The sequence below is a fragment of the Erwinia sp. MYb375 genome, from assembly GCF_037479175.1.
Lineage (GTDB): Bacteria > Pseudomonadota > Gammaproteobacteria > Enterobacterales > Enterobacteriaceae > Erwinia > Erwinia rhapontici.
This window is the reverse complement of sequence record NZ_JBBGZS010000023.1, coordinates 1,799,504-1,914,846: the sequence shown is the minus strand read 5'-3', so window position 1 is coordinate 1,914,846 and position 115,343 is coordinate 1,799,504. Positions and strand designations below refer to the sequence as shown.

At 54.5% G+C, this 115,343-nt stretch carries 96 protein-coding genes and 1 pseudogene (1 of these 97 cut by a window edge); 70 read left to right on the top strand and 27 right to left on the bottom strand.

Translation table 11 applies throughout. The annotated features are described in order from the left end of the window. Positions 1-128, bottom strand: the start of a protein-coding gene (locus WH279_RS21575) for a methyl-accepting chemotaxis protein (RefSeq protein ID WP_339458595.1). Its footprint begins 1,432 nt before the window's first position; only the first 128 of its 1,560 coding nucleotides appear in the window; the start codon lies at positions 126-128; the stop codon falls past the left edge of the window. 189 nt (positions 129-317) lie between these two features. Then, complete coding sequence (gene ung, locus WH279_RS21570; protein ID WP_339458592.1) at positions 318-1,001, bottom strand: uracil-DNA glycosylase; 684 nt, start codon at positions 999-1,001, stop codon at positions 318-320. A gap of 290 nt (positions 1,002-1,291) precedes the next feature. Between ung and grcA the strand changes: the two genes are divergently transcribed. Further along, entirely contained in the window at positions 1,292-1,675 is a 384-nt protein-coding gene (gene grcA / locus WH279_RS21565; RefSeq protein ID WP_200643657.1) for an autonomous glycyl radical cofactor GrcA, read from the top strand. Between the two features lie 229 nt (positions 1,676-1,904). Here grcA and srmB read toward each other — a convergent pair whose 3' ends face one another. Further along, entirely contained in the window at positions 1,905-3,233 is a 1,329-nt protein-coding gene (gene srmB / locus WH279_RS21560) for an ATP-dependent RNA helicase SrmB (protein ID WP_133845826.1), read from the bottom strand. Positions 3,234-3,365: 132 nt separating this feature from the next. Here srmB and trmN point away from each other — a divergent pair, with 132 nt between their 5' ends. After that, positions 3,366-4,103 (top strand): tRNA(1)(Val) (adenine(37)-N(6))-methyltransferase TrmN, encoded by a 738-nt coding sequence (gene trmN / locus WH279_RS21555; protein ID WP_200643656.1) that lies wholly within the window; start codon positions 3,366-3,368, stop codon positions 4,101-4,103. Here trmN and nadB read toward each other — a convergent pair whose 3' ends face one another. Next, positions 4,104-5,705: an L-aspartate oxidase gene (gene nadB, locus WH279_RS21550; RefSeq protein WP_339458587.1), complete on the bottom strand. Its 1,602-nt coding sequence runs from the start codon at positions 5,703-5,705 to the stop codon at positions 4,104-4,106. Between the two features lie 474 nt (positions 5,706-6,179). Here nadB and rpoE point away from each other — a divergent pair, with 474 nt between their 5' ends. The 11 genes and pseudogenes from rpoE (at position 6,180) to acpS (ending at position 15,509) form a co-directional block, all read left to right on the top strand. Beyond that, positions 6,180-6,755, top strand: a complete 576-nt coding sequence (gene rpoE / locus WH279_RS21545; protein ID WP_339458585.1) for an RNA polymerase sigma factor RpoE — start codon at positions 6,180-6,182, stop codon at positions 6,753-6,755. 29 nt (positions 6,756-6,784) lie between these two features. Further along, positions 6,785-7,438: an anti-sigma-E factor RseA gene (gene rseA, locus WH279_RS21540; protein ID WP_339458583.1), complete on the top strand. Its 654-nt coding sequence runs from the start codon at positions 6,785-6,787 to the stop codon at positions 7,436-7,438. Then, positions 7,435-8,392 (top strand): annotated as a pseudogene (gene rseB, locus WH279_RS21535) (sigma-E factor regulatory protein RseB). The gene rseA and the pseudogene rseB overlap by 4 nt, the downstream one beginning before the upstream one ends. Beyond that, positions 8,389-8,853 (top strand): SoxR-reducing system protein RseC, encoded by a 465-nt coding sequence (gene rseC / locus WH279_RS21530; RefSeq protein ID WP_200643652.1) that lies wholly within the window; start codon positions 8,389-8,391, stop codon positions 8,851-8,853. Before rseB ends, rseC begins: the two are co-directional and overlap by 4 nt. Positions 8,854-9,091: 238 nt before the next feature. After that, entirely contained in the window at positions 9,092-10,891 is a 1,800-nt protein-coding gene (gene lepA / locus WH279_RS21525; RefSeq protein ID WP_133845832.1) for a translation elongation factor 4, read from the top strand. A 29-nt stretch (positions 10,892-10,920) separates the two neighbouring features. Continuing rightward, complete coding sequence (lepB, locus tag WH279_RS21520; RefSeq protein WP_200643650.1) at positions 10,921-11,856, top strand: signal peptidase I; 936 nt, start codon at positions 10,921-10,923, stop codon at positions 11,854-11,856. Positions 11,857-11,996: 140 nt separating this feature from the next. Then, on the top strand, positions 11,997-12,677 hold the full coding sequence (rnc, locus tag WH279_RS21515) for a ribonuclease III (RefSeq protein WP_200643649.1): 681 nt from the start codon (positions 11,997-11,999) through the stop codon (positions 12,675-12,677). Continuing rightward, positions 12,674-13,579, top strand: coding sequence for a GTPase Era (gene era, locus WH279_RS21510; RefSeq protein ID WP_133845835.1), 906 nt, complete (start codon positions 12,674-12,676; stop codon positions 13,577-13,579). The genes rnc and era overlap by 4 nt, the downstream gene beginning before the upstream one ends. Positions 13,580-13,584: 5 nt before the next feature. Further along, positions 13,585-14,322: a DNA repair protein RecO gene (gene recO, locus WH279_RS21505; protein ID WP_339458578.1), complete on the top strand. Its 738-nt coding sequence runs from the start codon at positions 13,585-13,587 to the stop codon at positions 14,320-14,322. A 75-nt stretch (positions 14,323-14,397) separates the two neighbouring features. Beyond that, positions 14,398-15,129, top strand: coding sequence for a pyridoxine 5'-phosphate synthase (gene pdxJ, locus WH279_RS21500; protein WP_339458576.1), 732 nt, complete (start codon positions 14,398-14,400; stop codon positions 15,127-15,129). Further along, positions 15,129-15,509, top strand: coding sequence for a holo-ACP synthase (gene acpS, locus WH279_RS21495; protein ID WP_339458573.1), 381 nt, complete (start codon positions 15,129-15,131; stop codon positions 15,507-15,509). Before pdxJ ends, acpS begins: the two co-directional genes overlap by 1 nt. Here the strand turns inward: acpS and WH279_RS21490 are convergent. From WH279_RS21490 to WH279_RS21470, 5 genes are all read right to left on the bottom strand, one after another. Further along, positions 15,506-15,760, bottom strand: a complete 255-nt coding sequence (locus WH279_RS21490; protein WP_133845839.1) for a YfhL family 4Fe-4S dicluster ferredoxin — start codon at positions 15,758-15,760, stop codon at positions 15,506-15,508. The genes acpS and WH279_RS21490 overlap by 4 nt on opposite strands. Before the next feature lie 114 nt (positions 15,761-15,874). After that, complete coding sequence (locus WH279_RS21485) at positions 15,875-17,335, bottom strand: glucosyltransferase domain-containing protein (protein WP_339458570.1); 1,461 nt, start codon at positions 17,333-17,335, stop codon at positions 15,875-15,877. Between the two features lie 5 nt (positions 17,336-17,340). Then, the gene (locus WH279_RS21480; protein ID WP_339458568.1) at positions 17,341-18,258 is read right to left on the bottom strand and encodes a glycosyltransferase family 2 protein; all 918 of its coding nucleotides are present in this window, start codon (positions 18,256-18,258) and stop codon (positions 17,341-17,343) included. 5 nt (positions 18,259-18,263) lie between these two features. Beyond that, positions 18,264-18,614 carry a GtrA family protein gene (locus tag WH279_RS21475; RefSeq protein ID WP_339458566.1) on the bottom strand — a complete coding sequence of 117 codons (351 nt, stop codon included), beginning with the start codon at positions 18,612-18,614 and terminating at the stop codon, positions 18,264-18,266. Positions 18,615-18,706: 92 nt separating this feature from the next. Further along, entirely contained in the window at positions 18,707-19,546 is an 840-nt protein-coding gene (locus WH279_RS21470; protein ID WP_133845964.1) for a MurR/RpiR family transcriptional regulator, read from the bottom strand. Positions 19,547-19,733: 187 nt separating this feature from the next. On the opposite strand from WH279_RS21470, the gene murQ reads away from it, so the two are divergent. Genes murQ through tadA form a run of 4 tightly spaced genes read left to right on the top strand, consistent with a single transcriptional unit; the run spans position 19,734 to position 23,205 of the window. Further along, positions 19,734-20,630, top strand: coding sequence for an N-acetylmuramic acid 6-phosphate etherase (murQ, locus tag WH279_RS21465; protein ID WP_339458563.1), 897 nt, complete (start codon positions 19,734-19,736; stop codon positions 20,628-20,630). Positions 20,631-20,647: 17 nt separating this feature from the next. Further along, complete coding sequence (locus WH279_RS21460) at positions 20,648-22,012, top strand: PTS transporter subunit EIIC (RefSeq protein ID WP_339458561.1); 1,365 nt, start codon at positions 20,648-20,650, stop codon at positions 22,010-22,012. A 3-nt stretch (positions 22,013-22,015) separates the two neighbouring features. Continuing rightward, the gene (gene yfhb, locus WH279_RS21455; protein ID WP_133845842.1) at positions 22,016-22,654 is read left to right on the top strand and encodes a phosphatidylglycerophosphatase C; all 639 of its coding nucleotides are present in this window, start codon (positions 22,016-22,018) and stop codon (positions 22,652-22,654) included. A gap of 41 nt (positions 22,655-22,695) precedes the next feature. Then, entirely contained in the window at positions 22,696-23,205 is a 510-nt protein-coding gene (gene tadA, locus WH279_RS21450; protein ID WP_339458559.1) for a tRNA adenosine(34) deaminase TadA, read from the top strand. Positions 23,206-23,248: 43 nt separating this feature from the next. On the opposite strand, the gene mltF is transcribed toward tadA, so the two are convergent. Continuing rightward, complete coding sequence (mltF, locus tag WH279_RS21445; protein WP_200643643.1) at positions 23,249-24,706, bottom strand: membrane-bound lytic murein transglycosylase MltF; 1,458 nt, start codon at positions 24,704-24,706, stop codon at positions 23,249-23,251. Between the two features lie 270 nt (positions 24,707-24,976). On the opposite strand from mltF, the gene purL reads away from it, so the two are divergent. The 5 genes from purL to glnB all read left to right on the top strand — a co-directional run bounded on the left by purL (position 24,977) and on the right by glnB (position 33,489). Then, entirely contained in the window at positions 24,977-28,861 is a 3,885-nt protein-coding gene (gene purL / locus WH279_RS21440; protein ID WP_339458555.1) for a phosphoribosylformylglycinamidine synthase, read from the top strand. 620 nt (positions 28,862-29,481) lie between these two features. After that, positions 29,482-30,912 (top strand): sensor histidine kinase, encoded by a 1,431-nt coding sequence (locus WH279_RS21435; protein ID WP_339458552.1) that lies wholly within the window; start codon positions 29,482-29,484, stop codon positions 30,910-30,912. Continuing rightward, positions 30,912-31,643 (top strand): two-component system QseEF-associated lipoprotein QseG, encoded by a 732-nt coding sequence (gene qseG / locus WH279_RS21430; RefSeq protein WP_339458550.1) that lies wholly within the window; start codon positions 30,912-30,914, stop codon positions 31,641-31,643. Before WH279_RS21435 ends, qseG begins: the two co-directional genes overlap by 1 nt. Then, positions 31,640-32,974, top strand: a complete 1,335-nt coding sequence (gene glrR / locus WH279_RS21425; RefSeq protein ID WP_200643639.1) for a two-component system response regulator GlrR — start codon at positions 31,640-31,642, stop codon at positions 32,972-32,974. Before qseG ends, glrR begins: the two co-directional genes overlap by 4 nt. 176 nt (positions 32,975-33,150) lie before the next feature. Continuing rightward, on the top strand, positions 33,151-33,489 hold the full coding sequence (glnB, locus tag WH279_RS21420) for a nitrogen regulatory protein P-II (RefSeq protein WP_062744629.1): 339 nt from the start codon (positions 33,151-33,153) through the stop codon (positions 33,487-33,489). 57 nt (positions 33,490-33,546) lie between these two features. On the opposite strand, the gene hmpA is transcribed toward glnB, so the two are convergent. Then, positions 33,547-34,731: an NO-inducible flavohemoprotein gene (gene hmpA, locus WH279_RS21415; protein ID WP_200643638.1), complete on the bottom strand. Its 1,185-nt coding sequence runs from the start codon at positions 34,729-34,731 to the stop codon at positions 33,547-33,549. A 332-nt stretch (positions 34,732-35,063) separates the two neighbouring features. Between hmpA and glyA the strand changes: the two genes are divergently transcribed. Then, positions 35,064-36,317, top strand: coding sequence for a serine hydroxymethyltransferase (gene glyA, locus WH279_RS21410; RefSeq protein ID WP_133845850.1), 1,254 nt, complete (start codon positions 35,064-35,066; stop codon positions 36,315-36,317). Between the two features lie 121 nt (positions 36,318-36,438). Next, positions 36,439-37,575, top strand: coding sequence for a 3-phenylpropionate MFS transporter (locus WH279_RS21405; RefSeq protein WP_339458543.1), 1,137 nt, complete (start codon positions 36,439-36,441; stop codon positions 37,573-37,575). Here WH279_RS21405 and csiE read toward each other — a convergent pair whose 3' ends face one another. Beyond that, on the bottom strand, positions 37,576-38,844 hold the full coding sequence (gene csiE / locus WH279_RS21400) for a stationary phase inducible protein CsiE (protein WP_200643636.1): 1,269 nt from the start codon (positions 38,842-38,844) through the stop codon (positions 37,576-37,578). A gap of 201 nt (positions 38,845-39,045) precedes the next feature. Between csiE and WH279_RS21395 the strand changes: the two genes are divergently transcribed. Continuing rightward, positions 39,046-39,624 carry a DUF1007 family protein gene (locus WH279_RS21395; protein ID WP_234472456.1) on the top strand — a complete coding sequence of 193 codons (579 nt, stop codon included), beginning with the start codon at positions 39,046-39,048 and terminating at the stop codon, positions 39,622-39,624. Next, positions 39,615-40,616 (top strand): nickel/cobalt transporter, encoded by a 1,002-nt coding sequence (locus tag WH279_RS21390; RefSeq protein ID WP_339458540.1) that lies wholly within the window; start codon positions 39,615-39,617, stop codon positions 40,614-40,616. The genes WH279_RS21395 and WH279_RS21390 overlap by 10 nt, the downstream gene beginning before the upstream one ends. 62 nt (positions 40,617-40,678) lie before the next feature. Here the strand turns inward: WH279_RS21390 and suhB are convergent, their stop codons facing one another. Then, positions 40,679-41,482 (bottom strand): inositol-1-monophosphatase, encoded by an 804-nt coding sequence (gene suhB, locus WH279_RS21385; protein WP_133845855.1) that lies wholly within the window; start codon positions 41,480-41,482, stop codon positions 40,679-40,681. 267 nt (positions 41,483-41,749) lie between these two features. On the opposite strand from suhB, the gene trmJ reads away from it, so the two are divergent. From trmJ to sseB, 5 genes are all read left to right on the top strand, one after another. Next, entirely contained in the window at positions 41,750-42,475 is a 726-nt protein-coding gene (gene trmJ / locus WH279_RS21380; protein ID WP_200643633.1) for a tRNA (cytosine(32)/uridine(32)-2'-O)-methyltransferase TrmJ, read from the top strand. A 168-nt stretch (positions 42,476-42,643) separates the two neighbouring features. Then, entirely contained in the window at positions 42,644-43,141 is a 498-nt protein-coding gene (iscR, locus tag WH279_RS21375) for a Fe-S cluster assembly transcriptional regulator IscR (protein WP_133845857.1), read from the top strand. A gap of 141 nt (positions 43,142-43,282) precedes the next feature. Further along, entirely contained in the window at positions 43,283-44,482 is a 1,200-nt protein-coding gene (locus tag WH279_RS21370; RefSeq protein ID WP_339458535.1) for an IscS subfamily cysteine desulfurase, read from the top strand. 181 nt (positions 44,483-44,663) lie between these two features. Continuing rightward, on the top strand, positions 44,664-45,953 hold the full coding sequence (gene pepB / locus WH279_RS21365) for an aminopeptidase PepB (protein ID WP_339458531.1): 1,290 nt from the start codon (positions 44,664-44,666) through the stop codon (positions 45,951-45,953). Between the two features lie 88 nt (positions 45,954-46,041). Further along, positions 46,042-46,821, top strand: a complete 780-nt coding sequence (sseB, locus tag WH279_RS21360; protein ID WP_339458529.1) for an enhanced serine sensitivity protein SseB — start codon at positions 46,042-46,044, stop codon at positions 46,819-46,821. Positions 46,822-46,907: 86 nt separating this feature from the next. Here sseB and sseA read toward each other — a convergent pair whose 3' ends face one another. Beyond that, positions 46,908-47,762, bottom strand: coding sequence for a 3-mercaptopyruvate sulfurtransferase (gene sseA, locus WH279_RS21355; protein ID WP_339458527.1), 855 nt, complete (start codon positions 47,760-47,762; stop codon positions 46,908-46,910). Positions 47,763-47,944: 182 nt separating this feature from the next. On the opposite strand from sseA, the gene WH279_RS21350 reads away from it, so the two are divergent. The 14 genes from WH279_RS21350 (at position 47,945) to WH279_RS21285 (ending at position 69,852) form a co-directional block, all read left to right on the top strand. Beyond that, positions 47,945-53,899, top strand: coding sequence for an alpha-2-macroglobulin family protein (locus WH279_RS21350; RefSeq protein ID WP_339458524.1), 5,955 nt, complete (start codon positions 47,945-47,947; stop codon positions 53,897-53,899). A gap of 24 nt (positions 53,900-53,923) precedes the next feature. Continuing rightward, positions 53,924-56,239: a penicillin-binding protein 1C gene (pbpC, locus tag WH279_RS21345; RefSeq protein ID WP_339458521.1), complete on the top strand. Its 2,316-nt coding sequence runs from the start codon at positions 53,924-53,926 to the stop codon at positions 56,237-56,239. 218 nt (positions 56,240-56,457) lie between these two features. After that, positions 56,458-56,889, top strand: coding sequence for a nucleoside-diphosphate kinase (gene ndk / locus WH279_RS21340; RefSeq protein WP_062744669.1), 432 nt, complete (start codon positions 56,458-56,460; stop codon positions 56,887-56,889). 169 nt (positions 56,890-57,058) lie between these two features. Beyond that, on the top strand, positions 57,059-58,228 hold the full coding sequence (locus WH279_RS21335) for a bifunctional tRNA (adenosine(37)-C2)-methyltransferase TrmG/ribosomal RNA large subunit methyltransferase RlmN (protein WP_133845864.1): 1,170 nt from the start codon (positions 57,059-57,061) through the stop codon (positions 58,226-58,228). An 87-nt stretch (positions 58,229-58,315) separates the two neighbouring features. Beyond that, a complete protein-coding gene (pilW, locus tag WH279_RS21330) occupies positions 58,316-59,047 on the top strand; it encodes a type IV pilus biogenesis/stability protein PilW (RefSeq protein ID WP_339458517.1) in 732 nt (243 codons plus the stop codon). Then, positions 59,037-60,020 carry a cytoskeleton protein RodZ gene (rodZ, locus tag WH279_RS21325; protein ID WP_339458515.1) on the top strand — a complete coding sequence of 328 codons (984 nt, stop codon included), beginning with the start codon at positions 59,037-59,039 and terminating at the stop codon, positions 60,018-60,020. The genes pilW and rodZ overlap by 11 nt, the downstream gene beginning before the upstream one ends. Before the next feature lie 40 nt (positions 60,021-60,060). Then, a complete protein-coding gene (gene ispG / locus WH279_RS21320) occupies positions 60,061-61,182 on the top strand; it encodes a flavodoxin-dependent (E)-4-hydroxy-3-methylbut-2-enyl-diphosphate synthase (protein WP_133845867.1) in 1,122 nt (373 codons plus the stop codon). 64 nt (positions 61,183-61,246) lie between these two features. Further along, a complete protein-coding gene (gene hisS, locus WH279_RS21315; RefSeq protein ID WP_133845868.1) occupies positions 61,247-62,524 on the top strand; it encodes a histidine--tRNA ligase in 1,278 nt (425 codons plus the stop codon). A 37-nt stretch (positions 62,525-62,561) separates the two neighbouring features. Further along, on the top strand, positions 62,562-63,182 hold the full coding sequence (locus WH279_RS21310; RefSeq protein ID WP_200643623.1) for a YfgM family protein: 621 nt from the start codon (positions 62,562-62,564) through the stop codon (positions 63,180-63,182). A gap of 44 nt (positions 63,183-63,226) precedes the next feature. Continuing rightward, positions 63,227-64,408, top strand: a complete 1,182-nt coding sequence (gene bamB, locus WH279_RS21305; RefSeq protein WP_200643622.1) for an outer membrane protein assembly factor BamB — start codon at positions 63,227-63,229, stop codon at positions 64,406-64,408. A gap of 219 nt (positions 64,409-64,627) precedes the next feature. Further along, the gene (gene der, locus WH279_RS21300) at positions 64,628-66,127 is read left to right on the top strand and encodes a ribosome biogenesis GTPase Der (protein ID WP_339458511.1); all 1,500 of its coding nucleotides are present in this window, start codon (positions 64,628-64,630) and stop codon (positions 66,125-66,127) included. A 65-nt stretch (positions 66,128-66,192) separates the two neighbouring features. Next, on the top strand, positions 66,193-66,411 hold the full coding sequence (locus tag WH279_RS21295; protein ID WP_227534937.1) for a zinc ribbon domain-containing protein: 219 nt from the start codon (positions 66,193-66,195) through the stop codon (positions 66,409-66,411). A gap of 261 nt (positions 66,412-66,672) precedes the next feature. Further along, positions 66,673-69,099, top strand: coding sequence for a glucose/quinate/shikimate family membrane-bound PQQ-dependent dehydrogenase (locus tag WH279_RS21290; RefSeq protein WP_200643620.1), 2,427 nt, complete (start codon positions 66,673-66,675; stop codon positions 69,097-69,099). Positions 69,100-69,318: 219 nt separating this feature from the next. Then, positions 69,319-69,852: a hypothetical protein gene (locus tag WH279_RS21285; RefSeq protein ID WP_339458508.1), complete on the top strand. Its 534-nt coding sequence runs from the start codon at positions 69,319-69,321 to the stop codon at positions 69,850-69,852. A 59-nt stretch (positions 69,853-69,911) separates the two neighbouring features. Here the strand turns inward: WH279_RS21285 and xseA are convergent, their stop codons facing one another. Continuing rightward, positions 69,912-71,297, bottom strand: coding sequence for an exodeoxyribonuclease VII large subunit (xseA, locus tag WH279_RS21280; RefSeq protein WP_339458505.1), 1,386 nt, complete (start codon positions 71,295-71,297; stop codon positions 69,912-69,914). A gap of 170 nt (positions 71,298-71,467) precedes the next feature. Here xseA and guaB point away from each other — a divergent pair, with 170 nt between their 5' ends. The 18 genes from guaB to WH279_RS21190 all read left to right on the top strand — a co-directional run bounded on the left by guaB (position 71,468) and on the right by WH279_RS21190 (position 92,513). After that, entirely contained in the window at positions 71,468-72,934 is a 1,467-nt protein-coding gene (guaB, locus tag WH279_RS21275; RefSeq protein ID WP_200643617.1) for an IMP dehydrogenase, read from the top strand. Between the two features lie 84 nt (positions 72,935-73,018). Further along, positions 73,019-74,599 carry a glutamine-hydrolyzing GMP synthase gene (gene guaA / locus WH279_RS21270; RefSeq protein ID WP_133845877.1) on the top strand — a complete coding sequence of 527 codons (1,581 nt, stop codon included), beginning with the start codon at positions 73,019-73,021 and terminating at the stop codon, positions 74,597-74,599. Between the two features lie 349 nt (positions 74,600-74,948). After that, complete coding sequence (locus WH279_RS21265; RefSeq protein WP_339458502.1) at positions 74,949-75,191, top strand: hypothetical protein; 243 nt, start codon at positions 74,949-74,951, stop codon at positions 75,189-75,191. A 73-nt stretch (positions 75,192-75,264) separates the two neighbouring features. Beyond that, complete coding sequence (locus WH279_RS21260; protein WP_339458500.1) at positions 75,265-76,275, top strand: ABC transporter ATP-binding protein; 1,011 nt, start codon at positions 75,265-75,267, stop codon at positions 76,273-76,275. A 2-nt stretch (positions 76,276-76,277) separates the two neighbouring features. Further along, positions 76,278-77,333, top strand: coding sequence for an ABC transporter permease (locus WH279_RS21255; RefSeq protein ID WP_339458498.1), 1,056 nt, complete (start codon positions 76,278-76,280; stop codon positions 77,331-77,333). 17 nt (positions 77,334-77,350) lie between these two features. Then, positions 77,351-78,256, top strand: a complete 906-nt coding sequence (locus tag WH279_RS21250) for a thiopeptide-type bacteriocin biosynthesis protein (protein WP_339458496.1) — start codon at positions 77,351-77,353, stop codon at positions 78,254-78,256. Further along, a complete protein-coding gene (locus tag WH279_RS21245) occupies positions 78,243-79,589 on the top strand; it encodes a YcaO-like family protein (protein ID WP_339458493.1) in 1,347 nt (448 codons plus the stop codon). Before WH279_RS21250 ends, WH279_RS21245 begins: the two co-directional genes overlap by 14 nt. Positions 79,590-79,601: 12 nt before the next feature. Then, complete coding sequence (locus WH279_RS21240; protein ID WP_339458490.1) at positions 79,602-80,219, top strand: hypothetical protein; 618 nt, start codon at positions 79,602-79,604, stop codon at positions 80,217-80,219. After that, positions 80,220-82,610 (top strand): nitroreductase family protein, encoded by a 2,391-nt coding sequence (locus tag WH279_RS21235; protein ID WP_339458487.1) that lies wholly within the window; start codon positions 80,220-80,222, stop codon positions 82,608-82,610. Between the two features lies 1 nt (position 82,611). Further along, positions 82,612-83,640 (top strand): PqqD family peptide modification chaperone, encoded by a 1,029-nt coding sequence (locus WH279_RS21230; RefSeq protein WP_339458485.1) that lies wholly within the window; start codon positions 82,612-82,614, stop codon positions 83,638-83,640. After that, complete coding sequence (locus WH279_RS21225; protein WP_339458483.1) at positions 83,637-86,174, top strand: lantibiotic dehydratase; 2,538 nt, start codon at positions 83,637-83,639, stop codon at positions 86,172-86,174. Before WH279_RS21230 ends, WH279_RS21225 begins: the two co-directional genes overlap by 4 nt. Next, a complete protein-coding gene (locus WH279_RS21220) occupies positions 86,167-86,382 on the top strand; it encodes a hypothetical protein (protein ID WP_339458480.1) in 216 nt (71 codons plus the stop codon). The genes WH279_RS21225 and WH279_RS21220 overlap by 8 nt, the downstream gene beginning before the upstream one ends. A gap of 6 nt (positions 86,383-86,388) precedes the next feature. After that, complete coding sequence (locus WH279_RS21215) at positions 86,389-87,402, top strand: efflux RND transporter periplasmic adaptor subunit (RefSeq protein ID WP_339458478.1); 1,014 nt, start codon at positions 86,389-86,391, stop codon at positions 87,400-87,402. Next, entirely contained in the window at positions 87,395-88,093 is a 699-nt protein-coding gene (locus WH279_RS21210) for an ABC transporter ATP-binding protein (protein ID WP_339458476.1), read from the top strand. Before WH279_RS21215 ends, WH279_RS21210 begins: the two co-directional genes overlap by 8 nt. Next, the gene (locus WH279_RS21205) at positions 88,090-89,247 is read left to right on the top strand and encodes an ABC transporter permease (protein ID WP_339458473.1); all 1,158 of its coding nucleotides are present in this window, start codon (positions 88,090-88,092) and stop codon (positions 89,245-89,247) included. Before WH279_RS21210 ends, WH279_RS21205 begins: the two co-directional genes overlap by 4 nt. Then, complete coding sequence (locus WH279_RS21200; protein WP_339458471.1) at positions 89,244-90,413, top strand: ABC transporter permease; 1,170 nt, start codon at positions 89,244-89,246, stop codon at positions 90,411-90,413. The genes WH279_RS21205 and WH279_RS21200 overlap by 4 nt, the downstream gene beginning before the upstream one ends. Further along, positions 90,413-90,826, top strand: coding sequence for a hypothetical protein (locus WH279_RS21195; RefSeq protein ID WP_339458468.1), 414 nt, complete (start codon positions 90,413-90,415; stop codon positions 90,824-90,826). The genes WH279_RS21200 and WH279_RS21195 overlap by 1 nt, the downstream gene beginning before the upstream one ends. Beyond that, entirely contained in the window at positions 90,819-92,513 is a 1,695-nt protein-coding gene (locus WH279_RS21190; protein ID WP_339458466.1) for a hypothetical protein, read from the top strand. The genes WH279_RS21195 and WH279_RS21190 overlap by 8 nt, the downstream gene beginning before the upstream one ends. A 31-nt stretch (positions 92,514-92,544) precedes the next feature. Here WH279_RS21190 and WH279_RS21185 read toward each other — a convergent pair whose 3' ends face one another. Genes WH279_RS21185 through WH279_RS21175 form a run of 3 tightly spaced genes read right to left on the bottom strand, consistent with a single transcriptional unit; the run spans position 92,545 to position 94,696 of the window. Next, positions 92,545-93,171, bottom strand: coding sequence for an SMI1/KNR4 family protein (locus tag WH279_RS21185; protein WP_339458464.1), 627 nt, complete (start codon positions 93,169-93,171; stop codon positions 92,545-92,547). A 22-nt stretch (positions 93,172-93,193) separates the two neighbouring features. Next, complete coding sequence (locus WH279_RS21180; RefSeq protein WP_339458461.1) at positions 93,194-93,763, bottom strand: hypothetical protein; 570 nt, start codon at positions 93,761-93,763, stop codon at positions 93,194-93,196. Between the two features lie 30 nt (positions 93,764-93,793). Continuing rightward, positions 93,794-94,696 (bottom strand): hypothetical protein, encoded by a 903-nt coding sequence (locus WH279_RS21175; RefSeq protein WP_339458459.1) that lies wholly within the window; start codon positions 94,694-94,696, stop codon positions 93,794-93,796. Positions 94,697-94,835: 139 nt separating this feature from the next. Here WH279_RS21175 and WH279_RS21170 point away from each other — a divergent pair, with 139 nt between their 5' ends. Next, positions 94,836-95,612, top strand: a complete 777-nt coding sequence (locus WH279_RS21170) for a DUF3750 domain-containing protein (RefSeq protein ID WP_339458457.1) — start codon at positions 94,836-94,838, stop codon at positions 95,610-95,612. A gap of 485 nt (positions 95,613-96,097) precedes the next feature. Then, positions 96,098-96,607 carry a helix-turn-helix transcriptional regulator gene (locus tag WH279_RS21160; RefSeq protein ID WP_339458452.1) on the top strand — a complete coding sequence of 170 codons (510 nt, stop codon included), beginning with the start codon at positions 96,098-96,100 and terminating at the stop codon, positions 96,605-96,607. Here WH279_RS21160 and denD read toward each other — a convergent pair. The 4 genes from denD to WH279_RS21140 all read right to left on the bottom strand — a co-directional run bounded on the left by denD (position 96,561) and on the right by WH279_RS21140 (position 100,852). Beyond that, positions 96,561-97,547 (bottom strand): D-erythronate dehydrogenase, encoded by a 987-nt coding sequence (gene denD / locus WH279_RS21155; RefSeq protein WP_339458449.1) that lies wholly within the window; start codon positions 97,545-97,547, stop codon positions 96,561-96,563. The genes WH279_RS21160 and denD overlap by 47 nt on opposite strands. A gap of 17 nt (positions 97,548-97,564) precedes the next feature. After that, complete coding sequence (locus WH279_RS21150; protein ID WP_339458447.1) at positions 97,565-98,884, bottom strand: MFS transporter; 1,320 nt, start codon at positions 98,882-98,884, stop codon at positions 97,565-97,567. Positions 98,885-99,106: 222 nt separating this feature from the next. Beyond that, positions 99,107-100,543 carry a magnesium transporter gene (gene mgtE / locus WH279_RS21145; protein WP_200643605.1) on the bottom strand — a complete coding sequence of 479 codons (1,437 nt, stop codon included), beginning with the start codon at positions 100,541-100,543 and terminating at the stop codon, positions 99,107-99,109. 126 nt (positions 100,544-100,669) lie between these two features. Continuing rightward, positions 100,670-100,852: a YfgG family protein gene (locus WH279_RS21140; RefSeq protein ID WP_133845889.1), complete on the bottom strand. Its 183-nt coding sequence runs from the start codon at positions 100,850-100,852 to the stop codon at positions 100,670-100,672. Between the two features lie 314 nt (positions 100,853-101,166). Between WH279_RS21140 and WH279_RS21135 the strand changes: the two genes are divergently transcribed. Beyond that, complete coding sequence (locus tag WH279_RS21135; protein ID WP_339458444.1) at positions 101,167-103,413, top strand: EAL domain-containing protein; 2,247 nt, start codon at positions 101,167-101,169, stop codon at positions 103,411-103,413. On the opposite strand, the gene tehB is transcribed toward WH279_RS21135, so the two are convergent. Genes tehB through ppk1 form a run of 3 tightly spaced genes read right to left on the bottom strand, consistent with a single transcriptional unit; the run spans position 103,403 to position 107,705 of the window. Then, complete coding sequence (gene tehB / locus WH279_RS21130) at positions 103,403-104,089, bottom strand: tellurite resistance methyltransferase TehB (protein ID WP_339458440.1); 687 nt, start codon at positions 104,087-104,089, stop codon at positions 103,403-103,405. The genes WH279_RS21135 and tehB overlap by 11 nt on opposite strands. A 23-nt stretch (positions 104,090-104,112) precedes the next feature. After that, positions 104,113-105,639: an exopolyphosphatase gene (gene ppx, locus WH279_RS21125; RefSeq protein WP_200643603.1), complete on the bottom strand. Its 1,527-nt coding sequence runs from the start codon at positions 105,637-105,639 to the stop codon at positions 104,113-104,115. Between the two features lie 5 nt (positions 105,640-105,644). Beyond that, on the bottom strand, positions 105,645-107,705 hold the full coding sequence (gene ppk1 / locus WH279_RS21120) for a polyphosphate kinase 1 (protein WP_339458436.1): 2,061 nt from the start codon (positions 107,703-107,705) through the stop codon (positions 105,645-105,647). A 144-nt stretch (positions 107,706-107,849) separates the two neighbouring features. On the opposite strand from ppk1, the gene WH279_RS21115 reads away from it, so the two are divergent. From WH279_RS21115 to pstB, 3 genes are read left to right on the top strand one after another with little or no spacing between them, the layout of a single operon-like run. Beyond that, a complete protein-coding gene (locus WH279_RS21115; protein ID WP_339458434.1) occupies positions 107,850-110,006 on the top strand; it encodes an ABC transporter permease subunit in 2,157 nt (718 codons plus the stop codon). After that, positions 110,003-111,649 carry a phosphate ABC transporter permease PstA gene (gene pstA, locus WH279_RS21110; RefSeq protein ID WP_339458432.1) on the top strand — a complete coding sequence of 549 codons (1,647 nt, stop codon included), beginning with the start codon at positions 110,003-110,005 and terminating at the stop codon, positions 111,647-111,649. Before WH279_RS21115 ends, pstA begins: the two co-directional genes overlap by 4 nt. A 23-nt stretch (positions 111,650-111,672) precedes the next feature. Further along, entirely contained in the window at positions 111,673-112,440 is a 768-nt protein-coding gene (pstB, locus tag WH279_RS21105) for a phosphate ABC transporter ATP-binding protein PstB (protein WP_418903930.1), read from the top strand. An 87-nt stretch (positions 112,441-112,527) separates the two neighbouring features. Here the strand turns inward: pstB and purN are convergent, their stop codons facing one another. Further along, on the bottom strand, positions 112,528-113,166 hold the full coding sequence (purN, locus tag WH279_RS21100; protein ID WP_200643599.1) for a phosphoribosylglycinamide formyltransferase: 639 nt from the start codon (positions 113,164-113,166) through the stop codon (positions 112,528-112,530). Further along, positions 113,163-114,203 carry a phosphoribosylformylglycinamidine cyclo-ligase gene (gene purM / locus WH279_RS21095; protein WP_133845898.1) on the bottom strand — a complete coding sequence of 347 codons (1,041 nt, stop codon included), beginning with the start codon at positions 114,201-114,203 and terminating at the stop codon, positions 113,163-113,165. Before purM ends, purN begins: the two co-directional genes overlap by 4 nt. A 244-nt stretch (positions 114,204-114,447) precedes the next feature. Between purM and upp the strand changes: the two genes are divergently transcribed. Beyond that, a complete protein-coding gene (gene upp / locus WH279_RS21090) occupies positions 114,448-115,074 on the top strand; it encodes a uracil phosphoribosyltransferase (protein WP_133845899.1) in 627 nt (208 codons plus the stop codon). Positions 115,075-115,343 lie beyond the last annotated feature (269 nt).

The window sequence follows — 115,343 nt, the reverse complement described above, 5'->3', positions numbered from 1 at the left end:
TCTACCGCCTGATTAATGTTGCCTATTTTGAGCGTTGCTGTGGTACTAACGATAATCAATAACACGATCACCAGGCCGAAGGCGGCGCCCAGGCGAACACCTACTTTCATATTTTTCATGGATAACATCCGTTCTTTCCCCTGAATGGATCAGCCAATCTTGGGCGCATGAATATGCACCCTGAAGCCGATCAGATCGGCAGGGAGAGGGAAATCTTGATAAAAAATTGTGACGGAAATCGCATTATTACGTGTGGGAATGTAAATGAACGCAATGCAGGGATCTGACAGGGGGCAGATACCCCCTGATTATCGAGATTACTCAGTAGGTAAGTGCGGAACCCAGTCATTGGGGGTTTCGCCGTGCTCACTGAGCCACTGATTGGTTTTCGAAAAATGGGCAGAGCCGAAGAAACCACGATGCGCAGAGAGCGGGGAAGGGTGGGGGGCTTGGAGTACGAGATGGCGGTTACGGTCAATAATCGCGCCCTTTTTCTGCGCATTAGAGCCCCACAGCAGGAATATCACGCCCTCACGATGCTGATTAATGGCCGCAATCACGTTATCCGTAAAGGTTTCCCAGCCGAATTTAGCATGTGAATGTGCCTGGCCCGCTTCCACTGTTAGCACGGTGTTGAGCAGCATCACGCCCTGGCGAGCCCAGCTTTCGAGGAAGCCGTGTTTTGGTCGCTCAAAACCAGGAATATCGGTGACCAGTTCTTTATACATATTCACCAGTGAAGGAGGCACCGCAACACCGGGCAGTACGGAGAACGCCAGCCCATGGGCCTGATTCGGGCCGTGGTAGGGATCCTGACCTAAAATCACGACTTTTACTGCGCCCAGTTCCGTCAGACGAAATGCGTTAAAAACGTCTTTTTGCGGTGGATAGACGGTCTTACCGGCCGCACGTTCTGCCGCGACCTTTGCCAGTGTTTCCCTGAAATACGGCTTTTCTTTTTCCTCGGCCAGCACATCGTGCCAGGTCATGGTATTGACCATTACCGTCTCCTTTTCATCATCAAAGTGCGTAGCTTATCGCGCTTTGCTACCGGGTAACACTTAAAATAAAGTTGAAAATTTGCAAATAAAGCAGAATTCTTTGTTTTGATAAAATTGATATAAAACAGAAAGTTGCTGTTTTCAGCCTTTAAATTCCTCCTCGCAGGTTGATTTGTATCAAGGAGACACCATTCTGGTGCTGGTATACAGATCCCAGAAGATCACGGTTTTTTACATCAACCTGGCGCTGGAAATGAGATCAGCGCCCTATTGCCTGGGAGGCGACGCACATGATTACCGGAATTCAAATTACTCAAGCAACCAATAGTGCATTACTGAACTCTTTCTGGCTGCTGGACAGCGATAAAGCGGAAGCGCGTTGCGTTTGTGCGAAAGCAGGTTATAGCGAAGATCAGATCGTGCCAGTCAGCGATCTCGGCCAGATCGAATATCGTGAAATTCCACTGGAAATGAAACCACAGGTGCGCGTGGAAGGCGGCCAGCATTTGAACGTGAACGTCCTGAGCCGTGAAACGCTGGAAGAAGCCGTAAAAAACCCGGAAAAATACCCACAGCTGACTATCCGTGTTTCGGGCTATGCCGTGCGTTTTAACTCATTGACGCCAGAACAGCAGCGAGATGTGATTACCCGTACCTTTACTGAAAGCCTGTAAGCCTGAACGGGGTACGATAAAAGGGCCGGGGGTGAAATATGCACCTTCGGTCCTTTTTTATTAACAGTATGATTACAATGTGCAGAATCTATTTTTAGCAGGCAGGTGTTTTTACGAAAATTATCCATTTGTGTTAGAACATGCATTTTTTTGTTCTGACCCCTGTTTCTGTCAACTTCAGGCAATAAAAAACCGCCCAAATAAGGCGGTTTTTTGTCATGCAGTGCGATTATTCAGCACTATCGGTTTTTGCGGCTGTCGGCTTACGGCGTTTACCCACATTTTTGGCATCGCGATGACGCTCTTTAACGCGCGGTTTCTCTTCCTGCTTCTCTTTATCTTTCAACTGCTTGCGCTTAGCCAGCACTTTCTTCGATGGCTTGCCTTGCAGCTTTTCACTGGGCGCACGCGTGACCGGGCGCAGTTCATCAACGGTGCGCGCTTTCAGCGGCTCCTTGATGTAACGAATGATTCTGCCCAGCAGCATGTTGTCGTGCGCTTCAACCAGTGAAATAGCGATACCTTTTTTGCCTGCACGGCCGGTACGGCCAATGCGGTGCAGGTAGGTGTCGGCGGTCACTGGCATATCGAAGTTAAACACGTGGCTGACATCGTCGATGTCGATGCCGCGTGCAGCAATATCGGTTGCGACCAGGACGTTTACACGACCTTCAGCCACACGTTTAATCGCTTCGTTGCGCTTCGCCTGAACCAGTTCCCCTTCCAAATAGCTGGTGTTAATGCCAGCTTCACGCAGCCAGCCACACAGCTCGTGCACACGCTCACGTTTACGCACGAAGACCACGGAACGGGTCACTTCCGGCTGTTTCATCAGGTGGATCAGCAGCGCAGTTTTATGTTTGATATCATCCGCGCGGTAGTACCACTGCTGGATTTTCTTACGCTCACGGCGCGCCGGGTCGGCTTCAATTTCAATCGGCTCGTTCAGAATACGCTCGGCGAAATCTTTGATCGCTTCGCCTTCCAGCGTGGCGGAGAACAGCAGAGTCTGCTTGCGCCAGCGGGTTTCAGCCGCGATGGTTTCGATATCCTGAGCAAAGCCCATATCCAGCATGCGGTCGGCTTCATCGAGAACCAGTGTTTCAACTGCACGGCAGTCAAAATTCTCTTCTTTAATGTATTGCAGCAGACGTCCGGTAGTGGCAACCACGATGTCCTGGTTTTCACTGAACACTTCTGCATGGTTCATAAACGCAACGCCACCCGTGATAGTGGCAATATCCAGGTGCGTATGTTTGGCCATTTCACGCGCCTGGTCTGCAACCTGCATCGCCAGTTCGCGCGTTGGGGTCAGGATTAAAATACGTGGCGGGCCGGACTTCTTACGCGGGAAGTCGAGCAGATGCTGTAATGCGGGCAGCAGGTAGGCCGCAGTCTTGCCTGTACCGGTTGGTGCCGAACCCAGAACGTCGCGACCCTCCAGTGCTGCCGGAATAGCTTCTGCCTGTATGGCAGTAGGGCGCGTGTAGCCTTTCTCCTGCAGGGCTTGCAGTAGGCTCTCGTCTAGTTCGAGTTCGGAAAAAGTGGTTACAGTCATGGTCTACCTCAGTTTGGGGCGCTGATTATAGACAGATTGAACACGATCTTCATCTGTTTGTGTGGAGTTAATGACTTTTCCTTCGTCACAGTTTGTCCTATGCTAGCGCCGTTTCCCTTTCAGGTCAGTCAAATGTCACAACAGAAAGCCATTCTCCGCGCCAACGGATTTACCTTCAAACAGTTTTTTGTCGCCCACGATCGCTGTGCCATGAAAGTCGGCACCGATGGTGTGTTGCTCGGTGCATGGGCGCCTGTCGCCAATGTACAGCGAGTGCTGGATATCGGCACGGGCAGCGGCTTGATCGCGTTGATGATGGCGCAGAGAACGGCAGAGTCCGTCAACATTGATGCCGTTGAACTGGATGAAATGGCGGCGGCGCAGGCGCAGGAAAATGTGGCAGCCTCGCCCTGGTCGGGAAGAGTACATGTGCACCAGGCCGATATTGTCGAATGGTCGCAGCGCTGCGATCAGCGTTATTCGCTCATCGTCAGTAATCCCCCTTATTTTTCACCGGGGTCGGAATGTGCATCGCCTGAGCGGGCTTCGGCGCGCTATACCACCGATCTGACGCACGACGTGTTGTTGGTTTGTGCGGAAAACCTGATCGCGGAAGAGGGCTTCTTCTGTGTGATCCTGCCGGAGTCAGCGGGAACTAAGTTGGTTGAGTTGGCCTTACAGCGCGGCTGGCATCTGCGTTTTCGCACCGACGTTGCCGATAATGATACCCGGCCGCCCAATCGGGTGCTGCTGGCGTTGTCACCGAAGCCGGGCGAGCAATTACTGGATCGCATGACGATACGCGGGCCGGACCATCAGTATTCCGATGCTCACTGCAGCCTGACCCGCGATTTCTATCTGTTCCGCTAATCAGGGCGCCAGAATCGTTGGCAGCGCTTCGCCCAGCGCTTCCGGATAGTCGAGTGTGTAATGCAGCCCCCGGCTCTCTTTACGTGCCATCGCACAGCGAACCATCAGCTCCGCGACCTGCACGAGGTTGCGCAGCTCCAGCAGATTGTTGGAAATGCGAAAATGGGCATAATACTCGTCAATTTCCTGTTGCAGCGTCGTGATGCGGCGCAGCGCGCGCTCCAGCCGTTTCGTGGTGCGAACAATCCCCATGTAGTCCCACATAAATAACCGCAGTTCATGCCAGTTGTGCTGGATGACCACGCGTTCATCGGAATCATCCACGCGGCTTTCATCCCAGACGGGCAGGCCCTCGACCCTCTCAACGGCAGGCAGGCGCTGATTGATGTCTTCTGCCGCAGACCAACCGTACACCAGGCACTCCAGCAGCGAGTTCGATGCCAGGCGGTTGGCGCCATGCAGCCCGGTATAACTGACCTCTCCAATAGCATAAAGTCCGTTAAGGTCGGTACGCCCTTGCTGGTCGACCATGACACCGCCGCAGGTGTAGTGCGCTGCCGGAACAATCGGGATCGGCTGTTTGGTGAGGTCGATGCCCAGTGTCAGCAGTTTCTCGTAGATCATCGGGAAGTGCGCACGCACGAACTCCGGCGGCTGATGACTGATATCCAGGTACATGCAGTCAGCGCCAAGGCGTTTCATTTCGTGGTCAATGGCGCGTGCCACAATATCGCGTGGGGCCAGTTCGCCTCGTTCATCGAAGTCGGGCATAAATCGGCTGCCATCCGGGCGTTTTAACACCGCGCCTTCTCCACGCAGTGCCTCGGTCAGCAAGAAGTTACGTGCATCCGGGTGGAACAGGCAGGTCGGATGGAACTGGTTGAATTCGAGATTAGCGACCCGGCATCCCGCACGCCACGCCATCGCAATACCGTCCCCGGAGGCCACATCCGGGTTGGTGGTGTACTGATACACTTTTGCAGCCCCCCCGGTGGCCAGTACCACGGCGCGTGCACGGCAGGTCTCGACGGCTTCTCGTTTGCGGTTCCAGATATAAGCACCCACCACGCGACGCTCACCCGGCAGGCCGATTTTATCGGAGACGATCAGGTCAACGGCATTACCGCGCTCAATCAGGGTAATGTTTGGGTGACTTAACGCCTGGCTGACCAGCGTGGTTTCCACGGCTTTGCCGGTGGCATCCGCGCTGTGCAGAATGCGACGGTGGCTGTGACCGCCTTCACGCGTCAGGTGATAGCGTTCTTCGCTGTCCACCGGGGTTTCTTTGTCGAACAGCATGCCGTTATCAATCAACCACTGCACACAATGGCGTGCATTACTGGCGATAAACGAGACGGCCTCGCGCTCACACAGACCGCCCCCTGCAATCAGCGTATCTTCAACGTGCGACTCAATACTGTCAGTTTCATCAAACACGGCGGCAATCCCGCCCTGGGCATAAAACGTTGAGCCTTCACTGACCGGGCCTTTACTCAGTACGGTGACCTGATGTTTCTCAGCCAGGCGTAATGCCAGTGATAAGCCCGCCGCGCCACTACCAATAATCAACACATCACAGCTGTAATCGGAAGAAAGAGTCATGTTGTTTAATTTACTAAACAGGTTGTTTGTTGAGCATAGCACTCACTTATCCCGGCAAAAAGGCTTTTTATCGCCCCCTCTCCGCAGTGGGAGCGAAATCAAAAATTGAACAAGCCTCACGGCGTTGGTGACATCACGTAAATGCACCAGGCAGGGTTTACTCTGGCGAACTGTCACGTGTTGACGTGATTATAAGGTGAAAAAACTGGCTTCTTGCGTTACTCTGCGGGCGTCATCAGGCTCCTGAGCGATGATGTTCCGGGAGTGAGAGAGAGGCAGTGGCCCACAGGTCAGCGAGAATGCATAAAAACGCGTGCTGGTTTGTCGATGTCCCCTGATGGCACAACAAATATAATGGCGTAATGGAACTTTTCCGATGAATGCGACTCAGACTGGATGCTTGTTCATAATGATTGAGTTATTGCTGGAAGTGCGATTACGCGTGGAGACAAGTTTGGGGAGATCTTACCTCGGATGAGCGAGCAGCTAACGGATCAGGTCCTCGTTGAACGAGTGCAGAAGGGCGATCAGAAGTCATTTAACTTACTGGTAGTTCGCTATCAGCATAAAGTGGCCAGCCTGGTTTCCCGCTATGTGCCGTCAGGGGATGTGCCTGATGTAGTGCAAGAGTCGTGTATTAAAGCCTATCGTGCGCTGGAATCTTTTCGGGGCGACAGTGCTTTTTATACCTGGCTCTACCGGATTGCCGTCAATACGGCCAAAAATTACCTGGTTGCTCAGGGGCGTCGTCCGCCATCAAGCGATGTAGACGCTATCGACGCCGAGAATTTTGAAAGTGCGGGAGCGCTGAAAGAAATTTCGAACCCTGAGAACTTAATGTTGTCGGAAGAATTGAGACAAATAGTTTTTCGTACCATCGAGATGTTACCCGAAGACTTGCGTATGGCAATCACCTTACGTGAACTCGATGGCCTGAGCTACGAAGAGATAGCTGTGATCATGGATTGCCCGGTCGGTACGGTTCGTTCACGTATCTTCCGCGCCCGTGAAGCTATTGATAATAAAATTCAACCGCTTATCCAACGCTAGCGATAGCGACACAGGAAGGGTATTGAGGCATGCAGAAAGAACAACTTTCCGCTCTTATGGACGGTGAAACGCTGGACAATGAACTGATGTCTGCGTTGTCTAAAGACGTTGTGCTGCAAAAAGACTGGGAAAGCTATCATCTGATTCGCGACACACTGCGCGGCGATGTCCCACAACTGCTTGATTTTGATATTTCTGCCCGTGTGATGGCAGCGATTGAGAATGAGCCAGCAAAAAATATTACGCATCTGATTCCGGAAGAACAGCCTGTGCCGGCACAGGTCGCAGCCATGCCATTTTGGGCGAAACTGCGTCCATGGGCGGCTCAGATTACTCAGGTGGGCCTGGCTGCCTGCGTTTCACTGGCGGTGATCGTCGGTGTGCAGCAGTACAACAAACCGGCTGATGTCCAGTCCACGGATTCTCCGGTATTCAACACATTGCCGATGATGGGGCAAGCCTCTCCGGTCAGCCTCGGTGTGCCAGCGGACAACGCCAGTACGCAGCTTAATGCGAATCAGCAGGTGCAGGATCAACGTCGCCGCGTTAACGCGCTCTTGCAGGATTACGAACTGCAACGTCGTCTCCATGCTGAGCAGTTACAGTTTGAGCAAAGCCCTGATCAACAGGCTGCTGCTCAGGTTCCAGGTAATCAGTCGTTAGGAATGCAACCGCAGCAATGAAGCCGTTTTGGTGCGCCGCCAGCTTTATCGCTGGCTGCCTGATTTACTCCTCTGTCGCCCCGGCCGCGTCAAACCCCCCCCGGGGCGTTGTTACATCAGATGGAACAGGCCAGTCAGTCTCTCAGCTATGAACTCGCCTATATCAACGTATCGCGACTGGGCATCGAGTCATTACGCTACCGTCATGCCATCATCAACAACAAAAGCTATGCACAGTTGCTTCAGATGGATGGCCCGCGCCGCGAGATTATCCAGCGTGGCAATGAGGTCAGCTATTTTGAATCGGGCCTGGAGCCGTTCACCATGACGGGGGATCATATTGTCGATTCGCTGCCTGCGCTGGTGTATGCCGATTTCGATCGTCTGGCTGAAACCTACGATTTTGTTTCCGTTGGACGCACGCGTATTGCCGATCAGCTGTGTGAAGTGATTCGCATCGTCCCTCGTGATGGCACTCGTTACGGTTATATCGTCTGGTTGGACAGCGAAACGAAACTGCCTTTGCGGGTTGATCTGCTTGATCGTGATGGCGAAACACTCGAACAGTATCGGGTGGTCAGTTTCGCGGTGGATGACGGCGTTCGCAATATCATGCAGGGGCTGGAAAGCGCCAAGCTTCCTCCGGTGTTATCTGTCCCTACGTCAAATGCCGTGACATTTAACTGGAAAGCAGGCTGGTTGCCAGCAGGGATGAAGGAGGTGGCGAAAAGCCGCCGTCAGCTTCCCTCTCTTGACCGTCCGGTTGAAACCAGCCTCTTTACCGATGGCCTGTTTAGCTTCTCCATTAACGTGACGCTTGCCGATAAAACCAGTTCGCCACAGCAATTGCGCACTGGCCGTCGTACGGTCCAAACTGAAGTGCGTAATAATGCGGAGATCACGGTAGTGGGTGAACTGCCACCGGCTACCGCTAAACGTATTGCTGATAGTGTCACTTTAGGGGCCGCGCCATGATGAGAGAATGGGCAACGGTAGTGTCGTGGCAGAATGGTATTGCCACGCTGCACTCCGAAATTAAAACATCCTGTAGCAGCTGCTCGGCCCGCAAAGGCTGCGGCAGTCACATGCTGGATAAGCTCGGGCCGAAGAACGCACACGTGATGAAAATCGCCAGTGCGCAGCCGCTTACGCCCGGCCAGCGTATCGAACTGGGTATTGCTGAAACCAGCCTGCTCAGCTCGGCGTTTCTGGTTTACATGACCCCGCTGATCGGGCTTTTTGTCCTGGCCGGTGTGTTTCAGATGTTGTTTCACAGCGATCTGGCGGCTGCCTGCGGTGCGCTGCTGGGCGGCGTGGGCGGGTTTATTATTGCAAAAGGTATCTCCGCAATACTGGGCCGTTCTGCCTCTTTCCAGCCGGTGATCCTCAGTGTGGCGTTGCCACCTGACGCCATCCACGTCAGCACTGATGCCTGACCCGCGAAAAGGCGGTTGGCTGTATTCCCTTGCCAACCGCCTTATTTCACCCCGTCATCTTCCCTGTTTCCCGTTCGATATGGCCATGCATGCGTTATTGCCTGACCGTGAAGATTCCACCCCTTTGATATGTAGTGTAGAATGCTGCCTTTCGGGCCAGTGTTCGCCTGTGATATCACGCTCTCCTGACTTTGCATCGCGAGAGTTCCAGAATTTGTAAGGCAGAAAAATCTCAATAATGAAGCACATAAGAAACTTTTCTATCATCGCCCACATCGACCATGGCAAATCAACGCTTTCTGACCGTCTGATCCAGATTTGTGGTGGATTGTCTGAACGTGAAATGGCTGCGCAGGTTCTGGATTCTATGGATTTGGAACGCGAGCGCGGTATTACCATTAAAGCGCAGAGCGTTACCCTCGATTATCATTCGCCAGATGGTAAAACTTACCAGCTCAATTTTATCGACACCCCAGGTCACGTAGACTTCTCGTATGAAGTTTCACGCTCTCTGGCCGCCTGCGAAGGTGCATTGCTGGTGGTAGATGCCGGGCAAGGCGTAGAAGCCCAGACCCTGGCAAACTGCTACACCGCAATGGAAATGGAACTGGAAGTCGTACCTGTATTGAATAAGATCGATTTACCTGCTGCCGATCCCGATCGTGTTGCCCAGGAAATTGAAGACATCGTCGGCATTGATGCTACCGATGCCGTGCGATGCTCGGCAAAAACGGGTATTGGCGTGCCTGACGTGCTGGAACGTCTGGTCCGTGATATCCCGCCACCGCAGGGCGACCCGGATGGCCCGCTGCAGGCGTTGATTATCGACTCCTGGTTCGACAACTACCTTGGCGTCGTCTCACTGGTGCGTATTAAAAACGGCACCATGCGCAAAGGCGAAAAAATTAAGGTGATGAGCACCGGTCAGACTTACAACGCTGACCGTCTGGGCATCTTCACCCCAAAACGCGTTGATACCGATGTTCTGAACTGCGGCGAAGTAGGCTGGTTGGTCTGTGCGATCAAAGACATCCTCGGCGCGCCAGTAGGGGATACCCTGACGCTGGCTCGTCACCCGGCAGACAAAGCACTGCCTGGTTTCAAAAAGGTTAAACCTCAGGTTTATGCCGGTCTGTTCCCGATAAGCTCTGACGATTATGAAGCCTTCCGCGATGCGCTCGGTAAACTGAGCCTGAACGATGCGTCTCTGTTCTACGAACCAGAAAGCTCTACCGCGCTGGGCTTTGGTTTCCGCTGTGGCTTCCTTGGTTTGCTGCACATGGAGATCATCCAGGAGCGTCTGGAACGTGAATACGACCTTGAGCTGATCACTACCGCGCCGACGGTGGTTTATGAAGTCGTCACAACGGACAATCAGACCATTTACGTTGATAGTCCGGGCAAGCTGCCACCGCTGAACAACATTGAAGAATTGCGTGAGCCGATTGCAGAGTGTCATATGCTGTTGCCGCAGGAGTTCCTCGGTAACGTGATCACGCTGTGTATTGAGAAGCGTGGCGTGCAGACCAACATGGTTTACCACGGTAATCAGGTTGCGCTGACGTATGAAATTCCGATGGCGGAAGTGGTGCTCGATTTCTTCGACCGTCTGAAATCCACCTCTCGCGGTTATGCGTCACTGGATTACAACTTCAAACGTTTCCAGGCATCGAACATGGTGCGCGTAGATGTGTTGATCAACTCCGAGCGCGTGGATGCGCTGGCGCTGATTACGCACAATGATAACGCGCCGTACCGTGGCCGTGATCTGGTTGAAAAGATGAAAGAATTAATCCCGCGTCAGCAGTTTGATATTGCGATTCAGGCGGCGATTGGTAACCATATTATCGCCCGTTCTACGGTTAAACAGTTGCGCAAAAACGTCCTTGCCAAATGTTATGGCGGTGACGTCAGCCGTAAGAAAAAGCTGCTGCAGAAACAGAAAGACGGTAAGAAACGCATGAAGCAGGTCGGTAACGTTGAGTTACCGCAGGAAGCGTTCCTTGCCATTCTCCACGTGGGTAAAGACAGTAAATAAGCCCGACTTCGGGCTTCGAGGGAACTGGAATGGCTAATATGTTCGCCCTGATTTTGGCGATAGCAACGCTGATTACCGGCATTGTCTGGTGTATCGACAAATATAAATGGGCACCGGCCCGGCGCGCGAAACGTGCGGCGGCGCAGGCACAAGGTATCGAAGCCACCAAGGCAGACAAACAGCCAGGTTGGGTAGAAACAACCGCATCGGTTTTCCCGGTGCTGTTCGTGGTGTTTGTGGTGCGTTCGTTTATTTATGAGCCGTTCCAGATCCCGTCAGGTTCAATGATGCCGACGCTGTTAATCGGTGATTTTATCCTTGTGGAGAAATATGCCTACGGCATTAAAGATCCGATTACCCAGACGACGCTGATCGAAACCGGTCATCCGAAGCGGGGCGATATCGCGGTGTTCAAATACCCGAAAGATCCCAGCATGGATTACATCAAGCGTGTCATCGGGTTGCCGGGCGATCGGGTGACTTACGATCCGCTGAGCAAAACGGTGTCGATACAGCAGACGTCTACCGCGCTGCCCGTGACTTACTCGGATGTTGAAGAGAGTGACTTCATTCAGACCTTCAGCGGCTTCAGTGGTAATGAACTGGGCAACGGTTTCTTCCAGAAGCCGAAAGGCGAAACGATGCAGGGTGGCGTGCGTTTAGCTACCCGCAACGAGACGCTGGGCGATGTCACTCACCGTATTTTACTGATTGCGCAGGCACCGAGTCAGCCAGGCTCTTACTACCAGCAGCCAGGGCAGCCGCAGTCCACCTGGGTTGTGCCAGAAGGCATGTACTTTATGATGGGCGATAACCGTGATAACAGTGCTGACAGCCGTTACTGGGGCTTTGTTCCTGAGCGTAATCTGGTAGGTAAAGCGACCGCAATCTGGATGAGCTTTGATAAGCAGGAAGGCCAATGGCCAACCGGCGTTCGCCTGAGTCGTATCGGCGGCATTCATTAATGATCGCCTGCGGGCGACATTAGCAACGGGTGGTCTGTCAGGTTTGGCAGACCACTGCACACGAAACAGATCGTGTTGGTGTTCAGGCTCAGCCCTGTTCCGTGTGCAGGATAATTGACGCATTAAGAAATTGGTAACGCATGAACCCCATCGTAATTAACAAGCTTCAACGAAAGCTGGGCTACACTTTTACCCATCAGGAATTGTTACAGCAGGCACTGACTCACCGTAGTGCCAGCAGTAAACACAACGAAAGACTGGAATTCCTGGGCGACTCTATTCTGAGCTACGTGATTGCTAATGCCCTTTATCACCGCTTCCCGCGCGTGGATGAAGGTGACATGAGCCGTATGCGTGCCACGCTGGTTCGCGGCAACACGCTGGCAGAGATGGCACGGGAATTTGACCTTGGCGAGTGTCTGCGCCTTGGGCCGGGTGAACTGAAAAGCGGCGGCTACCGCCGTGAATCGATTCTGGCTGACACCGTAGAAGCGCTGATTGGCGGGGTATTCCTCGACAGCGACATTCAGTCGGTGGAACAACTCATCCTGAGCTGGTACGCCAGCCGTCTTGATGAGATCAGCCCGGGCGATAAACAAAAGGATCCAAAAACGCGTCTGCAGGAGTTCTTGCAGGGTCGTCATCTGCCGTTACCATCCTATCTGGTGGTACAGGTACGGGGCGAAGCGCACGATCAGGAATTTACTATTCACTGTCAGGTAAGCGGCATGGCAGAACCGGTTGTGGGAACCGGATCCAGCCGTCGCAAAGCTGAACAGGCAGCAGCCGAACAGGCGCTGATTAAGCTGGGAATTGAATGAGCGAACAAACTACCCATTGCGGCTTTATTGCTATTGTAGGCCGTCCGAACGTTGGTAAATCTACCTTACTGAACCAGTTACTGGGACAGAAGATTTCCATCACCTCGCGTAAGCCACAAACCACGCGTCACCGCATTATGGGCATCCATACCGAAGGGGATTATCAGGCGATCTATGTCGATACCCCGGGCCTGCATATGGAAGAAAAACGGGCGATCAACCGCCTGATGAACCGTGCTGCCAGCAGCTCGATCGGTGATGTTGAAATTGTGATCTTCGTTGTTGAAGGGACCAAGTGGACCGCCGACGATGAGATGGTACTGAATAAGCTGAAAGACGGCAAAGTACCGGTGCTGTTAGCGATCAACAAGGTCGACAACCTCACAGACAAAAGCATTCTACTGCCACACCTGCAATTCCTGGGTCAGCAGATGAACTTTATGGATGTGGTGCCGATCTCAGCCGAAAAAGGCACCAATGTTGATACTATCGCCAGCATCGTCCGTAAGCGCCTGCCGGAAGCGGAACACCACTTCCCGGAAGACTACATCACCGATCGTTCCCAGCGCTTTATGGCGTCTGAAATTATCCGTGAAAAACTGATGCGCTTCCTCGGTGCCGAACTGCCGTACTCCGTCACGGTTGAGATCGAACAGTTCCTGACGAACGAGCGTGGTGGTCTGACGATCAATGGTCTGATTCTGGTCGAACGTGAAGGCCAGAAGAAAATGGTGATCGGTAACAAAGGCGCCAAAATTAAAGTCATCGGTACGGAAGCTCGCCGTGATATGGAAGAGATGTTTGAGGCGAAAGTCCACCTTGAACTGTGGGTGAAAGTGAAGTCCGGCTGGGCGGATGATGAACGCGCCTTACGCAGCCTGGGCTATACCGACGACCTCTGATACTGATGGATGGCTGGCAACGCGCATTTGTCCTGCATGGACGTCCCTGGAGCGAAACCAGCCTGCTGCTTGACCTGTTCTCTGAACGGCATGGCAGGGTACGGGTGCTGGCCAAAGGCGCCCGTTCCAAACGCTCCAGCCTGAAAGGCGCGTTGCAACCCTTCACGCCGCTGCTGGTTCGCTGGGGCGGCCGTGGCGCGGTGAAAACCCTGCGCGGTGCTGAACCCGTTTCGCTGGCGCTTCCGCTCAGCGGCACAACGCTGTACTGCGGCCTTTACGTCAATGAACTTCTTTCACGCGTGCTGGAAGATGAAACCCCATTTAGCGAGCTTTTCTTCGACTACCTGCACTGTATTCAGGCGCTGGCGGCTGACGCCGGGTCACCGGAACCCGCTCTCAGGCGTTTTGAACTGGCTATGCTGAGTCATCTTGGTTATGGCGTCGATTTTCTTCACTGTGCAGGCAGCGGCGAAGAAGTCGCCGATGGCATGACCTACAGCTATCGTGAAGAGAAGGGATTTATTGCCAGCCTTGTCGTCGGACATCGTAGTTTTACCGGGCGCCACTTGCGCGCCCTGTATCTGCGCGAATTCCCGGATGCAGACACCCTGCGCGCCGCCAAACGCTTTACCCGCATTGCACTGAAACCTTATCTGGGTGGCAAACCGCTTAAGAGTACCGAACTGTTTCGCCAGTTTTTGCCGAGAAAACGACCAGATACAGCACTTCCTGGCGATGAATAGTCACGGGTAATATCCCTGCGTGCCGTGAACGTTGTACACTTCCTAAAAACCTTTCGCGATCTTCAGAGGACTATCATGGCAGAGCTGTTGTTGGGCGTTAATATCGATCATGTTGCTACTGTACGTAATGCACGTGGCACGCATTATCCGGATCCGGTACAGGCGGCATTTGTCTCTGAGCAGGCAGGAGCAGACGGTATTACCGTGCATCTGCGTGAAGACCGCCGTCATATCACCGATCGCGATGTGCGTATCCTGCGTCAGACCATCCAGACACGCATGAACCTGGAAATGGCCGTTACGGATGAAATGGTGGACATTGCCTGTGACATCCTGCCGCACTTCTGTTGTCTGGTCCCTGAGAAGCGTGAAGAAGTAACGACCGAAGGTGGGCTGGATGTGGCCGGACAGCAGGACAAAGTGACGGCTGCAGTAAAACGTCTAAATGATGCCGGCATCCTGGTGTCACTGTTTATCGATGCTGACCATCGCCAAATTGATGCTGCAGTTGCTGCCGGTGCACCTTATATCGAGATCCACACCGGTGCTTACGCAGAAGCCGAAGAAGGCCCGGTACGCGATGCTGAGCTGGCGCGCATTGCTGAAGCGGCCACCTATGCCGCCGGGAAAGGCCTGAAGGTCAATGCCGGACACGGCCTGACGTACCACAACGTGCAACCGATCGCCGTTCTGCCAGAAATGCACGAGCTGAATATCGGCCATGCCATTATTGGGCGTGCTGTATTTAGCGGCCTGGCTGAGGCGGTGAAAGAGATGAAACTGCTGATGCGTGAAGCACGTCGTTAATGGCGATCCTGGGTCTGGGTACAGATATTGTCGAGATCGCCCGCATTGAAGGGGTGATCTCCCGGTCCGGTGACCGCCTGGCAAAGCGAGTGCTGAGTCATAATGAGTGGGCACAGTACCAGGCACACCAGCAGCCGGTTCGTTTTCTCGCCAAGCGTTTCGCGGTAAAAGAAGCGGCAGCCAAAGCCTTTGGCACCGGGATCCGTGGTGGCCTGGCGTTTAATCAGTTTGAAGTCTATAACGACGAGCTGGGTAAACCCGGACTGCGTTTTTTCCAGCATGCTGAAGAAGTGGCGAAGAAGCTGGGGGTGGCGCACGTGCACGTTACGCTGGCTGATGAACGACACTATGCATGTGCGACGGTGATTATTGAGAGCTAGCCCGCAGGATGCAGCACCACGAACTTTTCCCACAGTCGGTCATGACTTTCGATGTGCAGTGGATCAACAATAATGGTGTGATCAATAGGGCACACCTGCTGGCAGGTGGGGGAGTCGTAGTGGCCGATGCACTCCGTGCAGCGATCGGTATCGATCTCATAGAACTCGTCCCCCATTGAGATCGCTTCGTTAGGGCACTCCGGTTCACACATATCGCAATTGATACATTTTTTGGTGATCAGCAGTGCCATAATTCTCTCAAGTCAGTAACAGGATAAAGTGCACGGGTATTATACTTCTGATGTGCATAAAAGAAAGCGGTAGCTGAAAATCAACGCCCGCTATACCTCATGGCAGAGCTACCTTCAGTCGCTTCTTTCGCTCCCCAAGGCCACAACCGCGTTATTGTCTGAAATATAAATGCTGTATTCCTGGTTGCTTATCTGCGGCTTTGTATTATGAGCTATAATGGTAGCCTCGATAATCCTTTCCTCTTGCGCTTTGTCATAGCCGTGCGTCGTTTGCATGAAACCTTTATTAATTAGCTGATAGGAAGCTAAAAATCCAGATGCAGGACTCAGAAAGTAATTCAATAGCGGTTTGTTTTTAACCAGTATTGCGGCACGCGGATTGATGTTCACCTGACCAATAAGTGTGATGGTTTTTAATTCTCCAGACTTTAACAAATCCTGAGTAATGATATTGAAAACCATATCTTCATGTTCGCGCTGTGCTTTAAGGGCACTGCTCAGTTGGGCGCTAAATGCAAATACTGTAATGACAGGGATGAGCACAAGATATCTTGCTTTGAGCGCGCAATGATCTAGAAGTAAGGCTACCACCACAAAAAAAACGGAAAAAGAAACCAGTATCCGTGGAAAAACAGGCGCTTCACGTAAAATAATATTAGGGCCTAAAAGTGATAAAGTTAACAATAAGAATGAAGATATCAGGCAAAAGAGCTTAAAGTAACGATGTTCTGTATCTTTTAAAATTTTATACAGCGCAACCAGAATGGCAATGAATAAAGGGATGGCAAAATAAACGATTACCGGGCCATAGAGGAATGATGAAACCATAGCAAAAAGTTTTTTGCACGTGTACGTTATGGTTTCAATTCCGCTGAGATCAAAGGATATCGTGCTTGCTCTGCTATTGTTATGCTTCCAGATTTTTGCCACTAACAGAACGTAGAGGCTGTAATATATTATAAAATCGATAATTTTTTTCGAAATATGGCGAGTCTTTTCGCGGGGGCTTTGCTCATTACGAGTGCTAAATATAGCCAAATCAACAGCTATAAGGCCGATAAAAATATTGGCGCAGGGTTGGTAAATTGATAGTGCAAGGATACCTGCGGCTATTTTTATAAGCCGCTCAGCGAGTGGATGAAGTTTTTTATTGTTCCAGGTATATGAAACAACAGCAAGCATCATCGCAAAAGCCATACCGACAGAATCAAAGCGATAGGCGATATTCTGAAGCATAAATGGATTGAAAATAAGCAGGCAGGCCGAAAATGTTGCATAACGGACCTGAGCTGCTTCCAGATGTTTTTTCAGAAATAATGCAGACGTAGCAATAAAAAAAGATGAGAAAAGCAGGGTATAGGGGAAAAGATCGAGGTTTTCCCTTCCACTGGAAGAAAAAATTCTCATCATCAGATCTGCAGCCGGTCTGCCTAAGGATTTCCAGCCATATTGTCCTGTGATCGCTCTGTCGAGATCATCACGATAGTACACACCTGCCTGAATTAACGGGTAGATAAATAAAAAAGAAAGGAAAGTATAGATGAGCAAGTGTTTCTTGTCATTTTGGTTAAACATTTAACTTACCTGTTTGTGTCTTTTTTTAAAATATAGCGGGGGCGCTGTTTGGCTTCGATGTAAATTCGGCCAATATATTCGCCCAGTACACCGATCCCTATAAGTTGAATGCCACCCAGGAAAAGGATAGAGACAATAATTGACGTGTAGCCATGTACAGGGTTACCAAAGGCAAGCGTGTTGATGATTAGCCAACCACCGTAGATAAAAGAAAATGCTGCTACCGTCAGGCCAATATAAGTCCATACACGTAACGGAAAAGTCGAAAAGCTTGTGATTCCTTCAATGGCCAGGTTCCATAATTTCCAGCCATTGAATTTACTTTTCCCTGCCACTCGCTCTGCTCGGGTATATTCAATGATTGCTATATTACCACCGACCCAACTCAGAATCCCTTTCATAAAAAGGTTTCGCTCGGGCAGTTTTTTTAAATTTTCGACCACAGTATTAGACATCAATCGAAAATCACCGACATTTTCCTCAATGCCTGGCGTACTGATTTTATTGTGAATACGGTAGAACCATTCGGCGGTTTTTCTTTTTAGATGGCCGTCGACCTGGCGGTCGGTTCGTTTAGCAAGCACGATGTCGGCACCCTGCTGCCATTCCTTAATCAAAAGAGGAATAACAGATATTGGGTCCTGAAGATCAACATCAATCGGGATTACTGCATCCCCGGTTGCATGTTCAAGTCCCGCAAAAAGTGCCGGTTCTTTGCCAAAATTACGGGTAAAACTCAGAGGCAAAACCAGCGGATCGGCGACGGCTAGTGCATTGATAATCGATTCCGTTCCATCCTGACTACCATCATTGATAAAGACGATCTCAACTTCATACCCGGCTAACTCTTTTCTCACCGACTGGTAGAAAATAGGTATGGTTTCTTCTTCATTAAATACAGGGACGACGAGAGAAATTTTCATCTTTTTTACCTAAATACGATGTATTTTGACCAGAAAAAACCCATTACGAGGCTAATTGCAGAGAAGGCGACTAACGTAATGACAGGAGGAAGTTGCAAGAAATCACCTGTTTTTCCAACGGCTGCCGCCATCACGCCCATAAATGAGGTGTAAATTAAAAACCGACCGGAAGTCGTCTGGCCTTTAAAAGTAAAACGTGCGTTGGCAAAGAAAGAGAAAGTGACTGCCGTGATGAATGCCACAATGTTTGAGAGAGCCTGGCTTAAGCCTGCGGAGTTAATGATCAGAAATACTGTCCAGTGCAGAGCTGTATTGATAACGCCAACAGAAACATATCTCGCAAATAATTTAACCATGAAATCGTCTTAAATAATGTCACAATAGATCAAGGATACGCCCCGGCCCGGCAGTTGGCTCAGGGCGCAGTCATTATACTCGCGCCCGTGGCTCAAACCAGCTTTTTCACCAGTGCTTCACTGTGGCGAATATGACTGGAGGCACGTTCTGGATCGCGCTGAATCAGTGCCATAAACAGCAGGTCTGTCAGCGCCAGTTGTGCAGTGGTTGAGGAGATAGCGGCGCTGCGCGTTGTCTGCTCTTCTGCAACGGTATACAGGCAGTGGCTGGCCGACTGTTGCAGTGTATTCGGGGTAAAGCCCGTGAAGGCCAGCACGGTTGCGCCAATGCGCTGTGCTTCCTGCGCTGCAAGATTAATCTCGCGGCGTTCACCGGTATAGGAGATGGCCAGCAACACATCACCCACATCTAATGCCTGCACGCTGGACAGCAGCGCATGCATATCCTGCTCGGCCACGGCACTGATGCCAATTTTCATCAGCTTCCAGGAAAAATCTTTCGCCACCAGACCTGAAGCACCAATCCCGACCAGCACAATACGCCTTGCCTGCTTCAGCAGACGCAATGTCTCCAGCAGCATCTCTTCACTGTTAATATCCAGCGTAGCGCGAATGGCAGAGCTTTTCTCGGTGAACAGTTTTTCGCCAACCACTTTCAGCGCATCATCGCTGAGAATATGGTTATGCACGGTAATCGCATCCTTCTCGGCCAGCGATTCACTGAGCGCCAGCTTCAGTGCCGGGAAGCCCTTATAGCCGAGTTTTTGCGCAAATTTCACCACGCTCGACTGACTGACGCCTGATTCATCTGCCAGCTTTTGTGAACTCAGGTGGCGTGCCCGGTCCGGCTGCGACAGCAGGTAGTCAGCCAACCGACGTTCGTTCAGCGCCAGGCTAGGATAAAGCTGACGGATACGCAGCAATGAACTCATCATTTTTCCTCTTGCGAATTCAGGCCCATCATATTGAATTATCTGTAATGATAACATTCAGCAGGCTAAGTCTAACGCGACATTTAATGGTTTCCATGATTAAGAATGGGAAAATGTCTCGTCGCATAGAATAAAATATTCATATATCATAACTTAATTGTGAATTAAAAATTCAAAAGGAGAAATAATGAATCTCGGTTCACTGGTATCAGAAACGCGTAACCCGGACACATTCGACCTCGATAATCTGTCAACACTTGAGATGGTGTCTAAATTTAATCAGCAGGATGCGACCGTGGCTGCGGCCGTTGCCCTGACATTACCGCAGGTTGCAATGGCGGTGGATGCGGCCGCTGCTGCGCTCACCGCGGGCGGACGCCTGATTTATATGGGGGCGGGCACCAGCGGTCGTCTCGGCGTGCTGGACGCATCCGAATGTCCTCCTACCTTTGGGGTGGCGCATGGCGTTATTGTGGGGCTGATTGCCGGTGGCCCTGGTGCGTTACTAAAGGCAGTGGAAGGGGCGGAAGATAACGAGCAGTTGGGCATCAGCGATTTACAGGCGCTGGACCTGACGGTGAACGACATGGTGGTGGGCATTGCCGCATCTGGCAGAACGCCTTACGTCATTGGCGCGTTGCGGTATGCCCGGCAGTTTGGCTGCCGCACTGCGGCGATCTCCTGTAACCCGGACTCACCGATCGCACACGAAGCAGAGATTGCTATTTCACCGGTTGTCGGGCCGGAGGCGCTGACCGGGTCGACCCGTCTCAAGTCCGGTACCGCACAGAAGCTGGTATTGAATATGCTCTCTACTGGCGCCATGGTGAAAATCGGTAAGGTGTACCAGAACCTGATGGTGGACATGCAGGCGACCAATATCAAACTGGTCGACCGTGCGCGGCGTATGGTATCGGAGGCAACGGGTTGTGATGCTCAGCAGGCCGAGACTGCCTTGCAGCAGGTGCAGTACGAAGTAAAGACAGCCATTTTAATGATCCTGGCGGATCTTCCGGCAGAGCAGGCAAAGCAGCGGCTGACACAGCACAAGGGATTTTTACGCGCGGCACTTTCTAACGAATAACGGAAAAAGGATCCTTTATGGACAAATCCACCCGGCTGGCTCAGGCGCTGTTACAGGGCATTGGCGGAGCCGCCAATATTGCCCGACTGGAAAACTGTATGACGCGGGTGCGCGTTGAAGTCATTGATGAGAGCCAACTGGCGCCGGACAAACTGCGTCAGCTGGAGGGGATAAAAGGGTATGTGAAGCAGGGAAGTCAGCATCAGTTTATCGCAGGTCCCGGAGCGGCGGCAAAAGTGACGGACGCGATGCGCGACCTCATCTCATCCGCAGGCGTTATTGCGGCGGGCGACACTGTGCAGCAGAACAAGGCGCAGGCTAAAGCGAAATATCGCGCGCCGCTGAGTGATGCATTGCGTCAGCTGGCGAACGTCTTTATCCCGCTGATCCCGGCATTTATTGCTTCCGGTTTGATCACCGGGCTGATCAATATCATCAAACGCCCTGATATCGTCGGGGATATTGCTACGCAATACCCTAATCTGATCGGTCTGGCAGCGATCTTCGGCAGTGCTGTTTTCACGATAATGAATATTCTGGTTGGGGTGAATACCGCCAGAGTATTTGGCGGTTCCACCGCGCTGGGTGGCGTGATGGCGGGCATTCTCTCCAGCCCCGCACTGGCGCAGATCACGTTGTTTGGTGAGCCGCTACAACCGGGTCGCGGTGGGGTAATAGCGGTTCTGCTGGTGGTGGTACTGATGTGTTGGATTGAAAAACGTCTGCGCCAGCGTCTGCCCGAATCGCTGGAGCTGATCCTCAACCCACTTCTGACTACACTTATTACTGCGTCGCTGGCTATCGTACTGTTACAGCCTGTCGGCGGGATGATCTCTGATACGATTGCCCATGGGGCGACACTGGCGATCGATCGCGGTGGTGTGCTGGTAGGTGCCTTGTTGGCCGGCACCTTCCTGCCACTGGTGCTGACCGGTTTGCATCAGGGGCTGGTGCCGATCCACGTTGAACTGGTACAGGCGCACGGTGCGAATGCGCTGCTGCCGATCCTGGCCATGGCGGGGGTAGGGCAGATTGGCGCATCGCTGGCGGTGCTACTCAAAACACGTAACGCAAGGCTGAAAAAACTGGTCAAAGGTGCACTGCCAGTGGGGATTCTTGGGATTGGCGAACCGTTGATCTTTGGTGTCACCCTGCCGTTGGGGCGCCCGTTTGTTGCCGCCTGCCTCGGCGGTGCCGTTGGCGGAGCGGTAATTAGCTATGCTAAGGTCGCCACGTTGATTACGTTTGGCCTTTCCGGGCTGCCACTGGCACTGACGATTGTGGCCGGTAAAGTCATGATGTATCTGGCAGGCTGGTTGACCGCAGTCATCTGTGGTTTTCTGTTTGCCTGGTTTATGGGCTTCAATGACCCTGAGGAGTAAGGTTTGACAACCAGTCGGGAACGACGCGTGGTATTTTTTGACCTTGATGGCACCCTGCACCAGCAGGATATGTTTGGCACTTTTATGCGCTGGCTATTGTGGCGTCAGCCGCTCAATTTATTGCTGGTGGTGCCACTGTTGCCGGTGACGGGGCTTGGTCTGCTGATTAAAGGTCGTGCGGCGCGCTGGCCGATGAGCCTGCTGTTGTGGTCGATTACGTTTGGCCGCAGTGAAGCACGTCTTGCAGAACGAGAACAGCAGTTTGCCCACTGGTTCCGCCAGCGAGTGACCGCATTTCCCGTGGTGCAGCAGCGGCTGACAGATTATCTCAGCAGTGAAGATGCCGATGTCTGGCTGATCACGGGTTCACCGCAGCCGCTGGTGGAACAGGTCTATTTTGACTCCGCATTTTTGCCGCGCGTTAAATTGATCGCCAGCCAGATGTCACGCGCTTATGGTGGCCGGGTACTCTCGATGCGTTGCCTCGGTCATGAAAAGGTCGCGCAGTTGGAAGAGCAAATTGGCACGCCGTTACAACTTTACAGCGGCTACAGCGACAGTAAGCAGGATAATCCACTGCTGTTTTTCTGCCAGCATCGTTTCCGTGTGACACCTGTAGGTGAGTTGCAACAGTTGGAATAAGCGTCTGGCAGGATAGTCTCTCCGCGACATTTAACGCTATAATGCCGCGCTTTTTTTTGCTGGAGACTCAGGTGACCGACAACAACGATGAATTCTGGATGCGTCACGCGCTTCAACTGGCTCAGCGCGCCTGGGACGAGGGCGAAGTGCCGGTGGGTGCCGTTCTGGTGCATGAAGGAAGGGTGATTGGCGAAGGCTGGAACCGCCCGATTGGTCACCATGACCCAACGGCGCATGCCGAAATGATGGCAATCCGTCAGGGCGGCAAAGTCATTGAAAATTACCGCCTGCTGGATACCACGCTGTATGTCACGCTGGAACCTTGCGTGATGTGCGCGGGGGCGATGGTACACGGTCGTATTGGACGTCTGGTTTTTGGCGCGCGAGATGCAAAAACCGGGGCAGCCGGTTCGTTGCTTGATGTGCTGCGGCACCCGGGGATGAATCATCAGGTGCAGATTGAACAGGGGATCCTGGCTGAAGACTGTGCTGCACTGCTGAGTGACTTCTTCCGCCAGCGGCGTGCCGAAAAGAAGGCGCAGCGCCCGTAGGGGCGGACCTTCTTTTTTCGGTCCGCCTGCCTGAGCTGAGTCATCAGTTCAACGCGATTTTCGCTTCAACCGTTGGATAGCCGTTACCCAGTTCAGCTTCCGTTGCCGCCTGTTGTGCCAGCTTTCTTTCCTGATCTTGCAGATAGCCGACAAGGCTTATCTGGTATTTGCGGATATTTTCCACATAGGCATAGGCTTCATGGCCACGGGCATAGCCGTAACTGGTCTGGCTGTAATAACGTTTCTGGCTGAGCATCGGCAGGCGAATCTTCACGTCGGCCCAGCTATCCGGATTACCCTTCTGTTTATCCGTTAGTTTGCGCGCGTCCAGCATATGGGCGTAACCCATGTTATACGCCGCCAGAGCAAACCAGATACGTTCGTCTTCAGGGATCGTTGGCGGTACCTTTTCCATCATACGCACCAGATACTCACTGCCACCACGAATGCTCTGTTCCGGATCGGTCCTGTCACTGACATTCAGGCTATCCGCCGTATTGCGCGTCAGCATCATCAGGCCACGCACGCCAGTCGGGGAGGTGGCCTGTGGGTTCCAGTGGGACTCCTGGTAAGAGATGGCTGCCAGTAAACGCCAGTCAATAGCCTGCGCGTACTTCTCGAAAAGTGGCTGGAAGTCTGGCAGCGTTCCGTCAATGGCACGCAGGAAGGTGCGAGTATCGACATAATCGAACGTGCCGACGTGCCCCAGGTACTTCTCATCCAGACGGGCCATTGCGCCTTCTTCGCCCATCTGATTAAAGAAGTCGAGTAGCGCCGCATTCATGCTGTCATCCTGTTCACGCTGGACATACCAGGTGACCGGTTCTTCATCCGTGATATCAAAAGCCACTGCCAGCTGTGGATGGATGCGCTGCATCAGCGCGATAGTGACGGAATCTCCCACGGTATAGTCGAGTTTGCCATCGGCTACGGCTTCCAGCAGGCCCTGGGGCGTTTGATCGGTCGAGATCGCCCAGTCAAGATCGGGATATTGATACGCTTTCATTTCACGCAGGGTTGACAGATAAGCCGACCCTGACGCCGCCGTCAGGCGCCCCTTCAGATCGCCCAGGTTTTTCGGCCGTGGGGCACCGATACGGTACACCAGCTGTTGGGAAACAGAATAGTAAGAAGGACCCGCACGAAAACGCGCCAGTCGTTCATTGTTATAAATTAACCCTGCTGCCAGCATGTCGGCTTTATCATCTTCGAGGTCGTCAAACAGATCGCCTAAGTTCGGACGAACGGTGATTTCCAGCTTAACCCCTAAATAATCGGCGAAGCGCTTCGCCAGCTCGTAGTCCATACCCGCTGGGGATTGATTGACTGTGTAGTAAGTCAGCGGAGAATTTATGGTGCTGATACGCAGCACTCCCCGCGATTTTATCTGGGCGATACGATCGGTCGAGCCGCCGTACCACGGTATCGAGGGCCACAGTGCCAGCGCAAGAAGCACGGTGATCAGCCCGACCAGCAGATAATTAAATTTAAGGCGTTTCAAATAGTTATCTCTCGATGGTTCTCAGGTATCTGTCTTCTATGGCAGTATTTATTGTCTATAATTGGTCCTGAGCGTGGGGCATTCTGCTCAACTCCGCGCGGCTCCGCAACTGAAATCCATCTGTTTTGTGCGTTTTTCAGTCAATTCCTTATCGCGATTAATTCTGCGCAAACGGTTTCGTAACCGGTGGGGATTCTCTATAATACCGCCCGTTTTCCCCTGTTGCGCCCAATGAAGCGTCGCCCGGCGCTTCGAGACGAGAGATCTTTAATGATGGAAATTCTGCGTGGTTCGCCCGCTCTGTCGGCATTTCGTATTAACAAACTGCTGACCCGCTTTCAGGATGCTCACCTGCCGGTGAGTGACATTTACGCTGAGTACGTCCATTTTGCCGATGTCAGCGCGCCGCTGAGCGAGGATGAAAAATCCCGTTTGCAGCGCCTGCTGAAATACGGTCCCTCTCTCGCTGAACATACCCCGGAAGGCCGCCTGCTGCTGGTCACTCCGCGTCCTGGCACTATCTCGCCGTGGTCTTCGAAAGCGACAGACATCGCCCACAACTGCGATCTCCCTCAGGTACTGCGTCTTGAGCGCGGCTTAGCCTTCTATGTGCAGGCACCGCAGCTGAGCGAAGCGCAGTGGTCAGAGCTGGCTGGACTGCTGCATGACCGCATGATGGAAACCGTCTTTGCCGATCTGAGCCAGGCCGATGCGCTGTTTGCACATCATCAGCCTGCACCGCTGCAAAGCGTCGACCTGCTGGGTGAAGGCCGCAACGCGCTGGTTCAGGCCAATATTAAACTGGGTCTGGCACTGGCCGATGATGAAATCGACTACCTGCAGGCGGCGTTTGAAAAACTCGGGCGCAACCCGAACGATATCGAGCTGTATATGTTTGCTCAGGCTAACTCTGAGCACTGCCGTCATAAAATCTTCAACGCCGACTGGGTGATTGATGGCAAAACGCAGCCGAAATCGCTGTTCAAGATTATCAAAAACACCTTCGAGAAAACCCCGGACCATGTGCTGTCAGCGTATAAAGACAACGCGGCCGTCATGGAAGGTTCTCAGGTAGGGCGCTTCTACGCCGATCCACAGGGCCGCTATGACTTCCATCAGGAAGATGCGCATATCCTGATGAAGGTTGAAACCCATAACCACCCAACGGCGATTTCTCCGTGGCCGGGTGCCGCGACCGGTTCCGGTGGCGAAATTCGTGATGAAGGCGCAACCGGGCGTGGCGCTAAACCGAAAGCAGGTCTGGTCGGCTTCTCCGTTTCTAACCTGCGCATTCCGGGTTTTGAACAGCCGTGGGAAGAAGATTTCGGTAAGCCGGACCGTATTGTGACGGCACTGGACATCATGACCGAAGGCCCTCTGGGTGGCGCGGCATTTAACAACGAATTTGGTCGTCCGGCGCTGACGGGTTACTTCCGTACCTATGAAGAGCGCGTTAACAGTCATAACGGCGAAGAGCTGCGCGGTTACCACAAGCCGATCATGCTGGCAGGCGGTATCGGTAACATCCGTGCCGACCACGTGCAGAAAGGCGAAATCACCATTGGTGCCAAGCTGATCGTGCTGGGTGGCCCGGCAATGAACATCGGCCTGGGTGGCGGTGCGGCCTCTTCAATGGCCTCTGGCCAGTCTGATGCAGATCTGGATTTCGCCTCCGTACAGCGCGACAACCCGGAAATGGAACGTCGTTGCCAGGAAGTGATTGACCGCTGCTGGCAGCTGGGTGAAGAGAACCCGATTCTGTTTATCCATGACGTGGGCGCGGGCGGCCTGTCCAACGCCATGCCGGAGCTGGTAAGCGACGGCGAGCGCGGCGGGCGTTTCAACCTGCGTGACATCCTTAACGATGAGCCCGGCATGAGCCCGCTGGAAGTGTGGTGTAACGAATCTCAGGAGCGTTATGTTCTGGCAGTATCGCCGGACAGCCTGGCGCTGTTTGATGCGCTGTGTAAACGTGAGCGCGCACCTTACGCCGTGATCGGTGAAGCGACCGAAGAGATGCACCTGTCGCTTGCTGACAGCCATTTCGACAACACACCAATTGATATGCCGCTGGACGTGCTGCTGGGTAAAACCCCGAAAATGACTCGTGACGTGACCACACTGAAAGTGAAAGGTGACGCGCTGGTGCGTGAGGGAATAACTGTTGCAGATGCCGTGAATCGCGTGCTGCACTTGCCAACCGTGGCGGAAAAAACCTTCCTGATCACCATCGGTGACCGTTCGGTAACCGGTATGGTTGCCCGTGACCAGATGGTCGGGCCGTGGCAGATCCCGGTTGCGAACTGTGCGGTAACCACCGCCAGCCTCGACAGCTACTACGGTGAAGCGATGTCGCTGGGCGAACGTGCTCCTGTCGCGCTGCTGGATTTTGCGGCCTCCGGTCGTCTGGCCGTCGGCGAAGCACTCACCAACATTGCGGCAACCGACATTGGCCCACTGACGCGCATCAAGCTGTCAGCCAACTGGATGGCCGCTGCCGGTCACCCGGGTGAAGATGCTGGCCTGTATGAAGCGGTGAAAGCGGTGGGTGAAGAGTTGTGTCCGGCGCTGGGTATCACTATCCCGGTCGGCAAAGACTCTATGTCGATGAAAACCCGCTGGCAACAGGGGAATGAGCAGCGTGAGATGACTTCTCCGCTGTCCCTGGTGATCACCGCGTTTGCCCGTGTGGAAGACGTGCGTAAAACCGTCACCCCGCAGTTGCAGACCGTTGAGAACGCGCTACTGCTGATCGACCTGGGCAAAGGGGTCAACGCCCTCGGCGCAACGGCGCTGTCACAGGTTTACCGTCAGCTGGGTGATAAGCCTGCCGATGTGCGTGATGTGCAGCAACTGGCTGGTTTCTATAATGCCATCCAGGCGCTGGTGGCCGACTCCAAACTGCTTGCCTACCACGACCGTTCTGACGGCGGCCTGCTGGTCACGCTGGCTGAAATGGCCTTCACGGGTCACTGCGGTGTAGACGTCGACATCGCGGCACTGGGCAGCGATAGCCTGGCTGCCCTGTTTAACGAAGAGCTGGGTGCGGTGATTCAGGTCGCAGCGGCCGATCGTGCGGCCGTTGAGCAGGTCTTTGCCGCTCATGGATTAGCTGACTGTGTGCATGTGCTGGGCCAGGCCGTGGAAGGGGATCGTTTTGTGATCACTTCCGGCGGCTCTGCCGTGTACAGCGAAAGCCGTACCACGCTGCGTACCTGGTGGGCTGAAACCACCTGGCAGATGCAGCGTCTGCGCGATAACCCAGTCTGTGCCGATCAGGAGCATGACGCGAAGAAAAACAATCGCGATCCGGGCCTGAATGTGGCACTGACCTTTAAGCCGCAGGAAGATATTGCTGCGCCTTATATTGCGACCGGTGCGCGTCCTAAAGTGGCTGTACTGCGTGAGCAGGGCGTTAACTCCCATGTTGAAATGGCCGCGGCCTTCCATCGTGCCGGGTTTGATGCGGTAGACGTGCATATGAGCGACCTGCTGGCTGGCCGTCGTGGTTTGGATGACGTGCAGGCGCTGGTTGCCTGTGGCGGCTTCTCTTACGGTGACGTGCTGGGTGCGGGTGAAGGCTGGGCGAAGTCGATTCTGTTTAATGCCCGCGTACGTGACGAGTTCGAAACCTTCTTTCACCGTCCACAGACACTGGCACTGGGTGTCTGTAACGGCTGTCAGATGATGTCTAATCTGCGTGAACTGATTCCGGGCAGTGAAGAGTGGCCCCGCTTTGTGCGCAACCAGTCCGAGCGTTTTGAAGCCCGCTTCAGCCTGGTTGAAGTGGCTGCCAGCCCCTCTCTGCTGCTGCACGGCATGGTCGGTTCCCGTATGCCAATCGCCGTATCGCATGGTGAAGGCTTCGTGGAAGTGCGTAATGATGCTCATCTGGCCCAGCTGGAAAACAAAGGTCTGGTGGCGCTGCGCTTCGTGGATAACTTTGGCAAAGTGACCCAGCAGTACCCGGCGAACCCGAACGGTTCTCCGAACGGCATCACGGCGGTGACCAATGAAAGCGGTCGCGTGACCATCATGATGCCGCACCCGGAGCGTGTGTTCCGTACCGTCAGCAACTCATGGCACCCGGCAGAATGGGGCGAAGACAGCCCGTGGATGCGTATCTTCCGCAATGCGCGTAAACAACTGGGCTAACCCTCTGCGTTGGCGAGATGGTAAAAAACTGGCCTGAACGTGTGGCCGGTTTTTTTCGCCCGTCAGAAAGGGAATAGCAGGGGAGTGTTGTCATTTAACAACAAAATAGATTTGAGTTGTCTCTAAAAAGAGACATTTAGTCTATTGATTTTAATGATCAAAATACATTTCATCCGTAAGTGTTGTTATATGACGACACTTAACCGGACCTGATGGTCAAAATTACCTGCCCGATGAATACTTTCAATGTATAAGGTTTTATTTATTAATAGGTTATAAATTTATTTTTAATGTGGCATGTTAATTGCTATAATCATCTCAGTGGCTCATTCACCTGGTTATGACAGCCCTGCGCAAGCGGACAAGTGCTCATAACACCCAGAATGACGCACAATACGGTGCCTGTCGTCCACCCCACCGATAATCGTTCACTTTGTGACGTTATCAAACATCGGACGCAACGTTGAGTAAGGCACCACCTATTCAGTTACGCGGGCTCACCGGCGTAACGCCAGTGGCCGGTTCAGTGAACCGGCCATTTTCATTTTACGCTTTCACACTTTCTTCTCTGCTCACTCTCAGCTAGCATCGCCCTAACTCCTGGAAAGAGAAATTGTGTCGTGAAGAAATGGCGTCTGTTACCGCGATCGCTACGTCAGCTGGTGCTGATGGCGTTTTTGCTGGTGTTATTACCGCTGCTGGTGCTGGCCTGGCAGGCGTGGGAAAGCCTCTCGGCACTGAGCGACCGGGCGGCCGATACCAATCGCACCACGCTGACCGATGTACGTCGCAGCGAAGCCATGGCCCGTACCGCTCTGGAACTGGAGCGTAGCTACCGCCAGTATTGCGTGTTAGATGATCCGATGCTGGCACGCCTCTACCAGACGCAGCGCAGCCGCTATTCGCAAATGCTGGATGCCCACGCCCCGGTACTGCCGGATATTCGTACCTGGCAAAGCCTGCGTCAGAACCTCACTCAACTCAGCCAGATGAAATGTGAAAACAGCAGCCCGGTGTCGCAGGCCGCCGATCAGCTTGAGCTGTTCTCTGCCGCCAACAGTCAACTGGTTCAGGCTACACGTGAAGTGGTGTTCTCACGTGGATTACAACTGCAACGAGAGATTGCCGAACGCGGCCAGTATTTTGGCTGGCAGGCATTGATTCTTTTCCTGCTCAGTCTGGGGCTGGTGGTGCTCTTTACCCGTATGATTATCGGCCCGGTAAAAGCGGTAGAGCGCATGATTAATCGTCTGGGGGAAGGGCGGCCGCTGGGGCACAGTCTGGCGTTCAAAGGCCCGCGTGAGATCCGTTCACTCGGACAGCGTATTATCTGGCTCAGTGAGCGCCTGGCCTGGCTGGAGTCGCAGCGTCATGAGTTTCTCCGCCATATTTCCCATGAATTAAAAACACCGCTGGCCAGCATGCGTGAGGGCACTGAATTGCTGGCTGACGAGGTTGCCGGGCCGCTGACCGCTGACCAGAAAGAGGTGGTCAACATTCTTAATGACAGCAGTCGTCATCTGCAAACGCTAATTGAACAGCTGCTGGACTACAACCGAAAGCTGGCTGATGGCCCGGTAGCGCTGGAAGATGTTCAGCTACGGCCGTTGATCGACTCACTGGTTGCCGCTCACAGCCTCACGGCCCGCGCTAAACAGCTCCATATCAGCATCGATCTCAAGGCTGACAGCTGTCGGGCCGAACCGACGTTGTTGTTGAGGGCAATCGATAATCTTTACTCCAATGCGGTACACTACGGCGCTGAATCTGGACATATCTGGATCCGCAGTCTTCAGCAAGGAAACCGCGTGGTGATTGAGGTGGCAAATACCGGGCCGCCTATTACTGCGGCTGAGCGAGCAATGATCTTTGAACCGTTCTTCCAGGGACATCTGCAGCGCAAAGGCGCGGTAAAAGGCAGCGGACTGGGATTAAGCATTGCGAAAGACTGCCTGCGCCGGCTGCAGGGCGATCTGCAACTGATCGACAGCGTTGATGCTGATGTCTGCTTTCGCATCGAATTAAACACTACCGCCGGGACGTTATCATAATGCAATCATCACGTTTTTCTGCCTTACTGCAACACGGGCGTATGGGCAGACTGACCGGCGCCTTCATACTGGCGTTTGGCCTGCTGGGATGTAGCCAGCAGCCGTCGCAGAAGGTGGCCAGCCGCGCCGATATCACACTGAATGAGCCCGATGTTAAAATCGTCGACTATCAGCTGGTGTCCTGTGAGCATATCTGGGCATTTAACGATGAGGCCGCAACGGGTAATCCTCTTTACTGGCTGCGCACCATTGACTGCGGCATCCGGTTATCGCCAGCCGATGCACGTGCTGAAGCACGGCGCTGGCCAACAGATAACTGGCAGAGTGCCTTCAAACAGGCCGTATTGTTGAATAATGGCAATATTACCCCCGTTGAGCGGCGTCAGTATTTGAACCGCCTGGACAGTTACAGCTATGATTATCCGGCCTCTGTACGCCCGTTGATGATGTTGTGGCGTGAAGGGCAGGGATCGCTTTTACAGCTATCCGAAGAGCGGACGCGTTATGCCCACCTTCAGGAGAGCAGTGATGGCCAACTGGATGGGCTGCGTCAGCAGCAAATCGTCCTAAAGAACGATCTGGCTGTCACCCGCCGTAAACTCGATACGCTGACGGATATTGAACGCCGACTCTCGTCGCGCCGCTCCCCGGATGCCACTGATACCAACAGCCACGGTAATGACAAAAACAACCCGGCTGATAACGCGTCACAGGATGATGAAAATCCATGATCAAAAAGTCGGCACGGTTACTGCTGGTAGATGATGATCCCAGCCTGTTGAAACTGCTGGGGATGCGTCTCAGTAGCGAAGGATTTAGTGTGACTACCGCAGAAAGTGGCCCGGATGCGCTGCGCGTGCTTAACCGCGATACGCTTGATCTGGTGATCAGCGATCTGCGTATGGATGAAATGGACGGTATGGCGCTGTTCGCTGAAATCCAGAAGCTCCAGCCGGGCATGCCAGTGATTATTCTCACTGCCCACGGTTCTATTCCGGATGCAGTGGCGGCCACGCAGCAGGGCGTGTTCAGTTTCCTGACTAAACCGGTCGATCGTGACGCGCTGTACAAAGCGATTGATGATGCTCTGGAGCATCGGGCACCGACCAGCGATGAAGCCTGGCGCGAAAGCATTGTCACCCGCAGCCCGCTGATGCTGCGTCTGCTGGAGCAGGCGCGCATGGTGGCGCAGTCGGATGTCAGCGTACTGATTAACGGACAGAGCGGAACCGGCAAAGAAGTGCTGGCGCAGGCCATCCACGCGGCCAGCCCGCGTGCGGGTAAAGCCTTTATCGCTATTAACTGCGGCGCGTTACCGGAACAACTTCTGGAATCAGAACTTTTTGGCCATGCGAAAGGGGCCTTTACCGGCGCCGTCAGCAGTCGTGAAGGGCTGTTTCAGGCCGCTGAGGGCGGCACGCTGTTCCTCGATGAAATTGGTGATATGCCGCAGGCGTTACAGGTGAAACTGCTGCGTGTCTTGCAGGAGCGTAAAGTGCGCCCGCTTGGCAGTAACCGTGACCTCGACATTGATGTACGTATTATTTCTGCCACCCATCGCGATCTGCCGAAAGCGATGGAAAAGAAAGAGTTTCGCGAAGATCTGTTTTATCGTCTCAACGTGGTGAATCTGAAGATCCCGGCACTGCATGAGCGGGCAGAAGATATCCCCCTGCTGGCCAATCATTTGCTGAAGCAGTCGGCTGAACGGCACAAACCTTTTGTACGTAGCTTTTCCACCGACGCCATGCGACGTTTGATTGCCGCTGCCTGGCCGGGCAACGTCAGGCAGCTGGTGAATGTGATTGAACAGTGTGTCGCGCTGACCTCTGCACCGGTGATTGGCGAGGCGCTGGTGGAACAGGCGCTGGCGGGGGAAAATACTGCGCTACCGACCTTTGCCGAAGCCCGTAACCAGTTCGAACTGAATTATCTGCGTAAATTGTTGCAAATGACTAAAGGCAATGTGACGAACGCGGCAAGGCTGGCGGGGCGTAACCGTACTGAGTTCTATAAACTGTTATCGCGTCACGAGTTGGATGCTGCCGATTTTAAAGAATAATTTTCACTGCGGTAACGCTGCCTGATTATGGTAGTTTAACTGCCTGAAAAGAGACGGACGTCCGGTATACCTCAGACATGTTCGGTCTGCTGCCCGTGCGCAGGCAGACTGAGCGTAACGGGTATATAGTTAACTGATTACCCGTCCGGGCACGGAGGGAGAGAAAAGGGTCTGCCATGAAAAAGATTGATGCAATTATCAAACCGTTCAAACTGGATGACGTGCGCGAAGCGCTGGCGGAAGTCGGCATCACCGGGATGACCGTGACTGAAGTGAAAGGCTTTGGTCGTCAGAAGGGCCACACCGAGCTGTATCGTGGCGCAGAGTACATGGTCGATTTTCTGCCAAAAGTGAAAATCGAAATCGTGATTGCGGACGACATCGTGGATACCTGTGTTGATACCATCATGCGTACGGCGCAGACCGGTAAAATCGGCGACGGTAAAATCTTCGTGTTCGACGTTGCGCGCGTGGTGCGTATTCGTACTGGCGAGGAAGACGAAGAAGCGATCTGATTGTCGTTTCCGGGTCCCCAACGGGCTGACTGCATTGCGCGGTCAGCCCGTTTGCATTTACAGCGCTTTATGCGGGCCGAACACTTCGTAGTGGATGTGTTCTTTTTTAACGCCTAGCTCAAGCAGCCGTTTTTCTTCCGCGGCCATAAAGGCCAGCGGGCCGCAGAGATAATAGTGCATCGCCGGATCGCTGATGCGTGATTCCAGCGGCAGCAAGTTCATCAGCCCACGCTGGTGATATTTCCCTTCATCCTGCGCCTGGGGATGGTTGTACCAGATGTGTTGCCAGAACTGCGGCAACTGCGCGCCCAGCGCGGTCACTTCCTCAGCGAAAGCATGGGTTGCGCCATTCTCCGTGGCGTGCAGCCATTGTACTGTAGCGGGATGCTTGTCTTTCGCCAGTTGGTTCAGCATCGCCAGCATCGGCGTCAGGCCCACGCCACCCGACATCAGGGTCACCGGCGTCTCAGCCGTGATATCAAGGAAGAAATCCCCGGCAGGTGGCGCCAGATGGACGCGCTGGCCGGGCTGCTGCTGATGCAGCCAGCTGGACATGACACCGCCTTCTTCATGGCGCACGGCAATACGATAGTCACGGCCGTTGGGCGTGCGCGTCAGGGAATACTGGCGAATCTCCTGATTCTCAAAACCCGGGGCTTTCACCCATACCGCCAGATACTGCCCGGCTTTATAGTCTGCGACCGGTTGGCCATCGACGGGAGTCAGGATAAAACTTTTGATCACGGAACTCTGCGGGACGATCTCGCTGATAACAAATTCACGATGGCCACCGCGCCAGCCGCCGACTTTTTCTTCGGATTCTTCATAAATCTGCTCCTCACGCTGAACAAAAATTCCGGCCAGTACGCCGTAAGCTTTGCCCCAGGCTGCCAGCACCTCTTCACCCGGATTCAGAAGTTCATCAATACTTGCCAGCAGATGCTCACCCACGATCGGATAGTGATCGGGACGAATAGCAAAACTGGTGTGCTTTTGCGCGATTTTCTCTACGGCAGGACCCAGCGCGGCGAGGTTATCCAGATTGCTGGCGTAGGCGCAGATGGCATTAAACAGCGCTTCCGGCTGATTACCTGTGCTCTGGTTGCTCATATTAAAGATGTCTTTCAGTTCTGGATTATGGGTAAACATCCGCTGATAGAAATGCGAGGTCAGACGAGGGCCGAGTGCAGCAACGGCGGGGATAGTAGATTTAACGATGGCAATGGTTTGGCTGTCCAGCATGGTGTGCTCCTTAGCAAGAATTTAAACATGTATTTAAAATGCATGTTATTCGCAACATGCTGCGCTGTAAATACACCTTTAGAGTGAGAGGGTATTTTTCCGCACGCGATGTACGGTCTTATTGAAAAAACAGCATCTGGCAGATGAGGAGAATTCCTTATCCGGGACTTGCAAAGAACAGTAACTAACCCTTGCTACACCTGTAGCCAATCGTTTGCGTAAAAAGGCAGTGGTTAAGCTATTCAACAGGTGCATAAACAGTTTAAACTATTGCCCATCGCTCCCCAGAGGGGGCATTCATTATTGCAAGTCAGTTGAGTCAGGAGATGCAAATGTTAAAACGTGAAATGAACATTGCCGATTACGATGCGGATTTATGGCAGGCGATGGAGCAGGAGAAAGTGCGTCAGGAAGAGCACATCGAGCTGATTGCTTCAGAGAACTACACCAGCCCACGTGTTATGCAGGCTCAGGGATCTCAGCTGACCAACAAGTACGCTGAAGGTTATCCGGGCAAGCGCTACTACGGTGGTTGTGAGTACGTGGATATCGTTGAGCAGCTGGCTATCGACCGTGCTAAAGCCCTGTTTGGTGCAGACTACGCCAACGTGCAGCCGCACTCCGGTTCTCAGGCTAACTTCGCGGTGTACACTGCGCTGTTGCAGCCGGGCGATACCATTCTGGGTATGAACCTGGCACACGGCGGTCACCTGACTCACGGTTCCCCGGTTAACCTGTCTGGTAAACTGTATAACGTCATCCCTTACGGCATCGACGAGACCGGCCAGATTGATTACAACGAACTGGCTGAACTGGCGAAAAAACACCAGCCGAAAATGATCGTAGGCGGTTTCTCTGCTTACTCTGGCGTGTGCGACTGGGCAAAAATGCGCGAAATTGCAGATACCGTTGGCGCTTATCTGTTCGTTGATATGGCACACGTGGCGGGTCTGATTGCGGCTGATGTTTACCCTAACCCGGTTCCTCATGCGCACATCGTGACGTCCACCACGCATAAAACCCTGGCAGGCCCACGTGGCGGCCTGATCCTCGCGGCTGGCGGCGACGAAGACCTGTACAAAAAACTGAACTCTGCTGTCTTCCCGGGGGGCCAGGGCGGCCCGCTGATGCACGTTATCGCGGGTAAAGCGGTTGCGTTTAAAGAAGCAATGGAGCCTGAGTTCAAAACCTACCAGCAGCAGGTGGCTAAAAACGCTAAAGCGATGGTGGAAGTGTTCCTGGCGCGCGGCTACAACGTGGTTTCTGGCGGTACGCACAACCACCTGTTCCTGCTGGACCTGGTAGACAAAAACCTGACCGGTAAAGAAGCTGACGCAGCGCTGGGCCGTGCCAACATTACCGTGAACAAAAACAGCGTGCCTAACGATCCGAAAAGCCCGTTTGTGACGTCAGGTATTCGTATCGGTTCCCCGGCCGTCACCCGTCGCGGTTTTAAAGAAGCAGAAGTCCGCGAACTGGCTGGCTGGATCAGTGATATTCTCGACAATATCAATGATGAAGGCGTGAGCGAGCGCGTGAAGAAGCAGGTGCTGGAAATCTGTGCACGCTTCCCTGTATATGCCTAAATTCGTCCTCATCTCCTGATTTAATCGGAGCCTGAGTACAGATAGCGGGACACGACAGTGTCCCGCTATTTTTTTATCCTGTGCGGCGGTGTACATTAGCCTCCACTTTGTCGGAGGGAAAATGACGATACGTTCCACGTACTGGCTTGGACTGAGCTACTTCACCTATTTCTTTGCCTATGGCGTCTATTTACCGTTCTGGGGCGTCTGGCTAAAAGACAGCGGCCTGCAACCGGAAAAAATCGGCCTGCTGCTGGGCTGCGGCATGATTGCCCGCTTTGCCGGTAGCCTGCTTATCGCCTCACGCGTCACTAACCCTTCACGACTGATTAGCGTCCTGCGCCTGCTGGCTTCGCTGACGCTGTTATTTGCGCTGGGCTTCTGGGCGGGTTCCCAGTGGGTGTGGCTGCTGCTGGTGATGGTCGGATTCAATCTGTTCTTCTCACCGCTGGTGCCGTTGAGCGATGCGCTGGCCGCCACCTGGCAGCGACAGATCGCTCTGCCTTACGGTCCCGTGCGGCTGTGGGGTTCCCTGGCGTTTGTGATCAGTTCGGCGCTTACCGGTGTGCTGGTGACGCATTTTTCCTATCACGCGATCCTGATGCTGCTGTGCGTGGGATGCGGGGCGATGATCGCAGGCATGATGCTACGTCCGGCGGTGATGCCGCAGGGGATGGAAAAACAAACCGAACATAGCGGATGGGCGCAGTGGAAGCAGATGCTCAGTGAAACCGCCGTCTGGCGCTTCCTGCTGTGCGTGACGCTGATGCAAGGGGCGCATGCCGCCTACTACGGCTTCAGTGCCATTTACTGGCAGGAAGCAGGCTACTCGTCGAGCATTGTGGGCTATTTATGGTCGCTGGGCGTCGTGGCGGAAATCGTGGTGTTTGCCGCCAGCAACCGGCTGTTCCGTCGCTGGAGCGCACGCGATCTGCTGTTACTCTCCTGCGTGTGTGCTGTTTTACGCTGGAGTATTATGGCGTCATCCACGGAACTGGGATGGTTGGTTGTCGCACAAATCCTGCACTGTGGTAGTTTCACTATTTGTCACCTGGCGGCTATGCGCTTTATCGCTGCCCGCGATGGCAGTGAGGTGATCCGCTTACAGTCAGTCTATTCAGCGCTGGCGATGGGCGGCGGCATTGCTCTGATGACCATGGTGTGTGGTGTGCTGTTCCAGCACCTGCAAGGCGGCGTGTTCTGGGTGATGGCATTGCTGGTTGTACCTGTGCTGTTCCTGCGACCCAAAGTGACCTGATTACGACTCCAGCAGCAGGCGAATACTGCGCTGCTGGTGTTCACCCAGTGGCAGTTCAGCATGGATCAGCGGCGGTGAATAGAGCGGCAGCGGCGTGGCATAAGGCGTGATCACCAGTGCGATCCCTTTCGGTGCGCTGTGGCGCTGAAAGTCGGCAACATCCTGGTACTTAATCGTCAGCGGCAACAGCGTCAGTTCACGCAGCTGCTGCTCAACCTGCTGCTCCAGTTCGCTATCACGGCCAATCAATAACAGTACCTGCTTCTCTTGCAAGGCACTTTCCTGCAGCAGCCATGCGCCAAAAATAATCGCAATCAGGCCCATCTCTTCATCGGTGAATTGCACGCTGTATTGCTGTTCCAGCGCGGCGATAGCCTCACGCGTGGTACGCAACAAACGCGGGTACTGCTGGGCGATGTCGTCAACCAGATTATGATCGATGCCGATGGAGAACAGAGTACGCTCCAGCGCCTGCGCAAGATGCGTATAAAGTTGTGCGCTGAGCCCCGCATCATTACTGAATACCATGCCGGACAATGCCTGAAAACGCTGAATTAACAATTGCACGGACTGGAGAAGTTGGCGTTCATGAGCGCTGAGGGTGTGTTGTATCTGGGGAATATGTAGTTGGCTGAAGAGCAGGGCGAGTAACGCAACCTCATTAACCGCCGCCTGATAGCCGCGTTTACTCCAGCAGCGAGCAATTGCCTGTGCCAGTGAAAACTCCGGTTTGCCTTCGATCCAGTGCAACTGCGGTGCGGTAAAGTCCGGCTGGCAGTGCCAGGCGAGAGCATAGCGCAGCCAGACCTGTAAAAATTGGGTATCGCGAGCGCTGAACTCGCGGTCCAGATGAAGTGAACAATACTGGACCAGTGCTGCCAGATTATGCTCATCGTACAAGGCCTTATCCACTGGCAGCGTCTGAAGCTGTTGCTTAATGACGGAGGAAAAGTCGTTATGGATAAACGCCGGAGACAACCGCAGTGCCCGCCGTAAGTTATGCAGCAGGCACAGACGCTGATCTAAATGCGTTCCATAAAGACGCAACGCGCCCAGCTCATCCAGCTCGATGGCAAGATGGTGATAGCGCTGGATTTCCTCTCCCACCTCCGCTATATCTTGCCGGGTTACGGCGTGATCCACACCGTTAAGCTGGCAAACCGATTCCACAGTGACGACGGATTCAGGCAGGCAGAGCATTAAAAGCAGGTGGCAACGGCGCTGTGGACTGGAGAGGACAGACATTTCAGGTGAGTGTGTACTCATCATCTGTGATCCCAGTAGCGATTGATTATGCTAAGAATAGCCTGAGCCGCCAGCACTGTGGTCATTCGAGCCAGTTTTATTCAGAGCTTTTAAGACAGGTCACAAAAATAATCGACAAAAACTGGAGTGGGGTTTAATTTGTTACATTATAACAGGTGTGCCGTGGGGGCCGCAGGGCTGATAATCGTTTTGTCCCCGGTTGCCATGGCGCATCCGCACAGCTTTATCGATATGCAGACCACACTGGTTCATCAGGGCGATCGGCTCACCGGCCTGAAAATGCGCTGGGTGATGGATGAAATCACCTCTGCTGACCTGTTATACGATGCCGGAACGGCAAAACCGGATTCAGTGGTTTGGAAAAAACTGGCGGCAGAAGTGATGGCCAATGTGTTAGGCCAGCATTACTTCAGCGAATTCTGGCACCAGAAGCAGCCGGTAAAATTCGATAATCTGCCGCCGGAATACCATCTTTCGCGGCAGGGGCATCAGGCGGTGCTGGAGTTTATTCTGCCGCTGGCACATCCGCAGGCGCTAAAAGGCCAGCGATATACGTTTTCCACTTTTGATCCCACTTACTTTGTAGATATGTATTACGACTCTGAAAAAGCACTGACAGTCCCGGCAGAACTGGCATCACAATGTCATTTCGAGCTGCAAACCCCCAAACCGGATGCCTCCCTGCAAGCCTATGCGCTGTCACTGGATAAAGCGGATGCGCCAGCGGAAGAGATGGATCTTGGTCGCCAGTTTGCCCAGACGGTGACGCTGATATGTCAGTAAATGACCTCAGCCGCGCTCCGCGCAGAGGGGCGATGTGGCCGTTCGCGCTGTTGATGGTAGGGATGCTCCTGGGAGGGCTGTGGGTTTGGCGGCACTGGCCGCAAATCCTCTTGCAGAGCATTCTGTGGCAGAAGAATCTGCATCAGCAGATGACAGGGCTGTTACAACAGGTTGCCAGCAATCCTCATCAGGCCGGGCTGGCGCTAATGGGGTTCAGTCTGCTCTATGGCGTATTACATGCTCTCGGTCCCGGGCATGGCAAAGTGGTGATCGCGACCTTTCTTGCTACCCACCCGACGAAAATGAAAACCAGCCTGCAACTGACGCTGGCCGCGGCTGTGGTACAGGGGGCTGTGGCGATTGCGCTGGTGACGATAATGCTGGGCGTGTTGCAACTCTCTTCCCGCCAGATGCATCTCAGCAGCTACTGGCTGGAAAAAGGGAGCTATCTACTGGTGATCGGCCTGGGTCTGTGGCTGTGCTGGCGAGCCCTGAAAAAATTGTGGCTGCAGCTGCGCCCGGCACCTGTCCGAATGACCATCACCCGTATTTTGCCTGCGGGGCATCAGCACAGTGAACACTGTGGCTGTGGGCATCAGCACGTGCCGGACAGTGCGATGTTGTCACAGGCGACGGGATGGAAAACGAAGGTGGCGGTGGTACTGTCGATGGGGTTACGACCCTGCTCGGGGGCCATTATGATGTTGCTGTTTTCAAAGGTGATCGGTGTTTACTTCTGGGGGGTGCTATCCGCGCTGGTGATGGCGGTGGGAACGGCGTTAACGGTATCGTGCATGGCGCTGGTGGTACAGCTCTCGCGCTCCCTCGCACGGCGTTTAACACGTAATACAGGATCTGCTGCCTGGCATGTAGTGGCATTGAACTGTCTGGCTCTGACCGGTGGCGTACTGCTGATTGCCGCTGGAGCCATGCTGTGGCTGAGTGCGCAACCCGCGATGTCCGGCGGTATCCGGCCGATGTTCCTGCAGTAAATCTTGCGCAGGGGGCAGGCATGCCTGACTCAGGGCGCGGCATGCCGCGCCCCTGGGACGAATTAACGCTTCAGCGCTTCACTCAGTTCATCACGCATGTTGGCCAGCATCGCTTTCACGACGCGTGGGTTACCTGCAACGATGTTACCTGAATGCATATAACCATGCGCGCCAACAAAGTCAGTCACCAGACCGCCAGCTTCACGCACCAGCAGCTCACCCGCGGCGAAATCCCATGGCTTCAGACCAATCTCGAAGTAACCGTCCACGCGACCCGCAGCCACATAGGCCAGATCCAGCGCAGCAGATCCGGTGCGACGGAAGTCAGCACACTGGGTGAACAGTTTGCCGAGGATATTGATATACGGAGTGGCGTGCTGCTTCAGTTTGAACGGGAAGCCGGTGGCCAGAATGGTGCCATCCAGATCGCGGGCGGTGCCGCCGCGCAGACGATAGCCGTTAAGCTGGGTGCCCTGGCCGCGTACGGCGCTGAACAGTTCATTACGCATTGGATCGTAAACAACGGCAACTTCAGTACGGCCTTTGATGCGGACAGCAATAGAAATACAGAAGTGGGGAAGGCGTTTGATGTAGTTGGTGGTGCCATCCAGTGGATCGATAACCCATTGCACATCCTGGTCTTCGCCTGGCAGTTCACCGCACTCTTCAGAGATGATGGTGTGCTGTGGGTAAGACTTGCGGATCACTTCAATAATCTGGCGTTCCGCTTCACGGTCAACATTGGTGACAAAGTCATTGCTGCCTTTCTGGCTGGCTTCGACGGAGTCCGGGGTTTCATAGTGCTTGGCAATTACGTTTCCGGCCTTGCGCGCAGCGCGCACGGCAATGTTGAGCATTGGATGCATAGTTAAGTTTCGTCTCGCTGGATGTTAAAGAACGGTCTCGCCTTCATATCTGATGCGGCAACGGCGTTGGCTGTGTTCACTCACCCGAATCACTTACTTTAGTAAGCTCACGGGATTCGTTTTCTTGCCGCCTTATTGCCACTTCAGCTATTTTGGCCAGCTATCAATGTCTGATATAAATCGGCGCGTAGTATAGCAGGGCAGAACGGCAAATGTCCTGGAAATATGTTAGCATCGTCGAATTAACTCTCAGACCCCAGAATCCTTATGCTGCAAAATATCCGAATTGTGCTGGTGGAGACCTCTCACACTGGCAACATGGGCTCTGTCGCTCGTGCGATGAAAACCATGGGTTTAACGAACCTTTATCTTGTCAATCCTCTGGTCAAACCGGACTCACAGGCTATTGCCCTGGCGGCCGGTGCCAGCGATGTGATTGGCGATGCGAAAATTGTCGACACTTTCGATGAAGCGATTGCCGGGTGTGGCCTGGTGGTCGGCACCAGTGCGCGCTCGCGCTCTCTGCCGTGGCCGATGCTCGACCCACGCGAGTGCGGTTTAAAAAGTGTGGAAGAGGGCCAACAAGCGCCTGTTGCACTGGTATTTGGTCGCGAACGTGTTGGCCTGACCAACGAAGAATTGCAGAAGTGCCACTATCACGTCGCCATTGCCGCTAACCCTGACTATAGCTCGCTGAACCTGGCGATGGCTGTGCAGGTCATTACCTATGAAGTGCGTATGGCATATTTGCAGTCGCTGGAAGCGGCGCAGGAAGCTCCGGTTGAGTCACCGTATCCACTGGTCGATGATCTTGAGCGCTTCTATCAGCATATGGAAAAAATGATGATCGGCAGCGGTTTTATCCGCGAAGCCAGCCCGGGGCAGGTGATGAGTAAAATGCGCCGCCTGTTTACCCGTGCACGTCCTGAACGTGACGAACTGAATATCCTGCGTGGGATGCTCGCCTCGCTGGAGAAGCCACGGGGCGAGTAAGGGCGTATCGGTGAATAAAATAACAGCATAATAGTTGAGTGTTTTACTTGGTTAAATAGTTGAGTGTTTTAGTAGGTTAAATACTTGACCAATTTAGTCGGGAATGTCAGACTTGCGTCCATATTTTGTTAACACCCATCCAGGGCTATAACTGAGGTTGTAAACGCCATGAGACTGACATCCAAAGGCCGTTATGCTGTTACCGCTATGCTTGATGTTGCACTGCACTCCCACGAAGGCCCGGTGCCTTTAGCGGATATTTCAGAGCGTCAGGGCATTTCCCTTTCTTATCTTGAGCAGCTGTTCTCCCGTCTGCGTAAGAATGGTCTGGTGGCCAGCGTACGTGGTCCGGGTGGGGGTTATCTGCTGGGCAAAGGCTCTGATGCCATCGCCGTGGGCGCAGTGATTACTGCCGTTGACGAATCTGTTGATGCCACTAAATGTCAGGGTAAAGAAGGCTGCCAGGGCGGCGAGCGTTGCCTGACTCACGTGCTTTGGCGTGATCTGAGTGAGCGCATCAGCGACTTCCTCAACAACATTACACTGGCAGAACTGGTCAACAACCAGGAAATCCTGGAAGTGGCTGACCGTCAGAACAGCAATGAAATCCGTCGTGCGCCAAACGGCCGCATGCAGGAAACCATTAACGTCAATCTGCGCGCCTGATCGCAGTCCGGGCGGGGTTTGTTCTCCGCCCCCGGAAATGAATAAAAGGCCTGACGGGCCTTTTATTCATTTATGCTTCCAGCAAAGATTTCAGGGCGCAGAAGGGCGGCAATCAAGAAACCTCCCGGAGCTTAACGAGCAATGAAATTACCGATTTATCTGGATTATTCCGCCACCACACCCGCCGACCCTCGTGTGGCCGCAAAAATGATGCAGTATCTGACTCTGGACGGAACCTTCGGTAATCCGGCCTCACGATCGCATCGTTATGGCTGGCAGTCAGAAGAAGCGGTGGATGTTGCCCGCAACCAGATTGCAGAATTAGTGGGCGCTGACCCACGTGAAATCGTCTTTACCTCCGGTGCAACAGAAGCCAACAACCTCGCCATCAAAGGTGCAGCCACTTTCCATCAGGAAAAGGGACGTCACATCATCACTTGTACCACGGAGCATAAAGCGGTTCTGGATACCTGTGCTCAGTTAGAGCGTGAGGGATTCAGCGTCACTTATCTGAACCCGCGCCCTGATGGCACGTTGGATCTGCAACAGTTGACCGCGGCGCTGCGTGATGACACGGTGCTGGTGTCAATTATGCACGTCAATAATGAGATCGGCGTGGTGCAGGATATTGCCACTATCGGCGAACTGTGCCGTGAGCGCGGGGTGATTTTCCATGTTGATGCCACGCAGAGTGTGGGTAAATTACCTATCGATCTGAGTGTGCTGAAAGTCGATCTGATGTCTTTCTCTGCGCATAAAATTTACGGACCGAAAGGCATCGGTGCGCTCTATGTCAGCCGTGCACCGCGTATCCGTCTGGAAGCCCAGATCCACGGTGGCGGTCACGAACGCGGTATGCGTTCCGGTACACTGCCGGTGCATCAGATTGTGGGAATGGGTGAAGCCTATCGCATCGCCAAAGAAGAAATGGCCAGCGAGATGGTGCGGCTAGGTGCGTTGCGTAGCCGTCTGTGGGTGGGTATTGGCACGATTGAAGAGGTGTACCTCAACGGTTCACTGGAGCAAGGCGCGGCGAATATCCTCAACGTCAGCTTTAATTACGTTGATGGTGAGTCACTGATTATGGCCCTGAAGGATCTGGCGGTCTCAACCGGTTCAGCCTGTACCTCTGCCAGTATGGAGCCGTCTTACGTGCTGCGGGCCATTGGCCTTAACGATGAACTGGCGCACAGCTCGATCCGTTTCTCTCTCGGGCGTTTTACCACCGAAGAAGAGATCGACTACACCATTCAGCTGGTGCAAAAATCCCTTAGCCGTCTGCGTGAGCTTTCCCCTCAATGGAAAGCGTTTAAAGCCAGCGGCGCTGTACAGGCAGGTTGATCCTCACCTGCAGAAACAGTAACGGGCCAGATTCTGGCCCGTTCTGCGCAGTACGCCGCATCCCACGAAAACATCCCTGTCACATTTCTGTTAGTCTGGTTGTACAATCCTCCTGCGGAAAAATCGCAGCGGCCGGTCAAAACCCGGTCTGAAAGATGAAATAATGAAAAGGAGCCATGCGATGACCACCTCTATGAATATTACCCTGTCAACGGCTGCGGCCGATCTGCGTTGGGGCGAAAAAGCGATCCTGAGCAGCAACGACAGCGGCCTGACTATCCATCTTACCGGCAGTGAACCGCTGGCCACTATCCAGCGCGCTGCGCGCAAAATTGATAGCCAGGGTATCCGTCATGTCAGCCTGAGCGGCGATGGCTGGGATCTGGAGAACAGCTGGGCGTTCTGGCAGGGCTACCGTGGTCCAAAAGGCGAGCGCGAAGTGCAGTGGGCCGCGCTGGCAGATGCCGAACAGGCGGAGCTGAACAACCGTCTGAAAATTATCGACTGGGTGCGTGACACTATTAACCTGCCCGCTGAAGAGCTGGGGCCGGAACAGTTAGCCACCCGTGCCATTGACCTGCTGTGTGATGTGGCCTGTGATGCGGTCAGTTACCGCATTACGAAAGGTGATGACCTTAAAAAGCAAAACTATCTGGGGCTGCATACTGTCGGGCGCGGTTCATCGCGCAGCCCGGTACTGTTGACGCTGGATTATAATCCCGGTGGCAACGATGACACCCCGGTATACGCCTGCCTGGTCGGTAAAGGGATCACCTTTGATACTGGCGGATACAGCCTGAAACAGAGCGGCTTTATGGACTCCATGAAGTCGGATATGGGAGGGGCGGCGACGCTGACCGGTGCACTGGCGCTGGCAATCAGCCGTGGTCTGAACAAACGTGTGAAACTGATCCTGTGCTGCGCGGATAATATGGTCAGCGGCAATGCCTTTAAACTGGGCGACATTATTCGTTACCGCAATGGCAAAACCGTTGAGGTGATGAACACCGACGCCGAAGGCCGTCTGGTACTGGCCGATGGGCTGATTGATGCCAGTGCGCTCAACCCTGAACTGATTATTGATGCGGCGACCCTGACGGGTGCAGCAAAAACCGCATTAGGTAACGATTACCATGCGTTGTTCAGCTTTGACGATGCGCTGGCGCAGTCGTTGCTGGAAAGTGCTGCCGGGGAGAACGAGCCGTTCTGGCGTCTGCCGCTGGCGGAGTTCCACCGCAGTCATCTGCCGTCAAATTTTGCTGATTTGAACAATATTGCCAGCCCGTCGCACTCTGCCGGGGCCAGCACCGCCGCTGCGTTCTTGTCGCATTTCGTCAGTGAATACAAGCAGGGCTGGCTGCACATCGACTGTTCGGCTACCTACCGTAAAGGTGCCGTGGATCAGTGGTCTGCGGGTGCCACCGGGCTGGGTGTGCGTGCCGTTGCGAACCTGCTGTTAAACAAAGCGTAATATAACGGGCCGATCGCAACACGGTCGGGCCCTTCCAGGAGCGGACCCTTTTTACCGGTCCGCCCACAGTCTTGTCTGGAACACATTCATGAACGATCTTAACCCGCGGCTGGAAGAGGTGCTGAAACTGGCAGCAGTAGAGCCGGCGCACCGTCCGGAGTTTTTTGCCCTGCTGATGGATGCCAGCGTTGTGGTCCCCGGCGAAAGCGCGCGGCCTGAGCAGGCGATCGATGCCAGCACTCCGGTTGATTTACAGCACTGGGAAAAAGAAGACGGTACCAGCATTATTCCGTTCTTCACGTCTGCGGAAGCACTGCAACAGGCCGTGAGCGCCGAGCAGGCTTATCTGGTGATGCCAGTGCGCACATTGTTCGAAATGACCCTGGGCGAAGCGCTGTTTCTGAATCCGAAATTGCCCAACGGCAAAGAGTTTTCTCCGCGTGAAATTGCCCACCTGTTAGATGAGGGCAGCAGTGCTCTCAGCCAGCAGACGGTGCTGGAAGGCGGAACCTCGCTGTTGCTGTCGGAAATTGCTGAGCCTCCGGCACAGATGATCGATTCGCTGACCCAGCTGTTTGCCAAGTATAAAACCGTGCGCCGCGCCTACGTGGCGGAGATCAAAGAACATGCTGACCAGCCCGCTAATCTGCTGATTGGCATTGAAGGCGATGGCGATCTTGAAGCAGTGATTCAGGCGGCAGGCAGTGTGGCAACGGATACGCTGCTGGACGATAGCCCGATTGATATTTGCCAGGTCGTGGAAGGGGAGAAAGGTATCAGCCACTTCTTTATTGCCCATATCACACCATTCTATGAACGGCGTTGGGGAAGTTTCCTGCGAGATTTCAAAGTCAAAAACATCGATTAACGATCGTTTGCTGCATGGGACGATCCTTTTTCGGTCATCCCACGCGCGATCCCCGTTGCTGCTGGCGGATCGAAGACGATCCGCCGCTACAGTGAATCGTTAACGATCGGCAGGTCGTTACGCGCTCCCCATTCGCCCCAGGAACCGTCGTATAACGCGACGTTTTTCACGCCGAGGCTGGTTAACGCCAGAATCACCACCACCGCGGTGACGCCAGAACCACAGCTGGCAATCACAGGCTGCGACAAATCCACACCCTGCTGACTGAATATTGCCTGTAATTCCGCAGCGGGTTTCAAACGCCCTTCGGTGACCAGCGAGTTCCAGGGAACGTTCAGGCTGCCTGGAATGCGTCCACGGCGCAGTCCAGGACGGGGTTCATCCACTTCTCCGTGAAAACGGTTAGCAGCACGGGCATCAATAATCTGCGCGCCACCTTCATGACTAACCAGCAGGACATCAGTGACACGTTTGACTTCGCCTTCACCCTGATCGGCCTCGAACTCGCCTTCCACGATGTTCAGGGCACCACTTTCCAGCGGCAGTTGTGCCTGTTTCCAGCCCGCCAGCCCGCCAGCCAGAATGGAAATTTGCTTCACACCGAAGTGACGCAGCATCCACCAGGCGCGGGGAGCTGAGAACAGATTGCCCTCATCGTAGATAACCAGATGTTTATCATCGCTGATCCCCAGCTCACGCATCGCCACTGCGAACGTTTCCGCTCGCGGCAACATATGCGGGTAAGCACTGGTATGGTCCGACAGGGCCTCAATATCGAAAAAGGGCGCATTTGGCAGATGCTCTGCCAGATACTCTTCCTGGATGTTGCGGGTTTTCTCCTGTCCTGGCGGCAGCATGCGTGCGTCCAGAACCTGGATGTTGTCATCGGTCAGATGCTCTGCCAGCCAGTCAGCAGAAACAAAAAGAGAGGGAGTCGTCATCGCGGCCTCATTGTCAGTAACGTTTAGCTGAGTGTCAGCGATTTTGTTAGCTATCACAAGGCGAAATGACACTATTCAGAGCCGCCTCTGGATTCCTGCAAAATGTTTGCATTCGCAGATAGAAATTGCGCAGATAAACTATTACTCTTTGACCAATTTTGTAACAGGGAAGGTTCTATCTGATGGATGTGCTCAAATTTCTCCTGCGCTTACCGTTCACCGTGCTGAAAGCACTGTGCTGGCTGCTCTCGCGCCTTTTTCGCGTGCTGGGGCTGTTGCTACGCCCGCTGCTGGGTGAGATCAACTGGCGCGGCCCTGGCTGGGTTTCCCCCCTGAAAGCAGGCTTCGCCCGGCTTGAGCAGGGGATTGACCGACATCCGAAAACCCTTGCCCTGAGTGTGCTGCTGCTGGCGGCTGCGGGCGTTGCCGGCGTTTATGGCTGGCACTGGTGGCAGAACCGACCTAAACCGATTGACGTTGCTCCGCTGGCCATCCAGAACAGCAGGGTAGAGGTAGTGAATCCGGAAGGGGTTGACTACACCGCCGCAAAACCTGCCGTACAGGTGCTCACCCTGAGATTCAATCAGTCCGTTGCCCCGGTTACGCTGGTCGGAAAAAAGGTCAGCGCAGGGATTAGCCTGAAGCCCGCCTTAGCCGGGGAATGGCAGTGGCAGAATGCCTGGACGCTGATTTTCACCCCGCAGCAGCCGCTGCCAATGGGGGCGAGCTATGAGGCGACTCTTGAGCCTGATACTTTGCTGGCCCCGCAAATCCGCATTGAACAGACGCGCCACCGCTTCAGTGTGCCTGCTTTTGACTATCAAATTGGCAGCAGCGAGTACTATCAGGACCCGCAGGACAGTAGCCAGCACAGCGCTATTTTCAATATAAAATTCAACGCGCCGGCCGATGTGCAGAGCGTGGAAAAACAGTTGTCGCTCGGCCTGAGCGCCGCGCAGGGGCAGCCAGAACAGCCGCTTAAGTTCAGCGTAACCTGGGATGAAAAGAAACTGAATGCCTGGGTGCGTTCCACCGCGCTACAGCCAATGGATCACGGCGGAGCTGTACATTTGCAGGTGAGCAGCGGGGTGAAATCCTCACGTCCTGGCAATCCGGTGACGCGTAAAAGTGATGGATGGGTGACGGTCCCGAATCTCTACAGCCTTAGCCTGAGTGATGTTAGTGCGGAAGTGGTCGATAAACCCGGCAGCCAGGGCGAACGTGCACTGATTGTTGGCTTTAGCGATGCCGTACGTGACAGCGATGTTCGCAAAGGGGTGAAAGCCTGGCTGTTGCCGCAGAAGGACCCACGTCGTCCGGCCAGTGAGCAAACAGAAGAAGAATTCATTCCCTGGGATGTGAGCAATATCGATCAGAGCGTGATTAACCGCTCTCCGGTCGTGTCGCTCAGCCTGAACGAAGCAGAAGAAACCTGGCAACCGCAGTTCAGCTTCAAATTTGATGCCCCGGCAAAACGTTATTTGCTGGTGTCGGTGGATGCTGCGATGACGTCCAATGGTGGCTACAAAATGCCGGAAAAACAGTGGCGCGTGGTTCAGGTGCCAGACTATCCGAAGTTGCTGCAGTTTGCCGCTCAGGGGGCGCTACTGTCAGTTAACGGCGATAAACGCATTAGCGTGGCCGCACGTAACGTGCCGGGGCTGCGCGTGGACATCAAACGCGTTATCCCCAGCCAGTTGCAGCATATCGTCTCGTTTAAAAGCCGCCAGTTCGCTTCGGCTGATTTCAACCGCCTGAACGACGAATACTTCACCGAGCGCTTTCGTTATCAGACGCCGGTGAATAATGATAAACCCGGCGAGGTCAGCTATCAGGGCATCGACCTGTCGCGCTATCTCTCAACCCGTCCCGATTCCCATCGCGGCATCTTCCTGCTGACCCTGTCTGAATGGTCACCGCAGCAGAAAGAGGCCCAGCCTCAGGAAGAGGAGTATCAGGAAGAGGAATCGCAGCAGGCGATCACCGGGGATTCACGCTTTGTGGTGGTGACCGATCTGGGCATCATTGCCAAACGTTCGCAGGATAAAACGCGTGACCTGTTTGTGCAGTCGATCAGCGGCGGCCAGCCAGTGGCGGGGGCGCAGGTTTCGGTCGTGGCGAAGAACGGTGAAAAACTGCTGACCCGTCAGACGGGCAGCGATGGTCACGTCAGTTTCCCGTCGCTGGAGGTGTATACCAACGAACGTGAACCAGTGATGTTCCTGGTGGAAAAAGAGGGGGATGTCTCCTTCCTGCCGACCGGGCGTGACAACGATCGTGGCCTCGATTTCTCCCGTTTTGATGTGTATGGCGAAACCACACCGGACGATACCCGCACTCTCGGAAGCTATCTGTTCTCTGACCGTGGTGTCTATCGCCCGGGCGATACCTTCCATATCGGTCTGATCACCCGGGCCGCCGACTGGTCCGTGCCGGTAGGTGGCATTCCGGTTCGTGCTGAAATCCGCGACCCGCGCGATAAGCTGATGCGCACCGTTCCGTTGACCCTCAGCGCCAGCGGATTTAACGAACTGAGTTTTACCACGGAAGAAAGCTCGCCTACGGGCGAATGGAATATCTATCTTTATCTGCCGGGTAAAGACGACGACTCAACACGCCTGCTCGGCAGCACGGCGGTTAACGTCAAAGAGTTCGAACCGGATCAGCTCAAGGTCAAGCTGACCCTGACCCCCGACCATCAGCAAGGCTGGGTCAAGCCGGATGCACTGAAAGCCAATATTGATGTCCAGAACCTGTTCGGCACCCCGGCGCAGGGGCGCCGTGTGGCGTCCAAAATGACGCTGCGTCCCGTCTACCCGGCATTCGATCGCTATGCAGATTACGCCTTCTATGAAGCGCGTTCGGCCAGTGACGGTTATGAAACTGAACTGGAAGACAGCACCACGGATGATAACGGTGCGGCAGCGATTAAACTGGATCTGAGCGGTTTCGGTGAGTCGACCTACCAGCTGCAATTACTGTCGGAAGCCTTTGTCGCTGGCGGCGGTCGTTCAGTGGCAGCTACCGCCCGTACGCTGGTCTCTCCGTATGATTATCTGATTGGTGTGAAAGCCGATGGTGAGCTGGGTTACATTCATCAAAATGCCCAGCGCAACGTGAATCTGATCGCCATTAATCCGTCGCTGGATACCATTGCGCTTAACGGCCTGACGCTGCGCCTGTTGGAGCAAAAATATCTGTCGGTGCTGACGCGTCAGGAGTCCGGTGTCTATAAATATCAATCCAGGCTGAAAGAGATCCCGGTTTCCGATGCTGCACTCGATTTACCTGCCAGCGGTCACTCGATGGCACTGGCGACCGATAAGCCGGGTGATTTCGTGCTGGTGGTTGAAAATGCCAAAGGTGAGGTGCTCAACCGCATCGCTTATAGCGTGACGGGTGAAGCCAACCTGACCCGCTCGCTCGATCGTAATGCCGAACTGAAACTGAAGCTAAACAGTGACAAGTATCAGCCGGGCAGTGAAATTGAAGTGGCGATTAACGCACCCTATACCGGCAGCGGCCTGATCACCATTGAAAAAGATCGTGTCTACAGCTGGCAGTGGTTCCACACCACCACCACTAACTCGGTGCAGAAGATCCGCATTCCGGCAGAGCTTGAGGGCAATGCCTATATTAACGTGCAGTTCGTCCGTGATATTAACTCGGATGAGATCTTCATGAGCCCGCTCAGTTATGGTGTGATGCCGTTTAAAATCAGTAACGAAGCGCGAAAAAACACCCTGAAACTCGATGTGCCAGAGGTGATTAAGCCAGGCGAAGATCTCACTATTAACGTCACCACGGATGGCCCGCAGCAGGTGGCCGTCTTTGCCGTGGATGAAGGGATCTTGCAGGTGGCGCGTTATCGTCTGACCGATCCCCTGGATTACTTCTTCCGTAAGCGTGAACTGAACGTTGAAAGCTCGCAGATCCTTGATCTGATCCTGCCAGAATTCAGCAAGCTGATGTCGCTGACCTCTGCCCCAGGTGGTGACGGCGGTGAAGGCCTCGATCTGCACCTCAACCCGTTCAAACGTAAACGTGACAAGCCGGTGGCGTACTGGTCGGGGATCACCGAAGTGAACGGCCACGCACAGTTTACTTATCCGGTGCCGGACTATTTCAACGGTAAAATTCGGGTGATGGCGATTTCGGTCACGCCAGAAAAAATAGGTAAAGCGCAAACAGGCACCACCGTGCGTGACAACTTTATTCTGACGCCGAACGTCCCCTCTATGGTCGCTCCGGGGGATGAATTTGACGTCAGCGTGGGCGTGAGTAATAACCTGGAAAGCCTGGGTGATGGCAAACTGCCGGTGGCAATCAAGGTGACGCCTCCGCCGCAGCTGGAAGTGGTCGGTGAATCGCAGCACTCGCTTGAACTGGCGGCTAAACATGAGGGTGTGGTCAACTTCCGTCTGCGTGCTAAATCTGAATTGGGTGATGCGCCGCTGGTCTTTAGTGCGCAATACAGTGATAAAACCAGCCGCCGGACGATCAGTACCTCGGTACGCCCGGCAATGCCGTTCCGAATCCAGACGGTGATGGGACGCATGAGCGGGAATCAGCAGCAGGTGGATAATTTACGCCAGATGTTCGGTGCTTATGCACAGCGTCAGGCTGCGGTATCGAACTCACCGCTGGTGTTAACCAGCGGGCTGGCAAGTTATCTGGCGAACTACCCATACTACTGCTCTGAACAGATTGTCAGCCAGTCGATCCCGCTGTTGTTGCAGAGTGAACACCCGGAACTGCGTGGCAATCTGGATGCGGATAAAGTGCGTCAGCAACTGAAAGGCATTCTCGACGTGTTGCGTTCACGCCAGAACGCTGACGGTGCTGTCGGGCTGTGGATGGCATCACCGCAGGCCGATCCGTTTATTACACCGTATGTGGTGCAGTACCTACTGGAGGCGAAAGCCGCCGGTTATCCGCTGCCTGCTGGGATGCTGGACGATGCTAATGTTGCACTGCGCGCACTGGCGGCCAACGGTTATGAAGACCTCTACCACCTCCGTCTGCGCGCCTGGGCCGTTTATCTGCTCACGCGGCAGGGCGAAATCACCACGAATGCACTGGCCTCAGTACAGGAGACGCTGAAAAAACGTTACCCGGACAGCTGGCAAACCGATCTTAGTGCGCTGTATCTGGCCTCCTCATGGCGCTTACTCAAGGCTGATGATGAAGCGGAAAGACTGTTCAAGCCGGGCTGGCAGGCACTGAATCAGGCCTATAGTAAAACCTGGTGGACGCAAAACTACTACGATCCGCTGGTACAGGATGCGACCCGGTTGTATCTGATTACCCGTCACTTCCCGGAAAAAGTATCGGCGATCCCGCCGCAGCTGCTGGAAAATATGGTGCAGGCACTGAGGGAAGAGCGTTACACCACCTTCTCCGCGGCGATGAGCATTCTGGCGCTGGAAAGCTACTCAGAACAGGTGGCACAGCAAAACGATCCGCAGGCGCTGACGATTAATCAACTGGGGCGTGACAATAAAGTCGCTCAGCTGATTTCCGCGCTACAGGGACGGTTTGCACAGGGTAACTTCACTGGGGATGCGGCTTCTGTTCAGTTCCGTAATGCCGGAAACGCACCCGCCTGGTATGTGGTCACACAGGCCGGTTATGACCTGGCAGCGCCAGAGAAAGCGATCAGCCGTGGGCTGGAAATCAGCCGTGATTACACCGATGCCGCCGGTAAAACGGTCGACAAAATCCAACTGGGCCAGACCATTAACGTGCATCTGAAAATTCGTGCGAATTCAAAAGCAGCGCTGAGTAATCTGGCGATAGTTGACCTGTTGCCAGGTGGATTTGAAGTGGTCCAGCAAACGCCTCCACCGCCGGAGACGGACGATGAGGAACAACAGGAAGCATCTTCTGCAGGCTGGCAGTCGCCGCTGGCGGCAAGCGGGTCAACCTGGGCACCGGACTTCAGCGATATTCGTGAAGATCGTGTGATCATCTATGGCAGTGCCACCACGGAACTGCAGGAGTTTGTTTACCAAATCAAAGCCACCAACACCGGAAGTTTTGTCATTCCTCCGGCGTACGGTGAAGCGATGTATGACCGTGAAATTCAGGCGATGTCAGCCAGCGCAGGCAAAATTGATGTGGTACCGGCTGAATAACCGGGCTTTGGGTAGCATGAACACATGAAACGTCTGTTGCAAAATCTGGCAGTGGCGCTGGGATTACTGGCGCTGCTGCTGGCAGGCTTTCGTTTGTGGCCACATCCGCCGTTATCACAAGGTGTCCCGCTGTCTACGGCATGGTATGACCGTCACGGCACATTGCTACGGCTGTCGCTGGCCAGCGATGACCGCTATCGTCAGTGGACGCCTCTGGAGGCGATCTCGCCGTTGGCGGTGGACGGATTGTTGCTGCATGAGGATCGCTGGTTCTGGTACAACCCCGGCGTAAACCCGCTAAGTCTGGCGCGGGGCTTTTGGCGCAGCTATGTGCTGGGCGGCAATAAGCAGGGCGGATCGACCATCACCATGCAACTGGCGCGCATGGTGTGGCAACTGAATACCCGATCGCCAAAAGGCAAGACAGTTCAGGTGTTGCGTGCCCTTCAGCTTGAACTCAGTTATTCCAAACACGATATCCTGGAAGCCTATCTGAATTACGCGCCGTATGGGCGTAACATCGAAAGTATTGGTGCAGCCAGCCTGATCTACTTTGCCAAACCCCCTGCACAGTTGACGCTGGCAGAGGCGTTGACGCTGGCGGTACTGCCTCAGTCTCCCAGTTTGCGTATTAATCCTCGCAGTGATGAAGTCAGCCCGCCGCTGATGCAGGCGCGCAACCGCTTATTCCTGCGCTGGCAGCAGCATTATCCTACCGACCACAGCCAGCAAGCGCTGTTTCAGCTGCCGTTAGCCCTGCGTCAGCCGCAGGATTTGCCTTTTATCGCACCGCACTTCATTGAACAGTTGCAGATCGGAGAACGTCAGCCCCGGGTGGACACCACGCTGGATGCCAGTCTGCAACGGCTGGTTGAAAGACAGGTCAACGCGTTTATTCGCCGTAATCAGAGCCGGGGGATTCAAAATACCGCCGTGCTGCTGGTGGACAGCCGCGATATGGGAGTACGTGCTATGGTCGGCTCGGCCGACTATTACAACCGCCAGATTCAGGGGCAGGTGAATGGCACAAACGCTAAACGTTCCCCGGGTTCCGCGTTGAAGCCCTTTATTTATGCACTGGGGATGGAGCAGGGCGTGCTGCATCCGATGACCGTTCTGAAAGATGTGCCGTACTCTTTCGGCAGCTATGCGCCCGAGAACTTTGACCGCCGCTTCCTCGGGCCGGTGACTGCGACCGATGCCCTGAATTTCAGCCGAAATATTCCGGCGGTGACCATTGCTTCAAGGCTGCGCCAGCCGGGTTTCTATCAGTTTTTACAGTTGGCGGGTATCAGTAATCTTGCCAGCGAAAAACATTACGGGCTGTCTCTGGTGCTGGGGGGGGGAGAGGTGACGGCCCAGGAACTGGCGAAACTCTACGCGATGCTGGCCAACCGGGGTGAAGTTCGCGCGCTGCGGCTGCGTCAGCAGGACCCTCAGTCGCCGGCATTCCGTCTGCTGAGTGAAGAGGCCAGTTTTATGACGCTGGATATTCTGCGTCAGCACCGCCGCCCTGGCGATACATTAGCGCAGCGTCCGTCATCGCTACCGGTTTACTGGAAAACCGGCACCTCCTGGGGTTTTCGCGATGCATGGAGCGTCGGTATTTTTGGCCCTTATGTGCTGGTGGTGTGGCAGGGGAACTTTAACGGGCAGGGCAATAACGCGTTTGTCGGCGTTGAGGCTGCCGCACCGTTGTTTTTCAATATTATCGACAGTGTGATTGCCAGTTATCCGGGACTGAGTGAGCCTAAGCATCGCTTCCCGGTGCATCTGAAACGTGTGGAAATCTGCCTGCCGAGTGGCGATCTGCCCACGCAGTGGTGCCAGCAGCGGGGCAAAAGCTGGTTTATTCCGGGTAAATCCCCGATTAAAGTGGACACGGTTTATCGCCCCTTACGTATCGATAACCAGAGTGGGCAACCCGTCTGTGCCCCCTGGGATACAGAGACCAGCCATATTGAAGTGTTTGAGTTCTGGCCCTCCGATCTTGCCAACGTCTTTATGCAGGCCGGGTTGCCCAAGCGCCAGCCTCCACCTGTAACCTGCCAGCAGGGCGCGGTGGGGGGAGATGCGCCACGCATAACGTCGCCGTTGAAGAACACCACTTACCAGCTGCGGCAGTCACAGAAAGGGCGGGATAATATCAGTTTCAGCGCGGTGACCGATGCGGACAGTGCCACTGTTTACTGGTTTGTTGATGATGTCTATCTTGGTAGCAGTGCCAGTAAAACGCCCCTCGACTGGCGGCCCTCCCGCCCGGGAAAATATCGTATTCGTGCGGTAGACGACCGTGGCCGTGCCGACAGTCGTCTGATTAATGTGGCGTTGATCAACTAATTTCAGACGGATCCCCAGGCGCTTTTCTGGTCATCAATCCACGGGCTGCGTAAAATAGCCGCAGGTGGGGAAAAATGTCGCGATGAGGATCGGATTTTTCATTAAATTATTGAATCTCCGATAGGCATCTCTCGCGATGCCCCCTATAATCTGCGGCCATTTTCCCGGCCGGGAACCGTTTTCGCGGCTAAACTCGAAAGATAATACAGGGGTCAACAATGACTATTGAGCGTACATTTTCCATCGTAAAACCAAACGCTGTGGCAAAGAATGTTATCGGTGCCATCTTCAACCGTTTTGAAAGCGCTGGCTTCAAAATCGTTGGCAGCAAAATGCTGCACCTGAGCAAAGAGCAGGCTGAAGGTTTCTACGCTGAACACCAGGGTAAACCTTTCTTTGATGGCCTGGTTGAATTCATGACCTCTGGTCCGGTTGTGGTTTCCGTACTGGAAGGCGAAAATGCCGTCCAGCGTCACCGTGACCTGATGGGGGCAACTAACCCGGCGAACGCACTGGCGGGTACGCTGCGTGCTGACTACGCAGACAGCTTCACTGAGAACGCGACTCACGGTTCTGATTCTGCTGAATCTGCTGCCCGTGAAATCGCTTACTTCTTCGGCGAAGGCGAAATCTGCCCACGCACCCGTTAATTCGGCTGCCTGACAGAAAAGGGTTTACAAAAAAAGTGTGTTTGCTGCTTTAACCCTTACGAAGTCATGAGTACAATAATGCGCCCCTGACGTTCTGTTCAGGGGCGCTTCTATTTTATTAACTCCAAACCCAGAGCCATAACGTGTAACAACGAGGCCAGAGAATATTATGTCAGAACTTATTGTGACGCCGTCGTCCGAATCTCCTGCAATTGCCATCCCTAAAAAAGACAAAATCAACCTGCTCGATCTGAATCGCCAGCAGATGCGTGAGTTTTTTGCCAGCATGGGTGAAAAGCCGTTTCGCGCCGACCAGGTGATGAAATGGATCTATCACTACTGCTGTGATGATTTCGACGAGATGACCGACATCAACAAGGTTTTCCGTAACCGACTGAAAGAGGTCGCTGAAATACGCGCACCAGAAGTGGCGGAAGAACAACGCTCAGCCGATGGCACCATCAAATGGGCTATTCAGGTGGGTGGGCAGCAGGTAGAAACCGTCTACATTCCAGAAAAAGATCGCGCCACGCTGTGTGTCTCTTCCCAGGTGGGCTGTGCGCTGGAATGCAAATTCTGTTCAACGGCTCAGCAGGGCTTTAATCGTAACCTGCGTGTATCCGAAATTATTGGCCAGGTATGGCGTGCGGCCAAAATCATCGGTGCAGCCAAAGTCACCGGCCAGCGCCCGATCACCAACGTGGTGATGATGGGAATGGGGGAGCCATTGCTCAACCTGACCAATGTGGTTCCGGCAATGGAAATCATGCTGGATGATTTTGGCTTTGGCCTGTCAAAACGCCGCGTAACGCTGTCCACGTCGGGTGTGGTTCCCGCGCTGGATAAGCTGGGCGATATGATCGATGTGGCGCTGGCGATCTCGCTCCATGCACCGAATGACACAATTCGTGACGAAATTGTGCCGATCAACAAAAAGTACAATATTGCGACGTTCCTGGCGTCAGTCAGCCGTTATATCGGCAAGTCTAATGCTAATCAGGGGCGCGTGACCATCGAGTACGTGATGCTCGATCACATCAATGACAGCACCGATAACGCCCATGAACTGGCCGCGTTGTTGAAAGATACGCCGTGCAAAATTAACCTGATCCCGTGGAACCCCTTCCCGGCAGCACCTTATGGTCGCAGTTCGAACAGTCGCATCGATCGCTTCTCTAAAGTGTTGATGGATTACGGTTTTACTACTATTGTGCGTAAAACCCGTGGTGATGATATTGATGCCGCGTGCGGTCAGTTGGCAGGTGACGTTATTGACCGTACTAAGCGCACGCTGAAAAAGAAATTGGCTGGAGAAGCCATCTCTGTGAAGGCGATCTGAAACCCGGTGTTTTCCTGCCTCATTCCGTGTTGAACCTGGCAATATTGGCGTACGATAAGTGGCTGATAAAGACAGGGAGAGACAGGGATGCGGGCAGGGATAATCGCCTTTGTGCTGATAATATTGCTGGCGGGGTGTCAGGCTTCGCCACAGCCAGATGCACTGGTTGAAACACGGATTCAGTTGGGAATGGCCTGGCTGGCGCGCGGTAACCACGATGCCGCACACCGGAATTTGCAGCGTGCAATCGCCCTTGCACCAGGCGATTACCGTACCCAACTGGCGATGGCTCGCTATCAGCAGCAGACAGGCAATAACAGCATGGCGCAGCAACATTATCGTCGCGCCCTGAAATTAGCAGCGCAAAACAGCTATGTGCTTAATAATTACGGTGCGTTTCTCTGCGGATTAGGGCAGTATGATGCGGCACAACGGCTGTTCAGCAGGGCAATGGATGATTCATCAAATGGGCTCCGTGCCGACAGTGTTGAAAATTCCGGCTATTGTTTTTTAAATGCCGGCCAGCATGAAAAAGCGCGAGAAGCGCTGAAGGATGCGGTGAAAATCGATCCGACCAAAGGAATGCTAATGCTGGCAGAAGCCGAAAGGCGATTTGGAAAGGGGAGTCGTGAAGATTCACGCCTCCTGTTAGATGTTTATCAACACAACTTTCCTGTTTCGGCAGAAAGCCTGTGGTTAGAGATTCGCTTCGCCGCGCAGGTCAATCAGCCCGATGAAGTTCATTATTATGGAGCTCAACTTGCGCGAATTTTTCCACAATCGATACAGTACCAGCATTTCTTAGCTAATGAATACTGAAGCCACTCAAGACAAACCTAACGTAAATTCAACAGGCGAGCGCCTGCGTGGTGCCCGTGAACTTATGGGCCTGACTCAGCAGAATGTTGCTGAACGCCTCTGCCTGAAACTTTCCACTGTTCGTGATATTGAAGAGGACAAGTCGCCTGCCGACCTGGCATCGACCTTTTTGCGTGGCTATATCCGTTCTTACGCGCGTTTGGTTCGCGTGCCGGAAGAAGAGCTGCTACCGATGATGGCCAAGCAGGCCCCGGTCAGAGCCGCGAAAGTTGAACCGATGCAAAGTTTTTCCCTCGGTAAACGCCGCAAAAAACGCGACGGCTGGTTGATGATTTTCACCTGGCTGGTGTTATTTGTGGTGGTGGGATTGACGGGAGCCTGGTGGTGGCAGAATCACAAAGCCGCTCAGGACGATCTGGTTTCAATGGCCGATCAAAACGCGTCGTCCGAAGGGGATAACAGCCAGTCGATCCCTTTGACCGACAGTAATGCCAACAGCGCCACTGATAGCAGTGGGCAAACGGCCATTCCACTGGATACCACACCAGCAGCAGATTCTGCGAACACGGGCAGCACTCCAGCTGCCACGGCGCAGGTACCTGCGGCAAATGCTCAGGCTGATAATTCTCAGCCTGCTGTGGTTTCACCAAGTCAGGCACCGGCTGAGGCCGGTGTCAGTGGGCAACTGCCTACCAGCAGCGCCGGCGTTAGCCAGCCTGCTGTTGACCCAAACGCCGTAGTGATGAATTTTTCCAGCGATTGCTGGCTGGAAGTGACCGATGCAGCAGGTAAGAAACTGTTCAGCGGTATTCAGCGTAGTGGTGGTAAACTCAGCCTTGCCGGCACCGCCCCCTATCGTTTGAAGATTGGTGCGCCGGCCGCAGTGCAGATCGAATATCAGGGTAAACCTGTCGATCTGAGTCGTTTCATCCGTACTAACCAGGTTGCTCGCCTGACTATCGGTGCGCAATAACGCATCTTCCTCTGGTCGCGAGTGATTGTGGAGAAAGAATATGCATAACGAAGCACCCATTACCCGTCGCAAATCAAAGCGCATTTACGTCGGCAAGGTGCCCGTGGGTGACGGTGCACCTATTGCCGTCCAGTCCATGACTAATACCCGCACTACCGACGTTGCCGCTACGGTCGCTCAGATCAAAGCTCTGGAGCGCGTTGGTGTCGATATCGTGCGTGTATCCGTGCCAACGATGGATGCCGCAGAAGCTTTCCGTCTGATCAAACAGCAGGTGAATGTCCCGCTGGTCGCTGATATCCATTTTGACTACCGTATTGCCCTTAAAGTTGCCGAATATGGCGTGGACTGTCTGCGCATCAACCCTGGCAACATTGGTAATGAAGAGCGTATTCGCTCTGTGGTGGATTGCGCGCGTCATTACAACATTCCCATCCGCATTGGCGTTAACGGCGGGTCGCTGGAAAAAGATTTGCAGGAAAAGTACGGAGAGCCCACGCCGCAAGCGCTGCTGGAATCCGCGATGCGTCATGTGGACATCCTCGATCGTCTCAACTTTGATATGTTCAAAGTCAGTGTGAAAGCCTCCGACGTGTTCCTTGCCGTTGAGTCTTATCGACTGCTGGCGAAGCAGATCGACCAGCCGCTGCATTTGGGCATCACCGAAGCGGGTGGTGCACGTGCGGGGGCCGTCAAATCGGCCATTGGCCTGGGGCTGCTCTTGTCAGAAGGCATCGGCGATACATTGCGTATCTCGCTGGCGGCAGACCCGATTGAAGAAGTGAAAGTCGGCTTTGATATCCTTAAGTCGCTGCGTATTCGCGCGCGCGGTATCAACTTTATCGCCTGTCCAACCTGTTCACGTCAGGAATTTGACGTGATCGGCACGGTAAATGCGTTAGAAGAGCGGCTGGAAGATATCATCACACCGATGGATATTTCGATTATCGGATGTGTGGTTAACGGCCCGGGTGAAGCCACCGTTTCAACGATGGGCGTCACTGGCGGCAGCAAGAAAAGCGGTTTCTACGAAGATGGCGTGCGTCTGCGCGAGCGTCTGGATAACGACAATATGATCGATCAGTTGGAAGCCCGCATTCGTGCGAAAGCCACCATACTGGACGCATCGCGCCGGATTGATGTCCAGCAGGTCGAAAAATAAACTGCAAGGGGCGGCCTTTTATTTGGGTCGCCCCTTGCTGAATCAAATTGATGAGAGAAAACTAGTGGCGAAGAATATCCAGGCCATTCGCGGCATGAACGACTATTTACCTGCTGATACCGTGGTATGGCAGCGTATCGAACAGATCCTCAAGCAGGTGCTGGGCAGCTATGGATTCAGCGAAATTCGCCTGCCGATTGTAGAGCAGACCCCGTTATTCAAACGCGCTATCGGTGAAGTGACCGATGTGGTTGAAAAAGAGATGTACACCTTTGATGACCGCAACGGTGAAAGCCTGACGCTGCGTCCTGAAGGTACCGCGGGTTGTGTACGCGCGGGCATTGAACACGGTCTGCTGTACAATCAGGAACAGCGTCTGTGGTATATCGGTCCGATGTTCCGCTATGAGCGTCCACAAAAAGGGCGTTATCGTCAGTTCCATCAGATTGGTGCTGAAGTGTTTGGTCTGCAAGGCCCGGACATCGATGCGGAACTGATCATGATGACGGCCCGCTGGTGGAAAGCGCTGGGTATCTCTGAGCATGTCAGCCTGGAGCTGAACTCCATTGGTTCACTGGAAGCCCGTGCCAATTACCGTGATGCGCTGGTGGCCTTCCTCGAACAGCATATTGATGTGCTGGATGAAGACTGCAAACGCCGTATGTATACTAACCCGCTGCGCGTGCTGGATAGCAAAAACCCGGATGTTCAGGCACTGCTGAATGATGCACCAACGCTTGGTGATTATTTGGATGACGAGTCCCGCGAGCATTTCGCCGGGCTGTGCAGCCTGCTCGATGCAGCTGGTATTGCTTATACCGTCAACCAGCGTCTGGTGCGTGGCCTCGACTATTACAACCGTACGGTGTTTGAATGGGTGACCAGCAGCCTCGGTTCACAAGGCACTGTGTGTGCAGGTGGACGTTATGATGGCCTGGTCGAACAGTTGGGCGGGCGCGCAACCCCGGCAGTCGGTTTTGCGATGGGGCTGGAACGTCTGGTCCTGCTGGTGCAGGCGGTTAATCCAGAATTTGAACCGACGCGCATTGTTGATGTCTATGTTATCGCTTCGGGTCAGGGCGTACAGAGCGCAGCGATGCTGCTGGCAGAACAGCTGCGTGACGCGCTGCCGGAACTGAAGCTAATGACTAACTTTGGTGGCGGTAACTTCAAGAAGCAGTTTGCCCGTGCAGACAAGTGGGGTGCCCGCATTGCACTGGTACTCGGTGAAGATGAAGTGGCCAATGGCCAACTGGTGATTAAAGATTTGCGTAACGGCGAGCAACAAACGCTGGCACAAAGTGCTGCGGCAGCTACGCTGGCATCGATGTTACAGCGTTAAGCCTCTGCGGCGGCACGATTTAAAGGAGTAGGATTGCGTGGAAGTGTATAGCAACGAGAACGAACAGGTAGATGCGCTGAAGAACTTCTTTGCTCAGAATGGCAAAGCGTTAGTGGTTGGCGTTGTTCTGGGCGTCGGCGCATTACTGGGCTGGCGTTACTGGAGTAATCATCAGGACAGCGGATCGCGTGAAGTGTCCGCGTCTTATCAGCAGGTGACATCGGCGCTGGACGCCACGAAACCCGCTTCGCTTGACGCAGTAGCAAAATTTGCCAGCGAAAACAGCAATACCTACGGTGCACTGGCTTCTCTGGATTTGGCAAAACGCTATATTGACAACAATCAGTTGGATAAAGCGGTAGACCAGTTGCAGAGCGGCCTGAAGAGCACCAAAGATGCTAACCTGCAGGCGGTGCTGAACCTGCGCCTTGCACGCATCCAGTTACAGCAGAAGCAACCTGACGCCGTGTTGAAAACACTGGAAAGCGTTAAAGGTGACGGCTGGGCAGCCATCGTGGCTGATGTACGCGGTGAAGCGTTACTCAGCAAAGGCGATGTCAAAGGCGCACGCGATGCGTGGAGCAAAGGAATCGCTTCTGATGCGTCTTCGACGCTGAAAGAGATGCTGCAAATGAAAGTGAATAATCTGCCGGGCTAAATAGCTCCTTGTACATTTGGCCTTACAGGCACAAGAGGGATTTCATGGAATTGCGTAAGTTACTTCTGCCGGGACTGATGTCAGTCACCTTGCTCAGCGGATGTTCATGGTTCAGCGGTGAAGAAGACGTTGTTAAAATGTCACCGTTGCCGACAGTACAGAATCAGTTCGAACCAGAAAAAGTCTGGAGCACCTCAGTGGGCAATGGCGTGGGTGATTTCTACTCCAACCTGCACCCGGCCTGGTCTGAGAATACCGTCTATGCCGCTGACCGCCACGGTGTGGTCAAAGCGCTGAACTCAGGCGATGGCAAAGAACAGTGGAAAGTCGACCTGGCAGAAAAAACCGGCTGGTTATCCAGCAACATTCCCGCGCTGCTGTCCGGTGGTCTGACCGTTGATGCAGGTCATGTCTATGTCGGGAGTGAGCGTGGTCAGGTTTATGCGCTGAACACCAGCGATGGCTCCATCGCCTGGCAGACTAAAGCGGCCGGTGAAGTGTTGTCCCGTCCGGTTGTCAGCGATGGTCTGGTACTGGTTCATACCAGCAACGGCATGCTGCAAGGTCTGGATCAGACCAGCGGTAACATCAAGTGGACCGTCAACCTCGACGTACCAGCCCTGAGCCTGCGCGGTGAATCGGCACCTGCAACAGCCTTTGGTGCTGCCATTGTTGGTGGTGATAATGGCCGGGTCAGCGCGGTGATTATGAACCAGGGCCAGATTATCTGGCAGCAGCGTATCTCCCAGCCAAGTGGCGCGACGGAAATCGATCGCCTGGCCGATGTCGACACGACGCCGGTGATCGTCAACGGTGTTGTATATGCCTTAGCCTACAACGGCAATCTGACCGCGCTGGACCTGCGTTCAGGCCAGATTCTGTGGAAACGCGAAATCGGTTCCGTTCACGACATGATCGTTGATGGTGGCCGCATCTTCCTGGTAGACCAGGATGACCGCGTGATTGCACTGAATACCGATGGCGGGGTCACCCTGTGGCGCCAGAGCGATCTGCTGCACCGTAACCTGACATCACCTGTTCTGTATAATGGCTACCTGGTCGTCGGTGACAGCGAAGGTTATCTGCACTGGATCAATACTGACGATGGCCGTTTTGTTGCTCAACAGAAACTGGACAGCTCTGGCTTCCAGACCGAACCGGTTGTTGCCAGCGACAAGCTGCTTATTCAGTCTAAAGACGGTGAGGTTTACGCGATTACGCGTTAATTCCTCAGCAAGTCTGTGCCCCACAGAATTCAGCCTGCCGCGACCGCAGCGGGCTGAAAGTTGAAGGGTAAGCGGCTCCTGATTGTTCAGGGGCCGTTTTGTTTTATCCAAGGCGTGTTATTCTAGGCGCCATCGGCCTGAGTACAGCGGCAGTTTATCTGCCGGAACAGCGAATAATATCGCAGCCAGGCGCTTATTTTTTAGTTATGAGGCTTCACTATGGTACCTGTGGTCGCGCTTGTCGGGCGTCCCAATGTGGGAAAATCCACCCTGTTTAACCGTTTAACGCGTACACGAGATGCGCTGGTGGCGGATTTTCCAGGGCTGACTCGAGATCGCAAATATGGTCGCGCCGAAATAGAAGGGCGTGAGTTTATTTGTATCGATACCGGTGGTATCGACAGCAACGAAGAGGGCGTGGAAACACGCATGGCGGAACAGTCGCTGTTGGCGATTGAAGAAGCCGATGTTGTGCTGTTTATGGTCGATGCGCGTGCCGGGCTGATGCCTGCTGACACCGCTATTGCCAAGCACCTGCGTTCGCGCGATAAGCCAACCTTTATCGTCGCCAACAAAACCGATGGCCTGGATGCCGACTCTGCCGTGGTCGATTTCTGGTCACTCGGCCTGGGCGAGATCCATCCCATTGCCGCCTCCCACGGGCGTGGTGTGACCAGCCTGCTGGAACTGGTATTGCTGCCATGGATGGATGTTGTGGCGCCAGAACGTGAGCTGACGGAAGAAGAAGAAAACGAAGCCTACTGGGCGGAGTTTGCGGCAAAAGAAGCCAAAGCCAACGGCGAAATGCCGGAAGACGAAGAAGATGATTTCAACCCGCTGGATCTGCCGATCAAGCTGGCGATTGTCGGTCGTCCGAACGTAGGTAAGTCAACGCTCACTAACCGTATTCTCGGTGAAGAGCGCGTGGTGGTTTACGACATGCCGGGTACCACGCGTGACAGTATTTATATCCCGATGGAGCGTGACGGGCGTGAATATGTCCTGATCGATACGGCCGGGGTGCGTAAGCGCGGAAAAATCACTGAAACCGTTGAAAAGTTCTCGGTGATCAAAACCCTGAAAGCGATTGAAGATGCCAACGTTGTTCTGCTGGTCATTGATGCGCACGAAGGTATTTCCGATCAGGACCTCTCACTGCTGGGCTTTATCCTCAATAGTGGGCGCTCACTGGTGATTGTGGTCAACAAGTGGGATGGCCTGTCACAGGAAATCCGTGATGAAGTGAAAGAGCAACTGGACTACCGTCTGGGCTTTATCGACTTCGCCCGTATTCACTTTATCTCTGCTCTGCACGGCAGTGGTGTGGGTAACCTGTTTGAATCGGTGACCGAAGCTTACGACTGTTCAACACGTCGTGTTAACACCTCTATGTTGACGCGTATTATGAACATGGCTGCCGATGACCATCAGCCGCCGCTGGTGCGTAGCCGCCGCGTGAAGCTGAAATATGCCCACGCCGGGGGATATAACCCACCGATTGTGGTCATCCACGGAAACCAGGTGAAAGACCTGCCGGACTCCTACAAACGTTATCTGATGAACTACTTCCGTCGTTCACTGGAAATCATGGGTACGCCAATCCGTATTCAGTTCAAAGAGGGTGAGAACCCTTATGAAGGCAAACGTAATCTGCTGACGCCAAACCAGCAGCGTAAGCGCCAGCGCTTGATGAGCCATCTGAAAAAGAACAAACGTTGATCCACAAGGGGGCCTGATGGCCCCCTTTGTTTTATGCTGAAAAGCAAAGACGATGGAGAAACCCGATGGACAGACTTTGCCCGCATTGCCAGCAATCCCTCACGACCACTGATAACGGTGTTTTCTGCCCGCACTGTGAGCGTCATTTCGATGCCTGTTGCCCTGATTGCCATCTTCCTCTGACTATCCTGAAAGCCTGTGGCGCAGTGGACTACTTCTGTGAACATGGGCACGGCTTGATATCCAAAAAACGCCTGCTATTACTCCCCGTTGATAATCCATAAACCCTGGACATAATCACGATAATCATTTTGTGCGATTTCCCGTCTATAGTTATCGAAGATAGACGGGTTGTTAATTTTCTGTTTATTAGATTATGAACCTGGTGGTACAATCCTGCCGCTTGCTACGGGTGCTCAGCCACGCCAGCCGTGAGTTCAGAGCATCAGCGGTAAAAGCAGGACGGGATCGCTTCCGTGTAACATGTTAATAAAAATAAGGTATTCATAAAAAGCTGCCTTATTTTCTCCAGGAGTATTTCTGCTATGCCTCAAATAAATGCCGGGTCATCTAAATGGCTGGGCCTGTGGTGTTTCTTGCTGGGATTAATTTTACTGGCAACAGGCCTTTACTTTGTCATTGGTGGGGGAAAATTAGTTTCACTCGGTGGGAGCTGGTATTTCGTGATTGCCGGTATTGTCACCGTGCTGTCCGCCATCCAGTTCTTCCGTCGCCGGGCTTCCGCAGTGGTGATTTTTGCCCTGGTGTTTATTGGTTCCGCTATCTGGGCAGTGCTGGATGCCGGTATCGACTTCTGGCCGCTGGTTTCCCGCCTGATGTTCCTGGCAGGTATGCTGCTGCTGGCGTTGATCACCTGGCCGTCTCTGCGCAAACATGAAGGCAAACCTGCCTGCGCGAAAGGGGCTTATGGCCTTGGCGTGGTGACCGTGGTTGGCCTGCTGGCAACCCTTTATGGCATGTTCCAGCCGCATCCGACCGTCGCAAATGGTCAGGAGCTGCCGCTGGTGCCCGTTGATAAGTCAACGGAGCAGAAAAACTGGGATAACTACGGTAACACCGCAGGCGGTAGCCGCTTTGTGGCTCTGGACCAGATCACCCGCGATAACGTGAAAGATCTGAAACCTGTCTGGACCTACCACACCGGTGATATCCCGGAAAGTCCGACCGGCAGCGGTGCTGAAGATCAGCAAACGCCATTGCAGGTTGGTGATCGCGTATTCCTCTGTACTCCGCATAACAACGTGATTGCTCTGGATGCTGATACCGGTAAGCAGCTCTGGAAAACCGAGATTAACGCACAGTCTCAGGTCTGGAACCGCTGCCGTGGCCTGGCCTATTTCGATGTCAGCAAACCGCTGGAACAGCCTACCGTTCCTGATTCAACGCCAGTCACACCTGTGACGCTGGCTGCGGGCGATACCTGTCAGCGCCGCATTCTGATGAACACCATCGATGCGCGTCTGGTCGCGATCAACGCGGACAATGGTGAAATGTGCCAGAACTTCGGTGACAAAGGTTTTGTTGACCTGAAAGCCGGCCTTGGCGATGCCAGCGATCCGAAATATCAGTTAACCTCAGCGCCAACGCTGGCCGGTACGACCGTTGTCGTCGGTGGCCGCGTAGCGGATAACGTGCAGACTGATATGCCTGGCGGCGTACTGCGCGGCTTTGATGTGATCACCGGTGAAATGCGTTGGGCCTTTGACCCGGGCAACCAGGATCCCAATGCGAAACTGGAAGAGGGTAAAACCTTCGTTCGCAGCACGCCGAACTCCTGGGCACCGATGTCCTACGACGCGGGCATGAATACCGTGTTCCTGCCGATGGGCAGCTCTTCTGTAGACCTGTGGGGGGCGAACCGTAACGCGCTGGATCATAAATACGGTGCTTCGATTCTGGCACTGGATGCGACCACCGGTAAAGAGAAGTGGGTTTATCAGACCGTGCATAACGATCTGTGGGACTTCGATATTCCGATGCAGCCAAGCCTGATCGACTTCCCACAGAAAGATGGCAGCACGAAGCCAGCGGTGGTGTTCGGTACGAAAGCGGGCCAGATCTTTGTGCTGGACCGTCTGACAGGTCAACCTCTGACGGAAGTGAAGGAAGTGCCGGTTAAACCAGGTAACATCCCGAATGAGCAGTACACCCCAACGCAGCCGAAATCCGTAGGTATGCCGGAGATTGGTGCGGGTACGCTGAAAGAGTCTGACATGTGGGGCGCGACGCCATTTGATCAGCTGGCTTGCCGTATTGGTTTCAAATCCATGCGTTACGATGGCCTTTACACCGTACCGGGTACTGACCTCTCTCTGAGCTTCCCGGGATCGCTGGGTGGCATGAACTGGGGCAGCCTGTCGACCGATCCGAATAACCATTACATCTTCGCCAATGACATGCGTCTGGGCCTGTGGGTGCAGATGGTGCCGGTAAAAGCCGATGCGAAAGCCAGCGATGGCGGTGAAGCGGTTAACACCGGTATGGGTGCCGTTCCGCTGAAAGGCACGCCGTATGCCGTGAACAAAAACCGCTTTATGTCACCTATGGGCATCCCTTGCCAGAAGCCACCGTTTGGTACGCTTTCCGCTATCGACCTGAAAACACAGAAAGTGGTATGGCAGGTTCCGGTTGGCACCGTGCAGGATACCGGTCCGTTAGGCGTTAAAATGCACGCACCGATGCCGGTAGGCATGCCGACACTGGGCGGTACGCTGGCAACACAGGGCGGCCTGGTGTTTATCGCAGGAACTCAGGATTACTACCTGCGTGCATTCGATACCTCAACCGGTAAAGAAGTGTGGAAAGCCCGTCTGCCAGTGGGTAGCCAGGGCGGCCCGATGAGCTACAAATCACCGAAAACCGGTAAGCAGTACATCATCATCTCTGCGGGCGGTGCGCGTCAGTCCCCCGATCGTGGTGACTATGTGATCGCTTACGCACTGGACAAATAAGGCGCAGCGACTCACTCGCTAACCTGATGTCAAAAAAGCCCCTTCAGCGATGAAGGGGCTTTTTTTGTCGGTCACTTTGTGGCGTTAACACTATCCGTCCTGGATGAGGGGATAAAATCATGCAATTATCGGCTCTTTTGAGTCAGGGAGGCAGTCAGCGCGCTGTTATAATGAGTCATCACGTTTATCCCCTCTGATAATGAATAAAATGAGAAATTAATGGAAAAGATAGAAAACCTGATAATAACGCTGAAACAGTGCATTCCAGCATTGGATGCCGCGCCACTACAGAGCGAAAAACCACTAAATGATGAGCAGTTTACGCTCTTAGCGTGGTTGTATAAGCACCTTAGCGCGCAAAACCTCATGGTCTATGAGGAATGGAAAGAATACACCGGTGATATTCCCGCATTAAAAGCGCTGTCTGATTTATCGATGCCTGAAGAGCATGCGGACTTTATTTTTTCAGCTATCGAGAAAATCGATTGGTCAACAGCCAGTATTGATCCTTATGAGATAGCCTATTTCGTGCCGTGGCTCGAGCATATTAATTTTTATTTAAAGCCGCACGCATTAAGGTTAATCACTCTGCTGCCATTTGAAAATGCCTATATTTTTTGTGTGCGGGATGATGAAGTCTTACTGCAAAAACTGGAGGCAAGTCTGCAAGCTTTTGACATGGGCATCCATGAACGGCAGCCAATGGATCAACAACAGGTATTAGCGGACATCGAACAGCTGATTTCTGAATAACGAGCCGCAACAGACATTCGCCGCAGAAAAGAGTCAGACGGCCTCAACGGCCGCCAGACTCATTTGCGTGACAAAGACTCGCTGCGTTTACGCGGTTTTTTCACCGGCGTAATGGCGGTGACTTCACTCTCCACCCAACCGTCATCCAGGCGGGTTTTCAGCATGTCGCCAGGATGTAGCTGTTGCGTCTTTTTCACGACCTGGCCGTCTGCCGCTGTGGTCACGCTGAAGCCTCGTGCCAGCGTGGCCAGCGGGCTGACACCTTCCAACTGGGCCGCCAGATTGCCGAAGCGCTGTTTATTGGCATTGAGCTGCTGCTGCATGGCCTGTTGCAGGCGGTAATGCCACTGCTGGAGCTGCTGCCCGGCGCGCTGGACGCGCATTTCCGGGCGAATGGCACTCAGACGCTGCTCCACGCGCTCCTGCTGGCGTACCGCCTGGCGAAGCCTGAGCTGCATGGCATCATCCAGACGGCGCTGTAGCTTCATCAGTGCCGTTTGCTGGCGCGCCAGACGCAGCTGCGGATGCTGTTGTTGCAGACGATGTTGTATGCGGGTGAAAGTCCGCTGCTGCTGCGCAAGGTAATAATCCATCGCCATTTCCAGCCGCTGCTGCTGTGACTGGAGCTGGCGCAGCAGTTCAATCTGATTACGACTGACCAGCTCCGCGGCAGCAGAAGGCGTGGGGGCGCGCAGGTCGGCAACGAAGTCGGCGATGGTCACATCGGTTTCATGCCCGACGGCACTGACAATCGGAATGCGGCTGGCATAAATTGCCCGCGCCACACGTTCATCGTTAAAACTCCAGAGATCTTCCAGCGAGCCGCCGCCGCGTCCCACAATCAATACATCGCATTCATTGCGCGCATTGGCCAGCTCAATGGCCCGTACGATGCCTGAGGGCGCTTCTGCGCCCTGTACCTGGGTCGGGTAGATAACCACGGGCAGCGACGGGTCGCGTCGCTGTAGCACGCGTAGCACGTCGTGTAGCGCGGCACCGCTGGCTGAGGTGATCACCCCAACCTGGCGTGCCGGGTCCGGCAGTGCCTGTTTATGGCTCTGCTCAAACAGTCCTTCTGACATCAGCCGCTGCTTCAGTTGCTCGAACTGTTGCTGCAACAGGCCATCTCCGGCGGGTTGCATACTTTCGGCAATCAACTGGTAGTCGCCGCGCGGCTCATACAGCGTAATGGTGGCACGTACCAAAACCTGCTGGCCATTTTGCGGACGGAAGGTGACACGGCGGTTGCTGTTACGGAACATTGCACAGCGAACCTGGGCGCCATCATCCTTCAATGTGAAGTACCAGTGACCGGAAGAGGGCTGGGAGAAATTTGAGATCTCCGCGCTCAACCAGACCTGGCCCATTTCCATCTCCAGTAGCTTGCGCACTGTCGTATTGAGACGGCTGACGGTAAAAATATTGGCGGTTGGAGGTAGCGACATGTGATGAAGATCAAACTTTAAATCAGAGGGTTAATTAACCGATACTACATGGCTCACTCAGGGGATCAAGAGTTTTTCGTAAATAATGCTGGAGGCAATCGATTACGCCCTGTATAATGCCGCGGCAATATTTTACAAGTTCTCATTCACCCTGAGGTTGAGATATTGCCATGCTAAGAATCGCTAAAGAAGCCCTGACATTTGACGACGTTTTGCTCGTTCCTGCACATTCAACTGTACTGCCAAACACGGCTGACCTCAGCACCCAACTTACCAAAACCATCCGTTTAAACATTCCTATGTTGTCCGCTGCGATGGATACCGTGACCGAAGCGGGTCTGGCTATTGCACTGGCACAGGAAGGTGGTCTGGGCTTTATTCACAAAAACATGTCCATTGAGCGCCAGGCTGAAGAAGTGCGCAAAGTGAAGAAACACGAAAGCGGCGTGGTTACTGACCCGCAGACCGTGTTACCCACCACTGCCCTGAGCGAAGTAAAAATTCTGACCGAACGTAACGGCTTTGCCGGTTACCCGGTGGTGAATGGCGAAAACGAACTGGTGGGGATCATCACCGGTCGTGACGTCCGCTTCGTGACGGATTTGAGCCTGCCTGTTTCCGCCGTGATGACGCCGAAAGAACGTCTCGTGACGGTGAGAGAAGGCGAAGCGCGTGAAGTCGTGCTGCATAAAATGCACGAAAAACGCGTTGAGAAAGCGCTGGTTGTGGATGACAGCTTCCACCTGCTGGGCATGATCACCGTAAAAGACTTCCAGAAAGCCGAACGTAAACCTAACGCCTGTAAAGACGAGCACGGCCGCCTGCGCGTCGGCGCTGCTGTGGGTGCCGGTGCCGGTAACGAAGAGCGTGTGGATGCGCTGGTCGCGGCCGGTGTTGACGTGCTGCTGATCGACTCCTCACACGGCCACTCTGAAGGCGTACTGCAACGTATCCGTGATACCCGTGCAAAATACCCTGACCTGCAAATCGTGGGCGGTAACGTCGCGACAGGTGCTGGCGCACGGGCGCTGGCTGAAGCAGGCGTGAGCGCGGTGAAAGTCGGTATTGGCCCAGGCTCAATCTGTACTACCCGTATCGTAACGGGCGTCGGTGTGCCGCAGATTACCGCTGTTTCTGACGCGGTAGAAGCGCTGGAAGGCACCGGGATCCCGGTTATCGCCGATGGCGGTATCCGCTTCTCCGGTGACATCGCTAAGGCTATCGCCGCAGGCGCTGCTGCCGTGATGGTCGGTTCCATGCTGGCCGGGACCGATGAATCTCCGGGCGAAATCGAACTCTACCAGGGCCGTTCATTTAAGTCCTACCGCGGTATGGGTTCCCTGGGCGCGATGTCGAAAGGATCGTCTGACCGTTACTTCCAGACCGACAACGCCGCTGACAAACTGGTGCCGGAAGGTATCGAAGGCCGCGTAGCCTACAAGGGCTTCCTGAAAGCGATCGTACACCAGCAAATGGGTGGCCTGCGCTCCTGTATGGGCCTGACCGGCTGTGCTACCATCGACGACCTGCGCACCAAGGCTGAATTTGTGCGTATCAGCGGTGCGGGTATTCAGGAAAGCCACGTTCATGACGTGACCATCACCAAAGAGTCGCCGAACTACCGCATGGGTTCCTGATAACCCTGTACTGCACGCCCGGCTTCACTGCCGGGCGTTTTACTCGTAATCCCGAATTTGTACTACATCGCCTGGAATAGCCCAATGACGACGGAAAATATTCATAAACATCGCATCCTGATCCTCGATTTCGGTTCGCAGTATACGCAACTGGTTGCCCGCCGCGTGCGTGAACTGGGTGTCTACTGTGAACTGTGGGCGTGGGACGTGACCGAAGAGCAGATTCGTGGTTTTAACCCGAACGGCATCATCCTCTCCGGCGGCCCTGAAAGCACCACTGAAAACGACAGCCCTCGCGCACCTGACTATGTGTTCAACGCAGGTGTTCCTGTTCTGGGCGTGTGCTACGGCATGCAGACGATGGCGATGCAGCTGGGCGGCAAAGTTGAAGGCTCCAGCGAGCGTGAATTTGGTTATGCGCAGGTTGAAGTACAGACCAACAGCGCCCTGATCCGCGATATCGAAGATGCGATCAGCCCGGCCGGTAAGCCGCTGCTGGACGTGTGGATGAGCCACGGCGACAAAGTGACGGCGATCCCGTCTGACTTCGTGACCGTTGCCAGCACCGACTCCTGTCCGTTTGCCATTATGGCCAACGAAGAGAAGCGCTTCTACGGCGTACAGTTCCACCCGGAAGTGACACACACCCGTCAGGGTCTGCGTCTGCTGGAGCGTTTCGTGCTGGATATCTGCCAGTGTGAAGCCCTGTGGACCCCGGCTAAAATCATTGAAGATGCCGTTGAACGTCTGCGTGTGCAGGTCGGCAACGATAAAGTGATTCTCGGCCTGTCCGGCGGCGTTGACTCCTCTGTGACCGCCATGCTGCTGCACCGGGCGATTGGCGACCGTCTGACCTGCGTCTTTGTCGACAACGGCCTGCTGCGCCTGAACGAAGCAGAGCAGGTGATGGAGATGTTTGGTGACCATTTCGGTCTGAACATCATTCATGTGGAAGGCGAAAAACGCTTCCTCGACGCACTGGCAGGCACAGATGAGCCGGAAGCCAAGCGTAAAATCATCGGCCGCGTCTTCGTTGAAGTCTTCGATGAACAAGCTCTGAAGCTGGAAGACGTGAAGTGGCTGGCCCAGGGAACTATCTACCCTGACGTGATTGAATCAGCCGCTTCTGCTACTGGCAAAGCGCACGTGATCAAATCGCACCACAACGTGGGTGGCCTGCCGAAAGAAATGAAAATGGGCCTGGTTGAACCACTGCGTGAGCTGTTTAAAGACGAAGTGCGTAAAATCGGCCTGGAACTGGGCCTGCCGCACGCAATGCTGTTCCGTCACCCGTTCCCGGGCCCGGGCCTGGGTGTGCGCGTACTGGGTGAAGTGAAGAAAGAATACTGTGACCTGCTGCGTCGTGCCGATGCGATCTTCATTGAAGAGCTGCATAAAGCCGACCTGTACAACAAAGTCAGCCAGGCCTTTACCGTCTTCCTGCCAGTTCGTTCTGTCGGCGTGATGGGCGATGGCCGTAAGTACGACTGGGTAGTTTCCCTGCGTGCTGTCGAGACCATCGACTTTATGACCGCACACTGGGCGCATCTGCCGTATGATTTCCTCGGCCGCGTATCCAACCGCATCATCAACGAAGTCGACGGGATTTCCCGTGTGGTTTACGATATTTCAGGTAAACCACCGGCGACGATTGAGTGGGAATGATTTAACGTCTGGCAACAGCCTGCACGTAAAGCAGTAAAACACTTCTAAGCCCGCGTAACAGCGGGCTTTTTTGTTTTTTGGGTTTGGCAAATTCGGGCCACCTTTTTCCCTCACCATTCACATTTCCCTGACGTCGTTAACCCCTTAAATTCCTGTCATCAAAACCCGCTCAGTCAGGGTTTAAACGCCTTGTAGCGTCCATTGCCTGGCGTCATTAACGGAGGATTGATAAGAATTGCAAAGGTATTAAGCTTACAAAAAAAGGATAATTACTTTACACAAACTTATCATTTGTGTTAAAAATTGCTTCACAAATTGTCTCAATGTAATCGGATTATAAGGATGTTTTATGGCTACTTTCTCATCTCTGGTTAGTCAGTCCCATCGCTTAGATATTACGCTTGACTCCCCTTCAGCGCAGTTCGACGGGATCAATCTACTGGTGGAAGAATTGCCGGAAACCCTGTATTTCGCCAGCGACTGTGCTTCAACTGCAGCCAGTATCAGCACGGCATCTACCGCAGGTTGCGGCAGTATTGCTTCGGCAGGCAGCATCGGTACGATGGGCAGCATTACCAGTAGCGGCGGTTGATTTCCCTGTACGCAACCGGTACGAAACATTGTGCCGGTTACCTTCCTGACACTTTCTCGCTGGCTCCCAACTAATGATCAAGCAGGATGACATCACTCTGGCTACTCAGCACGCAAACAGCCAGGCATCACATCAGTTTTCGGCAGGTCGGTCGCCGCTGCTGCAGGTGGAATCGTTAAGTAAATCTTACTCTGACGTTCAGGTGCTGCATGATATTTCGCTGCAGATAAATCCCGGCGAAATTATCGGTCTGGTCGGGCCAAATGGCGCGGGAAAAACCACGTTGATGGAGACTTTGCAGGGGGTGCACCCTTTTGCTAAAGGAATGATTAGCGTCTGCGGGGAAGATATTCGGCAAGGGCTGAGCCAGGGGGTTAAACAGCAGCTGGGCGTTGCGCCTCAGTTTTTCAGTTTGCCGTCGCTCCTGCGCGTGGAAGAGATCCTCTCGCTTTATCAGGTGCTGTATACAAATGCGCTCTCTGTTGAGGCGTTGCTCAAGGCCGTGTCGCTGGAAGCGCAGCGAAAAATGCGCTTTTCCCGTCTTTCCGGCGGCCAAAAACGGCGACTGGCGCTGGCGCTGGCGCTGGCCGGCAGGCCGAAGCTGCTGCTGCTGGACGAACCGACGGGGGATCTCGATCCGCAAAGCCGCCGCTACATCTGGCGACACATTCTCGAAAATGTCCGCCAGTCGGAGATGGGCGTGCTGATCGCCACCCATCAAATGGACGAAGCGGAAATTCTGTGCGACCGGGTGATGATTATCAATCACGGCAGGCTGCTCGAGAACGCCAGTCCGCAACAGCTTATCGATCGCTATTGTCCGGGCCACCATATCCGTTTTTCCGTAGCACAGGCGATGGCGGAAAAATTTGTTACGACTTTTCCTGGCGCAACGCAGCAGGCTGATGAACACAATCGGGCACTGAGTCGCTTACATATTCCTGTACGTGAGCTGGCGCAGGTGCTGCCGCGAGTCATTGCGCTGTCGCAAAACCTGGGTTGCGAACCCGTACAGCTCCAGGTAAGTAAAAACACGCTTGAAGATGTTTTTATCTGTTTGACCGGCGAGACATTAAGGGATTAACCATGAGCCATAGCTGGCAGATTTACCGACGCTTTTTTGGTGCCAGCGTCAAAGAGTATCTGCGCGATCCGTTGTCAACGTTATTCGCCTTTGTTTTGCCGCTGTTTTTTATTTTTACCTTCGGCATAACGGCGAAAATCATCAACAGCAATCAACAACAATTTGCCGTGCAGGTGAGCGTAGTGGGGGAGTCTCATGAAGCTGAAGCACTCTGGCAGCAGCTACGCAACGCGCCCGGACTGGTGGTTCAGCGTCAGCTGAGAAGCGACCCGCAATCGCTGGTGCGCGACAATGAGGTGCAGGCTGCAGTGAGCTGGGATGAAGCCCGGCAACGTCCTACGATTACCACTACCGAATCAATGCGTTCTGTCGCTCAACTGGTCCTGGCTGCACTGACGCATCAGACGGCGGCCTCTTCGACACCGGTAGAGTTTGTCGCGGTGGAAAATCAACAGTTTAACTATTTTACCTTTATCTTCCCGTCTCTGCTTACGCTGGCTTTATTACAGGTCGCCTTGTTCGGCACAGCGACGCCGCTGGTCGCTGCGCGCGAGAAGGGGATTTATCGTTACTATGCCGTTATTCCTTTACCGCGCTGGATCCTGCTGGCGTCACAGGTAAGCGTACGGCTGGTGATTTCGCTCATTCAAATTGCGTTGCTGATGGTGGTCGGCGGTCTGGCGTTTGGCTTTAGCGTGCAACAGCCGCTGCTGTTTGCCCTTTTGCTGGTGGCCAGCGCGCTATTGTTGGTCAGCTTTGGCTATGCGCTGGCCGGATTATTCCGCAGCGCGACGCTCGCCACCATTTTGCTGACCCTGCTTAATTTTTGGTGTATGTGCTTCGGGCAGCTATTCCTCGACCTCAGCATTTTTCCTCCGTTCAAATGGTTAATTCTGACTACGCCGGTGGGATTTGTCTCCGACGCGCTTCGCTTTGCAATGAACGGCAGCGAAGGCGTATTTCCTTTTGCCGCTAACTGCACCGGTATGGCGGTATGGGGCGCCATAACGTTGTTTGTCGGTATCAGATGGTTCCGTTTTCAGCCTAAACAATCTTAAATTACAGGTCCGCAAAGATGAAAAACAGGTCAGCATCCTGGCACTTTTATAAGCTCTATATTGGTAGCCACCACGATGGAATGGACTTTTTGATTGCTGAGGGGTTGACTCCGGCGCTGGCGCTGGCTCCCGATTCACCCTGGTTCTTTCTGCGTTATATCGATGAAAAAGGCGTGCATCTGCGCGTACGTTTTTTACTGCAGAATGAGGACCAAAGCCGGGAGGCGGCTATTTACGCCACGCTACATGATGCGCTTAACCGGTTGCCGAAGCGCCCGGCCAGCCTGTGGACGCCGCTGGTCAATTTCCGCGATATGCCGACGTTTCCCGAATATCAATTCCCTGTGCATTGTGAACGCGCGGAGTATCAACCGGAAACGGAGGTCTACGGTGGCGAAACGGGCATGGGTATTGCCGAAACTCTGTTTCACCATTCCAGCGACATTGCCCGCGCTATTCTGCAGGATGAATCCGCACATACCGTTTCACGTAAGGATTTCGTCTTGCCACTGATGCTTGCGGCACTGCAACGGTTTGTCCCGCCCAGCAGGCAAATCGCGTTTCTGGACAGCTATGCCACCTTCTGGCTGGCGGGTTCGCCAGATATCGGCATGATGAAAAATACTTTTACCGATCGCGCCTGGGATCTGATTGATGAAAACGTGGCACTGCTGTCGCCGCAGTTGCGTCAGCAGCCGCACTGCGCTGCTTTGCTGACGCGCTGGGAATCAGCGCTGGAGCAAACCCGCCGTAGCTACGAGCGTCATTGCGAACGTTACAACGACGGGCTGGCGGAAAATCTGGCCTTCCAGTTTATGCATTTGATGAACAATCGTCTTGGCCTAAGCACGCTGGACGAGGCGTGGCTGGCAGTCTTGATGAGCAAAAGCCTCGAAGGGGGGGTTATTCATGCATCATCATAATTTTGCCGTTTCCGCCGCGATGCGCCAAAAATATCCGTTTATGTCGCTGGTCTCGCCGCTGGCGGGGGTTGTGGGCAGCGTTTATCCGCTGGAGCCACAGGAGCTTCACGTACCGCGTTTTCCCGCGGTGCTGGCCAGCCTGGGCAATCTGTCGATGCCCTATCCGCATATTATCGACAACCTGGGGAATGACCTGCAAACCATCGCGCTGGCTGGCTGCGGTGCCGATGAACAGGTTGATATGGCGGTGGTTCGCGCCGTTGCCGAGGCGGCAGAGCGCTATGCGACCTGCGTTTATCATCCGGGAGATGTTACCGTCGCCAGCTTTCGCGAACTGGGTGCTGAGGGCGTTGCTGCCAATACGCTTCCTTGCTGCAGCGAGCAGGAGCTGGCGGACCCACTTTGTCCGGTGAAGCCAATAGATGACAGCTTGCCTTTGCGGTGGGTTGAAGGCTACTCGTTAACGGCAGACCGCCCGCGCAAAGTGCCGCTAATCATGTCTCATCTCTACGTCAGGCCCTGGGAAAGCGAACTGTTTTGGTTACCCATTTCCACCGGCGTCGCAGCTCATACCGATCTGACCATGGCGACCGTTACCGCGATCAACGAAATCATTGAGCGCGACGCGATTGCCCTGACCTGGCTGCTGCAAATGCCGCTGCCGCGTATTCGCTTCGATCAGCCCGTCCCGGATCGCCTGGAGGAGAAGTTTACCCGTCTGGCTACCAGCGGACTTGAACAGTACTTTTTCGACGCGACGACCGATGTCGGCGTGCCGACTGTCTATGGGCTACAGCTGCGGCCCGGACACCCGACCTCCGCCCAGTTTGTCAACTGTTCAACCAGTTTCGATCCCTGGGATAGCTGCGGCAAGATGATCCGCGAAAGCGCGATGGGCCGTTCGGTGCTGGAACACGAACTGTCTTTGCCGAAGGATATGCGCGATTTTATCGCGCTGGAACACGGCGCTGTTTTTATGGGGCGTGCGGAACAACGTCCCGCCTTTGATTTCCTGACCAACAGCAGTGGGGAAGTGGCGATTAGCCAGCTTCAGGCGGGCTTACCTCAGCAGCCGGCCGCACAGTTGAAGCAGCTGGTTGCCCGTTTTCGCCAGCTTGGCATGGATGTGGTGATCGTAGATATGACCACGGATGACCTGCGTGAGGCGGGGCTGCATGTCGTGCGTGCGGTAATCCCGGAGTTATTACCAATGACATCAAGCTATCGCGCCCGTTATCTCGGCCATCCTCGTTTGCTGCAACAGCAGCAACGGCTAAGCGAGCAAACAGGCGACAAGGTCACGATCAATCCGTGGCCGCAGCCTTTTGCATGAAGGAGAGTTGCCATGATTATTGTCAGTGAGACGGCGTTTGGTCATGAAGTTGCCGATTATCTGTGCCGGCAGGAAGGCTTTACGTCGCTGACGCTGGCCGCCGCGCTGGATCGTTCCTGGTACAGTAGCGAAACGCCGTTTGTCGGCATTGTGCTTACTGGCGGCGCGCCGGTTAAGCTTGAAGAGCTTACCGCCCGGTTACTGCAGGCGGGGATCCCTCATGCCTGCGTGGTGCTGAGCGATCATCAGTTACGCTGTGGTCCGCTGGTGGTGCCAGGAAAAACAGCCTGCTACGCGTGCACAACGAAGCGTCTTCTTAGCCTGGTGGAAACGCCGCGAACGGCGATGATGGACCTTAATTTACAGCGCTTTCACGAACAACAGCCGCATAACGCGTTACAGGGCTTTACGCCTGCGCTGGTGATGATGGCCAGTTTACGTTTGAAGCAGTATGCCAGCTTGCCGGAAGAGCAGTTTGGCAATCTGACGGCGGTCAGCTTCAGCAGCAACCGTACCGCCAGCAGTCATGTCGTCGCGCTGCACGGCTGCGATTGTCGCGGCAGCCGTCGTGTTTCGCAGGCGCAGGGAACAGCATTGCTGGCCAGCCATCTGAAGGGAGTCTTGCAGTAAATGAAAACCACGCATATGTCCACGCTACTATCAGGTGCGCAATTCAGGCAGCATCGCGATCTCTACGCTTTATTGCCACGGCGGCCAAAGCTGATCCCTGAGCTGATTTTTATCCCGGAAAATGCCACCCGCGTAGCGGTTTATGGCGCGCATCAGTCGCGTATTTTGACTTGCGCGCAGGGCATGAGCGCACTGGCGGCATTCCTTGAGCGCCTAAACGGCGACAACGAACTGGAAAGCGTGCTGGCGGGCGACGCGTTGCTGAGCAGCGATAACGCGCTGGGCATGCTGTCACTGCTGTTTCGCTATGGCTTTCTTGAAGATGGCGAAGGGCTGGATGCTGACGATCAAAGCCCGCTCGCCAGCTACTGTGGGCGCCTGGTCGATAATACTCGCCTGCATGCTAACCGCAGCGCGGCGTTGCGGTCTGCCCGCAGCCGGCGGCTGGCACTGGTTTGCCCGGAAGACGTACAGCCTTTGCTGCGTCAGGCGCTGGGATCCGTTGTCGCCAGTATTGATGTTTTGACTGAGCCACAGCAGCTCGATTCCCACGTCTGGGATGATGCGCTGGTAATTTTTGACGGCAGCGCGGGCGATACGTCGCGCCAGGCGTGTGTAGATGCATTGCATCATGCCGGAGTACGCTATTTCAGCTGTTTCACCGGCGCCGACAGCACGCTGGTCGGCCCGCTAACGTTGCCCGGGATCAGTGCCAGCTATCAGTGCGCCCGTGCGCAGTGCGAGCTGCCGCAGCCTGCCAGCGATCGGCAGGAAGTGGCGTTTCGCGCCGTTTACGCTGCGCATGAGCTGGGACAGCTTCTGCTTGGGCTCTCTGCAGAAAGCTATCTCAATAAGGTTTTTTCCCACAGTCATTTGGGCAAAGGGGAATATACGCTCGCCAGTAAGATTGCCCGGCTACCCGGCACCCCGCTCGGAGGCCTGCCAGGATCGTATTATCTGCCGCCGGAAAGCGCGGAATTTACCGCCTGGCTGCATCATACCGGCACGCGTCTGCCGCCGCGTAACGAGCTACCGCCGCGCAGCCACCAGATGCATTTTACTATTGATAACCTCAAACGCCATGCTTCGCAGCCTGTCAGGCTGCATGGGCAGCAGCATCTGGATCTGCCTGCCGGTGCATTTCCAGAAGCGTCCTGGCTTCAGCAGCCAGCCGCGGTTCAGCCGCTGACGCTGGCCACGCTCGGCTGGCTGCTGCGCCATGCCACGGGCTATCAACAGCTCGACGACGGCACGCTGCGCCGTATCGCCCCAAGCGGCGGGCAACTGACTTCCTGCGACCTGTTTGTGGTGGTCCGCCAGCCGTTGCCCGGTTTACCCTGCGGCATCTGGTTTTACCGGGGAGAAGAGCAGCAGCTGGTAAGCCTTGCTGGCGTTGACCAGCCGCAGATGGAGCGGCTACTGCGCCAGCCGGAAGAGCCGGTATCGCTGATTGTCAGCGCCAATCAGCATCGCGTACGCGGCAAATATAACGATTTCAGCTACAACATTATCAATCTTGATGCTGGAGTGGTGAATCAATATTGCGCGCTTTCCGCCCGTGCGGCGGGATGGACGCTGCGGGAAGACCACCACATCGATCTGCAGTGGCTGGCGACCCTGCTGTTCTTTAACGAGCAGGAAAATCCCCATATTATTTGCCAGGTTATGCATCTGCAGGGCTTGCCGGAGCCGATGACAGCCTTGCCGTTTCCGCGCTTTGAGACGGCCACCAGCATAGCGGCAGTAAGCTATCGCCCGCATGGTGGGGCTTTGCAGGCGCATCCGCCGTTTTCTTACGCATCCTTGATGCCGTTCAGCAGTGACGAAAAGCTCTCTTCGTTGCTGCTGCGCCGCCGCGCGGAATACGAATATGCCGATCTGCCAGTGCAGGAGAAGTTGCTTGAAGCCTTGGTCGGCGTTTGCCATACCGGGCTGGCGCAGAGCCGATCGCGCGGCATGCCTGCTTTATCTATGGAGCCATGGCTATTGCTGCCCGAAGCCAGCGGCGAGCTTGCCGCTGGAATCTATCAGTGTAGCGGTGCCGGGCGTCAGCAATGGCACCGGCGGGACCGGGATTTTAGCCGCAAACAGCTGAGTGACTGTGTCAATCAGCTCGCCTTTCATAAAGCTGGCGCTGTACTGGTATGGGTCGCCAATCTCGAGAATACGCTGCAGGAGTATGGCGCAGCAGGCTACCGCATGCAGCTACAAAATGCGGCGGCAAGCGCGGTACAGTGCTGGCTGGCGGCGGTGAATTGCGGCCTGGTTGGCACGCTGGCGGGGGGCGTCATCGAGGAAGGACTTATGCGTCATGCCGGGGCCGATGGTTATGGTGAAGCGCCACTCTTTTGTCTGGTGCTGGCAAATCCATTGCCGATGGAAGCTGACTAGGATGCTGCCCGTCTCCACGCCGTTGCGCTTATATGCTGATGTAAAACTGGCTTCCCCACAGGGCGATGTAGCGCTGCTGCTGCGGGAGAACAGCAATGCGCCGCTAAAGCTGAGCGGCGTCTCTGCGCGGTTGGCACAGCTGTTGCTGGCGGGCACCTCTTTAGCCGCCCTGCAGGACGAACTGGCGAAACACCACCCGCAGGCCACCGCTGAACAGTGCCAGCAGGCGCTGCGCACTTTTTTGCAACGCCTGCGGCAGGCCAATATGATCGACGAGGGTACAGAACGGCCTGCTGTAGCGAAAGTGGCCGGGCGTATTCCTTTGCCCAATCCGGATGCGGCCGCGCGCCGGATTGCCAGCCTGCTGCAGCCGGTTCCGCGCTGGCTGGGATGCAGCTTGCTGTTGGCGGCGGCGGCGCTGGCTTTATGGCAGGCAGTGGCCAGCCTGCCGACGCTAAACCTTTGGCTAATGCAGGGAGAATGGCTTGGCAGCCAGCTGTTTGTCATGGTTGTTGGCATACCGCTGTGGTTATTGCTGCATGAGATGGGGCATGCCGTGGCCTGCCGCCTTTACGGCTGTCCGGTTCTTGGGGCCGGATTGCAGTTTCGCGGCTGGTGGCTGCCTTCCGCTTTTGTTAACACCAGCGCGATTGCACTGTATCCGCAGCGCGGAATACAGGTTGCGGTGGCACTGGCCGGGCCGTTAGTGGATCTTTTATGCCTGGGCACATTGGCTGCCTTGAGCGAAACCGCCGTGGCCGCCACGGTACACCCTTTGCAGCTGCTGGTGCTTATCGGGTTATTGTTCAACCTTACGCCTTTCCGGCTTTCCGATATGAACCGGGCGTTTCAGGCGTTCGCACAGCGAGACGCGAGTGGAAAAAACCTCAGCTGGTCTGCCGCCGGAAGGCACTTATTTCTCAGCTACTGTCTGCTTTACGGCATGGTAATGGCCGGGCTGATGGCCTGGATTTGCATGGTTGTCTGGCAGCGCATAGCTAACTGGCTGACCGCAGGAGCAGGGTTATGATGCTTTTATCTCAGCCAGGTCTGCGGGTCGCGCCGTTTATTTTGCTGCGTATCGCGGGCTTGCCGACACACTATGTCAGCAAATTACCTGATGGCCTGCTGGCCGTTATTCGTCAACAGCAGCAACTGGAGTCGGGCTGGCACCAACTCAGGCAAACCCTGATCGAGAGCCTGCATGCGCATGTCGCACAGCCTGCTGCAGACAGTGTTCGTAACGAACTTATTCGCTATCGTCGTCATCTCTATAACGGCCGCCCTTTTCTGCTTTCTGAGGAAGTGAGCGCCTGGCTGGCGCATTACGATGACTCTACGCTGGCGCAACTTGCCGAATGGCAGAGGCTGAGCGAAGAGCGACGGCAGCTGAAGGCGACCTTCAGCCAATGCTGGCAGCAGGTCAGCGACCGTACCCGCGAAGTATTATCCAGGGCAGCCGACGAACCGGTGATGCGCCGTGCACTCAGTCTCGCTTCACCCCGTCTGCTGACCGATCTGGCGCAAAACTGGCAGGCGTGGCCTGCTAAAAGGCGGCGGCGGGTAGAGCGCACGCTATTTGCTTATATGACCCGCGCTGCGGGTAAAGTCAGCCCTTTCAGCACATTTGCTTCTTTTATCCTGCTTCCACTTGCTAATGGCGCCGCCAGTGCCAGCCTGCAGACTGCGAACTGGCAGGTTACAACGACTACCCATCTGAATCGGTCGATCGCGCTGGCGCTGCGCGAAGCTTTGTATGCCCAACACCTGCTGGCAGAGCGTGACCTGCCGCTGAGCCTTAATCCGTCGCTACAGCGGATTTCTGCCAGCCAGTTGCGCGGGGATTTTTATCGCTACGAAAAACGGCGCGGTCTGTTATGGAACGAAGAGCAGCAGTTTGCGCTGAGCCTGGATCCGCAGGAAGTGGATGCCATCCTGACGGCCCGGAGCGCACAGCGCTGGAGTGAATGGTGGCAGCATTTTGTCGCAGCAGGCATTGCGCCACAGTCGGCGGAACGGCTGTTGCGAAAGCTGGTGCGTAAAGACGTATTGCGCCCGCAACTACAATGGAGCGCGCATCATCCTGCGCCAATAGCCGCTGTGCTTGCGTCGCTACCGGCAGAACTGACCAGCGAGTCGTTACGTCGCCTGGGCGAGCTACCGCTCCAACTGCGTGAGGCGAAAAATCCGGAGCGCGTCGCGCTTTTGGCGCAGGCGCAGCAGACGCTGAGCGAGAGCTGGCAGAGGCTTACCAGCCATCAGATGCCGGAAATTCGTAACCTTGTGTATGAAGATGCCTGGAGCGAGGGAATCGACATGACGCTGCCGGATACCTTCGTGTCTGACGTGCTGGCCCGGGTAGCCAGAGTGGTGGCGAAGCGCGCCAGCCTGTCGCTGGAATATCTCTGGTTACGGCAGGCTTTTCTGCAACGCTATGGTGAGGGCGGCGTATGCGAAGATATTGGCTTGTTTTTGCAGGAGATCTGGCAGGGCTTTATTCTGTTCAGCCAGCAGCTACTTGCGCAGCCCGCCGCCGCTGTTGCCCGTCTGGATTACCGGGGCATCGATCCAGCGGCCTTGCGCTTGCCGGTGACGCTGTTTCTGCAGATGGAGGCCAGCGAGGTCGGGCAGTTGCACCAGCGCCACGGCAAGGTAGTGATTAATAATGCTTATTCCCGTATCGGCTGGCAGCTGGCGCGCACCACGCTAACCGACGATGGCGGCGCCGATGCACGATGCAGACAGCTGAAGCTGTGGCTGCAGCAGTTCGCCGCGCCAGCTTTGCCGTTAACGTTCAGTATCAGCGGCGAATCCAGTAATTTGCAGGCTCAGGCGCGGCTGGCGCACCATCACCTGTGTCTGGACGAGCCGCAGCAGGTGGCAGGCGATCTTGTTCTTGCTCAGCTCCGTTTGTGCCACGACGCCGCAAGCGGGTTATTGCATTTTATGGACAGACAAGGGCAGGCGTTGCAACCCTGCTATCTGGGAGCCGCCACGCCGATGATTGCCTGGGGCACAAAATACCTGCTTACCGTGCTGGCTGAACCCGTGCAGATAGGTCGTCCTGCCTACAGCCAGATGATGGCGGACGAGCACGATGACGATTTTCGCCATGCGCCGAGACTGGAGGAAGATAACTGCGTACTGATACGCGAAACCTGGTGGCTGCGCACCTCTCGAATTTTCCAGGAATTCACCGGACAGCCCGTCGCCGATCAACCGGCACGTCTGCTGGAACTGCTGCTAAAGCAGGGCATTCCGCCAGACAGTTATGTAAACGGCCAGTACAACGACAGCCTCAGCTGGCAGGCGTTCAACAATGAAAAAATTCGCAAACCAATGTGGTGCCGGCTCGGCAATCCACATTGTATTGACCAGCTGCTTCTGCTGGCGCGAAAGGTCGACTGGCTGGTTTTCCGCGAAGCGCTACCCTCGCCGGAGAACAGCTGGATGCAGACGCAGGAAAATAATTACGTCACTGAAATTCATACCGAAATGGTGATTTCCGGCGACAATTTCAATCTATCCCTGATGTTCCCTGAACAGGAGAAGCACAATGCATAAAGTCTCGAATCTACTGGTTTTCATCGGCCTTGTCAGCCTGGCGATAGTGATAGCCCTGAACCTCTACAGCAGCTATGCCACCAGTCAGATCAATAGCGCGCCGCTGTTTTCTACTAACTGGTGGGCGCGCTGGTTCCCGGTTTACGCCTCGGGCATTGCGCTGATTTTTATTGGTCTGGTGCTGCGTCTGACCGGTGGAGCGCGTTAAGCAATAATGAGCTCATCATCGCCGGATGTTTCGCGGGATGCCGCCCGCCAGCAGGCTTTGCATCTGCTGAATACGCCGCCCATGCCGCCTTCACCGCCGCGTCGGCGATGGCGAAAAATGGTGATGCTGGGGCTGTGCATGCTGATGCTGTTGCTGGTGGGTATCCTGACCCGCGAGTTTTTAAGCCGTTCGGTTACGCCAGCTCCCGTAGCGCCGGTTGCCGCCAGCGCGCCCGTTGCCGCCAGCTCTACAGCAGTCACTGCCGCAGGGTTTATTAAAGCTGACCGCATATCCACGGTATCTGCGGAGATCACCGGCACTGTAGAAGAGATTTATGTGCAGCGGGGCGATGCGGTAAAAAAAGGCGATCGGCTGGCTTCTCTGGATGGGCGTTCACTCAGAGCGCAGATCGCCGCACTGAACGCCAACCAGCAAATGGTGGCGGCTAAACTCGCTCAGGTCATGTCGCGCCTGCCGCGAGCGCGTAATCAGCTGCAACGATTGAGTAGATTGTTGCCGCAGGGCTATGTCAGCCAGGACGATGTCGATAGCGCTAAAGCAGAGCTGGACGCGCTCGACGCGCAGCGTAGCCAGTATCGGGCGGAGCTGCAGCAGGCAGGCTGGCAGCTGAAAGCCAGTGAGATCGAGTTGTCACGAACCGTTATCCGCGCACCGTTCGACGGCAGAGTCGTCTCGCTGGACGCTTCTCCTGGCGAGACAGTTTCGCCGGTTTCCGCGGGCGGTGGATTTACCCGTACCGGCATCGCCACTATTGTCGGACTGGATAACTTCAATGCGGAAGTCTGGCTGCCGGAAAACCAGCTGGGCAAAGTGCAACTACAGCAGGGCGTGACGCTAAAACCGGACGGCCTGCCCGATCATAGCGTTCAGGGAACGGTAAGCCTTATCTCTTCGGTGGTGGATGAGCAGCGTGCGGCGGTGTTGGTGGTAGTGAAGCTTACGCAACAGCAGCCCTGGCTGAAACACAATATGTCAATTCAGGTAGATTTTGATGAATGAAACAAGCGGCCATGTGGTTCAGCTGCGCCAGGTCAGTAAGGATTATCGCAAAGGGCGCGAGCGCATTGCAGTATTAAACGAGGTAGATTTCACGCTTAGTCCTGGCGAAATGGTCAGCATTATGGGGCCTTCCGGATCGGGTAAATCGACGCTGCTAAATGTGATTTCGGGCGTGAATACCTGCGATCGGGGAGAGGTATTTTTGCAGGGGCATCCTCTGCATGAAAGGCATGTGAGCGAGCGTACCCGGCTTCGTGCGCGTCATATTGGCTTTGTTTTCCAGTTTTATAATCTGCTGCCGGTCCTCAACGCTGAAGAGAATGTCGCGCTGCCGCTACATCTTTGGCGTATCGATGCGCGGCAGCGCCAGCAGCGGGTTAACGCCGCGCTCGACCTGGTTAATATGGCACATCGTCGCCAGCACCGGCCTGATGAGCTTTCTGGCGGCGAGCGTCAGCGTGTGGCGATCGCACGGGCGATTGTCACCAATCCGGATCTGCTGCTGTGTGATGAGCCTACCGGGGATATCAGCCGGGAGGCAGGCGAAGAAATCATGGAGATCATGCAGTTGCTGAGCCGGGAGCAGGGCAAAGCCATTGTCATCGTGACGCATGACGTGCAGATTGCTGCACGCGCTCAGCGTCAGCTTCAGCTCAGGGACGGGCAGCTCGTTCTGCGGGACGTTCGATGAGATCAGCATTTTACCTCTGGCTGTGGCGCTCCGCCACCCAGCAGCTACGCCGGTTTATCATGCTGCTGCTGTTTGTTGCCAGCGGCGTAGCGTTATTACAGCTTACGCTCACCCTCGATCGCGCTTTCAGCCTGCAGGCAAGCGATAGCCAGTCTGGCGATAATCGATTGCTGGTACTGAATGCGCTAAGTTCACAGATGCCGTTGCCGCAGTTTTACCAGCAGAAAATTGCCGCGTTGCCGGATGTCGGCCAGGTAAGCTGGGGTGTCTGGGTTGGCGCTTATTACCGCCATCCCGGCTGGTTTGTTCCTGCCGTCGCCATCGAAGATCGGCATTATTTTTCAATGCTGTCGTCGCTGAAAATAGCGCCAGCGGTGCTGGAACGTTGGCAGCACGACCGTCAGGGCGTGCTGGTGGATAGCCGCTTTGCCGCCCAGTACCATCTGAAAGCGGGCGATCGTTTGCCTCTTTCTTCTTCTATCTGGCAGCTGGCACCGAATCCCATCCTCGATCTTTATATCACCGGTATTGTTGAAGAAACGCAAACCGACAACCCGCCCGCGGTTTGGATGCATTATGACTATCTGGAAAACGCCAGGCAAAATGGCAAAGGACTGGTGAGCTTTTTTATGGTGATGCCGAATCCGGGCGTTTCCGCTGAAAATGCGGCGCGGGAAATCGATCGCCAGTTCAGTGCAGAGCGCATGCGTGGAATGACGCAAACCGCGCCCGTACGTATGCAGATGAAATTGTTTATGAGCAAATTGTTCAATTTCAACCGGGTGATCTTTTGGGTCAATCTCTCGCTTTGCCTGCTGCTGGCGCTGCTGCTCAGCACTAATTTTTACGTGATGACCCAAAAAGCGCAAGACGACTATCGTACGCTCAGCTATTTGGGATTTGGTAAGGCGCGCCTGATTAAAGCCGTAGCGTTGCAGCTTGCCGCCATCACACTGATTGGCGCGGCGGTAGGCGTTCTGCTGTCGCTGTTTATCCTGTTTTTGCTGCCGGTATTTCTCCCTTCCGTGTTAAGCGGGGTTACGCCTTACTGGCAGGATTATCTTGCCAGTATCCTGCTGATTTTGGCGCTCTCCCTTTGCTGCGGCCTGCCGTCGCTGCTCCAGATTGCCCGTCTGCGCGAGGAGGGACAATGAACCTGCAACCTTCAAACCAGGGACACCAGCTGGGCATTCTGCTGAGGATTGGTCTGCGTGACCTGTGGCGGCGACCGCTTTATCTTGCTGCCATCCTGACCAGCTTTATTTTTCTTTCGATGATCGTCACGTCGCTGTTTTCCCTTCGCGAGGGGTTAATTAGCGCCCTGGAATCCAGTGCCGAACCGGGACTCTATTTTGCCCAGAGCAAAGATTCCTCTGCTGAACTCTCCAGCACCATAACGCGCACTCAGGCTGCGCAGCTTTCGCGTCTGCCTGGCATGGTCGCACTGTCGCCTGAGTGGGTGGTACTGGCGCGCCTGACCCCTGAAAAGACAGGAAAAGAATATCTGGTGCGCGGCGTTACGCCTGCTGCCTTTACGCTGCTCAATGCTAAAAGCGGAGAGCCGCTGGTCAAACTTACCACTGGCAGGCTGTTTCAGCCGGGGCAGAATGAGCTATTGGTCGGGACGTCGCTGGCCCGGCACTATCCGGCTTTTCGTCCTGGCGAGACGATTCGCCTGCATGAGCATGACTGGAAAATCGTTGGCGAGTTTTCGACCGGAGGGTCGCCTCGCCAGTCTGAGTTCCTTGCCGACCTGGAACACATCCGCACCAGCTGGGGGGCCGGGCTTGATTACAACCTGGTCGCTTTTACCGGCAGCGCCAGCCATGCCGGGCATTATCAGCAGGCGATGGCCGGTTCGCTAAGCGACAGGGTAACTATCAGCGACAGCCGGACGCACTACGCGGGCGGCAGCGAAGGGCTGAGCCAGATGCTGTTGGGGTTTGGACTGCTCTTTTCACTGCTGGCGGCGGTTTCGGTGACGGTCGGCATTATCGCACTCTGCGAATCGCTAATCGTTAATCAGCAAGATCAGCTGGCGATGCTGCTACTGCTGGGGTTCGGCCGGGTTATCGGCGCATCCTACCTCTGTCAGATAGTCCTGCTTGGTCTGACGGGCTCACTGGCTGGTTCGCTACTGAGTATGCTGTTGTTCAACGGCATCACCTTTACGACTTTCGACCACGCGCGCGAACTGGTGTTTCCACTGGTGGTGAGCGGCAGGATACAGATAATCAGTGTCGCTTATGGTGTACTCGTCAGCTTTATCGCTTCGCTGTTTGTGTTACGCGCTATTGGCGCCGCGACAAAGGGAAAATAATGGAAAAAACTGAAGAGCGTTACGCCGCGCTGGGCAAAATCTATACGTTACGTACCTCTGTACAGCTTGCGACCAGCGCCGAGCAGAGCCGAAACCTGCTGTATGCCGTGCGCGCCGGCAACTATCATTTGCTGCATGACGACCAGCAGAGCCTGATTGGCTATGTCACGTGGGCGGCTATCAATCGCGACGGCTGGCGTATGCTGCAATGCCAGCAGCCGCCGCGCTATCTTAGCGAATGGAGTGAAGGACGGGTTATGCTGCCGATGGATGTGGTGGTGCTACCCGAATGGCGCACCGCGCTGCAAAGGTTATTGCGCCCTGTTTGCCGTCGCATGCCGCAGCTCGCTGCTTGGCGTGCCGGGCAGCCGCCGCGTCTTTATCGCGTTTTGCGCCGGGGGAACCATGACTGATTTCACTGCGGCATGGTCAGCGGCCATCGTCACGGAACCGTTTGCCAGCTGGCGTATTACGACAGCGCGTACACTATGGCATAACCCTGCTAAGATCCCGGGATATATGGTCAGTCAGCAGCTGCCGTGGAATGCGGAAAATATGGCCCGTCTGTGGGGCTATGCGATACCGGGCGGCGACTCTTTTCCGGCGGAACAGTTTGATTTGCATAGCCCGGCTACGATGTATGCCGAAGCTTATGGCGGCGAAGGCGGGGCGGCGAACGGCGGTGGCGCCAGAGCGGGCAATCTGCGTGGTTTGCAGCTAAAAGGCATCGGCCCCAATATGTTTGTCGGCGCCGGTACCGACAAAAGGCATGGTTACGGCGCATTCTACCTGGAACACGCTATTGTGGACGCCATCTATTCGCAGCTAGTTGACCGGCTGTTACCGTCAGGTAGCGTGAGGGTATACGGGGTTATGGACAGCGGCCTGACGATTCATTACAGCGATCCGAAGAAGAACTATTACCATAGCGGTGCTGGCGGTATTCTGCTGCGTGAAGAGTGTTTGCGGCTTGGGCATTTCCTGCCCGCGCAGGAGTTTTTGCCACGGCCTCATCAGCGACGTGTGATGGCGGATCCGCAACGGATGCGTCGGGTGATGCGCCAGCTGATGGCCAGCGGGCGAGGCGACAGCGCTATTGAAAATTTATTGCTGAGCTATTTGGGAAACAGTGCAAAACAGCTGGCATGGGCCAGAGCCAGCAGGCTGACGCATGGCGCGCTGACGCCTTCGAATACCAGTGTTGACGGGCGCTGGCTGGACCTTTCGCAGACTTCGACGTTGCCGCTTGGCGTCAACCAGCGCATTACTCCCCAGCGGCTTACTTTTTTACAGGAGAGCTTCGCGCCGCCGGATTTTGTCTGGGAAGTACTGCATTTTTACAATAAATATAATCTACGTCGCGTTACCCTGGGCGGCGCGATGCGCCATTATGATTTAAGCTGGCAGCAGGCTTATAAGGAGGCGTTGCTGACGCAAAGTGGATTGCAGTATAGCCGTACTGCATCCGCTGCTGCAGCAATGACCTGGTGTACGGCGCTCAGCAAACGGATTAACAGCAATCCTCTGCCGTTTACCGATGCCGTGGATGAGCAACAGCAGGATGATGGGTTTACTGAACTTATGCTGGATGCTTATGCCGGACTCGCTAAGGCGCAACCGGACCCACAGCAGCAGGCGCTTGGCATATTGATCGAAGCGGACTGGCGTCAGGCGCAGGCGAGAGGAAGCCAGCTCACGTTGATGCAATACCAGCGCTGCTGCCTGTTGCGCGCATGGCGACGAAGCGCATTTAGCCCGCTGTTCTGGCGCAGCCGTGTCTACCTTGCGGTTAACGATATCTGCCAACCAGCAATGGGCGATGTGGCCGGGATGATGAATGCGTTAACGGCCTTTATGGATTTCGCTTTTACTCAGGATCCGGCAGAAAATAAGGTGGCTCTGCTCAAATTGAATGATATAGAGATTAGCTGGCTAACCGACAGCGATAGCTATCAATTGCTGTATCAGCAGCGCGTTACTGAGTTCGCACATGCCAACCAGCTCGCTCAGGCGCTCGCAGAGTTGCCGTTCAACTGGATGCGCTGGCGGTTTGATTTCCGGCGCCCAGTGTTGGCGTTGTTAAAGGCGCTGTCAGTGTGATATTTGAATTTGGTGCTGATAGGCTTTTTATTCAATACATCCACTTTTCCACCACAGCATCGCCCAGATGCTCACGCAGCAGGTCCTCATTGTCCTCCTCGCCGTGAACCGTCAGCAGGCACATAAACATCAGTACGTCGAGGTACTGGCCCACGTCGCAGAAGATTTGCGTCAGCATCGGCGAGCTGTCGTGATCGAAATACCACACCTCGCCGGTCTCAACATGAAAGCACCACATATTGCCGTTGCCCAGATAGTCACCGAAGACGACCAGTTGCCTGACCAGCGCCCAAAGCGCGTCGGCATCGGGGGCATCTTCCAGGATGTCACTAATGCCGGGATAGGCGTTGTGCAGCGGTTCAATGCTGGCGTATTTGGCAGGTGTCACGCTACACAGCGTTTCGGCCAGGTCCAGCGTGCCAATCTGCTCATGATACCTGCGCAGTAACGGAGGGAGGGGGCAACCCAGGCGCTGTTCGAGGGCGACCACCTCTTCGGGTTTGGCAGGCGTCAGCGGCGACGGGTTTTCCCACTGATCGAGCCAGGCCAGTGCGCAGACACGCCACCAGTCCAGCCGGGCGTTATCATCGGCAAATTCTGGCCAGGCCAGAGGGGGAAGGTCGCTGGGTGGAGCTGGCGGGTGAGTGTCTGAATTCATAGCGGATGTTGCCTCAGGATGATTAATAAGTGCTGCTGTCGATGGTGAAACGATAGTTGATATCGACCTCAGACGTAATATCGGCGCGTTGGGTTTTGTTTAAAACGAACTCAAAAGCGGGTTCGTAATCCTCGCCTTTGAGCACTTCACCGCCGAGGATTTCAACATCATACAGGCCGTTCTCAAGCGCGATCTGTGGTCGCCCTGGCTGACGATAGCGTTCCTGCAGTGAGTGGATATCGGCATCGGTGAAGTTTTGCAGAATCCGCCATGTGAAGAGCAGGAGCTGCTGGTTTTCAATCCGCAGGAAGTAGCCGCCGCGCCGATGCTGTAAACGGCTATCCGGCTTGAGCAGTTCCGGCATCTCATTCGAAAGGTTGAAAATAATCGTGTACGGGTAATTTTCAATGCCCGCTAAAGGGATGACGATGCCGTTCTGCACAGCCCTGTCACCGCTGTCATTGCTGGCAAACTCTGAGGCCAGATCGTCACTGAGTAGGTTGTCGTCCTTGAATTTTTTCAGCAGACGAAGGTCGCCAATCAAAAAGTAATCAATCAGGTCGTTAAGGACTTCAACGAATTCATAGCGCATCAATCAGTTGCTCCGTTATTTTTACCCTTGTTAAACTTCAACGCCCCACATTGAAACGCCCTGGATCATCTGCAGTATGGCGCAGGTATGAATACTCAGGGAAACGGCATTTGAGTATTTACTGGCATAATTTTCACTGATCGGCTGGAAATAAAGTCGGCCTAACGTTTTCAGTATCGCCCTGTTCTTTTTCATTGCCTGATAGAGTTCCGCGGACTCCTTCAGTGAAAAGTGCTCGGTAACGCCCTCGACGATCAGGTCATCCAGCACCGTTGCGCTTGCCTGAAACTGAGGTTGCAGCCTTTCCAGCTCCGCGCGGAAAGGGGCGATTTCGCGCTGCAGGGTTAATAACAGCTCTGCATTTTGTTCCGGGTCGATGCGCGATTTCAGTTCGGATACCAGATGGCAAAAATAGATATCGTTCTTCAGATCGTTTTCAAGAAGACGATTGGGATCGGCCAGATATTTTTGTTGCGAAACTGCTCTGAAATCGGCATCACCTGAGTGGCTGTCCAGGGCGTTCAGGTGGTCTTCAATGTGAATAAACGCTGCCAGTCTCCAGGTCAAATTTTCTGCGGTTTGCCAGGCTAACTGCCCCCGAAATGCCCAAAAAACCATGGCGGAACTTTCATGCAGCAGATGGCGTAAATAACGCGGCGTGTGGTTCTTGAGATCAAAGCGATCGAACTGATGTACGACGTTGGTCAGCGTTTCCTCTGCCAGCCTGCTGAGCTGCGAAATGTCGTCTTTGTGGCGATCGCGGATCTGTTTTAACGCCTTACGATAGGGGGCGTGCTGTTCAGAGAGATAGGAACGGTAATCATTATGCGCGGCTATCCGGGAATGCTGATTCTGTTGCTTTGCATAACGCATACTGGCTATCGAGACAACCAATGCCGCAAACGCCACACAGTCTGATACGGTGATATTCATACTGTCCTCCCTGTGAATGCCAATTATCTTAGCGCAGTGAAAATGTGTGTAAACCCCGTCTGGATGATACGCCCCGGCGCTGTGCAACCCCGGGCAATCAGGTATGCTGATAAACCTACTCCTGTCAGGAATCCCCGCTATGTTCTCACTGAAAGCCCTGAGCCTGATTTTGCTCTGTATTACGTTGCTGTCGCTGGGAGCAAGTCTGGCGCAGGCCACGCGCCATAATGACGCGGGTGCGCAGGGCTGGGCGACGGCGCGGAGTGACTCTTCCGGTCAGGCACCCGATCCCCAGCGTTTTGCCAGCATGGCGATTGTGCAGGTCTATGCGGCCCCCACCTACGGCTGGAAAGGGGCAGTGGCAGTGCATCCGTGGATTATCTTCAAACGCGCAGGGGAAACCCGCTACAGCCGGTATGAAGTGATCAGCTGGGGAAGTGACGATAAAGTGCGGCGTAACCGCAATCTGCCGGATGCGTACTGGTATGGCTCACGTCCTCGCCTGCTGGTGGAACATCATGGGGCAGAAGCTGAAGCGATGATCCCTAGGATCGTGGCGGCAATTGGTTCTTATCCCTGGCCGCAAACCTATCACGCCTGGCCGGGGCCCAACAGCAACACTTTCCTCGCCCATATTGGCCGTGAAGTCCCGGCATTGAAACTGAATCTCCCCGCGAATGCGATTGGCAAAGATTATCGTTCGCTGCTGAATCCCATCGGTCTGCCGCCTTCCGGGCGTGGATTACAGGTGTCGGTGTTGGGCGTGGCAGCGGTCACACTGGGCGCAGAAGAAGGATTTGAAATCAACGTACTGGGGCTGAACCTCGGACTGGGTTTCTCACCGTTACAGCTACGCCTGCCTTTTATCGGCGGGCTGGGTGACGATAATCTACAAAAAGAAAACCCGGGGATCTGAGTCGGTTATTTTACTGTTCGCAGACGGCGCGTTTTGCGAACACATACGCAGATATTTTTCCCTGCCTGCAACCCGAAGCAATAGTTCCCGACATGCTTCGCATTCAGTTACCACACCACTGGTACTTTCCCTTTATCGGAGACATTATCTCATCATTCCATTAAGGTTGTCAGTTGACAACCGATGTGTGGCGATAGATACTGGAGGGGAAATATGGCGCGTCGTACTCATGCTATCAAGGAAATCGAAATAGTCCTCAAACATGCCGAGCAGCAAGGCTGGCGGGTGGTCTGTGGTGGCAGTCATGCCTGGGGAAAAATATATTGTCCCTGGAATAGCGCACAGTGCCGTTGCGGAGAGTTCTGCATCACTTGTGTATGGAGTACGCCAAAAAATGCAGTGAATCACGCCAGGCAGCTTAAGCGCGTTGTGGATCACTGCACGATGAGCCAACGATTTGAACGCAATGGAAGGAATAAGACGCCATGGAATACACCTTTACACTAAAATATCAGTTAGTTGGTCAGAAAGAGGAAGCCCGCGATGCACTCGTTGAACGGCTGGCTGAGGCGGGTTGTGATGATGCCCTGATTGGCCTGGGCATCCAGGGGCGTATCGCGCTGGAGTTTATCCGTGAAGCATCGTCAGCGCAGCAGGCGATGGAGAGTGCACTGGAGCAGGTCCGGAGCGTGCTGCCGGATGCCCGACTGTTTGAAGTTTCACCGGATTACGTAGGCCTGACGGATGTCGCTGATTTGATAGGTGTTACCCGGCAAAATATGCGTAAGCTGATGCTGGCGCATTATCTTACCTTTCCGGCACCGATCCATGAAGGCACTGCGACGATCTGGCACCTTGCCGAGGTGCTGACATGGCTGGAAAAACGCGGCGGTTACCGCGTTCCTGAGAATGTTCAGGAAGCGGCTACCGCTGCGCTAAACCTCAATCTCAGCAAAGAGATTCAGCGGCATCGCTCTCAGCCAGATACTCTCTGACCATTTCATCAAATGAGGCGTTAGCCTGGAAACCCAGCTGGCGCGCATAGCTCGCCTGGAAGTCGCCGGGCCAGGAGTTGACGATCTTAACGATCGCCGGGTCGGGCTGATGGCTGATTCGTGATAAGACCCCATCACCGCTGATACGCCTGAGTGAAGCCAGCATCTCTTCTACCGTCACCGACAGGCCGCACAGATTAATGACGCGGCCCTGATCCAAATCCTCACCGTTCAGTTCGTGCCCGAGGATCAGCGCCTGCACGGCTCTGGCCGGGGACATTAGCCACAGACGTGTGGCCAGGCTGACCGGGCAGTTGGCATTTTCACCGTTCAGCGGCTCGCGGATAATGCCGCTGGCAAAACTCGAAGCCGCCGCATTAGGTTTGCCCGGACGCACAACGATAGTGGGCATACGCAGGCTGCGCCCATCGAGGAAGCCCTTACGGCTGTAGTCGGACAGCAACAGGTCGTTCATGGCTTTTTGCGTGCCATAGGAACTTTGCGGCATCCAGACCTGGTCGTCAGGGACTTTCTCGGGGAGCTTGCCGCCAAATACAGCGACGGAGCTGGTGGTGACCAGCCGTACGCACTGCGGTAAGGCACGCAGTCGCTCCATAATCTGGCGGGCAGCGTCGACGTTGATTTTCATCCCCAGATCGAAATCCTGTTCGGCCTGACCTGAAACGATCGCCGCCAGATGAAAAACACTGTCTGTTTGCGCGTCAATCAGCGTTTCCAGTTCGGTAGGGCTGCTGATATCCCCACAGCGTACGATCAGACGGGGATCATCAACACCGCTGAGGGGCGCAATATCAATGGCCGTAATCTGTTTAATGGGCTGCGGCTGTCCGTTTGCATCGTGCAGTGAACCTTTTTCCAGCAGTGCCTGAACCAGTTTTTTTCCCAGGAATCCGGCTGCGCCGGTAACAACGATATTCATAATATGCCTCATTTACGTTAGCGGTTGACGATGCGACCGGGGATCAAAAAGATGGCCGCAGCGCCCACGAACAGGGTGCAGGAGATGATCATCATGCCGGTCAGGGTGGAGTGTGTGAGGTCGGTCAGTATTCCCATCAGATAAGGCGCAACAAAGCCGGCAAGGTTACCGAAGGAGTTAATCAGTGCGATACCTACGGCTGCCATCGTGCCTCCCAGGAAGGCTGTCGGCAGGCTCCAGAACAGTGGCAGAGTGCTCAGTCCACCTGCCGCCCCCAATGTCAGGCCGAACATGGCGATCCACAGGTTGTCGCTGTAGAGAGCGGAAATCACCATGCCCACTCCGCTGATTACGGCAATGACGGCGAGGTGCCAGCGGCGTTCGCGGTGGCGGTCTGCACTGCGTGAAGCCACAATCATGGTGATAATCGCCGCGGCATAAGGGATGGTCGTCAGCAGGCCGACGGTGAAGACATCCTCGACCCCGGCATTGCGTACCAGCGTCGGCAACCAAAAGCTGACGGTATAAAAACCGGCAATCAGGCAGAAGTAGATAAACGTCAGCAACCACAGCTTGCCGTTACGCAATATGCTGCCCAGTGTCGCTTGCGCAGCAGGGGAATCTTGCACTGCATCTTCTTTCAGGCGGGTGTTCAGCAGGGTCTTTTCTTCCGCACTCAGCCAGTTTGCATTTTCGATGCGGTCGGGGAGTAAAAAGAACACCAGTATGCCGATCAGCAGAGAAGGCGTTCCCTGAATGATAAACAGCCATTTCCAGCCTGCCATCCCGTGGGCATTATGGAAATAGTCCATAATCCAGCCAGAAAGTGGCCCGCCAAGCAGTCCTGACAAAGGAACGGCTGCTGCAAACAGGGCAAACATTTTCCCCCGCCGGTAGGAGGGGAACCACAGCGAAAGATAAAGGATCACCCCGGGATAAAAACCGGATTCTGTCAGGCCAAGCAGGAAACGCACGGCGTAAAACTGAAAGGGTGTCGACACCAGCGCGGTAAGCGGTGCAATCACTGCCCAGGAGGCGAGCAGTGCGGCCAGCAGGCGGCGGGCACCAAAGCGGTGCAGCGCCATATTGCTTGGCACCTGGAAAAAGAAGAAGCCAATAAAGAAAATCCCGGCACCGAGACCGTAAACCGTTTCGGAAAAGGCCAGATCGCTGGACATTTGAAGTTTGGCAATGCCGACGTTGATTCTGTCGAGATAGGCAAAAATGTAACTGACGGTCAAAATCGGCAGGATACGCCAGACGGCGCGTTTCCAGGCATTCTCTTCCAAATCGCTGATCGCAGAGGGTGGGGAGAGAACCGATGTCGTTGAATTCATTTGGCTTCCTTTGTCGGGTAGAGTAGAAGATGTCCTTTATTCAGGCAATAGTCATCCTGTTCCCGGGGCACAGGGAGTGCCTGTGACCCGGAAAGGTGAATTGACGAGAAGGGTTGTTATTTTTTGTTAGATTAGGCGTTGGATGGGAAATTTTCTGCGTGACGAATCACAATGTTAACCATTAATTATCATTTTATAACAAAATACGTAATGTCTTATTCATCAGTGCAACAGGAACAGCGTCGCCAGCCCGAGGAAGATAAAGAAGCCGCCGGTATCTGTCAGCGCGGTGATCAGCACGCTGGAACCGACCGCCGGATCGCGTTTCATTTTGATCATCAGTAACGGGATCAGGACGCCCATCAGAGCGGCCAGCAGTAGATTAAGCAACATCGCCAGCATCATCACCCCCCCCAGCGCCGGGTTGCCGTACATCGCCCAGGTCACCCCCCCCATAATACCGCCCCAGAACAGGCCGTTAATCAGCGCCACGCCCAGCTCACGGCCAATAAGGAACGTAAAGTTCCCCGGTTCCACCTGGTGAAGCGCCAGTGCGCGCACAATCATGGTGATGGTCTGATTTCCGGTGTTGCCACCAATCCCGGCGACAATGGGCATCAGTGCGGCCAGTGCCACCAGTTGTGAAATGGTGTGCTCAAACAAGCCAATAACGCGTGACGCGACAAACGCAGTGCACAGATTGATCGCCAGCCAGGCCCAGCGAGTACGGACTGATTTTCTTACCGGGGCGAAGACATCCTCTTCCGGATTCACCCCCCCCATTTTACGAATGTTACTGTCGTTCTCATCGTTGACCAGGTCGATCACATCCTCAATGGTGACGCGACCCATCAGTTTGCCTTTGGCATCAATAACGGCAGCAGAAATCAGGTTATAACGTTCGAAGGAACCGGCCGCATCTTCGGCTTTATCATCGATCAGAAAAGTGGTCGGGCGATCGTTCATCACCTCATGCACCCTTTTGTCCGGCGTATTCAGCAGAATTTCCGTTAACGGCAGTTCGCCAAGCAGGCGGTTATTTTTATCGGTGATAAACAGTTTATCGGTGCCATCGGGAATGGACTTTTTCCGGCGCAGGAAACGTTGCACGGTAGCCAGAGTGACATCGGCCCGCACGGTGACCAGCTTGAAGTCCATAATGCGACCAACGCGGTCGCGGTCGAAATGCATCACGTCCAGTACGCGTGAACGCAGTTCCGGATCAAGCGAGGTCAGCAGGCGGCCAGTTAAGTCGCGCGACAGATATTTGGCAAGATAGGCCTGTTCATCAATATCCAGCGGTGCGATAGCGCGCAGCAGATCGCGATCGCTCATCTCCTCAATCAGGCTTTCCCAGACGTTTTCTGAGGCCTCAACCAGTACCTGACCACGGCGGTCATTGCCAATCAGTCGCCACAGTGCCAGACGTTCATCTTCCGGCAGCGCTTCCAGCAGGTCAGCAATGTCGGCAGCATGCAGCAGGGGAAGGGTGCGTTTAATCTCATCAACCTGTTCACGATGCGCTTCGGCTTCGGCGGGAGATTCACGCAGCGGGCGTTCATGTAACGTGTCAACAAGATCGCTATCATTCAGCAGGAGATTAAGAATACGGCTACGGATTTCGGCCAGCTGCTGAACATGAGAAGGTGCTACAGACATACAACATCCTTTTGTCTGGCTAACAAAGAAGAAGACGAAATGAGGTTATAGTTTAGCGGATTTCAGACATAACTAATCTGCAAAAGCTCCGAAAAGCGTCTGCTTATCATCGCCACCGGGTTGTGGCTACTTATCGTTTACGACGGTTGTGGGGATCGCAGGAGCGTTCTTTTTTTGCTGGTGATGTTCGATAGCACCGGGAACGACATAGATCAGTCGTCCTAATAGAATAATAAAACTAACCAGCAAAATGACCCGGGTCATGCGTCCGGTTTTCTGACGTTTTCTGAATGACATAGCGCTATTCACGCAAAATTTCCTGTTATTAACCCAAAAGGGCGATGAGTAATTTACGCACAGCGGGCTACGGAGGTCAATGGGAGAAGGTGACCGCGATGACAACGTGGATACGGCGAATAGATTCATTTAGTTAACATACGGATAAATACAGTGCTTTTACGGGCGCATTAATTGTCATTAAATTGATTTGAATCAATTTAACATGGGCTGTTGCTCCTACAATATCGCAACATTTCATAAGGTATTTTCGTTCATCAGTACTACAATGGCTGACATTTTTGAATAAAACCGTAAAAACCTCACTAAATAAATATCCTGACTCAATGAAAAAAGCGGCTCTTCTGAAGCGTTTTATCAACCGCTGGTGGGGATTCCCCCTGATACTGGCACTGTTGCTGATGCCCTTGTCGTCCTCACTATCCGTCAGGCTCTGGATCCCTGGTGGCTATGTTTATCTTATCTATCTGCCTCTGGCGATGATGATTGCCTTGTTAATGGTTTTTGACTGGGCCGCACTGCCCGGCATCTTCATCGCGTTATGTTTCCACTATTTTTTCCGTTACACCAGCATGCAGGCAGTGCTGATCATCGCTATTTTCCTTGTCACTTTGACGTTCTGCTGGTGGGGATATCGCAGTCAAGAGAAGGTGCGCTGGGGTGTCAGTTTCGGTGAACTGCATCTGGCCAGAGTGCGTCTTTTTTGGCTGGCTCTTGCTATACCGACGGTGTTTATCTTGCTGAATCAGTTGATGATGCCGTTGGGTGTTTTACCGAAAAATGATTCTGTTTTTGCCCCTGAGCCTTTTTCAGTGCATACCCTGCTTAACTATCAATCGACACTGCTGGCCTCGCTTGCCCTGGTGCAGTTGTTCTATTTTTTGATTCGCATTTTGCGCACGCCCCGGTTTTTATTCATTTTTATCGATCGCTGTAAACGGCAATGTTCCCCTTCGGTAACGCGCCATGAGTGGTTGATATGGCTGGTGATGCTGATGACGTCACTCATGATGCTGACACAGCTCCGATCCAGCCCGGAAAATTTGCTGACCACTGAGTACGGGGTGCCTTTTTTATTGCCGCTGATGCTGTGGGCCGCCCTGCGTTTTGGTTATCTTTTTACTTCCCTCAGTTGGGGAATATTGCTGGTGGTGCTGTACCAGTATCACGATCGATTTATGAATACGTCGGTGCAACCACAAGACCTTGCGGTTGTTTCTGCTAACCTCCTGGTTTTCAGCTTAACGATCTTACTGATGTCAGCCATCAGTACCCGGCAGCGTCGACTGCTGGCTAAAGCCCGAGAAATGGCGCTCACCGATCCGGTTATCGGTTTGCCGAACTTGCGTGCGCTCAGTAAGGATCTGACAGTCAGTTCCAGCTCGGTGCTCTGTTTTTTGTGTATTCCCGATCTGGATCGACTGAGCCGGACCTATGGTCTGCAACTGCGTATCCAGTATAAGCGCAGCCTTGCTGTACATCTCCAGCCCAGCCTGCTTCCCGGAGAGGATGTTTATCAACTTCCGGGTTTCGATCTGGTATTGCGTCTTGAGAATGCAGGGCATCAGTCACGGATCGAAGGGATTGAAGCCCGCCTGAAGGATTATCATTTGAGTTGGGGTGGCCTGCCTATTCATCCTGATGTCGGGATCAGCTACTGCTCGGTTGTTCCGCCAGTCCTTCATCTGTATGAACTTCTGGGTGAGATGAGCGCCATGGCACAGATGTCATTGCGCAGCGGTCACGCAGAAAATATGCAGCAGGCACAAAATGCGCCGGTACAACGGCAAATTACGGAAAAACTGGTGATGCTGCACACGGTCCAGCAGGCATTGCAGAGCGGTGGATTCCATCTGATGGCTCAGAGGATAAAGGGTATCCGCGGCGACGATTACTATGAAATCCTGCTGTTCATGGTCAATGCACAGGGTGAACACATTAAACCCTGGCATTTTCTGTCTGTGGTACGTGAGTTCGGTCTGACGTGGGAAGTGGACAGCATGATGCTTGACCAGGCACTGGCATTTATCCATCGCCACCGGGAACATGTGCCCGGGATTCGCCTTGCGGTCAATTTCTTTGCTGCAACGTTATGTCGTCCACAGTTTGTGGAAGACATTGCCTCTCGTCTTAAAGCGAATGACATCGAGCCATGGCAGTTAATTGTTGAAGTGGAAGAGTCACCGATTCTCAGCGATCACAGCTGGGGAAATCGTTCCATTGCTCAACTGCGCCAGCTTGGCTGCCGGGTAGCGATTGACGATTTTGGGAAAGGTTATTCCAGCTATTCGCGCCTGAAACTGATACAGGCCGATATACTGAAAATCGATGGCAGCTTTGTGAACAATATGCTGGATAACAGTCTTGATTATCAGATTATACAATCGATTTGCGCCGTCGCACGGCTGAAACGGATGCTGGTGGTGGCCGAGTGCGTTGATACCCACGAAACAGCCGAAGCACTGCGTAAGCTGGGCGTGGATTACTTGCAGGGGGCTATCGTGGGTCCGCCGATACCGTTATATGATCTGGCCTCTGCACAGACAGCGGCCAGTCTGTCTGTCAGACTTTAACCATCGACTTCTGCGCCAGCAACGTGGCAAAACGCAGGGAAATACGTTGGCCATTTTCATCGATTCGGTGCAGTTGGCCGACATCTTCATTGTATTTAACAATATGCCAGTTACGGTAATAGTGGCTCAGTTCACCTGATTTAAAGGCGAACGGAAAGCCCTGGTTGCAAGGATAGTCGGTGGTGTCCATGGCGGCGACGATCAGGTTATAACCGTCCCGCACCGTGCTGGCTTGCATATCCGCAATCAGCTGTGGGACGGTTTCGGGCTGCAGGAACATCATCACTACCGTTGACAGCACCAGGTCATAAGCCCCGTTAAAGCGCAGCTGGTTGAGGTCCTGCTCGGCGGTATGAATACCGCTCAGGTTTTCTGCGGAGATAATCTGGTCAAGCCGTGCCAGGCTGGCCGGGTTTTTGTCCCATGCCGTCACATCAAAGCCTTTGCTGTTCAGATACAGCGTATTTCGTCCACTGCCGCAGCCGACATCCAGCGCTTTACCGCCGTCAAAATAACGTGAGGCTTCCACCACTTCAGAATGGGGGGCGGTAAGCCCGTATTGCTTGCTGAAATCTCTTTCCGGGTGTTGAGTCATGATTGTCAGTTCATCATTTTTCAGTGGGTCATGCCGGTGGCTGACCAAAAATAAGGCCACTCTGCGCGATAATAAGCGCATGAGTGGCCGTTTACCGATAATGCTTAGCTTTCTTCCTGAATGGTCAGTTGCCAGCCAGTGACATCTTTCCAGTAGGTCTGCTCACGTTCTAAATCTAGCTGAACCAGGTTGTTCTGGCTGAAGTAGCCCGCCGGGAAGGTCAGGGTCCAGTTGCCATCATCGGTATGCAGTTGAAGACCGCTCGGTTTAGTCGTCGCCTGGCGCTGATTGTTTAGCAATGTCCCTAAACGCAACAGGAATACCAGCGGCAGGAACTGCTTACGTTTAAACAGCGTAAGGCGCGGCATATCTTCTACCTTCACGCCTTTACGGTGGTAGCGTACCAGCGTGGCCAACAGCGTTTGTTGATCCTGATTAAACCCCGGCAGATTGGTATTTTGCAGGATATAAGCGGAATGTCGCTGCATACCGCTGTGGTTGATCGTCAGCCCCACCTCATGCAGCATCGCCGCCCACTTCAACAGAGCGGCAAGCTGCGGGTTTGCCTGCCGGGTATTCTGTGCGCGCCACTGCTCGTAAAGTAACTCCGTCGTTTCCAGTACCCTGCGCGCCTGATCGCTGTCGATAGCATAATGGTTCGCCAGGCTCTGGGCAGTGCGGCTGCGAATATCCTGATGACGGAAGCGGCCTTCCATTTCATACAGCACGCCTTCACGCAGTGCGCCGTCTGACAGGCGCAGTTCACGGATCGCAAGGGCATCGAACACGCCACAAAGAATGGCAATGCCAGGAACAAACACCCCTTTACGCTCGTCAGAGAGGCCAGGCAGGCTGAGTGCATCAAACGACTTGTGCTTGATGACCTCGTTGTACAGCAACTCAAGGCGCTCCGGGGTGATCAGCTTTTCTTTCTCCCCCATGGCCAGCAGCACTTCACAGGCGGCTTTAATCGTGCCAGAAGCACCCAGCGCAAACTGCCAGCCCATCAGGCGGTACTGCCACGCCAGGGTTTCCAGTTTTTGCACTGCCGCCAGCCGGGCGCGGTTAAAGTTCTCTTTGCTGATGACACCGCCAGGGAAGTACATATTGGCAAAGCTCACACAGCCCATGCGGCGGCTTTCGACCAGCTTGGGTTCAAAGTCTTCACCAATAACGAGCTCGGTGGATCCGCCTCCGATGTCGATCACCAGCTTACGGCCTTTTTCCGGCTGGGTATGTTCAACACCCATAAAGATCAAACGGGCTTCTTCATGGCCAGAAATCACTTCAATCGGATAGGGGATCACATCGGCTGCACGCTGGAGAAAATCTTCCGCGTTAATCGCCTGGCGCAGGGTATGCGTCCCGACAATCGTGACGTTGGCCGGGCTGAAACCCTGTAAACGTTCGGCAAACAGCGCCAGACAGCCTAAACCACGCTGAATAGCCTCTTCGCTCAGAACGTTATTACTGTCCAGCCCGTCAGCCAGATGCACGCGCTGTTTCAGGCGTCCGAGCACCTGCATCGCCCCGTCAACTACGCGGGCAATCACCATGTGAAAACTGTTCGAACCCAGGTCAATGGCAGCAAATTCCTGCGGTTTGGGCGTACTTTTATGGGAAATTGGCATAGTGATTAATCAGGTTGCTCGAGAGATTTAATGTAATCGTAAATTGCCAGCTGGGCCCGAACCTTGCGGCGGTTACCGCGCGGAACATATCGGTTGCTTAACTCTTTATCGACGTAACGTGCCTTCAGCGTATCACTTAACAGGATGGCAATAATATCCAGTACACGCTGTTTAAGAATAGGGTCAAGTATGGAGACAGCCACTTCGATACGATAATCGATGTTACGTGTCATCCAGTCTGCGGAGGAGAGGAAGACCTTTTTATCGCCGCCGTTATCAAAAATATAGACCCTGTCATGCTCCAGATAACGGTCAACAATACTGATCACACGAATATTATCGCTGATCCCTTCCAGATTGGGGATCAGGGAGCACATGCCGCGCACCAGCAGATTAACCTTAACGCCAACGCTGGAGGCGGTATACAGCCGATCGACCAGCCCCTTATCCACCAGGTTATTGATCTTCAGCGTGATACCCGCCGAAATTCCCTTTTGCGCATTGGCAATTTCGGCATCAATCAGTTGGTACAGCATTTTGCGCGAGTTCTGCGGTGACACCATCAGGTGCTCAAAGCTGACCGGGCGATACGGGTTTTCGATAAAGTTAAACACCCGGCGCACTTCGTTAGTGATACGCGCATCGGCGGTCAGCAACGAGTAGTCGGTGTAGATACGCGCGGTTTTCTCGTTAAAGTTACCGGTGCCGATGTGCGCATAGCGGGCAATCTCTCCGTTTTCACGGCGCGAAATCAGGAACAGCTTGGCGTGAATCTTCAGTCCGGGAGCGGAGAAAATCACATGCACACCGGCTTCCGTCAGGCGTTTCGCCCAGTGAATATTGGCTTCTTCATCGAAACGCGCCTGCAACTCGACGACCACGGTGACCTTCTTACCGTTATAGGCGGCATGGATCATCGCATCGATGATGCGTGAATTTTTCGCCACGCGGTAAATATTGATTTTTATTGCCAGTACCGCCGGGTCAAATGACGCCTGGCGCAGCAGTTCAAGCACATGCTCGAAGGTGTGATACGGATAATAGAGCAGCACGTCACGGTTGCGGATCGCATCAAAACCGTTGCGGAAGCGATCAAACCAGATATGGCGCAGCTGCGGCAGGGGCTTGTTGACCAGATTCGCTTTGCCCACGTTCGGGAAGCTGATGAAGTCTTTGAAGTTATGGTAACGACCGCCGGGCACAATAGAATCGTAATTGGAAATGTTCAGCTTTTTACGCAGCAGTTCAACCATGGCATCAGGCATATCGCGCTGATAAACAAACCGTACCGGCTCGGCATTCAGGCGCTGTTTCAGGCTTGAAGACATCAGCTCCAGCAGGCTCGATTCCATTTCGGTGACCAGATCGTACTCGGCGTCACGGGTCATTTTCATTGAGTAGGCATTCAGCGCATCGTAGTCGAAGAAGCCACGGAAAATGTCACCCAGGCAATAGCGTAGAATATTATCCAGCAGGATCATTGGTTTTCTGCGGCGCGGGGTTTCCGGCGGCAGATTGACGAAACGCGGAACTTTATCTGACGGGATTTCCAGCAGCGCGTAGCGAATGTCTTCACCACGAATAATCTCTACGGCCAGGTAGGTGTAATCGTCTTTCAGGAACTCGATCAGATCGGTGTCATGATTGATCAAGATCGGCGTGATGTGCTGGCGCAGGTGGTGTTTAAAATAGTGGCGCAGCCAACTCTGCTGATTGGGGGAGAGCTGGCGTTCGTTGATCAGGAAGATCTGATTACGCGCCATTTCCAGCAGCAGGTCGTTATACAGGCTGTCGAACTCCTGGTCGGCTTTCAGCACCCGGGCCTGAATTTTTTTTATTAAATGGCGTGGTGTGCTGGGAGAACCCTGCTCCTCTCCAATCAGAATGCGACGTTTGAGATCGGCAAAACGAACTTTATAGAACTCTTCCAGATTATTGGAATAGATACCAAGAAAGCGCATACGTTCAATCAGCGGGTTGGTTTTGTCTGCCGCTTCTTGTAAAACGCGTTCATTAAAGGATAGCCAACTTAACTCTTTCTCTATATACAGCTTTTCCTGACCCATTTTTACTCCGTTCGGCTGATTCAGGATGAAGGTATCCATTGTTCTGAAACATTATGGCGAGAGTATGGCAGCATTGTCCAATGCCCGATGAATGTTGATTGTCTTATGAATCACATACGGGCAACATAGCGGCTTCGAAGCACAATGGAAAACCACGCAGATATGACTGATCGCCCAATCCCTGTTCACGACAACGCCGGGCGCCGCCGCAGGATTGATCGGCTGACGCGACGTGTGGTAACGGCGTGTGGGGTGGCGATCCTGCTGGTGATGACACTGCTGTTCTTCTGGCTGATTTGGGTGGTGGTGCCGCTCTTTATCAGCCCTGGGATGCAGGCAGATAACAACATTAAGCTGTGGCAGAGCAGTCCTGCGGTTGCCATGGGAATGGACAGACAGCAGCAGTGGGGCTGGCGCATTGATCGCCAGGGCAGCGGGCGCTTTGTGCCGCTCAGTGCTCAACCGCCTTCCTCTGCAGTAACGCTGTTGCGCGGCACTATCCGGGCCGCGAACAGTGCCGATCATAGCAGTGTGCTGCTGTTGTCAGATAGCGGCTCAATGGTGTTAGTTAAACCCGATTTTCCACCCGGCGAGGAACCCCGCTGGACATTCCCGCTGGGTGATGTCCCGCTTTCCAACGGGGAAGATCATGTGCGTCAGTTCAGTCTGGCGCAAACCGCAGAAAACCGCTGGCAGATTGCACTGGCGACCGCCGATCATATTACGCTATGGCAACTCGATGCTCAGCAGCCTGCGCAAAACTATCGGCTGAATGTGAGTGACGTTGACCAGTTGCTGTTATCGCCCGATGGCAGCCTGTTATTTACCCTTTCTGGCGCCCAGCTGCGCGTCTGGCGACTCGGTAACGGTGAGCCCCAGTTGCGTGATTCTCTGATGCTGGCCGAGCCGCCGAAAAACATCGCGTTGCTGAGCGGCGGCAATTCCTTACTGATTGCCGACGGGCAGGGTATTTCCCAGTGGTTTGATATTGCAAGCTCCAGTGGCCCACATTTGCGTTTTATCCGTCATTTTGAGGGGGCGCAGTGGCAGCCTCTGCTCTTTACCGAACCGCACCGTCGTGTTTTAGCCACCCAGAGTCCGCAGGGTGAGCTGAAGCTGTTTGCCAGTAAGCAGCAGGGCGCGATCCTCAGCCGACAGCTGGCGCCGGGTATTGAACTGGCGCAGTTCTCCCAGGAGGGCGATGGCTTGCTGGTTGAACGTGCCGGGCACTGGCAGTATTACCGTCTGACTAACCCGTGGCCCGATCTCAGCTGGCGCAATCTGTGGCAGAAAGTCTGGTATGAAAACTACCCGGAGCCAGCCTGGGTTTGGCAGTCCACCTCGGCCAATGATTACTACCAGGGTAAATTTAGCCTGATCCCGATGGTGGCGGGCACGCTGAAAGCCGCAGGGCTGGCGATGCTGTTTGCGACGCCGCTGGCACTGGCGGCCGCCATGTACACCGCCTGGTTTATGACGCCTCAGTTGAGACGCTGGGTGAAACCCACCATTGAAATGATGGGCGCGTTACCCAGCGTGGTGATTGGGTTGATTGCCGGGCTGTGGCTGGCCCCAAAAATTGCCGATCGACTGCTCGGGGTGCTGTTACTGCCTTTACTGCTGGCTGTGGTGCTCTTGTTGTGTGGTTGGATGGTGCAAAAACTGCCCCCTCGCTGGCGTAAACGTGGGTTTGCTGAAGGGCGTGAAGTCCTGTTATTGCTGCCGCTGTTGTTGCTCACGGCAATAGGTTCCCTGTGGCTCATCCCGCTGGCGGAGCAGGCTCTCTGGGGCCAGGGACTGGCCGAACGCATCAGCACAGACTATCAGCAGCGTAACCTGCTGGTGGCGGGGGTGGCGATGGGCTTTGCTCTGGTTCCCCTGATTTTCACGCTGTCAGAAGATGCTATTTTTAGTGTTCCGGCCTCACTGGGGCAGGGATCGCTGGCGCTGGGGGCGACACCGTGGCAAACCCTGACCCGCGTGGTGTTGCCGGGTGCCTCATCCGGTATCTTCGCCGCCCTGATGATCGGGTTTGGCCGCGCGATTGGCGAAACGATGATTGTGCTGATGGCAACCGGTAATACGCCGGTGACCGACGGTGGGCTGTTTGAAGGGTTACGTTCACTCGCGGCCAATGTGGCGGTAGAAATGCCGGAAGCGGCGGCGGGCAGCACCCATTACCGTATTCTGTTCCTGTCGGCGCTGGTGCTGCTGATCTTCACGCTGGTGGTCAATACCGTTGCCGAGATGGTTCGTCAGCGACTGCGGCAGCGTTACAGCCAGCAGGAGGCGCAGGGATGAACGCGGTAAAGAATAATCACCGCTGGCGCTGGCTCACCGGCGGCGCTGTTGCCGTCAGCCTGCTGGCCTTCCTGCTGCTGATTACCCTGCTGGCCTGGCAGGGGCTGCGTTATTTCTGGCCACAACCGCTGGAACTGTTCACGCTGAACACCCCGCAAGGTCAGGTACAGGTGTTGGGCGAGGTCACTCAGCAGCAGACGGTATCGCGCCAGCAATTAGTCGCCAGCGGCCAGTATGATGCTGCGGGTCTGCCTGACAGCGTGACACGTTATCTGATTAAAACCGGTAACCGTGATTTCGATGCGCCTGATTTTCGCACGGTGCTGTCCAGCGATGTGCTCACCAGGGAAACACCTCCGCAGACGATCGTGTTGCAACGCCGCGCTGGCGGCAATGCCTATGGCTGGTTTGAGGGGCTGCGTGAAGATAGCCATCTGTTAACCTCCCAGGATCCCGGCAAGACGTTACAGCAGCGTTTACTGCAGGCTCGCCAGCGGATTGACGAGGCCGAGAAACTGCGGCGCAAGAATATGGCGCGATTGAATGCGCAGATGGAGTCGCTGGAACAACAGCGGCAGCATCTGCGTGATGAACAGCGCTATGACCCCGAGGCCCAGTCGGTGTATCAGGCCGATCGCGCTGAACTGCAACGTCAGTTCGCCCGCCAGGCGGCCAGACTCGCAACGCTTCAGCGGGAAAGCAACAATACGGCGGTGCTGCTGCGGGATGCCAGCGGTGTGCAGCATGAGATTTCGCTGGCGCAGATTATTGCTGCCTGGCAGCCCAATGCGATGTCCACCGGCATGAAGTGGCGACATTTTGGCAGCCAGTTATGGCACTTTGTCTGTGATTCTGGTGGCGGAAGTCAGGGGGAGGGCGGTATCTTCCCGGCAATCTTTGGTACGGTACTGATGGTGTTGCTGATGTCGGTGGTGGTGATGCCACTGGGGGTGATTGCCGCCATCTGGTTACATGAGTATGCCGGGCGTAATCTGTTAACCCGGCTGGTGCGTATTGCCGTCGTCAACCTGGCTGGGGTGCCATCGATTGTGTATGGCGTGTTTGGCCTGGGGTTCTTCGTCTGGTTTATGGGGGGCAGCCTCGATCGCCTGTTTTTCTCCAGCGCCTTGCCGAACCCAACCTTTGGCACGCCTGGCCTGCTCTGGGCATCACTGACCCTGGCGTTGCTGACATTGCCAGTGGTGATTGTCGCCACTGAAGAGGGGCTGTCGCGCATTCCGGGTGCATTACGCCAGGGCGCGCTGGCGCTGGGGGCGACGAAGGCAGAGATGCTATGGCACGTGGTGGTGCCGCAGGCATTACCGGCGATGCTTACCGGGCTGATCCTGGCGGTGGCACGTGCCGCCGGAGAAACCGCCCCGCTGATGCTGGTAGGCGTGGTGAAAATGGTGCCGGAACTGCCGATAGACTCACTGTTCCCTTACTTACATCTGGATCGTAAATTTATGCACCTGGGTTTTCAGATTTACGATCTGGCGTTCCAAAGCCCCAATGCCGAAGCCGATCGTCCGCTGGTGTTTGCCACGGCGCTGCTGTTGGTGTTGTTGATTCTGGGGTTAAATCTGATGGCGATGGTCCTTCGCCACCGTCTGCGCGAGCGCTACCGTGCGCTGATGCATTAACACGGAATTCCGTTATGACTGCGATGTTTGATGACAACGATACCGCGCTTGAGATTGATAACCTCTCTTTGTGGTATGGCGATAAAGCCGCGCTGAATAACATCAGCCTGCGTGTGCCTAAAAACCGCATTACGGCCTTGATTGGGCCGTCAGGTTGTGGGAAATCAACGCTGTTACGCTGTTTTAACCGTATGAACGATCTGATTGATGGCTGCCGCATTGAAGGGGATATCCGCCTGCAACAGCAGTCAATCCTCGGGCATAATCAGGATCTCTCTGCGCTGCGTCGCCGCGTGGGCATGGTGTTTCAACGGCCTAATCCCTTCCCGAAAACCATTTACGATAATGTGGTATACGGGCTGAGGTTGATGGGCGTGCGTGACAGACGTGTACTGGATGAAGCGGTAGAGCGTGCGCTGCGTGCTGCGGCGCTGTGGGCTGAGGTGAAAGATAACCTCTGGCAAAATGCCCTCACGCTGTCGAGCGGACAGCAGCAGCGACTGGTGATCGCCAGGGCTATCGCCATTGAGCCTGAAATCCTGCTGCTGGATGAGCCGACCTCGGCACTGGACCCGATCTCAACGCTGGTGATAGAAGAGCTGATGACATCGTTGAAACAGCACTTCACGCTGATTCTGGTCACGCACAATATGCAGCAGGCGGCACGCGTGTCGGACTATACGGCGTTTATGCACCAGGGGAGTGTGGTGGAGTTTGGCATGACCGATGATCTGTTTACGGCACCGCGTCAGCGTCGTACCGAGGATTATATTACCGGACGGTATGGCTAACGAACCGCGGGCTGTGCGCGTGAGATGGCAAAAAAACCGCTGAGGCGAGAGAAGGGCGGCGGGAGATTTCCTTCCGCCCATCGGGTATCAGTCGAAAGCATGTCCTTCGACGGACAACGGCTGACCGTCGAGCCATGCGGCATCGTCGCGCATAGCCAGTCGGCCATCCACAAACCAGCCGACGACCAGCGGATAAATCGCATGTTCCTGGTGCTGAACACGCGCGGCAACATCCGCTTCGCTGTCGTCGCTGTATACTGGCACTTTTGCCTGCAGGATCACCGGACCGCCATCCAGCTCCTCGGTGACAAAATGCACCGAGGTGCCGTGCTCGTCGTCACCGTTCTCGATGGCCTGGCGATGCGTATGCAGCCCCGGGTATTTCGGTAACAGCGAAGGGTGGATATTCAGCATCCTGCCGGCATAGTGTTGTACAAATGCCGGGCTGAGGATGCGCATGTAACCGGCCAGCACCACCAGATCGGGGGCGTAAGCATCAATCTCCAGCATCAGCTGGCGATCGAATGCTTCACGGTCGGCAAACTGCGCAGCAGCCAGCGCATGAGCAGGAATGTTCGCCTCGCGCGCACGTTCCAGACCAAAAGCCTCTGCTTTGTTACTGAATACGGCAGCAACGCTGCCGTGAATCCGTCCCTGCTGGCAGGCGTCCAGGATTGCCTGTAAATTGCTTCCATTACCGGAAACCAGCACGACTATGCGTTTCATGCGTTAATAACCACACGTTCTTCAGAATCGGAGGCTTTGATGACACCGATTTTCCAGGCTTTTTCGCCTGCATCAGTCATCAGCTGTACCGCTTTGTCGGCGTCTGCCGGACTCAGGGCAATCACCATGCCGACACCACAGTTAAAGGTGCGGTACATCTCAAAGCGGCTGACGTTACCAGCCTGCTGCATCCAGCCAAAGACGGCTGGCCATTCCCAGCTTGACTCGTCCAGAACAGCCTGAGTGTTATCCGGCAGTACGCGCGGAATATTTTCCCAGAAGCCGCCGCCAGTCAGGTGGGCGATCGCATGGACATCCACCTGCTCGATCAGGCTGAGGATGTTTTTCACGTAGATGCGGGTTGGCGCCAGCAGATGGTCAGACAGCGTTTTGCCTTCAAGCTGGGTGGTTTCCGGGTCAGTTTTGCTGACTTCCAGAATTTTGCGCACCAGCGAGTAGCCGTTGGAGTGAGGGCCGCTTGAACCCAGGGCGATCAGAACGTCGCCATCGGCCACTTTGCTGCCGTCGATAATTTCGGATTTCTCAACCACGCCGACACAGAAGCCTGCCACGTCGTAATCTTCACCGTGGTACATACCTGGCATTTCAGCGGTTTCGCCGCCGACCAGCGCACAGCCAGACTGTGAACAGCCTTCAGCGATGCCGGTGATCACACTGGCTGCCGTGTCAACGTCCAGCTTGCCAGTAGCATAATAATCCAGGAAGAACAGAGGCTCTGCGCCCTGTACCACCAGATCGTTAACGCACATCGCGACCAGATCGATACCGATGGTGTCGTGGCGTTTAAGGTCCATCGCCAGACGCAGCTTGGTGCCGACGCCGTCAGTGCCGGAAACCAGGATAGGTTCACGGTATTTTTGCGGCAGTGCACAAAGGGCACCGAAACCGCCCAGTCCACCCATCACTTCTGGGCGACGAGTCTTTTTCACTACGCCTTTGATACGGTCGACTAAAGCATTGCCAGCATCAATATCTACGCCGGCGTCTTTATAGCTGAGAGAGGTTTTGTCGGTCACTGCGAAATCCCCACGCGGTTTGCGGTTGGTGTGGTGGTAAGTTTAAGCGCGGCAATTCTAGCAGCGCAGGCAAACGTTTGCGAGTGCCATCTTATTGCGCATTGCGGATAGCTGGATTTTAGCTAATTCTTAGAGGGGTTGCAGGAGATGTGCAAAGTATTGCACTAAGTCATATGGCGCAGGGGATAAATGGCGCTATAATCTCGCGATTTTTTTTGCAGCTTAACACTCCGGGAGTACAACAATGAAGATCGTGGAAGTCAAACACCCGCTGGTCAAACATAAACTGGGTCTGATGCGGGAACATGATGTAAGCACCAAACGTTTCCGTGAACTCGCATCAGAAGTGGGAAGTCTGCTGACTTATGAAGCCACTGCCGATTTGGAAACCGAAACCGTGACCATTGAAGGTTGGAACGGTCCGGTTGAAATCGAACAGATCAAAGGTAAAAAAATTACCGTTGTCCCTATTCTGCGTGCCGGTCTCGGCATGATGGAAGGCGTGCTGGAACATGTGCCAAGCGCACGTATCAGTGTCGTTGGCGTGTACCGCGACGAAGAAACGCTGGAGCCGGTACCCTATTTCCAGAAGCTGGTGTCCAACATCGAAGAGCGCCTGGCACTGGTCGTTGACCCGATGCTGGCAACCGGTGGTTCGATGATTGCTACAATCGACCTGCTGAAAAAAGCGGGCTGTAACAGCATTAAAGTGCTGGTGCTGGTCGCTGCCCCGGAAGGTATTGCTGCGCTGGAAAAAGCGCACCCGGATGTTGAGCTGTACACTGCCTCAGTCGATCAGGGACTGAACGAGAAGGGGTATATTATCCCTGGCCTCGGCGATGCAGGCGATAAGATCTTCGGTACAAAATAAGCCGGCTGCGGGGGGGGCGGGCCGCGCCCCCACGAAACCCGTAGGGGCCGGGCATGCCCGGCCCGGCAAGCGCCGAATCCGCGAATAATCCGTAGGGGGGGCATGCCCGGCCCGGCAAGCGCCGAATCCGCGAATAATCCGTAGGGGGGGCATGCCCGGCCCGGCAAGCGCCGAATCCGCGAATAATCCGTAGGGGGGGCATGCCCGGCCCGGCAAGCGTCGAATCCGCGAATAATCCGTAGGGGGGGGGGGGGGCCGCCCCCCGAAAC

Bases quoted from the DNA above. Each gene is read 5' to 3' on its own strand.
- ung (WP_339458592.1), bottom strand. From the start codon at position 1,001: ATGGTCAATACCATGACCTGGCACGATGTGCTGGCCGAGGAAAAAGAA.
- grcA (WP_200643657.1), top strand. From the start codon at position 1,292: ATGATTACCGGAATTCAAATTACTCAAGCAACCAATAGTGCATTACTG.
- srmB (WP_133845826.1), bottom strand. From the start codon at position 3,233: ATGACTGTAACCACTTTTTCCGAACTCGAACTAGACGAGAGCCTACTG.
- trmN (WP_200643656.1), top strand. From the start codon at position 3,366: ATGTCACAACAGAAAGCCATTCTCCGCGCCAACGGATTTACCTTCAAA.
- nadB (WP_339458587.1), bottom strand. From the start codon at position 5,705: ATGACTCTTTCTTCCGATTACAGCTGTGATGTGTTGATTATTGGTAGT.
- rpoE (WP_339458585.1), top strand. From the start codon at position 6,180: ATGAGCGAGCAGCTAACGGATCAGGTCCTCGTTGAACGAGTGCAGAAG.
- rseA (WP_339458583.1), top strand. From the start codon at position 6,785: ATGCAGAAAGAACAACTTTCCGCTCTTATGGACGGTGAAACGCTGGAC.
- rseC (WP_200643652.1), top strand. From the start codon at position 8,389: ATGATGAGAGAATGGGCAACGGTAGTGTCGTGGCAGAATGGTATTGCC.
- lepA (WP_133845832.1), top strand. From the start codon at position 9,092: ATGAAGCACATAAGAAACTTTTCTATCATCGCCCACATCGACCATGGC.
- lepB (WP_200643650.1), top strand. From the start codon at position 10,921: ATGGCTAATATGTTCGCCCTGATTTTGGCGATAGCAACGCTGATTACC.
- rnc (WP_200643649.1), top strand. From the start codon at position 11,997: ATGAACCCCATCGTAATTAACAAGCTTCAACGAAAGCTGGGCTACACT.
- era (WP_133845835.1), top strand. From the start codon at position 12,674: ATGAGCGAACAAACTACCCATTGCGGCTTTATTGCTATTGTAGGCCGT.
- recO (WP_339458578.1), top strand. From the start codon at position 13,585: ATGGATGGCTGGCAACGCGCATTTGTCCTGCATGGACGTCCCTGGAGC.
- pdxJ (WP_339458576.1), top strand. From the start codon at position 14,398: ATGGCAGAGCTGTTGTTGGGCGTTAATATCGATCATGTTGCTACTGTA.
- acpS (WP_339458573.1), top strand. From the start codon at position 15,129: ATGGCGATCCTGGGTCTGGGTACAGATATTGTCGAGATCGCCCGCATT.
- WH279_RS21490 (WP_133845839.1), bottom strand. From the start codon at position 15,760: ATGGCACTGCTGATCACCAAAAAATGTATCAATTGCGATATGTGTGAA.
- WH279_RS21485 (WP_339458570.1), bottom strand. From the start codon at position 17,335: ATGTTTAACCAAAATGACAAGAAACACTTGCTCATCTATACTTTCCTT.
- WH279_RS21480 (WP_339458568.1), bottom strand. From the start codon at position 18,258: ATGAAAATTTCTCTCGTCGTCCCTGTATTTAATGAAGAAGAAACCATA.
- WH279_RS21475 (WP_339458566.1), bottom strand. From the start codon at position 18,614: ATGGTTAAATTATTTGCGAGATATGTTTCTGTTGGCGTTATCAATACA.
- WH279_RS21470 (WP_133845964.1), bottom strand. From the start codon at position 19,546: ATGAGTTCATTGCTGCGTATCCGTCAGCTTTATCCTAGCCTGGCGCTG.
- murQ (WP_339458563.1), top strand. From the start codon at position 19,734: ATGAATCTCGGTTCACTGGTATCAGAAACGCGTAACCCGGACACATTC.
- WH279_RS21460 (WP_339458561.1), top strand. From the start codon at position 20,648: ATGGACAAATCCACCCGGCTGGCTCAGGCGCTGTTACAGGGCATTGGC.
- tadA (WP_339458559.1), top strand. From the start codon at position 22,696: ATGCCGCGCTTTTTTTTGCTGGAGACTCAGGTGACCGACAACAACGAT.
- purL (WP_339458555.1), top strand. From the start codon at position 24,977: ATGATGGAAATTCTGCGTGGTTCGCCCGCTCTGTCGGCATTTCGTATT.
- qseG (WP_339458550.1), top strand. From the start codon at position 30,912: ATGCAATCATCACGTTTTTCTGCCTTACTGCAACACGGGCGTATGGGC.
- glrR (WP_200643639.1), top strand. From the start codon at position 31,640: ATGATCAAAAAGTCGGCACGGTTACTGCTGGTAGATGATGATCCCAGC.
- glnB (WP_062744629.1), top strand. From the start codon at position 33,151: ATGAAAAAGATTGATGCAATTATCAAACCGTTCAAACTGGATGACGTG.
- hmpA (WP_200643638.1), bottom strand. From the start codon at position 34,731: ATGCTGGACAGCCAAACCATTGCCATCGTTAAATCTACTATCCCCGCC.
- glyA (WP_133845850.1), top strand. From the start codon at position 35,064: ATGTTAAAACGTGAAATGAACATTGCCGATTACGATGCGGATTTATGG.
- WH279_RS21405 (WP_339458543.1), top strand. From the start codon at position 36,439: ATGACGATACGTTCCACGTACTGGCTTGGACTGAGCTACTTCACCTAT.
- csiE (WP_200643636.1), bottom strand. From the start codon at position 38,844: ATGATGAGTACACACTCACCTGAAATGTCTGTCCTCTCCAGTCCACAG.
- WH279_RS21395 (WP_234472456.1), top strand. From the start codon at position 39,046: ATGGCGCATCCGCACAGCTTTATCGATATGCAGACCACACTGGTTCAT.
- WH279_RS21390 (WP_339458540.1), top strand. From the start codon at position 39,615: ATGTCAGTAAATGACCTCAGCCGCGCTCCGCGCAGAGGGGCGATGTGG.
- suhB (WP_133845855.1), bottom strand. From the start codon at position 41,482: ATGCATCCAATGCTCAACATTGCCGTGCGCGCTGCGCGCAAGGCCGGA.
- trmJ (WP_200643633.1), top strand. From the start codon at position 41,750: ATGCTGCAAAATATCCGAATTGTGCTGGTGGAGACCTCTCACACTGGC.
- iscR (WP_133845857.1), top strand. From the start codon at position 42,644: ATGAGACTGACATCCAAAGGCCGTTATGCTGTTACCGCTATGCTTGAT.
- WH279_RS21370 (WP_339458535.1), top strand. From the start codon at position 43,283: ATGAAATTACCGATTTATCTGGATTATTCCGCCACCACACCCGCCGAC.
- pepB (WP_339458531.1), top strand. From the start codon at position 44,664: ATGACCACCTCTATGAATATTACCCTGTCAACGGCTGCGGCCGATCTG.
- sseB (WP_339458529.1), top strand. From the start codon at position 46,042: ATGAACGATCTTAACCCGCGGCTGGAAGAGGTGCTGAAACTGGCAGCA.
- sseA (WP_339458527.1), bottom strand. From the start codon at position 47,762: ATGACGACTCCCTCTCTTTTTGTTTCTGCTGACTGGCTGGCAGAGCAT.
- WH279_RS21350 (WP_339458524.1), top strand. From the start codon at position 47,945: ATGGATGTGCTCAAATTTCTCCTGCGCTTACCGTTCACCGTGCTGAAA.
- pbpC (WP_339458521.1), top strand. From the start codon at position 53,924: ATGAAACGTCTGTTGCAAAATCTGGCAGTGGCGCTGGGATTACTGGCG.
- ndk (WP_062744669.1), top strand. From the start codon at position 56,458: ATGACTATTGAGCGTACATTTTCCATCGTAAAACCAAACGCTGTGGCA.
- WH279_RS21335 (WP_133845864.1), top strand. From the start codon at position 57,059: ATGTCAGAACTTATTGTGACGCCGTCGTCCGAATCTCCTGCAATTGCC.
- pilW (WP_339458517.1), top strand. From the start codon at position 58,316: ATGCGGGCAGGGATAATCGCCTTTGTGCTGATAATATTGCTGGCGGGG.
- rodZ (WP_339458515.1), top strand. From the start codon at position 59,037: ATGAATACTGAAGCCACTCAAGACAAACCTAACGTAAATTCAACAGGC.
- ispG (WP_133845867.1), top strand. From the start codon at position 60,061: ATGCATAACGAAGCACCCATTACCCGTCGCAAATCAAAGCGCATTTAC.
- bamB (WP_200643622.1), top strand. From the start codon at position 63,227: ATGGAATTGCGTAAGTTACTTCTGCCGGGACTGATGTCAGTCACCTTG.
- der (WP_339458511.1), top strand. From the start codon at position 64,628: ATGGTACCTGTGGTCGCGCTTGTCGGGCGTCCCAATGTGGGAAAATCC.
- WH279_RS21295 (WP_227534937.1), top strand. From the start codon at position 66,193: ATGGACAGACTTTGCCCGCATTGCCAGCAATCCCTCACGACCACTGAT.
- WH279_RS21290 (WP_200643620.1), top strand. From the start codon at position 66,673: ATGCCTCAAATAAATGCCGGGTCATCTAAATGGCTGGGCCTGTGGTGT.
- WH279_RS21285 (WP_339458508.1), top strand. From the start codon at position 69,319: ATGGAAAAGATAGAAAACCTGATAATAACGCTGAAACAGTGCATTCCA.
- xseA (WP_339458505.1), bottom strand. From the start codon at position 71,297: ATGTCGCTACCTCCAACCGCCAATATTTTTACCGTCAGCCGTCTCAAT.
- guaB (WP_200643617.1), top strand. From the start codon at position 71,468: ATGCTAAGAATCGCTAAAGAAGCCCTGACATTTGACGACGTTTTGCTC.
- guaA (WP_133845877.1), top strand. From the start codon at position 73,019: ATGACGACGGAAAATATTCATAAACATCGCATCCTGATCCTCGATTTC.
- WH279_RS21265 (WP_339458502.1), top strand. From the start codon at position 74,949: ATGGCTACTTTCTCATCTCTGGTTAGTCAGTCCCATCGCTTAGATATT.
- WH279_RS21260 (WP_339458500.1), top strand. From the start codon at position 75,265: ATGATCAAGCAGGATGACATCACTCTGGCTACTCAGCACGCAAACAGC.
- WH279_RS21255 (WP_339458498.1), top strand. From the start codon at position 76,278: ATGAGCCATAGCTGGCAGATTTACCGACGCTTTTTTGGTGCCAGCGTC.
- WH279_RS21250 (WP_339458496.1), top strand. From the start codon at position 77,351: ATGAAAAACAGGTCAGCATCCTGGCACTTTTATAAGCTCTATATTGGT.
- WH279_RS21245 (WP_339458493.1), top strand. From the start codon at position 78,243: ATGCATCATCATAATTTTGCCGTTTCCGCCGCGATGCGCCAAAAATAT.
- WH279_RS21240 (WP_339458490.1), top strand. From the start codon at position 79,602: ATGATTATTGTCAGTGAGACGGCGTTTGGTCATGAAGTTGCCGATTAT.
- WH279_RS21235 (WP_339458487.1), top strand. From the start codon at position 80,220: ATGAAAACCACGCATATGTCCACGCTACTATCAGGTGCGCAATTCAGG.
- WH279_RS21230 (WP_339458485.1), top strand. From the start codon at position 82,612: ATGCTGCCCGTCTCCACGCCGTTGCGCTTATATGCTGATGTAAAACTG.
- WH279_RS21225 (WP_339458483.1), top strand. From the start codon at position 83,637: ATGATGCTTTTATCTCAGCCAGGTCTGCGGGTCGCGCCGTTTATTTTG.
- WH279_RS21220 (WP_339458480.1), top strand. From the start codon at position 86,167: ATGCATAAAGTCTCGAATCTACTGGTTTTCATCGGCCTTGTCAGCCTG.
- WH279_RS21215 (WP_339458478.1), top strand. From the start codon at position 86,389: ATGAGCTCATCATCGCCGGATGTTTCGCGGGATGCCGCCCGCCAGCAG.
- WH279_RS21210 (WP_339458476.1), top strand. From the start codon at position 87,395: ATGAATGAAACAAGCGGCCATGTGGTTCAGCTGCGCCAGGTCAGTAAG.
- WH279_RS21205 (WP_339458473.1), top strand. From the start codon at position 88,090: ATGAGATCAGCATTTTACCTCTGGCTGTGGCGCTCCGCCACCCAGCAG.
- WH279_RS21200 (WP_339458471.1), top strand. From the start codon at position 89,244: ATGAACCTGCAACCTTCAAACCAGGGACACCAGCTGGGCATTCTGCTG.
- WH279_RS21195 (WP_339458468.1), top strand. From the start codon at position 90,413: ATGGAAAAAACTGAAGAGCGTTACGCCGCGCTGGGCAAAATCTATACG.
- WH279_RS21190 (WP_339458466.1), top strand. From the start codon at position 90,819: ATGACTGATTTCACTGCGGCATGGTCAGCGGCCATCGTCACGGAACCG.
- WH279_RS21185 (WP_339458464.1), bottom strand. From the start codon at position 93,171: ATGAATTCAGACACTCACCCGCCAGCTCCACCCAGCGACCTTCCCCCT.
- WH279_RS21180 (WP_339458461.1), bottom strand. From the start codon at position 93,763: ATGCGCTATGAATTCGTTGAAGTCCTTAACGACCTGATTGATTACTTT.
- WH279_RS21175 (WP_339458459.1), bottom strand. From the start codon at position 94,696: ATGAATATCACCGTATCAGACTGTGTGGCGTTTGCGGCATTGGTTGTC.
- WH279_RS21170 (WP_339458457.1), top strand. From the start codon at position 94,836: ATGTTCTCACTGAAAGCCCTGAGCCTGATTTTGCTCTGTATTACGTTG.
- WH279_RS21160 (WP_339458452.1), top strand. From the start codon at position 96,098: ATGGAATACACCTTTACACTAAAATATCAGTTAGTTGGTCAGAAAGAG.
- denD (WP_339458449.1), bottom strand. From the start codon at position 97,547: ATGAATATCGTTGTTACCGGCGCAGCCGGATTCCTGGGAAAAAAACTG.
- WH279_RS21150 (WP_339458447.1), bottom strand. From the start codon at position 98,884: ATGAATTCAACGACATCGGTTCTCTCCCCACCCTCTGCGATCAGCGAT.
- mgtE (WP_200643605.1), bottom strand. From the start codon at position 100,543: ATGTCTGTAGCACCTTCTCATGTTCAGCAGCTGGCCGAAATCCGTAGC.
- WH279_RS21135 (WP_339458444.1), top strand. From the start codon at position 101,167: ATGAAAAAAGCGGCTCTTCTGAAGCGTTTTATCAACCGCTGGTGGGGA.
- tehB (WP_339458440.1), bottom strand. From the start codon at position 104,089: ATGCGCTTATTATCGCGCAGAGTGGCCTTATTTTTGGTCAGCCACCGG.
- ppx (WP_200643603.1), bottom strand. From the start codon at position 105,639: ATGCCAATTTCCCATAAAAGTACGCCCAAACCGCAGGAATTTGCTGCC.
- ppk1 (WP_339458436.1), bottom strand. From the start codon at position 107,705: ATGGGTCAGGAAAAGCTGTATATAGAGAAAGAGTTAAGTTGGCTATCC.
- WH279_RS21115 (WP_339458434.1), top strand. From the start codon at position 107,850: ATGGAAAACCACGCAGATATGACTGATCGCCCAATCCCTGTTCACGAC.
- pstA (WP_339458432.1), top strand. From the start codon at position 110,003: ATGAACGCGGTAAAGAATAATCACCGCTGGCGCTGGCTCACCGGCGGC.
- pstB (WP_418903930.1), top strand. From the start codon at position 111,673: ATGTTTGATGACAACGATACCGCGCTTGAGATTGATAACCTCTCTTTG.
- purN (WP_200643599.1), bottom strand. From the start codon at position 113,166: ATGAAACGCATAGTCGTGCTGGTTTCCGGTAATGGAAGCAATTTACAG.
- upp (WP_133845899.1), top strand. From the start codon at position 114,448: ATGAAGATCGTGGAAGTCAAACACCCGCTGGTCAAACATAAACTGGGT.